Source organism: Flexivirga lutea, assembly GCF_054778955.1.
In genome coordinates this window covers 56,953-172,295 of record NZ_BAAGZB010000005.1, presented here as the reverse complement: position 1 = coordinate 172,295, position 115,343 = coordinate 56,953, and the positions used below count along the sequence as shown (strand labels likewise).

The following is a 115,343-nucleotide window of genomic DNA, read 5'->3' as shown; positions in this document are numbered from 1 at the left end:
ATTCGCCCTTGCGTGGCAGGCCGTCCTCGAAGACGACCATCGAGGCCACGACGTTGGTGCCCTGAACGTGGCTCACGTCGAAGCACTCGATGCGCAGCGGCGCCTGCTGCAGCTCGAGAGCATCCTGCAGGTCCTGCAGCGCCTGGCCGCGCGCGGTCAGGTCACCGGCCCGGGCGACCTTGTGCCGGCCGAGCGCCTGCTTGGCGTTGCGGTTGACCGTCTCCATCAACGTGCGTTTGTCGCCGCGCTGCGGCACGCGCAGCTCGACCCGGGCACCGCGTATCTCCGTCAGCAGATCGGCCATCGCCTCGGGCTCCGGAGGCAGCGCAGGGACGAGGACCTCCCGCGGGACGCCCTCGGGTGATTCGCCGCCATACACCTGGCCGAGCAGTCGTTCGACGACCTCGGCCAGGCCGAGGTCGCCCTCGGACTGTTTGTCGACGACCCAGCCGCGCTGACCCCTGATCCGCCCGCCGCGCACATGGAACACCTGGACGGCGGCCTCCAGCTCGTCGTCCTCGATACCGAAGACGTCCGCGTCGGTGGCGTCCGGCAGGACGACGGCGGAGCGTTCGAGCGCCTTCTCCAGGGCGGCGATGTCGTCGCGCCGCCGCGCCGCGGCCTCGAAGTCGAGTTCCGCGCTGGCAGCGCGCATTTCGCGTTCGAGGCGCTTGACGAACCGGCCGGTGTTGCCGGCCATGAAATCGCAGAACTCCTCGGCGATCTCCCGGTGCTCCTCGGCCGTCACCCGGCTGACGCACGGTGCCGAACACTTGTCGATGTAACCCAGCAGACACGGCCGGCCGACCTGCCCGGCACGTTTGAACACACCGCTGCTGCAGGTGCGCAACGGGAAGACCCGCAGCAGTTGATCCAGCGTCTCGCGGATGGCCCACGCGTGGGCATAGGGGCCGAAGTAGCGGGTGCCCTTGCGTTTGGTGCCGCGCATCACCTGGGCGCGCGGGAACTCCTCGCCCATCGTGACCGCGAGGTAGGGGTAGGACTTGTCGTCGCGGTATTTGACGTTGAACCGCGGATCGAACTCCTTGATCCAGGAGTATTCGAGCTGCAGGGCCTCGACCTCGTTGCGCACCACGGTCCACTCCACGCTCGCCCCGGTGGTGACCATGGTGCGGGTGCGTGGGTGCAGTGCCGCGATGTCCTGGAAGTAGGAGGACAGCCGGCTGCGCAGCGATTTCGCCTTGCCGACGTAGATGACCCGGCCGTCCTTGTCGCGGAACTTGTAGACCCCGGGGTCGACCGGGATCTCCCCCGGCTTCGGGCGGTAGGTCGACGGATCAGCCACGAGTCCAGTCTAGGAAGTGGCAGCGACAGCCCGGCGTTCGGGAGCGGCCGCAGGAGAAGACTCACGAATGCGCCGGACCCGGGCCGACCGACCTCAGCCGACGACGACCTGGGTGCCCTTGAGAGTGGCCGTCTTGGGCGTGAGCGGCGTGGTCGCCGGGCCCTGCTTGACCGAACCGTCCTTGGTGCTGAACTCGCTGCCGTGGCAGGGGCAGATGATCGTGTCGCCACTGATCTGGGTCACCGGACAACCCTGGTGGGTGCAGATATAGCTGAATGCCTTGAACTCGCCCTTCGTCGGCTGGGTCACCACGACCTGCAGGTCGTTGTCGATGATGCCGCTGCCGACCGGCACCTTCGAGGCGGCGACCCCCTTGCCCGCACCGGCTCCCCCGGCTGCGGAGGAACCACCACCGGCGGACGACGCAGCGCCGGAGGCACTCGCAGGTGCGGCACCGCCGGAAGAGCCGGAGGAGCCTCCACAGGCGGCGAGTGCGGCCGCTGCGGCGACCGCACCTCCTGCGGCGCCGGCCGAACGCAGCACGGTGCGCCGGTCAGCGCCACTCGAGGTCTTCGCGGAGGTGCCCTGGTCTCGATCAGTCATGGCCACCAGCATGCATTCATTGAATGGTCAACGGGTGACCACCACCTATGGACTTGCTGTGTGATCAAAGCAGACGCCGTGACGTCGGTCACCGCCGTCGCCAGCCGGCCGCTGCACCCCGGTCCTCGTACTGGGCTTCGTGGGGGGCGACTGGGTGTCTGCTATGACGAACCGGCAGCTCGCTTGGCCGGCTTGCTGCGGGTGGCCTTCGCCGTCGCGGCCGGCTTCGCCGGTTTCGACACCGCGGCAGCCGTGCGCTTGCGAGACGACGTCTTGGCTGCCTGGGCCGCCGCCTTCCCACCCGCCTTCCCGGATGCCGCCCGCTTGCCGGCTGTCGACTTCTTGGCCGCCGCCCGGCCGGTGGCGCTGGTGGTCGTGCCGGACTTCTTCGCCGCTGCGAGGGTCTGCGACGGTCGCTCGGCTCGCGTCGACTTGGCCAGCAGCGGTCCCAGGTATCGACCGGTGTAGCTCTCCGGCACCGCCGCGACGTCCTCGGGGGTGCCGGTCGCCACGACCGTGCCGCCGCGGTGGCCGCCCTCCGGGCCCATGTCGATGATCCAGTCGGCCGACTTGATCACGTCGAGGTTGTGCTCGATCACGATGACGGTGTTGCCCTTGTCGACCAGCCCCTGCAGCACGCCGAGCAGCTTGCGGATGTCCTCGAAGTGCAGCCCCGTCGTCGGCTCGTCGAGCACATAGATCGTCCGGCCGGTCGAGCGCTTCTGCAGCTCGGCGGCCAGCTTGACCCGCTGTGCCTCGCCACCGGACAGCGTCGGCGCCGGCTGCCCGAGCCGCACATAGCCCAGGCCCACGTCGACCAGGGTGTTCATGTGTCGGGCGATGGCCGGCACCGCCGCGAAGAAGTCCTTGGCCTCCTCGATCGGCATGTCGAGCACGTCGGCGATCGTCTTGCCCTTGAAGTGGACCTCGAGCGTCTCACGGTTGTAACGCGCGCCGTGGCACACCTCGCACGGGACATAGACGTCCGGCAGGAAGTTCATCTCGATCTTCAGCGTGCCGTCACCGCTGCAGGCCTCACATCGTCCGCCTTTGACGTTGAACGAGAAGCGGCCCGGCTGGTAGCCACGCACCTTCGCCTCGGTCGTCTCGGCGAACAGCTTGCGGACATTGTCGAAGACCCCGGTGTAGGTGGCCGGATTGCTGCGAGGCGTGCGGCCGATCGGGCTCTGGTCGACGTGCACGACCTTGTCGAGCTGATCGAGGCCCTCGACTGTGCGGTGCCGTCCGGGAACGTGCCGGGCACCGTTGAGCTGATTGGCGAGCACGTTGTAGAGGATCGAGTTGACCAGGGTCGACTTGCCGGACCCGGACACGCCGGTGACCGCCACCAGGTTGCCCAGCGGTATGGCGACGTCGACGTCCTGCAGGTTGTGCTCGCGCGCGCCACGGACCACGATCTCCCGGCCGTCCTGCGGTCGGCGGATCGCCGGGGTGAGGATCTCGCGGCGACCGGACAGGTAGGCCCCGGTGATGGAGTCGGGCTGCTCGAGCAACTCCTGCACCGTGCCGGAGTGCACGACCTTGCCGCCGTGCTCCCCCGCGCCCGGGCCGATGTCGACGACCCAGTCGGCGGTCGCGATGGTGTCCTCGTCGTGCTCGACCACGATCAGCGTGTTGCCGAGGTCCCGCAGCCGGGTCAGCGTCTCGATGAGGCGGTGGTTGTCCCGCTGGTGCAACCCGATGGAGGGCTCGTCGAGCACGTAGAGCACGCCGACCAGGCCGGAGCCGATCTGGGTCGCCAACCGGATGCGCTGTGCCTCACCGCCGGACAGCGTCGCGGCCGGCCGGTCGAGGGACAGGTAGTCGAGGCCGACGTCGAGCAGGAAGCCCAGCCGCGCGTCGACCTCGCGGATCACCCGCTCGGCGATCTGCCGCTCCCGCGGGGTGAAGTCGACCGAGTCGAGGAAGCCGGCGGATTCGGAGATCGGCAGCGCACACACCTCGGCGATGGACCGGCCGCCGATCGTCACGGCGAGTGACTCCGGCTTCAGCCGCGCCCCGCGGCAGGCCGGGCAGGGCACCTCCCGCATGTAACCCTCGTAGCGGTCGCGGCTCCAGTCCGACTCGGTCTCCTCGTGGCGTCGTTTGACGAACGGTATGACGCCCTCGAACCCGGTCGAGTAGCTGCGCTCGCGCCCGTAGCGGTTGCGGTACTTGACGTGCACCTTGTGGTTCTTACCGTGCAGCAACGACTCCTTGGCGCGCTCCGGCAGGGCCCGCCACGGCATGTCGAGGGAGAACTTCTGCTCCTCGGCGAGCGCACCGATGACCCGCAGGAAGTAGTCCGAGGACTGGGCGCCCTGCGCCCACGGCAGGATCGCACCCTCCCGGATCGACTTGTCCTGATCGGGGATGACCAGGTCGACGTCGACCTCGAGCTCGGTCCCGATGCCGGTGCACGTCGGGCACGCGCCGAACGGGCTGTTGAACGAGAACGAGCGCGGCTCGATCTCGTCCATCGACAAGGGGTGCTCGTTGGGGCAGGCCATCTTCTCGGAGAAGCGCCGCTCGCGCTGCGGGTCGTCGGGGTCGAGGTCGACCATGTCGATCAGCAGCACACCGCCGGCGAGTCCGAGCGCCGTCTCGACCGAGTCGGTCAGGCGCTGCTTGCCGGAGGTGTCACCCGCCTTGGCGACCAGCCGGTCGACGACGACCTCGATGGTGTGCTTCTTCTGCTTGGCCAGCTTGGGCGGCTCGGCCAGGGTGACGATCTCGCCGTCGACGCGGGCACGCGAGTAGCCCTTGGCCTGCAACTCGGCGAACAGCTCGAGGTATTCGCCCTTGCGGGAGCGGACCACCGGCGCCAGCACCTGGTAGCGGGTGCGGTCGGGCAGGGCGAGCAGCTGGTCGACGATCTGTTGCGGGGTCTGCCGACCGACCGGCTCACCGCAGACCGGGCAGTGCGGGCGACCGGCCCGCGCGAACAGCAGACGCAGGTAGTCGTAGACCTCGGTGATCGTGCCGACCGTCGACCGCGGGTTGCGGTTGGTCGACTTCTGATCGATCGAGACGGCCGGCGACAGTCCCTCGATGAAATCGACGTCGGGCTTGTCCATCTGGCCCAGGAACTGGCGGGCGTATGCCGACAGGCTCTCGACATACCTGCGCTGTCCCTCGGCGAAGATGGTGTCGAACGCCAGCGAGGACTTGCCCGATCCGGAGAGGCCGGTGAAGACCACGAGCGAGTCACGCGGGATGTCGATCGAGACGTTCTGCAGGTTGTGCTCCCGGGCACCACGCACGCGAAGGTGATCGTGACCCCGTTCTGCTGGCATGGTGGATGACGGAGGCGTTGGCACGGGGACAATGCTAGGTGGCACCACTGACAACCCCGAATCCAGCGACCGCGGACAGGAGAGATGGATGAGCTACGACGGACAGGTGGCACCGGGCGACGCCCCGGCGACCCGTGACGCCGGCATCGCCCGCATCGGCAAGATCAGCGTCTCGGACATGCACAACAACGTCTACCTGATCACCGACACGGCGACCGGCGATGCCCTGCTGATCGACGCCGCGGACGACTGGCCGGCGATCAGCGCGATGATCACGGCCGACGGAGGCAAGGTCACCCACCTCGCCACGACCCATCGCCATCACGACCACGTGCGCGCACTCGCCGAGGCCGCACGCGAGACCGGAGCGCAGTTGCTCGCCGGGGCGGACGACGCCGACGACCTGCCGGTCGCCGTGGACCGGCGCCTGCAGGACGGGGACGTCGTCCGGGTCGGCGAGCTGCGCTTCGACGTGGTCGGCTTGCGCGGGCACACGCCGGGCTCGATCGCCCTGGCGCTGCGGGACACCGACGGGACGACGCATCTGTTCACCGGCGACTCGCTCTTCCCCGGTGGCGTCGGCGCGACGAATCACTATGACTACCAGTCCTTCCCGCAGCTCATCGACGACGTCGAGGAGCGACTCTTCGGCCGGTACGACGACAACACCTGGGTCTACCCCGGCCACGGCGACGACACCACGCTGGCCACGGAGCGCCCGCATCTCACAGAGTGGCGATCTCGCGGGTGGTGAATGCGCGAACCGGCCCCAGCGTGTTTGATGGCATGGTGAGAAATGACACGGATGCCGCACAGCTGGCAATTGTGAACGTGGACATCACCGGACTCTGGACCACCCCGGACTCTCCCCGTCCCATCGACGGCCCCCTGCTGGCAGACCGGCCGGACCACGCCCAGTGGCTGGCGGCGATGGACGGTACGACGCTGGAGGACGGACGGCTCGGGCTCTACGACCGCTTCGACTCGGAGCTGCTCGAAGGGGAACCGGTGATCGTCGACTCCACCGACACGGACGGGTGGACCAAGGTGGTCTCGCCCTGGCAGCCGTATGACGGCAACGCCGCCGGCTATCCCGGCTATGTCCGCACCGCGCACCTGCGACCGGTCGAGGCGGCGCCGCAGGATCTGCCGGCCACGGACGCGGCGCCGACGGTCGACGCATTCCTCGCCGAGGCTCGCGCCCACATCGGGCTGCCGTACCTGTGGGGCGGCATCTCCCCGAACGGATTGGACTGCTCCGGCCTGGTGCACTACAGCCTGCGCCGGCTCGGCGTCCTCTTCCCACGGGACGCCGGTGACCAGTACCGCGCCTGCGAGGACGTCGAGATCGCCGACGCACGACCCGGCGATCTCTACTTCTTCGCCCACCCGGGCAAGGCGATCCACCACGTCGGCATCGTCACCGACCCCGGCCGCGTCCTGCACTCCCCCACCACCGGCCAGGCGGTCGTCGAGGAGGACATGCCCGACGAGCGGCGACAGACGCTGACCTGCGTCGGGCGGATCCGCGACCTGCAATGAGACAGCACGCTGGTCGAGCATGACCGAGGGCAGACGCGGCGCGGGACCGGTTCCCGCGCCGCTGCTCGTGCTGGGCGGCATCGTCTCGGTGCAGTTCGGCGGCGCCCTGGCCGCGACGTTGTTGCCGTTGGTCGGCGTGCCGGGGTCGGTCGCGCTGCGGCTGGCGCTCGCCGCGCTGGTCGTGCTCGCCTGGACGCGGCCGTCGGTGCGCCGTCGCAGTCGGGCCGACTGGACGGCGGTGGCGTCGTACGCCGCGGCGCTCGGGGCCATGAACTGGTGCTTCTACGGGTCACTGCAACGACTGCCGATCGGCGTCGCCGTGACCATCGAATTCGTCGGCCCGCTGGTCCTGTCGGCGGTGCTGTCGCGTCATCTGCGGGACGTGGCCGCGGTGGCCCTGGCGGCCTGCGGTGTGGTGCTCGTCTCGGGTGCCGTCAGCACCCCACTGCACCAGCTGGACGGCGTCGGCATCCTGCTGGCGCTGTCCGCGGGCGCGTGCTGGGCGGCATACATCCTGACCTCGCGGCGTACCGGCCAACACTTCGCCGGGTTGGACGGGCTGGCGATCGCGATGGCCCTCGCGGCCGTCGTCGTGCTGCCGTTCGGTGCGTTCGAAGCGGGCACCCGCCTCGTGGGTGGCGAGGCACTGCTCAAGGGCGCCGGCATCGCGGTGTTGTCCTCGGTGCTGCCCTATTCGCTGGAGATGATCGCGCTGCGGCGCATCGCCCCCCACGTCTTCGGCATCCTGCTGTCGCTGGAACCCGCTGTCGCGGCCCTCGCCGGGCTCATCGTGCTCGGGCAGCACTTGTCCGCCGTCAAACTGCTCGGCATGGTGCTGGTGGTGAGCGCGAGCGTGCTGATCCTGGGTGTCCGAGAAGGAGCCGAGGCCGCCGCACCGCCGCCGCAGGACCTCTGACGACCAGCGGTGATTAGCATCGCGTGCATGGGAGCGAGCTACACCGTCGATGTCATCCCCGGCGACGGAATCGGGCAGGAGGTGACGCCCGCGGCGACCGCCTGCATCGATGCGCTGGCCGAACGCTTCGACTTCACCGTCCAATGGCGGCACCGGGATTGGGGCTCGGACCACTATCGCTCGACCGGTCGCATGCTGCCGGTCGACGGGTTGGAGCAGATGGCCGACGCCGACGGCATCCTGCTCGGCGCGGTGGGCGATGTCGACATCCCCGACGACGTGACGCTGTGGGGACTGCTCATCCCGATCCGTCGCGAGTTCGACCAGTACATCAACCTGCGGCCGAGCAGGACCTTGCCCGGTGTGCCATCCCCGCTGGCCGGTGACAAGACGCTCGACGTGCTCGTCGTGCGCGAGAACGTCGAGGGCGAATACTCCGAGATCGGCGGCCGCTTCCGGCGTGGCCAACCCGATGAACTGGCCCTGCAGGAGGCAATATTCACCCGCAAGGGCGTCTCACGGGTCACCCGCTTCGCCGCCCAGCTGGCCGCCGAGCGCAGCGGACGCCTGGTGTCGGCGACCAAGTCCAACGGCATCATCCACACCATGCCGTTCTGGGACGAGGTCGCTCGGGAGACCGTCGAGGACTTCCCCGACGTCACCCTGCAGAAGGTGCTCGTCGACGCCCTGGCGGCACGCGTCGTCCTGGCACCCGAAAGCCTCGATGTGATCGTCGCGTCCAACCTGTTCGGCGACATCCTGTCCGACCTGGCGGCAGCGGTCGCCGGCTCCCTCGGGGTGGCGCCCAGTGCCAACCTGAACCCCGAGCGCCACCATCCGTCCCTGTTCGAGCCGGTGCACGGCAGCGCGCCGGACATCGCCGGCCAGGGTGTCGCGAACCCGGTCGCGGCCATCTGGGCCGGGGGGATGATGTTGCGCCATCTCGGTCAGCCGGCCGCCGCCGACGTCCTGGAAGCCGCGTTCGGGTCGGTGCTCACGGCCGGCACCCGCACCCGCGACCTGGGCGGGACGGCGTCGACGGCGGAGTTCACCGACGCGGTCCTGGCCGCATTGCGCTGACGACCGCAGCGCCGTGCACCCGACGTCCCGGGTCAGAGCACCGGGCGCCCACCCGTGACCGCGACCCGCGCGCCGGACACGTAGCTCGCCTCGTCCGAGGCCAGCAGCACATAGACGGGGGCGAGTTCGGCCGGCTGCCCCGGCCGTCCGAGCGGGGTGTCCTCGCCGAATTTCTCCACCTTCTCCTGCGGCATGGTGGAGGGGATGAGCGGTGTCCAGATCGGACCCGGCGCGACGCTGTTCGCGCGGATCCCCTTCGGTCCGAGCAGTTGCGCCAGGCTCGCGGTCATGTTGGCGATGGCGGCCTTGGTCGCGGCATACGGCATCAGCGTGGGGCTCGGGGTGTCGGAGTTGACCGAGGAGGACCCGATGATCGACGAGCCGGGTCCCATGTGCGGCACGGCGGCCTTCACCAGGTGGAACAACGCACTGAGGTTGGTGGCCAGCGTGTGGTCCCACTCGTCATCGGAGATCTCCTCGACGGTCTCATGGGTCATCTGGTAGGCCGCGTTGCTGACCAGCACGTCGATCCGGCCCCATTCCTGCACGGCCCGGTCGATCACGTCGCGGCAGTGGTGCGGTTCGGCCAGGTCCCCACGCATCAGGACCGCCGTGCGGCCGGCCTCCTCCACCCACTTCCTGGTGTCGTCCGCGTCCGCGTCCTCGCTCAGATAGGAGATCAGGACGTCGGCGCCCTCGCGCGCGTAGGCGATGGCCACGGCCTTGCCGATCCCACTGTCGGCACCGGTGATCACCGCCACCTTGCCGGCCAACCGTCCGGAGCCGCGGTAATTGTGCTCGCCGTGGTCGGGCGTGTGCTGCATCTGCGTTTCGCTGGCCGGCGGCTGCTGGGCGGGCTCCTGGGGCATGACGTCTCCTGACGCGGTCGTGACGGACGGTTCCCATCCGGGTTACCCGCCGCCCCCGTGAACATGTGCGGGCGGTCGGCCTATTCGTCCCGGCGCCGCCGCCGAGTACCCAGCTCCCGGGACACGTCGCGGATCCCCGACACGTTGTGTATGCCGCCCCGATCCGGCGATTGCGTCTCCTGCTGCGGCGCGTCCTCGCCCGGTATGCCGCGTCCGCGCAACGACATGCCGGCGGTCTCGGGCACGAAGAGCAACGCCACCATGCCGATCACCATCGCGAACATCATGTAGAACGCCGGCATGTAGCGGTTGCCCGTCCAGTCGACCAGCCCCTGGTTGACGAACGATGCGGTCCCGCCGAAGGCGGCGGTCGCGACGTTGTAGCCCATGGCCATGCCGGCATACCGGACGTGCGCGGGGAACATCGCCGGGAAGGTCGCCGAGATCGTGCCCAGCTGCGGCAGGAAGATCACGCCCAGCACGGCGAAGCCGAGGATCGCCCAGCCGACCCCCTGACCCATCAGCCAGAAACACGGGACAGCGACGACGAAGACGCCGATCAGCGAGAACCACCACATGGGTTTGCGGCCGACGTGATCGGAGGTCGCGCCCATGACCCAGATGAGGGCCATCATCAACAACTGGCCGATCAGCACGATGATGTCGGACCGGGTCGCGGAGATGCCCAACGAGTCGCCCATGTAGGTCGGCATGTACGTCAGCAGCGTGTAGTCGGCGATGTTCAGCGCCACGACCAGACCGAACAGTTTCAGGATCGGCCGCCAATAGGTGCGCAACAGATCCTTCAGCGCACCGGTCGCCGCCTCCTCTACCTGCTCCTTCTCCTGCAGGTCCTGGAAGACCGGGGTGTCCTCCATGCGCGTGCGCAGGTAGAGCCCGATCAGTCCGAGCGGCAGCCCGATGAGGAACGGGACGCGCCAGCCCCAGACGTCCATCTGGTGCTGGTCGAGCACCGCCCGCAGGATCAGGGTGATCGCGATGCCGGCGCTGAAGCCGCCGAGCGTGCCGAACTCCAGGAACGACCCCCAGAAACCGCGCCGCTTGTCCGGCGCGTACTCGGCCATGAAGGTGGCCGCGCCGCCGTACTCGCCACCAGTGGAGAAGCCCTGCACCACCCGCAGGACGATCAACAGGATCGGCGCCCAGATGCCGATCGCGTCGTAGCTGGGCAGCACGCCGACCAGTGCGGTGCCCAGGGCCATCAGGATGATGGTCATCGCCATCACCTTGTTGCGACCCAGGCGGTCGCCGATCGGCCCCCACACCACGCCACCCAACGGGCGCAGCACGAACGAGATGGCGTAGGTCAGCAGCGTCGCCAGCGTGCCGTACTTGCCCGGGAAGAAGTTGTCGGTGAGCTCCGCGACCAGGTAGGCGAAGATCCCGTAGTCGTACCACTCGGTCGCGTTGCCGATCATCGAAGCGCCGACGGCCCGCCTCAGCGTCGTGTTGTCGACCGGTCGCCCGGCGTCGGCGTCCTCGGTGGTGGTCGTTTCCGTGGGCATGTGCTCCTCCTGGTGGATCGTGCACTTCCTGCGTCGGATCTCGCGTCCTCGGTGCTGCTGCGTCCGTCGCTCAGCCTGCCGCACCGCCCTGCAGCACCGCGTCGACCGACTCCGTCCACAGCCGGGCCGCCTCGGCGACCTGCTGTTGGTCGACCACGAGCGCCGGGATGAACCGGACCACCTCGCCCCACGGTCCACAGGTCAGCAGCAGCAGTCCGCGTCGAGCTGCTTCCTGCTGCACTGCGGCGGCGGTCGCGCCGTCCGGGTTGCCGTCCGCGTCGCGGAACTCGTTGCCGATCATCAGTCCCAGCCCGCGCACGTCGTGTATGGCGTCATACCGGTCCGCCGTGGTGCGCAGCGCGTCGAGGAGTTGGCGACCTCGTGCGGCGGCGTTGTCGACCAGCTTCTCCTCCTCGATGACGTCGAGGGTGGCGATGGCCGCGGCACACGCGACGGCGTTGGCGCCATACGTGCCGCCCTGCGAGCCAGGCCACGCCTGCTCCATCAGCGCCGCCGGCGCGGCGATGCCGGACAACGGGAAACCGGAGCCGATGCCCTTGGCGGTGACCAGGATGTCGGGCGTGACGCCGAAGTGCTCCTGCGCCCAGAATTTCCCGGTGCGGCCCCAGCCGGTCTGCACCTCGTCGAGGATCAGCAGGATGCCGTGCCGATCGGCGCGCTCCCGCAGCCCGGCGAAGAACTGCGCGCTGCCGGGGACGTAGCCGCCCTCGCCGAGCACCGGCTCCACGAGGAAGGCGGCCGTCTGGCTCGGCTGGGACAGCGTCTGCAGGGTGTGGTCGAGCTCCTTGAGCGCGAAGTCGGTCGCCTGCTCCGCACTCCAGCCGTAGTAGGTGGGGTTGGGGAACGGCGACACCTGCACGCCGGCCATCAACGGTGCGAACCCTGCGCTGTAGCGGGTGTGCGAGGTCGTCAGCGAGGCCGTCGCCACGGTGCGTCCGTGGAAGCCGCCGTGGAAGACCACGATGTTGGGCCGGCCGGTGGCCTGCCGCGCCAGCCGGAGCGCTGCCTCGACGGCCTCCGACCCGGAGTTGGCGAAGAACAACCGGTCCAGCCCGGTGGGCAGGACCTCACCGAGCCGGTCGACCAGCGTCAGCAGCGGCTGGTGCATCACCGTCGTGTACTGCGCGTGGATCAGCCTGCCCACCTGCTCCTGTGCGGCGGCGACCACCTTCGGATGACAGTGCCCGGTGCTGGTGACGCCGATGCCGGCGGTGAAGTCGAGATATCGGCGACCGTCCTCGGCATACAGGTGGACGCCCTCGCCGTGCGTCGCGAGCACGGGCGTCGCCTGCTTGAGCGCACTCGACAGCTGAGCCATGAAGCCTCCTGGGACAAGCCGTTTGGTAAATTGTCGACAATCAGACTAACGCGATGGGAGTGCGAAGATGCAGAACCCGACCGCCGGGCCGACGGACGCGACCCGGGTGCTCGGCGCGGTGCCGACCAACCTGTTGATCGACGGCGAGTGGGCCGCAGCGGCCGAGGGCGCGACGTTCGCGGTGCACGATCCGGCGACCGGTCAAGGGCTGGTGCAGGTCGCCGACGCCTCCCCGGCCGACGGGCAACGAGCGCTCGACGCGGCGGTCGCGGCGCAGCGCGATTTCGCTGCGACGTCCCCCCGCGAGCGCTACGACATGCTGATGAAGGCCTTCGAGCTGCTCACCGACCGGGTCGAGGATCTGGCGCTGCTGATGACGCTGGAGATGGGCAAGCCGCTGGCGGAGTCACGCGGCGAGATCGGCTATGCCGCGGAGTTCTTCCGGCACTTCGCCGGCGAGGCGTTGCGCATCGACGGCGGCTACCAGACCGCACCGGCCGGTGGTGCACGCTTCCTGGTTGCCAAGCAGCCGGTCGGCCCGTGCCTGCTGATCACCCCGTGGAACTTCCCGATGGCGATGGGCACCCGCAAGATCGGGCCGGCGATCGCGGCCGGCTGCACCAGCGTCGTCAAACCGGCGGCGCAGACTCCGTTGTCGATGCTTGCGCTCGGGGAGATCCTGCTCGAGGCGGGTGTCCCCGCGGGGGTTGTCAACATCGTCACCACCAGTCACGCCGGTGAGGTGATGCAGCCGCTCATCGCGTCGGGCAAGGCGCGCAAGTTGTCCTTCACCGGCTCGACCGCGGTGGGCAAGGTGCTGCTCGCGCAGTGCGCCGGGAACGTGATGCGCACCTCGATGGAGCTCGGCGGTAATGCGCCTTTCCTGGTCTTCGAGGATGCCGACCTCGACGAGGCGGTGTCCGGCGCGATGGCCGCCAAGATGCGCAACATGGGCGAGGCCTGCACGGCCGCCAACCGCATCTACGTCCACCGCAGCATCGCGCAGGACTTCGCCGCCCGGCTGGCCGACACGATGCAGGGGCTGCGCGTGGGACCGGGAGTCGAGGACGGCACCCAGGTGGGACCGCTGATCGACGACGCCGGCCGCAGCAAGGTCGTGGAACTCGTCGCTGACGCCACCGACCGGGGAGCGCGCGTGCTGACCGGTGGCCAGGCCCCCGACGGCGCCGGCTTCTTCTACCCGCCGACCGTGCTGCTGGACGTGCCCGGCGACGCGCGGATGGCGAGGGAGGAGATCTTCGGTCCGGTGGCGTCGATCATCCCGTTCGACACCGAGGAGGAAGTCGTCGCGGCGGCGAACGACACGCCGTACGGGCTGGTCTCCTACGTCTTCACCAACAACCTGCGCCGCGCGCTGCGGGTGGCCGAGGGACTCGAGTCGGGCATGGTGGGCCTCAACCAGGGCGTGGTGTCCAACCCGGCCGCACCGTTCGGCGGTATCAAGGAGTCCGGCCTCGGCCGGGAGGGCGGCAGCGTCGGCATCGAGGAGTTCCTCGAGGTGAAGTACATCGGCATCAGCGTGTGATGCCGCACTCCCGTAGTGCACAGGAGTATGCCGATCGCGGTGTGGAGCATGCAGGAGTATGCCAATCGCGGTGTGGAGCATGCAGGAGTATGCCAATCGCGGCAGATGGCACGCGATGGGCATACTTCTCATCCCGCAGTCCGCGGGATTATGCCGATCGCGGCGAATGGCGCAGCACGCGATCGGCATACGCCCGACGCGACCGCCACCGCGCCCGACGCGGCCGCTCAGCCGTGGTCGGCGGTGAGCCGCTCGACCGCGTCGGCCATGTGCAGCTGCAGCAGCCGATCGGTCGCGGCCGGGTCGCGGTCGAGGAACGACTGCGCGATGCCGCGGTGCTCGGCGACCCGGGCCTCGTTGCCCTCGTAGGTCGGATCGAGGGCATGGATGCCCATCCGGGTCTCGGTCAGCAGGGTGCGGTGCATGAGCGACAGCCGCGGGCTCCCGGCCAGGCGCACGAGCAAATCGTGGAAGGCGATGTCCGCCTCGCCGACTCCGCTGTGGTCGTCGGCCTCCGCGGTGCGGCTCATGGTGTCGGTGATCTCCATCAGTTGGGCACCCGCCTCCTCCGGTGTGCCGAGGTGGATCTGCTCGGCTGCCGCACGTTCGACCGCCTGCCGGGCGACATACATGTCTCGCACCCGGTCGGGCGTCATCTCGATGACGAACAGCCCGCGGTTGCGGATCGACAGCAGCAATCCCTCCTGGGTCAGGCGTTGCAGTCCCTCGCGTAGCGGTCCCCTGCTGACGCCGAGTTGCTTGGCGAGGTCCGCCTCGCCCAACTGGGTGCCCGGCGGCAGATCACCACGCTCGAGCGCCGCCCGCACGCTGTCGGCGATCATCGCTGCGGTCGACTGCCGCACCACGGGTCTGAGGGGGCGCGCCCTGGCGCCGGCGTTCGTCACAGCTGACCATCCTGGAGGGTGAGCAGCCGTGCCGCCAACCGCACGTAGGTGCGGGCGGCCGTCATGAGGTCGGCCACGGGCACCGACTCGTCCGGCCGGTGCGCCTGGTCGTTGACCGAACCGGGCCCGAGCACCACAGTGGGGACGCCGAGGTCACGGCTGAGGTAGCCGCCGTCGCACGCGGCGGTCCACCCGCCGAGCGGCAGACCCGGTCCGCCCGAGTCGCCCAACGCGCGGTCGACGCAGCGGACGAACTCCGTGTCGACCGCCGTCTCGAAGCCGGGCATGCTCATCGGCATCACGACCTCCGTGCGCAGCCCGTCCTGCTCCAGGCCGAGGCCGGCCAGCCGTGCGACGACGTCGGCGAGCACCGAATCCTGGTCCTCGCCCGGCAGCAACCGCCGGTCCGCCTGCACCCGGCAGCTCGCCGGCACGATCGCCGTCCCCTGGCCACCGCTCACGATCCCCACGCTCCAGGTCGCCGGACCGACCAGCGGGTGCGGCCGCTCGGCAAGCTCGTCGTTCCAGGCACGCAGTGACTCGATGACGCGGGCCGCGCCGTAGATCGCATTGCGGCCGTCGGTCGGACGTCCCGCGTGCGCCGCCAGCCCGTGCACGGTGATGTCGAGGTAACAGTCGCCGCGCGCGGCGACGATGGTCTGCAGATCGGTCGGTTCTGCCGTGACGCAGCCGAGATAGGCCGGTGGCTCACCCTCCATGAACCGTCGGATGCCGATGCCGCCCTCTTCCTCGTCGACCGTCGCGACAAGCTCGACCCGACCGGACAGCTGCACACCGTCGGCCGCCGCCGCTCGCTGCAGCGCATCCATCGCCACCACGCACGCGGCCAGGCCGCCGAGCATGTCGGTGCTGCCGCGGCCGAAGATCCGGCCGTCGCGCAGCAGCCCGCCGAACGGCTCGACCGTCCAACCGTCACCGACCGGCACCACGTCGGTGTGACCCAGCAACAGCAAGCGGGGACCGTCGCCACCGTCGGTCGTGACGCTGACGTTGTCCCGCCCTTCCGCCGCCGTCGTGCGCTGCACGGACAGCCCGCGTTCGCGACAGGCCGCGACGACTGCGTCCACCCGCGCGGTTTCCTCGCCCGGCGGGTTCTCCCCCGGCACGCGGACCAGCGCCTGGGTGAGCGCGATCAGTTCTGCCTCGTCCAGCAGGTCCAGGGCATGTTGCTCCCATGACGAAACCTGTGCTGTCACAGTCGGTTCCGTCATACAGCACCGACCAGGTGGTCGTAGGCAGTGCGCAACCGTGCCACGCCCTCGCGGATGCGATCCGGGGTGCTGGAGGCGAAGCACAGCCGCAATGCGTTCGGGAAGAACTTGCTGGGCGAGAACGCGTTGCCCGGGATGAATGCGACGCCGTCGGCGAGCGCCTGCTCGAAGAGCGCCTCGGTGTCGACCGACTCCTGGAAGGTCACCCACAGGAAGAAGCCGCCCTCCGGGTCCGTCCACCGGGCCAGCGCACCGAACCGGTCCTCGAGCGCCGCCTGCATGGTCAGCTTGCGCTCCCGGTATGCCGCCTGCTGCGTGGTCAGGTGGTCGCGCAGATGACCGCCCTCCAGGAAGGCAGCGACCAGCCGCTGCAGCGGCATGTTGGTGCAGGTGTCCATGGCCTGCTTGGCGTTGATCAGCAACTGTTGCAGCGCCGGGTCGGCATCGATCCAGCCCACCCGCAGCCCCGGTCCGATGATCTTGGAGAAGGTGCGCACCGACAGCACCAACGGGTCGCCGTCGGCGAGCTCGTGCAACGAGGGCACTTCGGTGCCGGCGAACCGCAGCCGGCCGTAGGGGTCGTCGTCGATCAGCAGGCTCCCCCACCGGCGGGTCAGCTCGATCAGCCGGCGGCGCCGCTCGATCGACATGGACGCGCCGGACGGGTTCTGGAACGTGGGTATGGCGTAGATGGCCTTCGGTGCACGCCCCGCGTGCGTGACCAGTTCCTCGAGCCGGTCGACCTGCATGCCTTCCTCGTCGACCGGGACCTCGAGCAGTTGCGCCTGGTAGGACATCGCGGTGGCCGACCCGTTGGTGTAGGTCGGCGACTCCACGACCACCAGGTCGCCCGGGTCGACGAACAGTTTGAAGGCCAGGTCCAGTCCCTGCATGCCGCCGGCGGTGATGAGCAGCCGCTCCGGCGTGGTGCGGTCGGTCGTCCCGTCGAGCTCGGCCAGCAAGGCCTCCCGTAGCCGCGGATCGCCCTCAGTGGCCGCGTAGTCGTAGGCATCCGGGGCGGCGAGTTCGGTGGCCGCGACGTGACCGAGCAGTTGCGACGGGACTGCCTCCGCTGCCGGACTGCCCATGGCGAAACGCACGATGTCGTGCCGTTGTCTGGCCAGCAGGGAGGTGCTGGAGTCGATCACCGAGCCGACGAGGTCGGTGGTCCGGGAGGCCAGTGGCAGGCGGGAGATGGGCACGCGGGTCACTCCTTCGCGGTCAGTCCGCGCGGGACATCGGTCAGCAGATCGGGCCCGTCGGGGCCGATCAGCATGGATTCGGAGGTCTCATAGCCCCAACCGTCCATCCACATGCCGAGGATGACGTGGAAGGCCATGTTCTCCTCGATGACCGTCTCGTCCTCGGGACGGACGCTCATCGTGCGCTCGCCCCAGTCGGGCGGATAGCCGATCCCGATGGAGTAGCCGATCCGCGACTCCTTGGTGAGTCCGTACCGGCCGATGGTCTGCGCGAACTCGCGGTGCACGTCACAGGTGCGGGTGCCCGGCCGCATGCGCTGCAGCAGAGCCTCCATCGCCTCATTGGTCGCGTCGGCACACTCGACAAGCTTGCGGGGTGCCTTGCCGAGCACCACCGTCCGCGCCAGCGGTGCGTGGTACCGGTGGAAGACGCCGGCCAGCTCGATCGTCGTCGCCTCGCCCTTCTGCAGCGGCAGGTCGCTCCAGGTCAGGTGCGGCGTGCCGGCCGTCTCCCCGGTCGGCAGCATCGGCACGATCGCCGGGTAGTCGCCGCCGAGCTTGTGCGCGCCCAGTGCTTGGGCGTGCTGGATCTCGGCGACGACATCGCACTGCCGGCGACCGGGCTCGAGTTCGCGCAGGGCGGTCTCCATCACCCGCTGGGCGATCCGCCCCGCGGTGTGTAGCTTCTCGCGCTCCAAGGGCGACTTGCGCACCCGCACCCAGTTGACCAGTTCGTTGCTGTCGACCAGCGCCGAGCACTTCAGCCCGGACCGGATCGCGAGATAGCTGCGGACCGAGAAGAAGTGTGCGTCCAGCTCCGCGGCGACATACGCGCCGACCTCGTCGACCAACACCCCGATCTCCAGCGCCCGCGCGACGATCCAGTCGAAGGGATGCGCGTCGGGCCGGTTGACCAGGTAGTCGGGGTAGCCGTGGATGCGGTCGATCGGCAGGAACGCGGTGTAGTGCGCCCCGGCCGCGTCCATCGTGCGCGTGAACAGGTGGCAGTCGCCTTCCGCCGGCACGACGAGGCACTGCGGCATGTAGAAGGACCACGCGTTGTAGCCGGTCAGGTAGTAGAGGTTCGCGGGGTCGGCGATGATCAGCGAACTGAGCCGGCGTTCCGCCATTCGCTGCTGAACGGCGGCGAGTCGAGCCAGGTATTCCTGCTCCGGGAACGGCCGGGAGCAGAGGCCACTGGGAGTGGCGTCAGGGACAGTCTGAGTCACGTGCTCATGGTGCCTCCAGAATCGATTGTTGACAATCAGACACGGCAACGTTTTGAGTGGCCGGGTGACCACTTCCCTCCCCGTCATCACCGTCCTGCTCGGCGACGCCGACGAACGCCCTCCCGGTCTGTCGGCGCTGGAGTCGCGCGCGACGTTCCGCTACACCGACGCGGCGGGTCTGGCGGATGCGGTGGACGGGGCCGATGCGCTCTTCCTGTGGGACTTCTTCTCCACCGCCGTGCAGGACGTATGGCGCCGGTGCGACCGGCTGCGCTGGATCCACGTGGCCGCTGCCGGGGTGGACAAGCTGCTGTTCCCGGACCTGGTGGAGTCGGACGTCGTGGTGACCAACGCTCGCGGCATCTTCGACCGACCGATCGCCGAGTTCGTCCTCGGGGCACTGCTGGCCCACGTCAAACTGCTCCGCGAGGGCTACGACCTGCAGCGTGATCATGTATGGCGGCACCGGGAGACCGGTCCCGTGCAGGGCCGCCGGGCACTGGTCGTCGGCACCGGCAGCATCGGCCGGGAGATCGGCAGGCTGTTGCACGCCGTCGGCCTGCAGGTGACCGGCGCCGGACGCTCCGCACGCACCGGAGATCCGGACTTCGCTGATGTGGTCTCCAGCGCCGCGCTGGCCGAGCACGTCGGCGCCTTCGATTTCGTGATCAACGTGACCCCGCTGACCGATGCCACGCGGGATCTGTTCGATCGCACGGTCTTCGCCGCGATGCGACCCTCGGCATACTTCGTCAACGTCGGCCGTGGGCAGAGTGTCGTGGAGGACGATCTGCTCGACGCGTTGCGGGCGGGTGAGCTGGCCGGGGCGGCCCTGGACGTCTTCCGGACCGAGCCGTTGCCGGCGGACTCCCCGTTGTGGGACGAGCCGGCGCTGTCCATTTCACCGCATCTGTCCGGGGATGCGTCCGGTTGGCTCGATGCGCTGTCCCAGCAGTTCGTTGACCTGGCGACCCGCTGGCTGGCCGGTGAGGCGCTCCCCCATCCGGTCGACAAACGGCTGGGATTCGTTCCCAGCGCGGCACACTGACCGCGAGGATGACGTGATGACCGCTGCGGCCCTGCCCGACATCGCATCGATCCGTGTCGCCGAGGCCCGCATCGGACCGCACGTGCGGCACACCTCCGCTCCGGCGAACCGGTGGTTGAGCGCGCTGACCGGCGCCACGGTCTACCTGAAGCTGGAGATCGAGCAGCCCACCGGCAGCTTCAAGGTGCGCGGCGCCTGCAATGCCATCCGGTCGGCCGCCGAGCGAGGAACGATGAGGGGCGTGACGACTGCCTCGACGGGTAACCACGCGCGGGCGGTCGCGCATCTGGGCCGCCGCTTCGGGCTCCCGGTCACCGCTTTCCTGGCCCGGTCCGTACCCGACCACCGGGCGCGCGCGCTGGAGCAACTCGGTGCGGTGGTCGACCACGCCAGCGCCGACCAGACGGCGGCGATCCGGGCTGCGCAGCAGCTGGCGGACGAGCGCGGACACCTCTTCGTGCCGCCTTTCGACCATCCCGACGTCATCGCCGGTCAGGGCACCATCGGTCTCGAACTGTGCGACGACCTCCCGGCGCTGGACGCCGTCATCGTGCCGGTGTCCGGTGGTGGGCTGATCGGCGGGATCGGGCTGGCGATCAAGGGGATTCGACACAGCACACAGGTCATCGGGGTCTGCGCGGAGCGCGCCGACGCGATGTACCGCTCGCTGCGGGCAGGACACCCCGTCTCGATCGACGAGGTGGACACCGTCGCCACCTCGCTGCTCGGCGACCTCGGTCCGCACAACCGGTACACCTTCAGGGCGGCGCAGCAGGTCATCGACGAGATCGACACCGTCAGCGAGGCCCAGTTGCGTAGCGCGCTGGACACGTTGCGCCGGCACGCCGATCTCGAGGTCGAGGGCGCTGCGGCGGCGGGTGTCGCCTTCCTGTTGTCCGAGGTCGAGACGGACCCCGACCGCTGGCGCGGCACCCGCATCGCAGTGGTGATCACCGGCAACGCGATCGACCCGGACACCTGACGACGCGCCGAACCAGCGACCGTTGCCGGTTGTGCACAAGCCTCAACAGTCGCGAGTCCTACCCGCGGATCAACCAATTCACGTGCACAAGCCTCAACAGTCGCGACTTGCACAAGGGCGCTCAGGATGTCGGACGAACCAGCGCACCACGCCGCTCACAGCGACGCTCGAACCACACTGTCATCAGCGGCGGCACGCTGCTCACCAGGCCCAGCAGAGACTCCTTCGCCGGCCACTTGTGGGACACGGAGACCGCGAGGAGGCTGACGACGTAGAGCACGAAGATCGTGCCGTGGATCGGACCGAAGACTCGCACACCCAGGTCACCGGACTGCACGACCCACTTGAAGAACATGCCGATCAACAGGCCGATCCAGGAGACGGCCTCGGCGAATGCGGCGATCTTGAAGGCCTTAGCCACTGGGCTGGCGGCTACGCCGGTGCGGGCCGGCCGGTCATCGAGTTCGGCAGTCACGATGGGAATCCTACGTTACGTAGTAGCGCGCTTGGCAACCGGGGCGGCTGCTCCGCGGTCTCTTCGGTCAGGTGGTGGACTCGGCTACAACTTGGCGCTACGACGGTCGCGGCTGCCGATACTTAACAACCACAGTATGTCTCAGCTTAGCGTTCAGGTTCTCCGCCAGGCGTCGGCCCGCCTGCCACTATTGCTCTTCTGCTGCGGCTGACCGCCATTCATAGTCCGACCGCTCCAGCTTGTCATATTCCGCGGCCCACGCGGCGACTTCTTTGCGCAACGAATCACTCAGATTGAACTGATCGAACGGAATGGATCCGCCGGTCGTTCCATCATTCCGGATCTCCCACATCGGAGACGCACCGTAATCCGCGGCGAGCGCGTAGGTGGGCATGAGCTAAACAAACGCCTGGTACGCGGCCGGTAATGATTCCCATCTTTCCACCCCGCATATTGTCGTGTGTCAAATACGACCACGAAATCGTAAGGCCGGGCGCACTTCCCGATGTGAAGCCTGAAGCCTGTACTCGTGAGAGGTGGCGGAACGCTTCGAAGTCTTGGTGAAAGCACGAAAAATCATCGCGATTATTCCATCGAACCAAACGTTCCAGCGCTTGTGCCAAGTATACAGATGAATGTAGCCCCGGCCCTTGCTACGGCATCGAATCGGCACGCTGCCAACGCCATACGCTCCAGTGTATGTCTTTTTCGCAGCACAAATCTCGGACAACTACTTGGTGGCGGCCTCCATCTGCCGCAACTCCTTCTTCAGGTCGCCGAGCTCGTCGCGCAACCGGGCGGCCAGCTCGAAGTGCAGGTCGGCGGCGGCCTGGTGCATCTGCTCGGTGAGCTCCTGGATGAGCCCGGCAAGATCGGAGGCCGGCAGGCCCGACACCCGTCCCGCGCCGGCGACCTCACCGTCGGCGGCGACCGCACCGCGCAGTCCGCGCTTGCCCCGGCCATCGGACTTGCCCCGCGACTGCGCCCGGCCGCTGCCCATCAGCGAGTCGGTGTCGGCGTCCTCACGTTGCAGCATGTCGGTGATGTCGGCGATCTTCTTACGCAGCGGCGTCGGGTCGATGCCGGCTTCCTTGTTGTAGGCCAGCTGCTTCTCGCGGCGCCGACTGGTCTCGTCGATCGCCTCCTGCATCGACGGAGTGATCTTGTCGGCATACATGTGCACCTGACCGGAGACGTTGCGCGCCGCGCGGCCGATCGTCTGGATCAGTGACCGGGCCGACCGCAGGAAGCCCTCCTTGTCGGCGTCCAGGATGCTGACCAGGGAGACCTCGGGCAGGTCCAGACCCTCGCGCAGCAGGTTGATGCCGACCAGCACGTCGAACTCGCCGAGCCGCAACTCCCGCAGCAGCTCGACCCGCCGCAGCGTGTCGACCTCGGAGTGCAGGTAACGCACCCGCACGCCCTTCTCCAGCAGGTAATCGGTGAGATCCTCGGCCATCTTCTTGGTCAGCGTCGTCACCAGCACCCGCTCGTCCCGGGCGGTGCGCTCGTTGATCTCGTGCAGCAGGTCGTCGATCTGCCCCTTGGTGGGCTTCAGCACGATCTCCGGGTCGACCAGGCCGGTCGGGCGGATGACCTGCTCGACGTAGTCGCCGCCGGCCTTCGCCAGCTCGTAGTCGCCGGGTGTCGCTGACAGGTAGACGGTCTGACCGATGCGCTCGAGGAACTCCTCCCACTTCAGCGGGCGGTTATCCATCGCGCTGGGCAGCCGGAAGCCGTGATCGACGAGCATCCGCTTGCGTGACATGTCGCCTTCGTACATCGCCCCGATCTGCGGCACGGTCTGGTGCGACTCGTCGATGACCAGCAGGAAGTCCTCGGGGAAGTAGTCCAGCAGACAGTTGGGCGCACTGCCCGGACCACGACCGTCGATGTGCCGGGAGTAGTTCTCGATGCCAGAGCAGGAGCCGACCTGCCGCATCATCTCGATGTCGTAGGTGGTGCGCATTCGCAACCGCTGGGCCTCCAACAGCTTGCCCTGCTTCTCCAGGGTCGCCAGGCGATCCTCCAGCTCGGTCTCGATGGAGGAGATGGCGCGCTCCATGCGCGCCGGACCCGCGACGTAGTGCGACGCCGGGAAGACGTACATCTCCTGCTCCTCGCGCACCACCTCACCGGTCAGCGGGTGCAAGGTGTAGAGACGCTCGATCTCGTCACCGAAGAACTCGATGCGGATCGCCAGCTCCTCGTAGACCGGGATGATCTCGACGGTGTCCCCGCGCACCCGGAAGGTGCCGCGCGTGAAGGCCAGGTCGTTGCGGGTGTATTGCATCTGCACGAACCTGCGCAACAGGTCGTCGCGGTCGATCTGGCTGCCCACGCGCAACGACTGCATGCGATCGACGTACTCCTGCGGGGTGCCCAAACCGTAGATGCACGACACCGAAGCGACCACGACGACGTCACGTCGCGTCAACAGCGAGTTGGTGGCGCTGTGCCGCAGACGCTCCACCTCGTCGTTGATCGAGGAGTCCTTCTCGATGTAGGTGTCGGTCTGCGGGATGTAGGCCTCGGGCTGGTAGTAGTCGTAGTAGGAGACGAAGTATTCGACCGCGTTGTGGGGCAGCAACTCCCGGAACTCGTTGGCCAGCTGCGCGGCCAGGGTCTTGTTGGGCGCCATCACCAGCGTCGGCCGCTGCACCTGCTCGATCAGCCATGCCGTCGTCGCCGACTTGCCGGTGCCGGTCGCACCCAACAGCACCGTGTCCTGGTCCCCCGCCTTGACGCGGCGGGTCAGGTCGGCGATCGCGGTCGGCTGGTCCCCGCTCGGGGAGTATTCGGAGATGACCTCGAACGGCGCAACACGGCGTTGCAGGTCGGTGGTGGGGCGCATAGTACAAAGTTAAACGCCGCCACTGACAGCACTTGTTCCACGTGCCGCCATCATGGGTCGTATGACGACAGGCGCGACACGCGAGGTGCTGCTGCGGATGGGCAGCGCGCTGCTCGCCGGCGGTGCGCCGGTGCCCGATGTCGAGTGGCAGGTGAGTGTGCTGGCCCGGCGGCTGAACGCCCCGGGTGTGCGGGTGGCGGCCACCCCGACGGGCATCTTCGCCGGGCTCGGTGGTGACGACCCGGTCGGCTTCGAACCGGTCACCGGGTCCTTGCGGCTGGAGCAGGTCACCCGGGTGCAGGACGTCTACGAGCAGTTGATGCGCGGGGCGATCGGGCACGCCGCGGCGTTGCGGGAGCTGGACGACATCGAGACGATGCCCTCGTCACGTCCGGTCTGGCTCTCCGACCTGGCGCTGGTGCCCATCGGCACCGGCATCTGCGCGATCCTGCAGCCGACCTGGCGGGACCTGGTCACGGCAGCGGCCAGCTCGCTGGTGGTGATGACCCTGATGATCGTCAGCCGCCGGTTCGCGTTGGTGCGCACCCTGCTGCCGCTGCTCGCGTCGTTCGCGGTCGCCGTGCTGGTGTTGCTCGTGGCCCAGCACTGGCCCCTGCACGGCACGTTGCGGACCATGGTCGCGTCCTTCGCCGTCCTGCTGCCCGGATCGGTGATCGTCACCGGTATGTCGGAGATCGCCTCCGGGGCCGCGGTCGCCGGCAGCTCCCGGCTCGTCTCCGGTGTGATGCAGCTGGTCCTCTTCGCCGTCGGGCTCTTCTCGGCCGTGTCGGTCACCGGCGTCCGGTTGGACGCGCTGACCAATGTGCGGGCGCAGGACCTGGGGCCTTGGGCGCCATACATCGGCGTGCTCGTGATCGGCTGCGGCATCGTGATCAACGTCGCGGCGTCGCGGGCCGCCATACCGTGGATCCTGGTGGTGCTGGCGCTGACGTTCGCGACCCAGTCGGCCGTCCAGGCCCTGGCCGGACTGGTGCTCGGTGCGCTGGCCGGCGCCACCGTCGCAGGTCTCGCGGCAGCTGTCGTGCACCGGTTGTCCGGTCGGCCGTTGCGGCTCGTGGTCTTCCTCCCGGCGTTCTGGCTGCTCGTCCCCGGCAGTCTCGGGCTGCTCAGCACCACCGAGATCGCCACCGGGCACGGGGGCCTCGACGCCGTGACCGTCGCGATCGGGTCCGTGGTGGCGGTGGCCGCCGGCACGCTGATCGGCAGTGCCGCCGGCCGCGCCGTCGACCGGTTCCTCGATCCGGCGGAGTCTCCCGAGCCGGAACCGGTCGAACTCACCGATGTCGAGCGCTTGTGACCGTCTTGCGCTCGCTGTAGTCGGCCAGCGCCGCATCCAGGTCGCGCTCGCCGAAGGCCGGCCACATCTTGTCGCTGAAGTGGATCTCGGCCCGCTGACTCTGCCACGGGAAGAAGCCCGAGATGCGGCGCTCGCCGCTGGTCCGGATGATCAGGTCGATGTCCTTGACCGGCCCGCCGGGTAACGCGGCCGTGATCGCGACCGGCAGATCGTCCGGTGTCACGGGGCCGTTGCGGCGCAACACCGTGCGGATGGCGGAGGCGACGTCCTGCTTCGGGTCGTAACCGATCGCCAGAGTGAGGTGTCCCGGACGGCCCGTGGTGGCCGCCATGGCGTCCTCCAGCGCCACCCGGCACTCGTCCGGCAGCAGGCTGAGATCGCCGGCGATGTGCAGCTGCCACCAGCGCGAACGCTCGACCTTCGCCGGGACGCCGGTGCGGATGAGATCGAAGAGATAGTCGACCTCGCTGCTGCTGCGTTTGCGGATGTTGTCGGCCGAGAGCACGTAGACACTCACGTGGTCGATCCCGCGCCGGCGCAGCCAGCCGAGCAGGTCCTCCAAGTGGTCGGCTCCGGCTCGATGCCCCAGGCTGGGACTGGCCAGTCCGGCGGCGCGTGCCCAGCGGCGGTTGCCGTCCATGATGACCCCCACGTGACGCGGAAGCACCGCGGGCGGCACGCCGCGTGGCGCGCGGGCGCGGAACGGCCGGGGCGCGACCGTGAAGCGGCGCACCTCAGACCACCGTCTCCGGCCGCAGTGCGCCGGCCTGTTCACGGCACACGATGCGTCCACTGCTCGGTGCCGAACTTCTCGGCGACCAACCGACGCGCCTCGGCCAGCTCCTCGTCGCGGTATGCCGACACCTGACTCCGGTAGCGCGCGAGGAACGACCGGGTGAAGGTGTCCAGGATCTGTGGGCGCGGCAGCCCCGTCTGCGAACGCATCGGGTCGACGCGCTTGTTCGCACTCTTGGTGCCCTTGTCGGACATCTTCTCCCGGCCGATGCGCAGCACTTCGAGCATCTTGTCGGCGTCGATGTCGTAGGCCATCGTCACGTGGTGCAGCACAGCGCCGTCCGCGAACCGCTTCTGTGCGGCACCGGCGATCTTGCCCTTGTCGGAGGCGATGTCGTTGAGCGGCACATAGTGCGCAGTGATACCCACCTCCGCCAGGGCACCCATCACCCACTCGTCGAGGAAGGCGTACGACCGCTCGAAGCTCAGCCCTTCGACCATGGACGCGGGCACCACCAGCGAGTAGGTGATGCAGTTGCCCGGCTCCATGAACATCGCCCCGCCGCCCGAGATGCGCCGCACCACGTCGATGTGGTGCCGTGCGGCACCGTCGGCGTCGATCTCGTTGCGGTAGCTCTGGAACGAGCCGATGACCACCAGTGGTGAGTCCCAGTCCCAGAAGCGCAGGGTGGGCGGCCGCGTGCCGGCGGCGACCTCGTGGGCGATCACCTCGTCCAGGGCGACGTGCTCCACCGGCAGCAGCACGGTCGCGGGTATGACGTCGAAGGTGTGATCGTCCCAACCGGTCGCCTTGCCGAGTGCGCGGCGCACCGCGACACCCACCGCGTCGGCACTGAAGCCGATCAGGCTCACCTGCGGGTCGAGCGCACCCGTGATCGCACCGGCGAGTTGGTCGACGGAGGCGTCGGCCGGCATACCCGTCAGTGCGGCGTCGATGTCCTCCAGCGCTTCGTCCGGTTCCAGGAAGAAGTCGCCGGACACCGAGACGCTTGCCAGGCGGCCGGATGCGACCTCGACGTCGACCGCGACGAGCTTGCCACCCGGGACCTTGTATTCACCGCGCATGTCACCACAGTAGAACCGCGGTCACGAGGCCCCCAGCTCGGCCGCGACGCGCCGGCCCGACCGCAGCGCGACGGCGCCGGTCAGCACGAAGGCGAGCAACAACAACACCGCCCCGCACCCGAGCATGACGATCCATGCCGGGTGGGTCGCGGCGGCCAGCCCCTGCGCCATACCTCCGTGCATGTTGCCGAACGCGATCGCGGGCAGCACTGCCACGCCGAGTGATCCGCCGACCTGCCGGCTGGTGGAGGCGATCGCCGCCGCGACGCCCGCCTGCTCGCGGGGCATCCCGGACATCGCCGAGTTGGTGATCGGTGCGTTCAGCATCCCGAACCCGATGCCGAAGCACACGTACGCGACGCCGAGGTAGACCAGACTCGTGCCGTTGTCGATCCGCAGCAGGAGTATGGCGCTCAGGCCGATCCCCAGCCCGGCGACGCACATCGGCACGCGCACGCCGTGATCACCGACGATCCTCCCGGAGACCGGTGCGAACAACGCCACCGACACCGCCATGGGCAGGGTCATCAGACCCGCGTGCAGCGCCGACATACCCCGGACATCCTGCAGATACAGGGTGTTGAGGAAGAGGAAGCCGGCCATCGCGCAGAAACCGACCACCGCCGCGACGACCGCCCCGCTGAACGGGATGCTGCGGAAGAAGCGCGGATCCAGCAACGGCTCGTCACGTCGCAGCTCCCAGCGGATCAGCGCGGCGACCGCCAGCACGGTGACGGCGAAACAGCCCAGGATGGGCGCCGACAGCCAGCCGAGCGAGCCACCCTCGATGATGCCGTAGGTGACCGCGGCCAGCATGAGCACGACCAGCGCCTGTGCGACCGGGTCGAGTCGCCGCACGCGTGCCGCGCGTGACTCCGGCACGAACAGCCCGGTGAGTACGACGGCAGCGGCCACGACCGGCACGTTGATCCAGAAGATCGCCCGCCAGCCGATGCCTTCGACCAGGGCGCCGCCGATGACAGGACCGAGCGCCATGCTCAGGCCGATGACGCCACCCCACATGCCGATCGCCTGCGCCCGCTCCCGCGGATCGCGAAAAGTGTTGGTGATGATGGACATCGCGACCGGGTTGAGCATCGAGCCGCCGACGGCCTGCAGCATCCGGGCCACGATGAGCAGACCGGGGGTAGGTGCCCACGAGCAACAGATGGAGCCGATGCCGAAGATGACGAGTCCGACCTGGAAGACGCGCCGCCGGCCGACCCGGTCCCCCATCGACCCGGACAGCATCAGCAGGCTGGCCAGCACCAGCGTGTAGGCGTCGATGACCCATTGCAGCTGCGAGCCGCTGGCGCCCAGCTGCCGTCCGATGGAGGGTATGGCGAGGTTCACGCCGGTGGAGTCGATGCCCACGATGAACAGGCTCATACAGCAGATCGCGAGCACGCCGAAGCGGCGTCGGCGGGTCAGCTCCTGGCTCACGCCTCGCTCGCCGCCCGCATCTTGTCGATCAACCGGGTGAGTTCACGACGCTCGGCCGCTGTCAGCGTCGCGACCGGCGGCGGCACGACGTCGGCGGTGCGGATGCTCTCCAGCAGGTCGCGGCCCGCCTCGGTCACGTGCACCAGCTTGCGTCGCCCGTCTGCCGGATCACCGACGCGTTCGACATATCCGCGCCCGACCAGGTCGCTCACCAGCACGGACGCTGCCGGAGCGTCGATGTCCATCCGCTCGGCCAGTTCACCCTGGGACATGGGCGTCCGCTCCACCCGGCGCAGCGCGCGATAGCCGTTCCAGGGCATGCCGCCGGTGCGGTCCTGCAGCAGGTCGCGGACCATCCACTTGTGGTCCATGACCAGCGCCATGAGGTTGAGCCACACGCCGACCGGCGTGGTTTTAGTTGTCGCCATACAACGATTATATGCACACAATCATTATTTCTTCACAACTGTTTTGAGTCCGGTAGCCAGCCGCGGCGTTGCCCAGGCCCCCGCCACCGACAACGCCACGGGCACCCATAGCGTCGGCGGAGCCTGGGACACCTCGAGCATGAAGGCGCCGGCCATGATCGGCGCGTGCTGAGTGGTGGCGAGCATGGCCGCCCCGCCGACCATCGCGCAGACCACCATCGACAGGCCGCCCTGGTCGTGCCCCAGGCCGAGCGCCACCAGTGCGCCCAGTGCGCCGCCGGTCGCCATCGAGGGGGTGATGAGGCCGCCGGTCAACCCACCGCGCAGGCAGGCGGCAGTGAGCAGCGGCTTCGCGACGAGCAACGCGATGAGCACCCCGGCGGGCAGTCCTCCCCTGCCGACCAGCGCCTCCAGCACGCTCTTGCCGTTACCGGTGACACCGGGCAGGGTCATCGCCACCAGACCGACGGCAGCCATCGCGGCGGTGATCCGCAACGGCAACAGGTGGATCGCCCGGCTCGGCCCGCCCCTCCGCGCCGCCTCCATCAGCCGGTTGAAGCCGATCCCGGCGACGGTGCACACCGGACCGGCGAGGACCACCCACACCCACACGTTGGGTGCGGTGGCGTGGGCGCCCAGCTGGTAGACGGCGTCACGCCCCACCACCGGCCAGGCGACCACGACGGCGATGCACGACATCAACGCCGCGGCGCACACTGCGATGTAGTCCAGGGTGCCCAGCACCACCTCGGCCGCGAAGAGCACACCCGCGACCGGTGCGTTGTAGACCGCGGCGAGCCCGGCGCCGGCTGCCGCGCCCAGCAGCACTCGACGATGCCGGTCGTCCAGGCCCAGGCGTGCGCAGAGCACTTCGGCGACCGCTGCCGCGACCTGGCGTGGTGCGCCCTCGCGACCCAATGATGCGCCCGCACCGACCGCGACGATCTGCGCGATCGCATCGAGCGTCGTGGACCGCAGCGGCAGACGCACCGGCGGGTCGCCGAGCGCGTCGCGCACGCGGATCACCCGCATGCGCACACGCAGCTGCCACCAGCCGAGGCCGATGACGGCGCCCGCGACCGTCATACCGATCAACCGGCGCGCGGGCGAGGCCAGCCGCACCTCCTGCGCGAACGAGTGCCCGCCGGCACCGAAGACGACGTGCTGCGCACCGTGCAGCAACAGCGTCAACAACGCGCCGACGACGCCGGTGAGCACACCGGCCACGACGATCGCGAGGACGAACCGCCCGGTGACGCGCAGGTCGGTCCGGAGCGTCAGAGCCGCTCGCCGGACTCGGCGTCGAAGACGTGGACCTCCTCGGTCGCCGGTGTCACCCGCACGATCTCGCCCTCGTCGGGCCGGTGCTTCTTGTCCGTGCGGACCGTCAGTCGGGGACCGTCGTCACCGGTCGCCTCGGGTTTGCCGTAGACGAACACCTCGGCGCCGAGCGACTCGACGAGCTCGACCTTGAGCGCAACGCCGTTCTTGGCCAGCGAGTCGCCGATGGCCCAGGACTCGGGGCGTATGCCGAGCGTGACCCGCTCGGCCGACCCGCCGCGGTCCCGCTCCAAAGGCACTGTGGCACCGAAGAACTCGGCGTGGCCGTCACGGACGGTCGCGTCGATCAGGTTGATCGCCGGCGAACCGATGAAGCCCGCGACGAAGGTGTTGACCGGGTGGTCGTAGAGCGCCTCGGGCGTGTCGACCTGTTGCAGCACGCCCTCCTTCAGCACGGCAACCCGGTGCCCCATCGTCATGGCCTCGGTCTGATCGTGGGTGACATAGACCGTCGTGACGCCCAGTCGTCGCTGGAGCGCCGCGATCTGGGCCCGTGTCGACACACGCAGCTTCGCGTCCAGGTTGGACAGCGGCTCGTCCATGCAGAACACCTTCGGGTTGCGCACGATCGCACGCCCCATCGCCACCCGTTGCCGTTGGCCGCCGGACAGCTGACCGGGTTTGCGGGTCAGCAGCTTGTCCAGCTCGAGGATCTCCGCGGCCTCCAGCACCCGCTGATGTGCGTCGGCCTTGCTCATCCCGGCATTGCGCAGGGCGAAGGCCATGTTCTCCTCGGCCGACATGTTGGGGTAGAGCGCGTAGCTCTGGAAGACCATCGCCACGTCGCGGTCACGGGGCCGCACGCCCTTCTGGTCGTGCCCGTCGATCAGGATGCGCCCACCGTCGACCGGCTCGAGACCGGCCAGCATCCGCAGGGTCGTGGACTTGCCACAGCCGGACGGCCCGACGAGCACGAGGAACTCACCGTCCTCGATGTCCAGCGTGACGCTGTCCACCGAGGGCTGCGCGTTGCCCTTGTGCCGCCGGGTCGCGGCGTCGAAATAGACCGAAGCCATGTCAGGCCTTGAGCTTCGGCTTCACCTGCGAGTCGTACGCCTTGGTGATGCTCTGGTCGAGTCCCTTGAGCGTCGACTCCACGTCCGAACCGGCGACGATCTTGTCCAGCGCCTGACCGATGGTCGCGCCACCACCGGGGACGAACACCCGCGCGTTGTCCTGCGGACGGGTCTTCGGCAGCTGGTCGACGGCCACCTTGAAGTGGGGGTTCTTCTTGAAGTAGGCCTGCTCCTCCGGCAGTTGCAGCGCCGACTTGCGCACCGGCATGTAACCGGTCGCCTGGGTGAAGGTGACGGTGTTCTTGGCATTGGTCAGGAACTCCACGAACTTGACCGCATTGGCCTTGCGCTGGTCGGAGATGCCGGCCGGTATGGCGACACCGGCGCCACCGGTGGGGCAGCACTTGACGCCGCCGGGCGCCGGCACGAAGCCGACACCGAGCTCGAACGGCAGGTCGGTGAACCCGCCGAGATCACCGGTGGATTCGATCAGCACACCACCGAGGCCGGCGCTGAAGTCGCTGGCCGAGTCCGCCGAGGTCTTCACCCAGCCCTGCTTCGCCCAGCCCTGCAGCACCTTGGCCGCATGCACGGTCTTGGGGTCGGTGAAGGTCGTCTTCCAGCCCTTGGAGTAGCCCCCGCCGTACGACCAAGCGATGGACTGGAAGGTCCAGTCCAGGTAGTCGGCGCCGTCGTCGAGGATCATCGCGTGCTTGCCACTGCCCATCGCGGCCTGCAGCTTGGGCGCCCACTGGGTGAACTCGTCCCACGACGTCGGCGAGCGGTCCGGCAGGCCGGCCTTCTTGAACGCGTCCTTGTTGTAGTAGAAGAGCACGGTCGACCGCGCGTAGGGGATCGCGTAGTGCTTGCCGTTGTAGACGTAGTCGGCATACAGGCTGTCGACGTAGTCGTCGGTCTTCAGGCCGTGCTGGGCGAAGAGGGCGCCCATGTCGGCGAACCGGTTGTTGAGGGCGAAGTTGAACCACGTCACGTCGGAGGCCACGACCACGTCGGGCAGGTTGCCGCCGGCCAGCGCCGCGTTGAACTTCTGCCCGACCTCCTCGTAGTCCTTGCCCGCATCGGTGAGCTTGACCTTGAGACTCGGATTGGCCTTCTCGAAGTCGGCGATGATCTTCTTCTCGGTCGCGGTGGACTTGCCCGGGTGGTTGCTCCAGAAGTCGATCGTGTTGGAGTCGCCGCCCTTGCCACCGCCCTTGCTGCTGGACTCCGAGCCGGTGCCGGCGCACGCGGCGAGGCCGGTCGCAAGGGCTGCGCCACCTGCAGCGCCGAGGAGTCCGCGGCGGGTCAAACCAGACATGTGATTCTCCTTGATGGTGTGGAAGTCAGCCCTTGACCGCGCCAGCGGTCAGGCCCTTGATCATGTGTCGTTGCAGTGCCAGAAAGACGATGAGCACCGGCAGCATGGCCAGCACGGTGGCGGCCATCACCGGGCCCCAGTTGGTGATGCCGTCGTTGTTCTGCAGATGTGTCAGGCCGATCGGCAGGGTGCCGGAGCGGCTGTCGTCGGACATCAGGAACGGCCAGAGGTATTCGTTCCACTCGTTCACGACGGTGATGATGGAGAAGGCGATCAGCGTCGGCCACGACATCGGTAGCACCACCCGCCAGAGCAGTTTCAGCGGCCCGGCTCCGTCCAAGCGCGCGGCCTCGATGATCTCGCTGGGCACCGAGAGGAACTGATTGCGCATCAGGAAGGTGCCGAACGCGACGCCGGCCAACGGGATGATGATGCCCTGGTAAGTGTTGCGCCACCCGAGTTGGCTGACCAGCGCGTAGTTGGAGATGACGGTGATCTGATTGGGCACCATCAGTGCGGCGATGATGATCACGAACAGCAGGTTGCGGCCCGGGAAACGCAACAGCGACAACGCATACGCGCTGATCACGCCGAGCACGATCTTGGCGATCGACAGGATGGCGGTAATGATCACCGAGTTGCGGAAGTAGTCCCAGAACGGGATGTCGGTCGTCGCCGAGTGATAGCCGTCGGAGGTCGGGTGCGCCGGCCACCACTGCGCCGGCTGGGTGTAGATGTCCGGTCGTTGCTTGAAGGAGGTGATCACGATCCAGAAGAGCGGACCGGCCACCAGCAGGAAGACCAGCACCATGCCGACGTAACCGGCGATCTTCACGCCGGTACCGCCGAAGCTGGCGGCCTCGGCCTGGTGCGCACCGGCGGGCTTCTCCTCCGGGTCGAACCCGGTGACAGCGGTCGCTTCAGTCACGATGCATCCCCCGATCCATGACCCGGACCTGAATCACGGTGATGATCAACAGAATCACGAACATGATGGTTGCGATCGTCGCGCCATACCCTGCCTTGCTGTTGACGAAGGTCTCCCGATAGACCTGATAGACCAACGTGGTGGTGCCGTAACCCTGCGGGCCTCCGCGCGTCTCGACATTGATGATGTCGAAGACCTGGACGGAGTTGAGCAGCACCGTGATCGACAGGAAGAACGTCGTCGGGCGCAGCTGCGGCAGCAGCACCTTGTAGAACCGGCGCCAGGCCGACGCACCGTCGATCTCGGCGGCCTCGTCCAGGTCCGCGCGCCGGCCCTGCAGCGCCGCCAGGTAGATCACGAACGTGTAGCCGAGGTTCTTCCACACGTAGGTGGTGGTGACCATGACCAGCGCCCACCCGGGTCGCTGGTAGAAGTCGGGCACCTGAATGCCGATGCGGTGGAACAGATCCCGCAGCATGCCGAAGTTGGGGTCGAAGACGAACTGGAAGGCGATGCCGACCGCCGCGCCGGAGATGACAAACGGCGCGAAGATGGCTGACCGGACGAGGTTGCGACCCCGGAGCTTCTGGTCCAGCAGGATGGCCAGGCCCAACCCGAGAAGCATCGAGATGCCCACCGCGCAGACCGTGAAGATCAGCGTGTTGCGCAGCACCTCGTGCGAGTTGGGGTCGTGCCACCAGGTCTTGTAGTTGTCGAAGCCGATGTAGTGCGCCACCGGTGCGGCGATGTTCCAGTCCGTGAAGGAGAGCCGGAAGTTGTCCACCAGGGGCCGGTAGGTGAAGATCACCAGCAGCACCAGGTTGGGCAGCAGCAGCGCTGCGGCGAGCAGCCATTCGCCATACGGCCGGCCACTGCGGCGCGGCGGCGGCCCGACCGGCGCGGGCGGTCCGGGACGTGGCGTCGCCGCGGCGGTGTCAGGAGGCGCGGTCACGATCGCAGAGCCTGGTCGACGATGCAGAACACGGCCTGAACACTAGTGGGCCCACACCCGACGTGGGGGTAACTTCCGCCTGACACGACCGAACTGTTACTTGATTACCCGCTCTGCGTCCGTTGCCACCGACGCGCGCGTACGAACGCGTCGGCGATCCAGGGCTCCTTGGCCGCCGGATACCCCAGCCGCTCCGCCGTCGTGCGCCCAGGATTCGTTCGCGCCACCCGGTGCTTCTCCGCCGCGTACGCCTCCGACTCTGCGGGATTCGCCCGGAGCCAGTCGCGGAACAACAACGCTGCCGAGGCACCGGGACCGTCCGCCTCTCGCACGTGCAGGTGGTGGACGACGCTCGGGTCCGCGCCGTTGAAGTACACCTTCCGCCACAACGCGGAGTCAGGGGCCCACTCGTGCACGGTGTCCTGACGCAGCCGACCCTCGACGAAGCCCGCAGCGCGCATCGCAGTCAGGAACTCGTCAGACAAGGCGAGATCGAGCTGATCCACACGGATCTGCAGGTCGATGACGCTTTTGGCGGCCAAGTCCGGCACGCTGGTGGAACCGATGTGGTCGACGCCGACGATGTGGTCGCCCAGGCCGGCCGCGTTGAGCTGACGCCGTAGCCGCGCGATCGTGCGTGCCGCAATCGCGGGCCAGGCGGGATCGGGTTCATCGATGCTCACCTCGAGTGCGCGCCGAACCCCGCGGTCCGCCAACAGATTGTCATTGTATGGCGAAAGGCGTTCCTGCCAGAGCTTTTCCACGTGGTCCAGCAATTGTTCCTGGGTGCCGTTGTTGTCCAGCAGAATGTCTGCGGCGGCATACCGCTGCTCGTCGGTGGCCTGCGAGGAGACGCGGGCCAGCGCCGCGTCGTGCGTCATGCCTCGGTCGCGCATGATGCGCTGGACCCTGGTCTGCTGTGCGGTGTCGACGATCACCGTGAGGTGGTAGTCCGGTGCGAGACCACCCTCCACCAGCAGTGGCATGTCGTGGACGACGATCGCCTCGCGCGGGGCCTGCGCGTGCCGCGACGCGGTCAGCGCTCGAATGCGCGGGTGAGTGAGCGCCTCCAGATCCCGCCGCGCGGACTCGTCGGCGAACACGACGGCGGCCAAGGCCGGCCGGTCCAGCGAGCCGTCCGGCCGCAGCAGCTGCTCGCCGAACCGCTCGACGATCTCGGCGAGCCCGGCGGAACCCGGCTCGACCACCTCCCGCGCGAGTCGGTCGGCGTCGATGACGACCGCGCCGAGCGCGAGCAACTTCTTGGAGACGGTCGATTTGCCGGAGCCGATGCCGCCGCTGAGTCCCACATAGAGCACGCCGCGACCCTATGCCAGCGGCAGCACACCGGAGCTGCTCAGTGCGCGAGTTGCTCCAGGTGCGCACGAAGCACCGCCCGCATCCGGGCGGCGGTCAGCCGTGGCGCCACGGTTCCGTGCAGCGCCATACCGTCGATCAGCGCGTGCAACCGGTCGGTCTCGGTGGGTATGTCGAGCTCGTGCCCGGACAGCTGCTGCAGCATCAGCACGCACGACTCCATCAGTCCGCGCAGCTGGGCGTGCACCTCACGCCATACAGCACCGAGCTCGGAGTCCGTGCGCGCCGCGACAACGAGCGCGGTCCACATCTCGGTCTCACCGCGGCGAGCGGCATCGAGCGGCAGCACCTCGGCCAGCAGCGCCACCAACCCCTCGACGTCTGTCGCCTCGCTCCCCCGGCGTTCCAGCCGCTGCTGCACACGGACGGACAGGTCGGCCATCGCGTGGGCGATCAGCTGCTGCTGACTGACGAAGTAGTGCCGGATGGCGCCGGTCGACCAGCCGGCCTCGTCGGCGACGCTGCGCACCGAGACGCCCGTGTAGCCGGCACGATGCACCACCCGGATGACCGCGTCCACGATCTGCGCACGACGCGCATCGTGATCGACGACCTTCGGCATGCCGTCTTTTTATCACACGATCGTGTTATTTTGGATATATCACGTTTGTGTGACATCGAGGGGATCGCCGTGTTGACAGCCGTCATCGTCGCGTGCCAGATCGGATTCTGGGTCTTGCTGCTCGCCGGTCTCGCCTGCCGTTACCTGCTGCGGCGGCAGCTGTTGTCGACCATCCTCCTCGCGCTGGCGGTCGATCTGGTGCTGCTGATCGCCTCCGTGCTCGACCTGCGGGGCGGCGGCACTGCGACTGCCGTCCACGGTCTCGCGGCGATCTACCTGGGGGTGTCGGTGGGGTTCGGTCACCGGATGATGCACTGGGCCGACGTGCGGTTCGCGCACTGGTTCGCCGGTGGCCCGCCGCCGGCGAAGAAACCCCGCTACGGCGTCGCCCGCGCGGCACGCGAGCGGTCGGGCTGGTACGCCCACCTGCGCGCCTGGCTGGTCGGTGCCGCGCTGCTGGGGCCGGCGATCGTCGCCATACACGACTCGGCGCGGACCAGCGCGCTGACCAACACGCTGCGCCTGTGGACCGTCGTGCTCGTCGTCGATGCGCTGATCTCGTTCAGCTACACGGTGTTTCCCAAGAAAGCGCCGGCATCGCGAGTGTGAGTCCGGCCCGGCCACCCGTATCGAACCCTCCCCAGGGCAGACATCGGCACACGCCCGGCCGGCCCACCCGTACCAAACTCTCCCCAGGGCAGACATCGGTACGCACCCGGCCGGCCCACCCGTACCAAACTCTCCCCAGGGCAGACATCGGTACGCACCCGACCCCAAACCCGTACCAAACCCTCCCCTGGGGAGACTTCGGTACGGCGGCCGGGCGTGTGCCGCAGGCCCCGGGCGCGCACAGAACCGGGGGCTCAAGCCGTATGACGAAGGCCCCCGGAACCAGACGGTTCCGGGGGCCTTCGGTAGTTCAGCTACACCTGGCGGTCAGCTCAGTTGCCGGTCAGCTTCTCCCGCAGCGCGGCCAGCGCCTCGTCGGAGGCCAGCGTGCCCTCGGCCGGGGCGGCCGGCGAGGACGACGACGCCGGCGACGAGCCCTTGTCCGACGACTCCGAGGAGTAAGAGGTCGAGCCGGCGGTCGCAGCGGTGGCGGCAGCCTCCGCGTCGTCCTTGCGAGCCTGCTCGATCTGCGCCTGGTGCGCCTCGTAGCGGGCGTGCGCCTCGGCGTACTGCTTCTCCCACTTCTCGCGCTGGGTCTCGAAGCCCTCGAGCCACTCGCCCGACTCCGGGTCGAAGCCCTCCGGGTACTTGTAGTTGCCCTGCTCGTCGTACTCGGCGGCCATGCCGTAGAGGGTCGGGTCGAACTCGGTCGCGGCAGCGGCCTCGTCGTTGGCCTGCTTCAGGCTCAGCGAGATGCGGCGACGCTCGAGGTCGATGTCGATGACCTTGACGAAGATCTCCTGGCCGACCTGGACGACCTGCTCCGGCAGCTCCACGTGGCGCTCGGCCAGCTCGGAGATGTGAACCAGGCCCTCGATGCCGTCCTCGACGCGGACGAACGCACCGAACGGCACCAGCTTGGTGACCTTGCCCGGCACGACCTGGCCGATCGCGTGGGTGCGGGCGAAGTGCTGCCACGGGTCTTCCTGGGTCGCCTTCAGCGACAGCGAGACACGCTCGCGGTCCATGTCGACATCCAGCACCTCGACGGTGACCTCGTCGCCGACCTCGACGACCTCGGACGGGTGGTCGATGTGCTTCCAGGACAGCTCGGAGACGTGCACCAGGCCGTCGACGCCACCGAGGTCGACGAACGCACCGAAGTTGACGATGCTGCTGACCACACCGGAGCGGACCTGGCCCTTCTGCAGCTCCTTGAGGAAGGTCGTGCGGACCTCGGACTGGGTCTGCTCGAGCCAGGCGCGGCGGGACAGGACCACGTTGTTGCGGTTCTTGTCCAGCTCGATGATCTTGGCCTCGATCTCCTTGCCGACATACGGCTGGAGGTCGCGCACCCGGCGCATCTCGACCAGCGACGCGGGCAGGAAGCCGCGCAGGCCGATGTCCAGGATCAGGCCGCCCTTGACGACCTCGATGACGGTGCCGGTGACGACGCCGTCCTCTTCCTTGATCTGCTCGATGGTGCCCCAGGCGCGCTCGTACTGTGCGCGCTTCTTGGACAGGATGAGGCGCCCTTCCTTGTCCTCCTTCTGGAGAACCAGGGCCTCGACCTCGTCGCCGACCGCCACGACCTCACTCGGGTCGACGTCGTGTTTGATGGACAGCTCACGCGAGGGGATGACGCCCTCGGTCTTGTAGCCGATGTCGAGCAGGACCTCGTCCCGGTCGACCTTGACGATGACACCGTCGACGATGTCGCCGTCATTGAAGTGCTTGATCGTCGCGTCGATCGCGGCGAGCAGCTCCTCCTCGGATCCGATGTCGTTGATCGCGACCTGGGAGGTGGTGGTGGCAGTCATGTAGTAGGAAACCTTCGGTGGACACTAGATATGGACAATGTGCTGGAATGACGTCACGTCATCGACCGGAGCCGGTGCCGAGCTGACCATCCCCTGACACGCACATGCGTGCGCGTGGTGATCCTATCGGCCCGTCCACAGCTGGGTCAAAAGCAGCAGGGAGGAGGCACTGCCACCGATGGATCACTTCATCGACGGCTTCGGCGTCGGGCATCGCGCCGCCGGTGCGGACGAGACGCGCGCGGCCAATCGCGGCTGGTGGGACGAGGAAGCGACGGCCTACTACGCCGAGCACGGCGACTTCCTCGGCGACGGTCGCCTGGTGTGGGGGCCCGAAGGGTTCACCGAGTCCGAACTCGGTCTCCTCGGCCCGCTGGAGGGCCGTGACGTCCTGGAGATCGGCGGCGGGGCCGCCCAGGGCGGCCGGTATGCCGCCGCGCGCGGTGCGCGGGTGGTGTCCACCGACCTGTCCGCCGGCATGTTGCGGCAGGCGGCAGCGATCGATGCCCGATCCGGCATCGCACTCCCGCTCGCCCAGTGCGACGCCACCGCGCTGCCGTTCGTCGACTCCTGCTTCGACATCGTGTTCACGGCGTACGGTGCGGTGCCCTTCGTCGCCGACAGCGGCGCGATCATGCGGGAGGCGGCGCGGGTGCTGCGGCCCGGCGGCCGGTTCGTCTTCGCCACGACGCATCCGATCCGGTGGGCCTTCCCGGACGCGCCCGGTCCCGAGGGACTGGTCGCCGACCGGTCCTACTTCGACCGCACCCCGTATGTCGAGCAGGGCGACGACGGTGCGGCCACCTATGTGGAACACCATCGCACCCTGGGCGACCGAGTGCGCGAGATCGCCGGCGCGGGACTGACGCTGGTGGATCTGGTCGAGCCGGAGTGGCCGGACCGCAACCCGCAGGTGTGGGGCGGTTGGTCGCCGGCGCGCGGTCGCGTCATACCCGGCACCGCGATCTTCGTGGCCGACAAGCGCGCCGGTGGCTGAGCACCGGCCGACTCAGGAGTTCTTGTCCAACCGCACGGTGTTGTCGGCGGAGTCACCGGCGGCGTCCGGTCCGCCGCCGGACCGGTTGCGATCCCCGAGCAGCCCGGAGACGCCGTGCTGGGTCTCGTCGTCGTCCGCGTAGTAATCGTCGCCGCCGCTGCCGTCGTAGCTGCCGTCTCCGTCGCCGTTGCCGTTGCCGTCCCGGCGGCCGAGTAGCACCGCCATCAGGACTCCCCCGACGATGAGCAGCAGGCCGAGGATGCCGAGGATCCACGGTGCGAGTTTGAGGGCCTTCAGCTGGGATGCCTTGCCTTTGTACTCGTCGACGTTGGACTTGACGGTGGCGTTGTTGAAGACGGAGGTGGTACGCAGCACCTGAACCGACTTACCGGTGCCGGGGTCGGTCAGCCACTGCTTCTGCGCCTCGCTCACCTTGATGAACGCGCCGGTCTGCGGCTCGACCCAGATGGTGCGGTCGTTGGCGTAGTCGTACTTCGCCTTGACGCCGGGGCTGCTCTGCGCACCGCCGAACAGGAAGCCGGGCGCCTCCTTGGTGGGCTCGATCGCCAGCGTCTGCCGGGGAACGGTCCCCTCGAACCGGTAGACCTCCAGCCCGTCGATCTTGTCCGTGCCGGCGTACTTCATCTGCATGGTCTTCTGGGTCGACCCGTCCCAGTAGGGGTAGGTCGTCTTCTGCGTGCCGAACGGGAACTTGACGGTGTAGCCCTGGTGCTCGATGGCCTTGCCGTTCTCCTCGTCACCGCTCCACTTCACGACCTTGCCGGTGTGCCGCTCGACCGCGAACTTCTCGGTGAAGCCCTCCTGCGGGGTCTTGGTCTGCGGGATCTTGGAGAACTGCCACTTGCTGAAGATGACTGCGTTGTGACCGAACTTCTCACTCTCGCCCTTCAGGGCGACAGCACCGATCGTCGTGGTCAGCGTGGTGTGCTGGAACTTCAGCGTGCCTGCGTCGAACAGGTAGGCGTTCTTGTCGACGGCGACCTGCTTGGTGTTCTGGTCGATCGGGATGACCGCCAATTTGTCGAACGCGTAGAACTTCAGCAGCAGCGCCATGGTCACGAAGAACGCGCCGAATCCGATCACGATCGCGGATTTCCGCACTGGTCTGACCTCCGTTGTGAGCTGGAACTTACCGGACAGTAGCAGTAACCGTGCGAGTTGTGTCACACCCGCGATGCGTTGCCGCCGAACATTTTCTGGCCGATCGCCCACAGGGACGGATCGGGCCCGCCGACCTGCACCGACGGCACCCCGGCGGCCGCCGCCGCCGCGAGGTCACCGGGCTGGTCGCCGACCATCAGGGACCGCCGGCCAGATGCCCAGTGAGCCCGTCGCAGGGCCTCGCGCAGCAGGCCCGCACGGGGCTTGCGGCAGTCGCAGGTCCGGTCCTCGTGCGGGCACACCTGTATGGCGTCCAGCCACGCGCCCGCGCCGGCCAACTGGGAGACCAGGGCCCGATGCACGGCCAGCAGTTGCGGCCGGGTCAGCGTCCCGGTCGCGATACCGCGCTGGTTGCTGACCAGCACCACGGCGCAGCCGGCCGCATTGGCAGCGGCCACCGTCCGTCCCGCGCCGGGCAGCAGGACCAGGTCCTCCGGGTCGTCCACATAGCCGGGCCGACGCACGTTGAGCGTGCCGTCCCGGTCCAGCAGCAGCAGGTCGTACGGCGCCGCAGCCGATCCCTGCGGGCGCGGGATCGGCGCGCGGTTCTCCCCGAGCAGCTCCGCATCCGACAGCAGCGTCATTGACAGACCACGTCGACCGCCTCGCACCACACGTGTGTCCACAACATGTGCGCCTCCTGGATCCGCGGCGTCTCCTCCGAGGGCACGACCAGCACGTGGTCGGCGCGGCCGGCCAGACCGATGCCCCGCCGGCCGGTCAGTGCGATGGTCAGCAGTCCCTGGTCGCGTGCGACCTCGAGTGCGCGCACGATGTTCCGGCTCGTCCCGCTGGTGCTCATCGCCAGCAGCACGTCGCCGGGCCGGCCGAGCGCGGCGATGCCGCGCGCGAAGGTCTCGTCATACGAGTAGTCGTTGGCGACCGCGGTGATGGAGCTGAGCGACTCGGCGAGGTTGACCGCGGGCAGCGGGCCACGGTCGAGGATGCACTTGCCGATGAACTCCGCGGCGACGTGGCTGGCGATGGCGGCGCTGCCACCGTTGCCGGCGACCAGCAGCGTGCCGCCGCCGACGAGCGCGTCCAGCAACGCCGTCCCGGCCGCGTCCACCTGTGCGACCAGCTCCGGCTCGGCCAGCGAACGGGCCAGCTCCGCCCAGGCGGACAGCCCGCGCTGCTGACGGTCAGCGACCGCAGGCCGCCGACGCTCGGGGGCGACGTCGTGCAGGGCGTGGCCGTGGGGCATCAGTGCTGTCCTCTCCAGGTGGTGACTCCGTGCTGACTGAAGGTGATCTCGGACAGCGTCAGTCCGAGTTCGAGCAACTTCTGCGCGACGATGTGCCGGCGTTCGAACTCGCACACGAAGACCAGGTGCCCGCCACCGCCGGCGCCGGTGACCTTGCCGCCGAGCGCACCGCAGTCGAGTGCGGTGGTGACGGCCTCGTCGATCAACGGGGTCGAGATGCGTTCGGACATCTTGCGCTTCTGCGCCCACGCCTCGCCGAGCAGGCGGCCGAACGAGTCCACGTCGCCGCGCACCAGCGCGACCTTCATCCGTTCGGCCAGTTCCTTCTGGGCGCGCAGACCCTCCAACGCCTCGGCGTTGCCGGTCTCGTAGCGCGCACGCTGGTCCTCGATGATGTGGTCGCTCACCCGGGTGTTGCCGGTGAACGCCAGCAGCATGTTGTGCTCCAGCTCGTGCACCGTGTCATCGCGGACCCGCAGCGGGTTGACGATGACTTCGTCGGCCTTGAACTCGATGTAGTTGAAGCCGCCGAAGGCGGCGGCGTACTGGTCCTGGGAGCCGCCGGGTATGGCCAGGTCCTCGCGCTCCAGCCGGTAGGCCAGTTCGGCCACCTCGTAGGGCGTCAGGTCGAGCCCGCAGTGCTGGGCCACCAGCCCGATGACGGACACCATCACCGCACTGGACGACCCGAGCCCGGAGCCGGGCGGGGCCTGGGTGTGCAGGAACAGGTCGAAACCACCCGAGGGCCGGGCGCCCTCGATGCCGCGGACCCGGTTGATGGCCGCCTTGGGCAGGTCGAGCTTGCCGTCATACTCCACCGGCTCGTCGATGCCGAAGCCGATCGAGGTGCCGTAGTCCAGCGACCGCACGGTGACCTGACCGTCGGTGCGCGGACGCAGCGTGCTGAACGCGAACGCGGAGATCGTCGCGGACAGGACCGCCCCGCCCTCGCGCTCGGGGAAGGGCGTTACGTCGGTGCCGCCGCCGGCGAAGGAGATCCGCAGCGGTGCCCGGGCACGCAACACCGGCCGGCTGCGGTCGATCGCAGCATCGGCAGCGGGCAGATCGACACGTGCGGTCATGGCGGTCCCTGGGCCCTTCGGAAGGTGCGTGCTGGTGGAATCTACTGCAGAGTAGCTATCGATCACTCACGGAGGGAGGGAACATGACGCGCTATCGCCTGATCGACGGCCTGCGCGGGCTCGCGGCGCTGCTGGTGCTGCTGTCGCACGTGGGGTTCTGGACCGGCGCGGACGGTCTGGACGTCTCCGGTGGACTGCTGGCCCGCGGCGACAGCGGCGTCGCGGTGTTCTTCGCGATCAGCGCGTTCCTGCTGTTGCGGCCGTGGATCGCGGCGGGCTCGGGGGTCGCCGCGCCGCAACCCGTCCGGGTGTATGCCGTGCGTCGTGCCGCCCGGATCCTGCCCGCATACCTGGTCGCGCTCGTCGCGGTGCTGCTGGTCGCCGGGACGTGGGGGCCGGTCGGCGGTAGTGAAGGGGTCGGCGGGATCGGCACGGTGGTGGCGCACCTGCTCCTGGTGCAGGGATATGCCGACACCTCCTACCAGTCGTTCAGCCAGACCTGGAGCCTGACGACCGAGGCGACGTTCTATCTGCTGGTGCCGTTCCTCGGAACCGCGATCGGACGGCTGCTGCGTCGGTCGCCTCGCGCCGCCTATGGGGTGCTGGGCGGGGCCGCGGTGGCCGGTGTCGCCATACAGGCACTCGTGGCGGGGTGGACGCGCCAGCATCCCGCCTCAGCCGCCGGTGTGCTGGGCACCAGCGTGCTCGGGCACGCGGCGTGGTTCGCGGCCGGCGCGGCGCTGGCAGTTGCGGTGCACGCCGGACATCTGCAGCGGGTGCGCGAGATCGGCGTGGGCACCTGGTTGTCAGCCGCCGCCGTCGTCTACCTGATCGCCTCCAGCGGGCTGGCCGGGCCGCGGGACCTGCATGCGCCGACGGTCGGCCAGGCGGTGGCCAAGGAGTCGCTCTACACCGTGTTCGCGCTGCTGCTGCTCGTCGCCGCGGTGCGTGGTCCGTCGGACGAGCGATGGCGTGCCGTCGCGTCGTCCGGCGTCGCCCGCTTCGCCGGAGAGGTGTCGTACGGCGTCTTCCTCTGGCACGTGCTCGTGCTGCAGCTGATCTATCGGGCGTCCGGCTGGGCCCTGTTCACCGGCCCGTTCACGACGGTCCTCTTCGCGGTGCTGGTCTTCAGTGTGCTCATCGCGTGGGCGTCGGCGGCGTTGCTGGAGCAGCCTGTGCTGCGGCGGGTGCACCGGCGAACACACACCCCGCGCGTGCCAGCGCGCACAGCGTGACGGTGCCGAACAGCTGACCGGCGACCGCCCCGGTCGACCGAGCCTCGACGACCCCGAAGAACGCCAGCGCGACAGCCGCTGCGATCAGGGCACCGCCGGCCGTATGGCGCAACCACCGCACCGGCACGGCAGCGGCCGCGATGCCCGCCAGCAGACCCGCCGGTCCTGCCGCGAGGAAGCCGACGACCACGGCGGCGGCCCGGCCGGCGAACGCGTGGTCTCGATACGGCGCTCCCTCGCTCCGCTCCTTCGCACCTACTCGACCGGCGTGTGGTTCTGTGCCGATGGCGCGGCGACGGCAGGCGTATGCCGCGGCGAGGAAGGTGAGCAGCAGCGCGCCGGCCAGCAAGCCACCGACCAGCAAGCCGAGGCGTTGCGGGGTGGTCGGTGTGAAGCGCAGGGTGACCGTCGTGGCACCGCCGCCGGTGATGCGGAACCCCTGCCGCCAGCCGTCGACCTCGACCGGTTGCAGCGCGTGGCCGGCGCGGTCGCTCGCCTGCCAGCCTGCGTTGCAGCCCTCGCTCAGCGCGACGATGCTCGCGCCGCCGGCGGTCAGGGCGATCGTGCGCTCGCCGGAGTCGCCGGTGACGGAGCTGACGCTGCGAGTCGTCGCCGCAACGCTCGGGCGCTTGCCGAAGGTCGCGAGCTCCGGTGTGAGGCCTGCGTGCCCGGTGATGGCGATGGAGGCCGCGGTCTCGATACGCGCTCCGCTGCTGCGCTCCCCCGAGCTACTCGCCCCACACGACGTGGCTTCCAGGAGATCGCCCTTGGCCGGGGCGCCGACACCTTTGAGCCGCAACGGAATCCGAGTGGTCCCTCCGTCACGGGACCGCACCGTGACGGTGCCGGCGGCGCCGCAGGACGCTTCGACCGTGCTTCCGGCCGAGCGCAGCCAGACGGTTGCCGACCGCGGCGTTCCCAGCAGGTGCACCTGGCGTGTGATCGTCGCGCCGTCCTCGGGCAGCCGGTGCAGCAGCACAGCCTGCTGGTTCGGGTCGACCGCTTGCGGGACGTCGATCACGGAGCCGAGTCTCGTTCCTGGGACGGACAGTTCGGCGATGCCGAGCACCGGGTCGGTCGCATCGGCCGGTGCGATCAGCCGGACCTCGACCGGTCCTGCGGTCGTCGCGGGGACGGGCACGGTCAGTTCGCTGCGGCCGCGCACCGCCACCTGCACGGTGTGGGAGCCGACGCGGATCTCGAGGCGTTCGGGCAGTGTCGCGTGCTGTCGCGGACCGGCCAGGCGCAGGCGGACCTCGCGCACGGAGCGACCGGTCAGCTCGCCCCGCAACCACGCTGTGTGGGCGTGGTCTCCGGCCAACCAGGCGCTCGCGGGGTCACCGTCGAACGCGGCGGCCGGACCGTCGCGGACACCGAGATGGTGCGCGGCGAAGGGGTCGGCGGCCGACGAGGACACCTGGACGGTCCGCCAGCCGAGCCATTCCCGGGCGGGCTGCCCCGCCGGGTGGTCCGCCGGAAGCAGGTCCTTCGCGCCGATGTGGGTCGGTCTCACGTCGCCGCGGGTGAGCACCGGGCTGTATGCCGAGGCCGTCGGCACGCCGTTGTTGTACGCACGCCACGGCATCGTGTCGGTCACCACGTCGGGCCGACCCGCGGCAGCGCCGTCCAGCTGCATCCAGTCGTCGGCGGTCAGCAGGCCGGTCGTCCGCAACGCGAAGAGCGACTCCGGGCCGCCGGCCACCGTGACCGGGCGCGCGCCGTAGAGTGCGGCGCCGCGAGCGCGCGGCGCCGTGACGTCATACACGGTGAGCGCGGAGCGGCCCGCACCGTGGGTGCCGGCGATGCGGAAGCCGGGAGAGGTGTCGAGGGTGCGTTCCACCTGCTGCCACGGCAGCGCCTGGACGGATGCCGCCAGGTCGCGACGCAGCACCACCCGGGCGATGCCGAGGCGCGCCAGGCCGGCCGCCAGGCTCGGCTGCGGGTCGCCCGAGGCCGCCAGCCGGTCGACCGCGTCGAGGATCCGGGTCGACCCGGGGATGCCCAGTGGCGCCGCTGCCCGGGTCACGACCGGAGAGGTCGCCAGCGCCGAGAGCGGCTCGTCGGTCGTGCTCCCCCACGTGTAGGTCGACGTGCGGGAGTTGGGCAACAACATCGTCGATCCGCCGGATCTGCCAGCGGCGCGGTCGATCTGGTGCGCGACCTGCGTCCACTGCGCCGGTATGGCGCCGTACGCGTCCGCCGCACCGACCCTTCCCTGCCAGAGCGGCGTCGCGGCGACGGCGACGGCCAGCGCCAGCATCACCGGCGCGAACCGATCCCGTGCGCGCCGCGACAGACTGACCCGTTGCAGCACGGTGGTGAAGCCGATCACCAACGGCAGGCGCAGCACCGGATCCGCCTTGTGGATGTTGCGCAGTGGCGCCAGCGATCCGTCGAGCAGCCCGCGCACCGGCTCCGCGATCGGACTGCCGACGGTGCCGCCGTGTCCGAGGACCATGAACAAGGTCGCGCCGACGACGCACAGCAGCGTCCACCGGGCCAGGTGCCCGCGGTGGCGCAGCAGTCCCCAGCACCCGACCGCGGCGACGAGGCCGGTCGCCAGGATCGCGGTGACCGACTGCGCGAGCACCCAACCGCCTTGCCAGACGGGATGATCCGCGCTGTCCAGGATGTAGGCGATCCAGTCGTCGGCGCCCCGCAGCACGTTCGGGACGGAGGTCACCGCAGTGGTGATCGACGCGGTCTCGATGTAGTCCAGGAACGGGTAGGCGTAGCGGCCAAGCACCAGCAGCGGCAGCAGCCACCACAACGCACCGAACAGGGTGGCGACGACCCACAGCACCAACCGCCGCCGGCCGACCGGGTGGGTGAGCAGGAAAGCGAACGGCAGCGCCAGGACGACTCCGGACGCTGTGGCGTTGACGCCGCCGAGTGCTGAAGTGAGCACTCCGGCCAGCGCCAGGGACCGGACCAGTGCCGCACGGGTCAGACCGCGACGCACCAGCGGGAGCACCGCCAGCAGCAGCCAGGGCGCGAGCGCCATCGGCCATGCCTCGATCGAGATGACCGGCAGCACGGTCAGCATCCGCGGCGCGAGCGCGTAGGCGGCCCCGCCGACCAGCGACGGCACCGTGCCGCCGACCCCGAGCCGGCGCAGCAACTGCTGCGCGCCAAGGAAGGAGACGACCAGCAGCAGGGTCCACCAGATGCGCTGCGTCGCCCACGCAGGCACCCCGAGCGAGCGGCACACCCCGAACACCGGACCCATCGGGAAGAGATAGCCGTAGGCCTGGTTCTGCAGTTCGCCGAGCCCGGCGTGCGTGTTCCATGCGTCCAGTGAACGGCCGAGGTAGCGCCACGGTGAGACGGTCAGGTCGACCTTGGTGTCGGGTTCGGTGCGCCCCGGCGACACCAGCCACGGCAGCACCGCCAGGGCGGCCAGCAGCAGCAGGAGCTGCAACCGTTCCGCGGCGCCGCGGCCCATGCCGGAGTCGGGCGCCGAGGCCACCGGCGTCGGCATCGGCGTCGGCGTTGTCATCGGCGGCGCAGGATGAGCAGCAGGTTCCAGGTGACGATCTCGCGCAGTCCAGGCACCCGCAGCACATGACGGGCCACGTCGGGCAGGTACCGCGGCCGGGCGGCGAGCACCTGCACGTCGGGGTGGTGCCGTGCCCACTGCAGCCCCTGGGTGACGCTGACCCGGAACAGCGTGCTGTCGACGGTGTTCTTGGGCGGGTGGCCCCGTGTGCGGGTGTAGCGCCGGGCCGCGCGTTCGCCGCCGAGCCAGTGCCACGGGGAGGTTTCGTGTCCGCCCCACGGCGAGAGCCAGTTCGTGTAGGACAGGAACACCAGGCCGCCGGGGCGCACCACGCGGACCATCTCGTCGGCCGCGCGCTCCGGGGCGCGCACGTGCTCCCACAGGTTGCTGCTGAAGACGACGTCGACGCTGCGATCGGCGAACGGCAGCGCCTCGGCGGAGGCCACCACCCCGCCGTCGCGCACCGACGGGACGCTCGCGTCGTGGTCGATCGGCACGTAGGTCGCTCCCGCTGCGCGGAACGCGTGCGCGAACTCCGCCGGCCCGGCACCGACGTCGACCACGCGGGCGCCACGCAGGTCGGTCAGCTCGGCCAACAGTTCACAGGAGTCACGGGCGAGTGTGCCGTAGAAGACCTCCGGCTGCGTCTGCTCCACCAGGAACGCCCGGAACAGCCGCACGGACCGGCCCAGTCCGCGGTCCATCAGCGCGCCTTCCGGGCGGTCAGGTGCAGCGTCGGACGCAATGCGGGGCGCAGGGCGCGCGCCGCCAGCACCACCGGAGCGGTCGCGATGCCCGCGGCCAGCACCGGGCGCAGGGCGAGGACCCCGTGCGGGCGGGCGCGCGGCCTCGCCAGCCGGGCCAGGCTGGCGGCATCCGTCACCAGGCTGTCCAGGGCAGGCCGGGTCACGCACACATCGGTCAACCCTACGGAGCGTGCCGCGCGGTGCAGGCTCTCGGCACTGAAGAACCGCACGTGCGTCGGGTCCTCGAGCATCCACCAGGCGCGGCCGTAGAGCCGCAGCCCGTCACTGTCGCCGGCCGGCGTCAGGAACTGCACGGTGCCGCCGGGCGCGAGCAGGTGCGCGGCATGCCGCAGGGTACGCAGCGGGTCCTGGACGTGCTCCAGCACGTGGATGCCGTAGACGAGTTCGACCGGCTCGACGTCCGCCGTGAGGTCCTCGATCGCGGCGTCGTACAACCGGCCGTGCGCCCGCACCCGCGCATCGACGGCCACCTCCAGCTGGTCCGGGTCGGTGCCCGCGACGCTCGCGCCGTCCTCCAGGAACCGGCGCAGCAGTGCCCCGGAGCCGTACCCGACCTCGAAGACCGACGCCGGCCGGCGCGCGCGCGTCAGCAGACGGTGGGTCAGCGCGAGTCGCCAGGCGTCGAGGGTCGGTTCGCCGCCATACGCCCGGTCGCGGTGGAAGGCGGGCGAGCCGGCGAGCTGCCGGCCCAGATGACCACAATCCACGCACCGAGCGAGCACGCCGCCGCCGCGCAGCGCCAGCCGTGCGGTGCGCTGCCCGCAGATCTCGCACGGCGAAAAAGCCACCACGCCGGACACACCCAACCTCCAGTTACCAACGGGTAGCATTCGGCGCTACTGTACCGGTGCCGTACCGAATGTGTCCGGCGCCACACGAACCGACTGGAGTCCTAGTGCGCGCTCGTCCCGACGAGTCAGGTCCGCCGCTGCGGGTCCTCTACCTGTCGTGGCGGGACCGCGACAATCCCGAGGCGGGCGGCGCCGAGACGTTCACCGAGCGCACTGCCGAGGTCCTCACCGAACTCGGCCACGAGGTCACCATCTTCACCAGCCGCTTCCCGGGCGCACCGCGCACCGACCGGCACGGCCGGGTCGCCGTCGTGCGCCGCGGAGGCCGCTTCTCCTGCTACCTCGCCGGTCTGCTGTATGCCGCCCGGCACCGCCGCGACTTCGACATCGTCATCGACGTGCAGAACGGCGTGCCGTTCTGGGCGCCACTGCTGGCCCGCCGGCCGGTGGTCAACGTCATGCACCACGTCCATCGCGATCAGTGGCACGTCATCTTCGGCCCCCGGCTCGCCCGCTTCGGCTGGTTCCTCGAGTCACGGGTCGCGCCGGTCGTCTATCGCAACTGCCGCTACGTGACGGTCTCGCAGGCCAGCCGGGACGACCTCGTCGAGCTCGGCATCGACCGCGAACGCATCGACATCGTCTACTCCGGCAACGACCGTCCGGCCCAGCTGGAGCACGGCCTGATGCACCAGCACAGCCCCACGCCGGTGCTGACCGTGCTCGGCCGGCTGGTGCCCCACAAGCAGGTCGAGACCGCGATCGACATCCTGGCCGACCTGCGACACGATCACCCGGACCTGCGGCTGGACATCATCGGCACCGGCTACTGGCACGCGGACCTCGTGCGGCACGCACGCGCCCGTGGAGTGGCGGACCGGGTCGACTTCCACGGTTTCGTCGACGAGGCGACCAAACACCGCCTGCTGGCCCGGTCCTGGCTGATGTTGATGCCGTCACACAAGGAGGGCTGGGGGCTGACGATCGTCGAGGCGGGGCTGCACGAGACACCGTCCCTGGCGTTCGCCCACGCCGGAGGGCCGACCGAGTCGGTGTTGCACGGCGAGACCGGTATGCTGGCCCACACGCCGGAGGAGATGCGTGAACAGGTCGACGTGCTGCTGCGCGACGACGAGTTGCGCACCGCCTTCGGCCGCGCCGCCCGCACGCATGCACTGAGCTTCGACTGGCGCAGCAGCGGGACCGCGCTCGAACTCACCCTGAAGTCGGTGCTCGGGCGGGCCGCGCGACCGGAACAGCCCACGGCGCGCGCACCGCGGCTGCGGTCGGTCCACGAGATCCTCGCGGCGCGACGCGGCGCGACGGAGCCGGACGGTCCCCGCGACTGCGAGGACACTCCGGTCGCGGCCAACTTCTGACCGCCCGGCCGCCGGGCACAGCCGAAGGTGGTCGTCCCCGACCGGGGACGACCACCTTCAGGTGTGCTGGGGTCGACGACCTCGTGTCTACTGGTTGTAGTTGATCGTCGAGGAGAACTTCTGCGGCTGGGTGACCGAGCCCTGCTGGGCAATCAGTCCGAAGATGGCCACCGTGGCCAGCACGACACCAGCGACGGCCCCGCCAATGTTGTAGAGCAGCTTCGTGTTGCCCATTAGTTCCCTCTCGGTTCGACGCCGGACGGCTCCATGTTACTCACGAGTCAGCGCCCGTGTGCGCTTGCCGCGCAGTTCGTCGACGAGGAGATCCGCGGCGACCACGACGAGGGCACCTGCCGCCAGGGCCCACCCGGTGTAGCGCAGCGGTCCGTGGTCCGGCGGCGGCTCCACGCCGACGGCCCCGAGGTCGTAGAGGCGCAGCGTCCCGTCCGTCGCGATCGGCTGCCGTGCGCTCACGTCCCGTATGTCGCCCGCCGCCGGCTGATCGGTCTCCCACAGCACGTAGCGCACGCCGGCGTCCCGCAGCGCCGGCACCACACCGGCGCCGGAACGCACCGCTGCGGTCACCCGGGCCGCCGCCGGGTCCTCCCCCGGCACCACAGTCCCGCCGACCAGCGGCAGGCCGTCGTTGACCAGCACCTGCCGGTCCAGCAGGCGTTGCCACGGGTCCAGCAGCACCGCGTCGTGGTCGAAGGCATACTGCCGGTACTGCGTCCACGGGAAGACGGCGACCCCGCCGGCCGGCAGTGCCTCGATCCGGTCGGTCATCCTGCGGTATGCCGCCGGGTAGTCCACGGCCCGCCATTGCCCGCCCGCGCCCCAGGCGAGTCCGGTGAGAGTGACCAACGGCCAGCACGCGACGAGGCCGGCGATCACCAGCGCTGCTGAGCGGTGCGCACCCGCTCCGGCGCCGGCAGCACGCACGCGTTCCACCAGCCGCCCGGCCAGCACCGCAACGAGCAGGACCCAGAGTCCGAGGAATTTCTGGGCGTCGCGCACCAGTCCCCCGCCGGGCAGGTCGGTCACCACGGCAGTCATCAACTGCCGGCTGCCGGGCACCGCGCTCGCCGCCGCGAGGAGGAGGCCGACGACACCGGCCACGGCCAGCCCGCCGAGCGCTGGGCCGACTCGCCATACCCGCTCCTGCACGGCGAGCGCGAGGACCGCGAGCACGGCCAGCAGCGCGAGCCCGGAGACGAGCAGTGACTGCCGTTCGGCGAACCAGACACCTTCGTTCCAGATGCCTCCCCCGGTCAGCAGCGATCCGAGCACGCCCCACGGTGTGTCGGCCCGGGACATGAACGCCTCGACGCCGGCCGCCGAGGACGACTGGGAGGGCGCCAGAAAGAGGTAGGCGAACCACCAGGTCGCGTTGGCGAGCAGGAAAACCGCGGCGACCCAGGCGAAATCGCGCATCCGCCGCCCGACCGCAACGGGTGCATCAGCGGGGACGACGAGCACCGCGAGCACCGCCAGGAGCCCGAGCACCGCACCCGTCGAGCCGGTCGCCGCGCTGACCAGCAGCCAGCCGCCCAGCCGGGCGCGGGCGCCACGGTCGCCGGCCCGCAGCGCAGCGGTTGCGGCCACCATGAACGGCAGACAGGCGTAACCCAACAGGTAGCCCCAGTGCCCGACCGCGAGCCGTTCGGCGACATACGGGTTCCAGGCAGCTGCCAGCGCCGCCGATCCGGCGCCGAGCCGGCTGCGGGCCAGCGCACCGACGCCCGCGCCGACGAGCACGAAGACCGCCAGCAGCAGCGCCTTCTCGGCCATCCACCCCGGCACGATGTGCGACAGCACCGCGGCGACGAAGTCGTTGGGGACCGCGCGCGGCACCGAACCGTCGACTCCCATCGTCCGGTCCCCGAGCGCCAGCCGGGGGACGAAGACCAGGTCGTAGTGCAGCAGGTAGCCGGGTGCCAGGGCCGGGCCGAGCGCGACCGCCCCGCAGAGCAGCCCGACGACGGCGCCGACGCTGCGCTGCCCCACTGCGGCCAGCGGGCGCGTCATCCGACGCCTTGCGCCGGGCGGCCCTCGATGTCGGCGAACGCCGTTGCCATCCGGGCACATTGGGTAGCCAGGTCGTGCTCGGCCAGCATCCGGGCCCGGTTGGCAGCGCCGATCCGGATCCGCAGGTCACGGTCGGTCAGCTGGGTCACCAGCGCGTCGGCGATCGCCTCGACGTCATCGTCGACCAGGGCGTTGGGCGCCAGCACCGCCTCGTCGTTCGTGCCGCATCGCGTGGTCACGACGGGTAGGCCGCAGGCCTGCGCCTCCAGGTAGGCCAGGCCCAACTGTTCGGTCCACTTCCAGGTCGGCCGCGGCGCGGTGCAGAAGACGGCCGCGCCCGCCAGCAGGTCAGCGACGCCGTGGGCGTCCAACTGGCCGGCGAGCCGGACACCGGTCGCCGGGTCGGCGGCGGCTCGTTCGACCAGGCCGCGCAATGGACCGTTGCCCGCCACGACCAGGCGCGCTTCGGGCACCGCCCGACGCACCAGCCGCATGGCGTCCAGCACCCGGTCGATCCCCTTGTTGGCCGCCAGCGGCGAGCAGAAGACGACCAGCGGGTCGTGGGCCGGCTCCGCGGCCGGGGTGAAGACCGAGGTCTCGACGCCGGGCTTGACCACCCGGATGCGGTCTGCGGGAAAACCGTTGTGGATCAGGTGATCCCGGGCCGCATCGATCATGCACAGGAACAGGTCGGCGTCGCGTGCCGAGTCCAGCGCCTGCTTGTAGGGCGGCAGCTTGTAGAGCGGTTGGTCCGGCAGGTTCTCCCAGGTGACGACCGCCTGCCGGACACCGGAACCACGCCGCCACTTGCTGGCCTGCCCGGTCACCAGCGAGCACAGTTCGAGGGTGGCCACCCAGTCGTATGCCGCGGGCTGTTGCCGCGCCAGCCCGTGGACCCAGGCCAGCGCGCCCGCCTCGACGAAGCGTTTGATCGGTCGCCGGTAGGTGGCCGGAACCCAGGTCAGGTCACCGGCCGGCCGCTGGGCCGCCAGCGCGGTCACGTCGGTGTCCGGCATACGGCTCATCCAGTACAGCTCGCGGCGCGGGCGCTGGTCCGGCAGGGACACCCAGAGCATCCTTCGACTCATGCCGGCGCCGTTGCTCCGGCACGGTCCCGCCGGCCGCGCCGCGCACCGGCGGCATACCCGACCACCTCGAGGCTGCGCAGCAGCACCATGCCGGCCGCGTGCGCGGGGTCACGGGCCAGACGGCGCCAGTTGACGGCATACGCCTTGAGCACCGCGCGGCCCTGCGCGCCGACCGCGCCCTCGTGCCGGCCGGCGAACGCGGGGATGCTGCGTCCGTAGTAGTAGCGCTTGCGCAGCACGTCGGCCACGGTCAGCCGGCCCTCGTCGTGGTCCACGACGACCGGCGCCAGCTCGATGCGGCGCCCCTCGGCGTGCATCCGCAGCCGCAGGTCGGCGTCCTCCGGGCCGGACATGGCCAGGTGGAAACCGCCGTCACCGAGCAGGTAGTCGCGCCGCACCAGGCGGGGGTTGTGCAACCACGGCTGGTCGAGGTAGCACTCGCGTTCCAGCGCCCGGCAGGCGGTCCAGAAACCGTCGCCGATGGTGCGCTCGGGCAGTGCCACTCCGGTGGCGCCGCTGCCCAGCGCGGTTCGCACGGCCACCTCGATGCTGCGTCGCGGCAGCACCATGTCGCTGTCCAGCCAGAGCACCCACTGGCCTTGCGCCTCCTCGATGCCGAGATTGCGTTGTGCCGAACGCTCGGGTCCGCCGGTGACCGCAAGGTCGGCGTACTCGGTGGCGATCGCGAGGGTCTCGTCGGTGCTGTGGTTGTCGACCACGATGAGTTCGACGCGCCGGTAGGTCTGGTCACGGACCGACTGCAGACACGCGCGGATCGTGCGCACGTTGTTGCGGGTCGGCACCACGACCGACACCAGGGGTGGCTCTCTCACAAACGGTCATCCTCTTCCACCGTGGCGCCGTCCCGCAGCGCTCCGACCAATCCCACGACCAGGCCCGCACCGGCGAGCCAGTGCGGCCACATACTGCGGGCGACACCGTCCGCGCTCAGCGTGCCCCTGGTGTGCCCGAGCACGAGCAGATAGACGCCCATCGCGATCAGCAGCAGGCCGGCGCCGGTCAGCTGCAGCCACCAGGACGGGATCGACCGCCGCCATCGCAGCACCGCCACCACCGCTGCCGCGGCCACCAGCCCGGCCCAGCCGACGAAGAAGCCGGCCACCAGGATCAGGGCGAGCTCGAGCGCCGGCCGCGGAAGAGCCAGTGGCGCGAACCGGGCCCTCGATCCGCCGGCGGTCTGCAGGGCGAGATCCGGCCCGGCCGCGACGAAGTGGCCCGGCTCTGCGGTGCCCGGGGCGTTCTCGCCGCCATCGTCATCGGCGTCGTCATCGGCGTCGTCGTCATCGGCGTCGGGCTTGTTGCGTCGGTCGCGCAGTCTGCCGACGAAGGGGACCACGGCCAGCGCCACGGCAACCAGGATGACCGCCAGGCTGATGCCGAGCGCGACGTCGGCACGCCGTTGCGGCGCGTAGCTGATGTCGATGGTGTACCTGCCGGCCTTCGGCAGCAGCCAGCCGGCCGAGTAGCCGTCGACCGTCTGCGGGGCGCCGAGGTCCTTGCCGTTGGCGGTCGCGTGCCAGCCGTCGGCGATGCTCTGCCCCAATACGACCGTGGCCGGTCCGGTCGTGGTGACCTGCAGTCGCTTGTGGGTGCTGGTGTCGTCGGAGAGTCGTGTCGCCGGAGCCTTGACCGTGCGGGCGCTGCGGTGCTGCGTGTCGGTGAGCTGCAGGTCGTCCAGGGTGAAGCCGTGGGTCGGCTGGAGGTGATGGGTGCCGCCGGCCAGCGTGATTGCGCCGCAGGCGACCCACTTGCTGCCCTGGGTGGTGGAGCCTTGCAGTTGGCCGGTGGGACGCATGCGCAGCGGCGAGCCGTCGATCGTGGCCACGGTGGTGCAGCGCGGATCGTTGCGGCCGGCCCGCCCGATCGGGCCGAGGCCGGCGAGCTGGTGCACGTGCAGGCCGGTGTCGATCGAGGTGAACCGCGGCGGCACCTGGCTCTCGGTGCCGGTGATCGAGTCGATCGTCATCCGGACGTCCTTGCCACGCACCGCCTTCCCGTGCTGGTCGGGTATCGCGACCCGCGTGGTGCCGCGCCGTTTCAGGGTGGCGGTCGCGACGTCCGTGCCATCCACGCTGATGGTCACCCGGCGTGCGTACGCGTTGTTGCTGTCGCCGTTGCTGCCCGCCTGCTGGGTGACCGAGACGGAGCTGATCGTCCGCTCCGGGCCGGTCAACTGCCACCAGGCGCCGCGGAGCGTGCCGCCCGGCTGCCAGGCGCTCGAGGCGTCCCGGTCGGCAGCCAGCGACGCACGCGTGCCCGCAAGGCCGAAATAGAACGACGACGCGGTGGCGGCGACCGCTGGCGACAGGCCGGCGGTGCGGTCGTAAACCTCCTCGAAGCCGCCGTCGACACGCACTGCGGCCGTGGCATCGAAGGTGCGCGCGTCGGGCAGGCTGATCACCCGTCGCAGTCCCCGCTCGGAGTCGTCGCCGACCTCCGAGGTGCCCTGCCGCCGGGTGAGCAGCACGTCCAGCGGCGTGCGGTCGAACGCCGCTCTGCCGGCGGCGCTCAGGGTGCGGTAGGCGTCGGTGAAGGTCAGGGGCATGCGGGCCGACCGCACGGCCGGGGCGCCGAGCCCCTGGATGTCCCGGATGCCGACCAGGTTGTAGCCCGTGCCACTGGTCGAGTCGACGGTGATGGTGACCCGTTTCGCGGAGATGTGCCCCATCGGGAAGTCCGCGTAGCCGCTGGCCGGCAATGTCCGGGTGACCGTCCGGCCACCGGCCCGGACGGTCACCTTGCCCAGCCGCACGCTACCGATCTGCGCCTGCGCGATCCGCAGCGTGTCGAGCGTGACGGGGGCGGGCTCGGTGATCGTCAGCCGGTTGCCGACCGCGCGGCCGAAGTCGCCGAAGAGCCAGGCGGTGGACGGGTCGCCGTCCACCGCATTCTCCGGCACGGCATACGGCAGGTCGAAGAACGCACCACCCTGCGAGGTCGCGGTGACCCGGGCGCCGGACCGCTGCAGCACCGTCTGGTCCGCCGGGTCGGTGCCCAAAGTGCGGGTGACCCCGAGCGGCTGGTCGGCGGCGAGCAGTGGGCCCTGGTTGTTCGCCAGTCGGTTCGGTATGGCGTCCCGGCGCTGGTTGGTGTCGGTCAGCACCAGAGTGTGGCCGCCGCCGAGGTTGTCCGCCAGCTGGTGGGCCGAAAGATCTTGTGCGTAGCGGAAGGTCGGCGCATCGCGCAGCAGTCCGGCGTCGACCATCGACGGCACCGACCAGCCGTCGCCGGCGACGACCAGCGAGTTGCCGGCCGGTTCGACCCGCACGCTGTTGCCGGCGGCGGGCACGGAGTACTGCTGCAGCGGCGGCAGCTGCGACTCCTCGGCGGTGGCGTCGGCACCGCCGACATACTCCCCGGGGTAGCCGTAATTGGCGACGCCGTACAGGCCCTTGTCCTGCGCGGCGATCGCCGACACCAGGCCGGGACGCACGCCGCCGGAGTCCTGCCAGGTGACGTCGTGCCGCATCAGCACGGTGTCGGCGCCCAGGTAGCGCGCGTAGGTCGACAGCGTCCCCGGCGGCACGACGCCGTCCTCCAGGGTCGAGTCCAGCGAGGCCAGCAAGTTGCCGCCGGGCGGGGAGGCGTTCGGGCTGGTCTCCGGCAGGATCACCCGCCTGCTGAACAGCGAGTTCGCCACGTCGTCGGGCCGGTCCACCGTCCAGCGGTATGCCGGACGCGTCTGCCCCGGCAGGAAGAGCACCGCCGAGCCCGGGTCGCCCTTGTCGATGGCGGATGCCGCGTGTTTCCAGTAGGCCGGGATGTCCATCGGGGAGGTGTAGAGCCGGTTGGTCAATGCCGGCAGCGTCCACGACAGCAGCAGCATCGCGACCGCGACCGCGGCGACCGGGGCGAGGCCGTCCCGGCGCAGCAGGGCGGGCAGCACCTTCGCGGCGGCCACTCCGAGCGCGATCGCGAAGGCCAGGGCGAGCAGCGCACCCACCTTGTTGGTGGTGCGGAAGGCCGCCATACCCGGCAGCTCGACGAACCAGTGGAAGAACACACCGAACGGCGAGGCGGGGTGCTCGGCGGCGGGGAACATGCCCACCATCAGCACGACCGCGATGGCGACGGTCCCGGCCACCACGACCCGGGCGGCGCCGTGCAGCCGGCGCAGCGCCAGCAGCGCCAGCGCTGGCCAAAGCATGGTCAGCACCATGACCAGCGGACTGGTCAGGAACACGGCATCCTGCGGCACCCAGGCGCCGTGGTTGTCCTGGCCGTAGAGCGACCACAGCCCCATGCCGCGCAGCACCTCCGGGAAGGAGGACACCTTCGCGATGCCGGTGAGGGACTCGGACTCGTCGACGATCTGGTTGCCGGTCGCCACAGCACCGAGACCGGGCACCAACCAGTAGACCGAGACACCGACGACGAAGAGCGCACACCTGCCCACGGCTGCCGTGATCACCGGCCAGCGCAGCCGCCACACCCGCCGGGCCACCCACAGGATCGGCAGCAGCGCCACCAACTGGAAGATCGGCACGATGGCGACGTTCATGCCGCTCATCGCGAAGAACAGCAGCCCGAACACGGCCGGCCACCGCCACCCCTGGAGTGAGAACCAGCGGCGTCCCGGTGTCCACAACGCACGGATGAAGGCCAGCAGCCACCAGGGCAGCAACGCCATCGGCAGCGCGATCGCCAGCGTGCTGCCGGCCTGGATGGTGTAGGGGTTGGCGAGGACCAGCACCCCGGCGGCCAGCCCGGCATACCGTCCGGCCCGCGGGACCAGGGTGCGGGTGAGCCGTGCGGTGCCCCACGCGGTGGCCAGCCAGAGGGCGAAGTGCAGGATCTTGAACGCCCACTCCGGTGACAGCCCGATGCCGCGCAGTGCACCGGTGACCAGCAGGACCGGCACCAGCCCGACGTTGAAGTTGGGCGATCCCAGGTAGGGCGTGTCGGTCCACGCCGAGAGGTACTGCCGGATCATCCGGCCGGGCGCGAGATAGACCTCGGGCTTGATGTCGGTGTAGAAGTGCCCGAATCCGTTCAGCGCCACGATGAGCGCCAGGAGCAAGGTCGGTCCCAGGACCGTGAGCCGATATCCCGTCAGCTGTCTGCGCACTTCGGGAGGCTCCCAGGGTCGAGATCGGCGGTCGTCGCAGGCCGGTCGGTCGCCCGGTGATCGCTGCGTGAGCACCCAAATATAACTGCCGAGTAACCTCACTGGTCGTGACCGCAACCAACGCGCGCCGGGCGCCCTCGCGACGGACCGCCATGGGTGCGCTGTTGGGCGTCGCGATGGGTACGGCGAACGCGCTCGGTTATCTCGTGGTGATGCTGTTGTCCCGCCCGCTCGGCCCCGGCGAGTTCGGCGGTTACACCGCGCTGTCGACGTATGGCGTCCTGCTGGCCATACCGGCCGGGGTGTTCCAGGTCGTCGTGGCCCGGCGGCTGTCCGGGGACGACCCGGAACAGCCGACCAGCGCGGTCCGGCCGGCGCTGTTCACCGGTGCCGGGTGCTTCGCCGTCACCGTGGCCCTGTCCCCCGCGCTGACCGGCTGGTTCCACCTGCCCTCACTGTGGGCTCCGGTGCTGCTCGGCGGCATGCTCGTGCCGATGACGCTCACCGGCTGTTTCCAGGGGATCCTGCTCGGCCGGGGACGCCTGCGGGCCCTGTCGTTGCTCTATCTGGTCAACGCGGTCAGCCGGGTCGTCGCCGCCGCGGCCTGCGCGGTCGTCGGTGCCGATGTGACCGCGGTGTTCGCGGCCATGCTGCTGGCCGGGGTGATTGCCGCGGGATACGGCGCCACCTTGTGCTGGACCGACCTGGTCCGGCTGCCGCGCACGGCCCGGCTCGCCCGGGAGCTGCGGCGGTCCAACAGCACCCTGGCGGCATACGTCGCGCTGACCAACGTGGACATGCTGCTCGCCCGGCACTTCCTGTCCGCGCACGACTCGGGCGGTTACGCGCTGGCCTCCACCTTCGCCCGGGCGATGTGCTGGGGCACGCAGTTCGTGGCGCTGATCATCGTGCCGCGGATGCAGGGCTCGCGGCCGACCCGGACGCTGCTGCGGGCGAGCGCGATCGTGGCCGTGATCGGGATCGTCGGCTTCGCGGTGGTCGCGATGTCACCGCGCACCTGGATCACCGTCGCGGGCGGCGCCGACTACGGCTCGTTCGGACACCTCGCGCTGCTGTGCGTGGTGTTGGGGGTGGGCTGGGCGCTGGCGCAGGTCTGGCTGTTCTCCGAGATGGGCAGCGACAACGGCCTGCTCGGCAACCTGACCTGGGCGGTCATCGTCGTGGAGGTGGTCGCGATCGCCGGGGTCTGGCACGACTCGCCGACCCAGATCGTGCTGGTGTGCCTGGCCGGCGCACTCGTGGTCGCCCTGTCCGGCCTGCTGCGGGTGGTGGTGCGGCACCAGGCGACGGCCATCGCGGACGACTCAGTGATCGTGACCGCCGATAGCCCGCGAGCGTGACAGCACGAGGCCGGCCAGCTTCTTGACCGGACCGGGGAAGCGGCTCGCCGCGCCCCACGCCACCTTGTTGACCCGGTCCTGCACCGTCGTCTGGTAGCGGCGCAGCGCCTCGTCGGTGCGGGAGATGGCCCGGCGACGTCCCGCCGCCCGCTGGAACACCAGCGCATGCAGGCCGTTGGCCCAGCGGGGGTCGTCCGCGTGCTGCGCGTCCCAGGTGGCGGCGATCCGCCAGCCGGGGTGTCGCGTGAGGAACAGCCGGTGCGCGTGCTGCACCACCGGCCAGCTGGCGTCGTCGACCAGCACCAATGCCTCGTCGGCGAGCAGCGGTTCGACGACCGCCAAGGCGAGGTAGTGCGACAGCAACGTGTGTTCGCCGTCGTAGAAGTAGACGCCGACGGGCCGGTCGATGACGCCGGGTCGCGCCATCAGCGTGAAGGCGTCCCCCTCCAGCAACCGCACCTGCGCGTCACCGGCGAAACGTTTGAGGTTGTCCTTCAGCTCGGCGTGCGCCGCCTCACCCGCCATGCCGAACTCCAGGAAGTTCTCCATCGCGTAGAACGTCTTGTCCTCGTTGCCCTGCACGGCCGCGACCAGGGAACGGCCCTTGAAGGTGCCGACCTCGAGGTAGGCCTCGTCGGCCGGGAGCACGGCGGCCGCGAGGTTGAGGACCGCCAGCTCGTGGGCGCTGGTGAAGCCGCTGACCTCCTCGGTCATCCGCTCCCAGCGCGGATCGGTCGGGTCACCCGCACGAGGGTCGCCGCCGAAGACGTCGGGGAGCGCGTCGAACAGGCGCGATGTCTGCATGGCCGCAGAGAATAGCGCCGAATGCTCCGAAGTTACCGGCCAGTTGGCGATTTGCCGACTCGGCGTGTCAGCGCCGCGCGCAGCAGGCGCGGAGCGCGAGCAGCGCATAGACCCGGGCACACCCCAGCACGTCGTCCAGTTCGACCGATTCGTCGACGGCGTGGGCCTGTTCGACCCGCCCGGGTCCGTACTGCAGGGTGGGTACGCCGGCGGCGGCATACAGCCTGAGGTCGGAGCCGTACGGGGCACCGACGGCAGGCGGCACGCTCCCCCGGACCGTGGCGGCGGCGTCGGTGACCTCCCCCAACAGCGAGTGTCCTTCCGGGAGCCTGCCGGAGGCGAACGTCCCGCCCGGCCAGCTGACGTCGACCGGATGGTCACGCAGCCAGGGATCCGCCGCGGCCTCCTCGGCGACGGCCCGCTCGAACGCCGCACGGGCGTCGGCGACCGCCTCACCGGGGCGGACCCCGTAACGGCCCTCGGCGATCAGCAGATCGGGCACGGTGCTCGCCCAGTCGCCGGCGCGCACGATCCCGATGGACAACGGCCAGGGCACCTTCAGATGACTGAATTCGTCGGGTATCTCAGCGTTCCGCTCCTGCTCGAGCCGGCGCAGGGCGCGTTGGACGACATCCAGCTTGTCCACGGCGCTGACGCCCTGCCACCGCTGGGAGCCGTGTGTGGCGAGGCCGCGCACCTCGATGCGGAAGGTCAACGATCCGGCGTTGGTCGGGATCACCGCACCGGCGGTGGGTTCGGTGATCACGCAGGTGCGTGCGCGGTGCCCCCTGCGCAGCGTGGCGAATGCACCCAGTCCGCCGTCCTCCTCCCCACTGACGCAATGGACCGCGATCGGTTGCTCGCGCGGTATGCCGGCGCGCCGCAACGCGTCGACGGCACCGATCATCGCGACGACGCCTGCCTTCATGTCGCACACGCCCCGCCCGTGACCGACGCCGTCCTTGACGCGCAACACGAACGGGTCGCTCGTCCAGCCGTCGACGTCGCCCGGTGGCACCACGTCGGTGTGGCCGCAGAAGGCGAGCGCCGGCTCGCCCGTGCCGCGGCCGCTGCCGGCGGTGCCTGCGGTCGCCGGGAGCACCCCGACCACTCCCACAGCACGGGACCGCTCGACCTCGGCACCGGGAAAATCGGGGTCGGCGCTCAGCTCGGGCAGGTCGAGCTCCCACTCGTCGACCTGCAGCCCGAGCACCCGCAGCCGGTCGGCGCACCACTGTTGTGCCTCGACCTCACCGGCGCTGCCACCGACCGACGGTATGCCGACCAGCGCGGCGAGGTCGGCCAGGATCGCTTCGTCGTCCACCATGTCGAGCACGCGTCGCTCGTCGGCACTCAATTCGCTCACCCAGGAAGGTTCTCACTTCCCCGTGCGGTCGGAAGGGTCAATGATGAGTTCCGGCACGTGCCAGCGGGGCGAGCCAGGTCCAGATCATCGCGGCGGCTTGCGGCCGGAAGTGCAACGTGTCGTGGTAGAGCTGCACGCCGTGCACGCTGGGGCGGAATCCGTTGCGGCACAGCTGCCCATGCAGATCGGCGAGCCGGGCGCCGGTGTGCGCCGACGCCCAGTCGGCCAGGACGCCGTTGGCCCAGTCGACCATTGCGTCGTCGCTGCCCTGCGCGGCGAAGAACCGCAGCGAGGGATCCAGCTGGTTCGGATCGATCCGGCGGCACGTCAGGTTCACCACGGTGATGGTGGGGATGCCCGCCGAGTGAGCCCGGCGTCGAATGTCGTCCAGTGTGCGATCTATCAGGCGACGCATCGCGGGTGTGCCGGGGGCGACCACTGTGTCGCCGACCCGGTGGTCCGTCAGGAATTGCGCGCCCGCCAGCAGGATCATCGAGTCGGCGCCGGCGGCCTCCATCCGGGCCGGCCAGCTGGTACGCCACGAGGCGCACTGGCTCTCCGGCCGGCCGAGTGAGCCGTCGTGCCAGGTCGGGGCATCGATCAGATCGCAGCCGATCAGGGTCTGGTTGCTGATCCGCAGGTCCGGATATGAATCGGGTCTCCACCCGGACATCAGTGAGGAACCGACCGAGTCACCGAGGATCCCGATCCGGTGGACCGCGGTCCCAGCGCGATAGGCCGGCTGTGCCGCGACAAGACTCGGGGCCGACTCCGCCGGGCCGGCGCCGCCCTGCCAGAGCACCACGGCGCCGACCAACGACGCGATGACGGCGGCGACCGGCACGGTGCGGCGCACGTGCCGCCGGCGCCATACGCCCCGCAGCCCGTGCCGCATGATCGGTAGCTCCAGGTAGCGGAACGAGATCGTCGCCACGACGAATGCCAGTCCGAGCTGGATGGTGCCTGCCAGCCACCGGGGCAGCGCGGGCATGGTCAGCCAGAGGTGGATGGGCCAGTGGTAGAGGTACAGCCCGTACGAGATGCGGCCCAGATAGACCAGTGGCGACCAGGAGAACAACCGGTTGATCAGCAGGTCGCGCTGGTCGATCGCCGCGAAGCCCATCAGTGCGGCGGCGACCGCGAACAACAGCATGCCACCGTTGTTGTACACCCACGAACTGGTCGGGCTCAGCACGAACAGAGCTGCCAGGGACGTGCCGAATCCGATCCACGCCAGCACGTGGGTCGCCGTCCGGGGCAGCGGCAGCGGCTCCCTGCCGCGATCATCCACGGCGAGCAGCAACCCGGCGGCGACGCCGACCAGCAAGGCCTGGGCACGGATGTCGGTCCCGTAATAGAAGCGCGCCTGGTCCGCCAGTCCGTGATAGCCCAGCCGGGCCGACCACACCGACGACGCCACTGCGAGCAGGAAGGCGACCGCCGCGCGGGCCGGCCTGGACCGCAGGAACCAGCAGATCACCAACAGCAGCACCGGCGCGACCAGATAGAACTGCTCCTCCACGGACAGCGTCCACGCGTGCCGCAACGGGCTCGGCTGACCGAACATGGTGAAGTACGCGTCGTCACGACTGATCAACCGCCAGTTGAGGAAGAACCCGATGGTCGCCACCGAGTCACCACCGACCTGCCGGCGGAATGCCGGATCCGCGAAGAGCGCGGTGTGGACCACCACCGCGGCGACGAGCAGGAGCATCGCGGGAACGATGCGACGCACGCGTCGCCGGTAGAAGTCGACGACGTCGATGCGCCCGTACCGACCGAACTGTTTCACCAGCAGCCGGGTGATCAGAAAGCCGGAGAACACGAAGAAGTGGTTGATGCCCACCCAGCCGCCGACAAGGCCGGTGACACCCACGTGGTAGAGCATGACGAGCACGACGAACAGGCCGCGGTAGCCGTCGATGGCGTCATACCGACGACGTCCGACGGCTCCGACCGATCGGGGCCCGCTCACGTGTCGAGCCCGAGTTCGGCGATGAGGAACGCCCAGACGCTGGGTGTGAACGCAGCCGAGAAATGGATGCCGTCACCGAAGATCGGCATTCCCTTGATGGACCTGGGCTTGCCATTCGGACAAACAGCGTGATGCAAGTCAGCGATCGGGATGTCCCGCGACTTCGCCCAATCGCGAATGAGGGAATTCATCTTGTTGCCAGTCTTCAGCTCGCTCAGCAGCGCCGGCTGGTCATCCTGCACGGAGCCGATGACCGACCGAATCGCCTTCGGGATTGTGCTGCGGCACGTCCCGGTGACGATCGCGACCTTGCTGTGGTTCGCCTTCGCCGCGCTCGATATCGCATCGAGCCGCGAACGCACCGCAGACTCGTACGCCTCATCACCCCACCAGACAGTCTTGTCACCAATGCGGTGCTTGAAGGCGAGCAGCGCAGCAGGGAACACGATCACCAGGTCGCTGTGCGCCGCTGCGATCTGCGCCCGGACGTGCTTCCGAAATGGTTGGCACTCCGGCGGATCCGGACCCGGCTCTCCATTCTTCGGGTTCAACCACGGCTGATTGAGGATGTCGCATCCCGGCACGGCTACCGCCTTCGCCGTGACACCTGGGAAACTCTTTGCCGGGAAGTTCTTCACCAACAGGTATGGGACGGAGTCTCCGTACAAGGCAATGGTGTACGGCTTCACCGGTTCGTGAAACGCCTGTTGTCCCGGCACCAAGGACACGATCCGTACCGAGCCGTTGGTGCGTGGTACGCCGTCCGCGGCCGGAGCCCCCACGCCGATGCCGACGGCGCCGACGAACAACGCGAGCGCAACCGTGGTGGCGGTGGTTCGAGCGCGCAACGCACCGCCGATCACGGCGCCCCAGCCCCGGTCGTGGATCGGCTTCTCCAGACGTTGGTAGGAGAGCGCTGCGACGCCGACGGTCAGGATGAAACCGAGCAGCACCCGTTGCCACACCGCGGCTGACGGCATGGCCTGTTCGATCCACAGCCCGATGGGCCAGTGCCACAGGTAGGCGCCGTACGAGATCCGGCCGAGCGCCGCCAGCGGGCGGACCGACAGGCACTTCTGCAACGGCCCGATCCGTTCGTCGGCAGCGGCCCAGACCGACGCGGCGGCGGCCAGCGACAGCGCGAACATGCCGCCGTCGGCCATCGCGGTGGTCTGCGGATCGACGAGGATAAATCCGGCCAGGGTGATCGCGAGCGCCGTGCCGCCGATCAGCTGGACCTGGTTGACGGTGAACGGGCTCGGTCGGGATTGCCTGCCCAGCCGGGCGGTCCAGACCCCGAGCGCGGCACCCACGAGCAGCGACTGGGCGCGGGTGTCGGTGCCGTAGTAGAGGTGCGATCGTGCGACGTCACTGCCGACGCCGACGACGGCCATCCACCCGGCGGAGACGAGCGCCAGTCCGACCAGCACCGCGATCAGCGCCCGGCGGGTGTGCACCAACGCCATCAGCCCGAGGACGAGCACCGGGATCACGAGGTAGAACTGCTCCTCGACCGATAGCGACCAGGTGTGCTGCAGCACCGACGGCTCGGTGAACTGGACGAAGTACTGGTTGCTCTGGGCCACCAGCCGCCAGTTCATGAAGTAGCCCATGGTGGCGATGACGTCCCACCGGAGCAATCCGAGTTCCTGGTCGGGTGCGAATCCCAGCCCGTAGATCACGACCACGGCCAGCAGTAGCGCCAGGGCCGGGAACAGCCGGCGCGCACGCCGCGCGTAGAACGCGAGAAACCGGATGGAGCCGGTGCGCGCGCGCTCCTGGACGAGGAGTCGGACGATCAGGAAGCCGGAGAGCACGAAGAAGACGTTCAGCGTCAGCCAGGCACCGGCCAACCTGCCGAACCCGAAGTGGTAGGCGAGCAGGAAGATCACGAGCACTCCGCGGATCCCGTCGAGCGCGTCGAGTCGGCGGATCTGCGAGGAGTGGCTCACGGCGTCGCCTTCGGGGTGCCTGGCACCCACTTCGCCAGCTGTGGCATCAGCCACTTCCAGAACGCGATGGTCCCGGCCTTGGTGTAGTGCACACCGTCGTCCCGCAACGTGACGCCGTGCACCTTCTCGGTGAACGTGCCTGATGGGCAGACCAACTCAGCCGGATCGACCAGATGCACAGTGTGCGGGTGCTTGGCTGCGAACGTGGCCAGGATCTGGTTGACCGCAGCCGCCCGCTTCGGGTCGTTGCGCTCGGTCGCCATGTTCACACCGTCGATCAGGTAGGTGGGCTGTCCCAGACACGGCACCGTCGGTATGACGACCGGGCCGTGTGTGCCGGCCTTGTCCATCGCGGTCAGTCCGGTCTCCAGCCGGGACAGCAGATAGCGCGCGTACTCCTTGGACCCGACCGTCAACGTCTTGCCGTCCACGTAGTGGTCGAAAACCTCCCACGGGCCGAGTGACCAGAGGATGACGGTCGGCGCCGCGTTGGCGACGCCCTGCGACCAGTGCTGGAAGATGTCCGAGCACTCCTGCTCCAACGGCTGGCGTTTGCCCTGTATGACGATGCGTTGCTCAGCCGTCCCACAGCCGAAGTCGACGGCGGCGCTGGCCTGCACGCCGGGAAAGACCCGGTGCGGGAAGTTGTAGCCGAGCGAAAACCCGACCGAGTCACCGACGATGAGCACCCGGTAAGCACCGGACCCGTTCGAAAGCACCACGCCCTCACCTGCCCGCGCGCTGGGCGCGAGCCGCATGCCGTTGACCGAGACGGCGATGATCACCGCTGTCGCGACGACGGCCGCGACCGGGACGACGGCGCTGATCCGGCGTCCCATCCGGCGCAACCCGCCCTTGCGGATCGGGTCCTCGATGACATAGTAGGAGGCGCTCGCGATCACGAAGGTCAGCCCGAAACGCAGCACTTGCAACGGTATGCCGGACAGGTGCACCCGATCCGGCGTCAGCACCGTGAACAACGGGTAGTGCCACAGGTAGAGGCCGTAGGACATCATCCCGATCCACGCCAGCGGCCGCCAGGACAGCATCCGCGCCACGGAACTGCGGGGCAGCACCTCCACCGAGAAGATCAGCACCGCGAACATCACGTCGAAGACGAGATAGCCGCCGTAGAACACCCAGCCGTGCGCCGGGATCCAGAAGAACCAGTAGAGCGTCAGCGCGGCCACGGTCCACCCGGCGCCGACCACGAACGGCCTGTTGCGGTCGACCCACGCGGTCAGCCGGCGCCGGTCGAGCATCGCCATACCGACCGCGAGCGCGGCGCCCACCAGGATGTCCTGCATCCGGGTGTCCGTCCCGTAGTAGACCCGTGACGGGTCGCCGCCGGGCACGTACAGCGTGGCCATCACGATCGCCGAGACACCGGCCAGTGCCAGCAGCACCGCCAGGATCCGGCCGTGTCCGCGCCTGCCGAACAGGCGGAACAGCACGATCATCAGGATCGGGAAGATCAGGTAGTACTGCTCCTCGATGCCGAGGGTCCACGCGTGCTTGAACGGCGACTGCGCGATCGTGCCGAACTGCTCGAAGTAGGACTGCCCGGTGAGGATCATCCGCCAGTTGGCCACGTAGAACAGCGCAGCCAGCCCGTCGCCCTTGATGGTGCTGGGTGTCTGGTCACCGAGGATCCGCGGCCAGACCAGCGACACCACGACCAGCATGATCAACAGCGCCGGCAGCAGCCGCCGCGCGCGACGGGCATAGAAGCCCACCAGGTCGATGGAGCCCCAGGTGTCCAACTCCTTGAGCAGCAGGCCGGTGATCAGGTAGCCGGACACGATGAAGAACACGTTGACCGACCAGTAGCCGCCGGTCACCCACTCGTAGGGCACGTGGAAGAGCATGATCGTGAGCACCGAGACGGCACGCAGGCCATCCAATGCCGGGCGGTAACCACCGCCGGTGGGTCGTGGGCTCATCAAGTCTTTGCGGGCGCTCGGGGTCGGGACTTCGCGCAAGCATACTGGCCGGGCCGTGCCTGCACGCCGGAAACTTACCTGTGAGTAATCAGTCCGCGGTGGCCGCGCCGACCACCGCGTCTGCGACGTCGCCGGCGGCCGGAACGACCGCGCCCGCCGCGACCACGCACCTGGTGAGCCGGGCACCGGCGCCGACCGTGGCACCGGGCAGGACCACCGACGCGTCCAGCACCGCATCCGGCCCGACCCTCGCGCCGGCGTGCACGCTGCAGCCGCCGGTCAGCCGGGCGGTCGGTGCGACCTGCGCGTTGGGCGCGAGGTGGGCCGACCCATCGCCGGTCAGTGCGCCGGGCAGCGCACCGAGCACCGCGTCCACGCTCGCCAGCCGGTATGCCGTGGGGCTGCCCACATCGCGGAAGTAGCCGTCGCCGGTCCAGCCGAGGATGTCGCTGTCCTCGGCGACCAGGCCCGGCAACACGTCGCGTTCCCAGGAATGCCGGCCGATCGGCAGGGCGCGCAGCAGGTCGGCGCGCACGACATACGTGCCGGCGTTGACCAGCCCCGCACCGGTCCCGGTCTTCTCGGCGAAGGTCCGCACCCGCGCTCGGGCGTCGCAGGTGACGTGGCCGTATGGCGCGACATCCGGGACCCGCCGGACGTGCAGGCACAGCGCGAACGGCGTCGCCGCATCGAGCTGAGCGGCCAAGTCGTGGCTGGACAGCAGGTCGCCGTTGAGCACCACCACGCGGTCCACCCCGGGCAGCAGGTCGATCGCCGCACGCAGCGCGCCGCCGGTGCCCAGCGGTTCGCGCTCGGCGCAGTGCCGCAGCCGCAGCCCCCACGGCGACCCATCGCTCAGCAGCGCGTCGAACTGCTCGGCCAGGTAACCGGTGGAGATCACCACGTCGTGCACCCCCACCTCGGCCAGCCGACGCAACTGGTAGCCGATCAGCGGCTCAGGGCCCAGCGGCAGCAACGGTTTGGGGCAGTCGTCGGTCAGCGGACGCATCCGGCTGCCCGCTCCCCCGGCCAGCACGATCGCCCCGACACTCACGGTCGGCATTATGACGCAACCGACGCACGAGTAACCTGCCACGGCACGTTCCGGCGACTGCGAGGTGGACCCATGGCGGCAACCGTCCTGCGACGGCTGCGGTGCGCGGCGCGCCATCCGGTGACCTGGCTGGTGATCGTGGCACTCATCCCCCTCGCCGTCGCCTACCTGCGGGCCGTCGCGCACGGTTGGGCGCCCGAGGGCGACGATGCGGTGATCGCCGACCGGATGCGCGCGGTCCTCAGTGGCCGGCCACCGGTGATGGGCCAGCGCTCCACAAGCATCCTCACCGAGGGGGCGAACGTGCCCACCCACCACCTCGGGCCGCTGGAGTACTACCTCGCCGCGCCGATCGCGGCACTCTTCGGGTTCAGCGGCGCCGGCATCCTGCTGTCGGTCGCTGTCGGCAACGCCGTCGCGGCCGCCGGGTCGATCGTCGTCGCATTCCGGCTGCGGGGCCTGCGGACCGCCGTGCCGGTCACGCTGGCGGTGCTGCTGCTGGAGTGGGCACTCGGTCCGCAGCAACTGGTGCGGCCGTTGAACGTGTATGTCGCCACCCTGCCAATGCTGCTCGTGCTGGTCTGTGGGTGGGCGCTGATCGACGGCGACCTGCCGGTGCTGTGGTGCTACGCGGTCGCCGCGTCCTTCGTCGCGCAGTCGAATCTGGCCTTCGTGCCCTTCGTCGGCGGGCTGACCGTGTTGCTGGCCCTGCTCGCCGCGACCCGGCGGCTGCGCCACGTGCGGATGTCCGGTCCGGGTCACCGCCGAGCGCTCCGGCTGTGGCGGATCACCGGCGTGGTGACGTTCGTGGCCTGGGTGCCGTCGCTGCTGGAACTGGTGATCTACCAGCCGAACAACCTGCAGCAACTACTGAAGTACCGCGCCGAGTCCGCGGACGCCGGCCTCTCGTGGCCGCACGCCCTGGCATACACCCTGGACCGGCTCTCGCCGCTGGGATTCGGCCGTTTCCACAACACCTACCTGCCGGACGAGGCCGGCCTGCCCGTGGTCGCCGGCGCCGTCGGCGCCTTGCTGCTCGCGCTCGGGGCGTTCGCGGGCACCCGCCGCCCCTGCACCGCCGGCAGCTTCGCATGCGGTCTCGCTCTCGTCGTCATACCCGTCGAGGCCTGGGGCCTGACGCACCTGGCCGGTTTCGTGGTCGGTTACTGGTTGCTGCCCACCCTGGTGCTCGCCGTGTTCGGGGTGGCCGCGCTGCTGGTGCGCGCCACCGAACTGGTGCCGCGTGGCCGGTTCGCCGAACATGCGCGCCGGGTGCCGGCGGTATGGCGGCTCGCGCTGGGCGGCGTCGTCGCGGTCGCGCTGGCGGTCACCGCCTCCGCCACAGCCGCTGCGCCGTCATGGGCCACCGCGGACACCGCCCGGCACGCGACGTCCGTGGTGACGGCATACCTGAGCTCGCACGCCCGGCCCTCGACCCCGGTACTCGTCGAAGGCAGCGGCATCACATCCCTCAGTGTCGATTCGGCGATCGGCTTCCAACTGGGCAGAAGGGGATTCGACGCCTACTACATGATCCCGTGGAGCGTGCCGGAGGACACCGACCCATGGCACGTGGACCACGCCCCACCGACCCGGGTCACGGTCCGCATCGCCGAGCGGAAGGCCGGCGGGAAGTGGTCCCCGCCCCGGCCGCCGGGCTGGACGGCGCTCGACCTCGGCCGGTCCGGCACCGGCTCCAAGGCCGTGGAGCTGCGGGCCTGGGTGAAGATTCCCGCGGTGATGGCGCGCTGACGCGCTGCGCGGACCCGACCGGTGAGTAACATGCCGCTCATGCCCGAAGACCTCGAGACACGCACGGTGATGACCCCCCGCACCGGCACCAAGATCTGCATCCTCATCGGCCTGGCGTTCCTCGTCGCCGCCGTCTACTTCTACTTCGTGCCGGTGACGGGGGTCCGCACCGACAGCGGCTCGGTCTTCGGCTGCGGCACGGCAGCCAACCCGGCCAGCAGCACGTTCGCCAAGGGCACCTGCTACCGGGTGACCGACGTGGAGAAGTACCGCGCCCTCGCGTCGGCCGCGATCGGCATCCTGACGATCGTGCTCGGTGCGGTGATGTTCGGTGTCGACCGGCGCACCGAGACGCGTCGGGCGCGGCACGCCGAAGCGTATGCCGACGACCGCCCACGGTCGGCGGACCGCCGCTGGGACGACGAGCCGCGCGACCGTCGTCAGGACGACCGCGAGGACCGCGACGAGCGGGACCGCGAGGCACGCGACCGGGACGATGACCGGAAGCACGACCGGGACGACCGGGACGTTGTCCGGACTCCGCGCCCACGCCGGAGCCCGCGCCGCGACTGGGACGACGACCGCGACTGAGCCTGCGACGCCATACCGCCAGTGGACCGCCCGGGGTCAGTGCGCGGCGGCGTGCCAGGAGCCGCCGACGCCGACGCTGACGTCGAGCGGCACGTCCAGTGCGATGGCGTTGCCCATCTCGCGGCGCACGATCTCCTCGACCTGCTCGCGCTCGCCCGGTGCGATCTCCAGGATGAGCTCGTCATGGACCTGCAGCAGCATGCGTGACTTGACGGCGGCGGTGTCGAGCGCGGCGCTCACGTGCAGCATCGCCAGTTTCATGACGTCGGCGGCGGAGCCCTGGATCGGCGCGTTGAGCGCCATCCGCTCGGCAGCCTGACGACGCTGCCGGTTGTCGGAGGTGAGGTCCGGCAGGTAGCGCCGGCGCCCGAGCATCGTCTCGGTGTAGCCGGTCTTGCGCGCCACGTCGACGATCTCGCGCAGGTAGTCACGCACGCCACCGAACCGGGAGAAGTATTCCTCCATCAGGGTGGTCGCCTCGCCGGTGCTGATCGCCAGTTGCTTGGACAAGCCGTATGCCGACAGGCCGTAGGCCAGGCCGTAGGACATGGCCTTGACCTTGGCCCGCATCTCGGCGGTGACGTCCTGCGGCTCGACCGCGAACACCCGTGAGCCGACGAAGCGGTGCAGGTCCTCACCGGTGCGGAACGCCTCGATCAGGCCCTCGTCACCGGACAGGTGCGCCATGATGCGCATCTCGATCTGGCTGTAGTCGGCCGACATCAGCGACTCGTATCCCTCGCCGACGACGAAGGCCTCGCGAATGCGCCGGCCCTCCTCGGTGCGGATCGGGATGTTCTGCAGGTTGGGGTCGGTCGAGGACAACCGGCCGGTGGCGGCGATCGTCTGCTGATAGGTGGTGTGGATCCGGCCGTCGTCGGCGATCGACTTGGTCAACCCCTCGACCGTCACCCGCAGCCGGGCCGCATCGCGGTGCCGCAGCAAGGCTTCCAGGAACGGGTGCTCGGTCTTGGCGTAGAGCTCGGTCAGTGCGTCGGCGTCGGTGGTGTAGCCGGTCTTGGTCTTCTTGGTCTTGGGCATGGCCAGCTTGTCGAAGAGCAGCACCTGCAACTGCTTGGGCGAGCCCAGGTTGATCCGCTCCCCCGCCGCGGCCTCGTAGGCATCCTCGGCGGCACGGTCCAGCGCGTCGGCGTAGTCGCTCTCCAGCCGGTCCAGCAGTTGCGGGTCGACGTGAACGCCGACGCGTTCCATCTGCGCCAACAGGTCGACCAGCGGCAGCTCCAGATCCGCCAGCAGGTCGGTGCCGCCGGTGTCGGCGACCTGGGCGTCCAGCGCGGCGGACAGGTCGAGCACCGCCCGTGCCTGCACCATCGCCTCCTGGCCCTGGTGGTCGTGACCGTCCAGGTCGAGCATCCCCTGCGCCGGGTTGTCCTGCTCGGGGCGCAGCTCGCGGCGCAGGAAGCGCAGCACCAGGTCGGCCAGGTCGTAGGCCCGCTGGTCCGGTCGCACGAGGTATGCCGCCAGCGCCGTGTCGCTCACCAGCCCGGCGAGCGGCAGGCCCGCCGCGTGCAACGCCTGCAGCGGACCCTTGGCGTCGTGCAGGACCTTGGGCTGCTCGGGATCGGCGAGCCAGTCGCGCACCGCCTTCTCACCGGCCGGCGTCAGCTCGGTGACATCGAGGTATGCCGCCCGCCCGGCGTCTTCGTCGCCCACCGCGACGGCTAGCGCACGCACGTCGCCGCTGCCACGCGCCCAGTCGCCGACGACGTGCACGCCCGCGCGCGCCCCCGAGCGCAGGTTGTCGGCCACCCAGCCGGCGACCTCCTCCGGAGCCAGCACCGCACCCTCGACCTCGACCACACCTTCGGCCTCGTCACCGGCCGCCTCGAGCGTCGCGAAGAGCCGCTCGCGCAGCACCCGGAACTCCAGGCCGTCGAAGACCTGGTGCACCTGGTCGCGGTCCCAGACCTGTCGCTGCAGGTCGTCCACGGTCACGTCGAGGGACACGTCGCGGACCAGTTGGTTGAGCCGGCGATTGCGCAGCACACCGTCCAGGTGCTCGCGCAGCGAGTCGCCGACCTTGCCCTTGATCTCCCCGACGTGGTCGACGATGCCGGGCAGGTCGCCATACAGGCCGAGCCACTTGGCGGCGGTCTTGGCGCCGACGCCCGGCACACCGGGCAGGTTGTCGGACTTCTCACCGACCAGCGCAGCCAGGTCGGGATAGCGCTCCGGGGTGACCAGGTAACGCTCCTGGACCTTGGCAGGGGTCATCCGCCACAGGTCGGAGACGCCCTTGGCCGGGTAGAGCACGGTGACCTTGTCGGTGACCAGCTGCATCGCGTCACGGTCACCGGAGACGATCAGCACCTCGTCGAAGCCCTGCGCCTCGGCCTGGGTCGACAGGGTGGCGATGAGGTCGTCGGCTTCCCAGCCGGACATCTCGACGTAACGGATCCGCAGCGCGTCGAGGACCTCGTGGACCAGCGACACCTGCCCCTTGAACTCGTCGGGTGTCTTGGCACGGCCCGCCTTGTAGTCGGCGTATTCCTCCGCGCGGAAGGTCTGCCGGGAGACGTCGAAGCAGACGCCGATGTGGGTGGGCTCCTCGTCCCGCAACACGTTGATCAGCATCGAGGTGAAGCCGTAGACGGCGTTGGTCGGCTGGCCCGTGGTCGTCGAGAAGTTCTCGACGGGCAACGCGTAGAAGGCGCGGTAGGCGAGCGAGTGACCGTCGAGGAGAAGGAGGCGTTTCACACCTGGCAGCCTAGGGGGCATGACCGACAACACCGCGCAGTCCCCCACGCCCGCAACGGGGCCGGCAGCAGCCCCCGAACTGGTGCGACTCTTCAACGACATGAATGCCGGAACACTCGGCGAGAAGATGGGCATCGTGTTCGTAGCAGCGAGTCCGGAGCGGATCGTCGCCACCATGCCCGTCGCGGGCAACAACCAGCCGTACGGCCTGCTGCACGGCGGCGCGAGCGTGGTGCTCGCCGAGACGCTGGGCTCGGTCGGCGCGGCGCTGCACGCCGGCGAGGGGCGGATCGCGGTCGGCCTGGACATCAATGCGACGCACCATCGGGGCGTCCGCTCGGGTCTGGTCACCGGCACGGCCACTCCGCTGTCGCTGGGTCGCACCCTGGCGTCATACGAGGTCGTCATCACTGACGAGGACGGCCGCCGGCTGTGCACCAGCCGGATCACCTGTCTGCTGCGGGACAGCGCGCCGAAGGCGGAATGACCTCCGTCAGTCGATCAATGTGGAGTGCGCCTGCACCAGCACCGGGTCGCAGTCACGGGCACGCGCCCTGGCGCGCAACGACCGACGTCGGCGCACTGCATCGCTGACGATCGAGGCCCCGTGGCCGGCCAGTCGGCGCCGCAACCCGGCGGGAGTGGTGCTGCGCTCGGTGACGACGGCGGCGAACCCGAGGCGGGCGAAGAAGCGGTTGGCATCGCGACTGCCCGCTGGCACACAGGAGACGATCTCGGCGGCGCCGAGGTGCTCGGCGTATGACGCCACGACCTCCAGCAACGCACCGGCCACGCCGCGCTGACGCCGGCCGGGCTTGACCCACAGGACGTCCAGCCACACCGCAAGGGTCTCCTGCAGCGCCGACATGGGACCGGACATCACCACGCAGAAGCCGACCGGCTCGTCCTCGATCGAGGCGACGAACACCCGCACGTCCGATCGTGCACAGGCCCGGGTCAGCCGCCCGTCGCGCAGAGATCGCTCGACCTGGTCATCGCCGTGTCCCTCCGCCCGCTTCGCCTGACGCCACAAGGAGACGAGCTCCTCTTCGTTCCCGGACGTCATCCGGGCGACCTGCACCGCCGACCTTGCCACTATCGAACCTCCGCCGAATGACCCCGAGCCACACGTGCACGCCGCAGATTACGCCTGTTGGTGCGGCCTTCGCTCACAGGCTGCCCCCATCGGGCTGAGAGGCCGCTGAAGAGAGTGTACGGACGTCCGACTTCGCCACGTTGAGCGCCGGTCAGGAGTCGGCCGTGGATCCGTCGGCCGTGCCGGCGATCACGGCGTCGGCCACCTCGCGCATGCCGAGCCGACGGTCCATCGCGGTCTTCTGGATCCACCGGAATGCTTCCTGCTCGTCCAGGCCGAGTTGCGTCATCAGGAGGCCCTTGGCACGGTCCATCCGTTTACGGGTCTCCAGCCGCGTCCCCAGGTCCGCGACCTCGTGCTCCAACGCCTTGCGCTCGGCCCAGCGCGACCGGGCCACGGTGATCGCCGGCTGCAGATCGTCGAGGGTGAACGGCTTCAGCACGTATGCCATCACGCCCGCGTCCGAGGCGCGCTCGACCAGTTCCTTGTCGGAGAAGGCGGTGAGCATCACCACCGGTGCCAGGCCGTCGCGACCGATCTCGTCGGCGGCACTGATCCCGTCCAGGACCGGCATCTTGACGTCCATGACCACCAGATCGGGGTGCAGCTCGCGGGTGCGGTCGACCGCCTGACGGCCGTCGCCGACCTCGGCGACGACGTCGTAGCCCGCTTCGCGCAGCATCTCGGCCAGGTCGAGCCGGATGATCGCCTCGTCCTCGGCGACGACGACACGTGCGCCGGCTTCTTGGTTCGTCACGGGCCTTAGCTAAGCACGCGCTCAGGTATGACGTGCGTCACCTGTCGAGCGCGGCTCAGCCGCGCAGGTGCGCGACCCCGGCCCAGCCGGGGTCGGATTCGACGCTGACCTTGACGGTGCCGTCCGGCCAACCGGTGACCGCCGCCTTGATCTGGTCCGCCGCGGGTGTGGCGCCGTCGGCATACACGTGCACGAGGCACAGGCCGCCGCTGCACTCGTGGGCGACGACCCGGCCCTGCTCCTCCAGCCGGTCGGTGACGTGGCGCTTGAGCCGTTCGAGCTCGGCAACCATGTCCTCGCTGGGCAGGCCGTCGCCGTCGCGCTCGCGGTAGGGCACCGCCACGACGATGTGCTGGTCCAGCTGCGGCGCCCAGGCCGCCGCCAGCGGCACCTGCGCTCCAGCGGTCACCGGGCCGCGAGGACCGGTGCCCTGCAACGAGATCCATTTGGGACCACCGTCGTCGTCGGTGAACTCCTCGCGTAGATCACGCACGACCGCGCGCAGCCCGGTCAGGCCGAACCCGTCCAGCGGCGGCACGGTGACCGGCTGGAGCTCACCGATCCAGGTCTCGGTCATCTCCTCACCGAGCGCCGTGTCGAGCGCGACGAAACACACGCCGAGCCGCTGCTCCTCGGCGACCTGCGCCAAATGCGGGTGATAGACGGTCACGTCGACCCGGCTGCCGGTGCGGCGCACGCCGACCTGGATCTGCCCGAGGTCGAACTCGTGACCGTCGAACTTCAGTAGGCGGCCGCCGATCGTGGTCGCGGGTTGCCGGCTGTCGGCATACGACCAGACGAAGTCCGCGGCCGGCGCCGCCGCCAACCAGCGGCGTGCCGTCGCCCGCAGCTCCGGGTCACCGTCCGCGGTGACGACCAGCAGGTGCGCGGCCTCGCTGCCCGGCGCGATCTCCCAGGCCAGTCCCCCGTCGATGGCGTGGACGCGGGGGTCCAGCAAGGCGGCCGTGCCGGACTCGGGGTCCGCCATCGCGACCTGTCCGGAGCCGCCGTCGTTCCACCAGGACCAGAACGCCTCGATCGCGTCACCGCTGGTGTCCCGCCGCTTGCCGAAAAGAGCCATGCGGACCATCAAACACCAGCGGGATCGGGCGCCGCCGAGGCGCTCAGTCGTCGTCGGCGTCGTCGCGGTCGACGCGGATCACACCGTCGATGTGGCCCAGGGCGGGCACCACCTCATCCAGGCCGCGACCCGACAGCGTGACGCCGACTGCCACGACGGCGGTGTCGTCCCACTCGTCCGGGCCCCCGAAGGGCTTGCGGCCGCGCTCCACCGAGAGGGAACCGACCACCCAGTGACGTGCCGAGCATGCCGTCAGCACGTCCCGGAGGATGCCGCGCCCGTCGGCATACGTGAGCAGGTAGCGGCGTTCACCGTGCCCTCGGTCGCCGAGCCACGACGTCAGTGGCGTGAAACCGAGCACCACGACGAAGTGCAGCACGGTGACCAGCACTGCCAGCAAAGGCAATCCGGCGCCGGCCGCCATCCCGATCGCCGCCGTCTCCCAGACCGCCGCGGCAGTGGTCAACCCGCGCACGGTGGCGCCCCTGGTGATGATGAGGCCGGCGCCGAGGAAGCCGATGCCGGACACGACCTGCGCGGCGACGCGGGACGGGTCGAGCACGACGTGATCACCTAGGACATCGCCGAATCCGTACTTGCTCACCAGCAGGATCAGTGCCGACGCCGTGCCGACGATCGTCTGTGTGCGCAGGCCGGCGGCCTTGCCGCGCATCTCCCGCTCGAGGCCGACGACGGCGGACAACACGAAGGCCAGCAGCAACTCTGCGACCTGCAGCCAGCCCTGACCGCGCTCGGCAGCGACCGTCGCAGGCAGCGTCGTGGGCAACGTCGTGGGCAACGTCGTGGGCAACGTCGTGGGCAACGTCGTGGGCAACGTCGTGGGCAACATCGCGGGCAACGTCGTGGGCAACATCGCGCACGCACCTCCTGACGCAGCTGGATCATCGACGGCGGATCATCGACGGCGGATGATCGACGGCGGATGATCGACGGCGGATGATCGACGGCGGATGATCGACGGCGGATGATCGACGGCGGATGATCGACGGCGGATGATCGACGGCGGATGATCGACGGCGGATGATCGACGGTCCACAGCCTAGGGCGCGGCTCAGCGGTCCCGGTGGAACAAGCTGCTGTCACCGGGCTGGGTGGTCAGTTCCTCCGGCGCAGTGGTCGACGGCTGATCGATGCCCAGCTTCTCGAAGCCGAGGTAGGCCAGCGCGCCGAGCGGCACCAGTACGAGCACTGCCACCGCCCACTGCCACTTGCGCAGCAGGAGCGGTTGCTCCGTGCGGACGATGTCGATCAGGCAGTAGGCGACGAGCAACGCGCCGAGGACGATGGTCGGCACTGCCAGCAACAGCGGTACGTGGAGCACCTCGGGACGCCCCCTTCATCGGTGGAACCACCGGACGCTGCGATCATCGCACCGGCCACGGCGCCGTGGTGTCGATATGCGTGCGGCTCGACCGGGGTCACCGCGACGGGGATGTGCTGGTGCCGGAGGCGGGATTTGAACCCGCACGCCCTTGCGAGCAAAGCATTTTGAGTGCTCCGTGTCTGCCGTTCCACCACTCCGGCGAGAGTGCTGGGTCAGCATACGGGAGAGATGGAGCGCCGCTCCAATCGGACCGATCCGGAGACCGGAGGCCGGGGTCGACCGGCGTACCGGCTCAGTTGTACGCGGGGGCGGTCTTGTTGCGGGCGTCGCCCATCCGGTGGACGCGCAACGCGTTGGTGGAACCGGGAATACCGGGCGGCGAACCCGCGACGATCACGACCAGGTCGCCCTCCGTGGCCCGTCCTTCGCCGAGCAACGTCTCGTCGACCTGCATGGCCATCTGATCGGTGTGCTTCACCTGCGGCACCAGGTAGGTCTCCACGCCCCACACCATCGCCAGTTGCGAGCGGGTCGACTGCTCGGGGGTGAAGGCCAGCATGGGCCGGGCGCTGCGGATGCGCGCCATCCGCTTGGCCGAGTCACCGGACTCGGTGAACGTCACCAGATAACGCACGTCGAGCAGATCGCCGACCTCCGCGGCCGCCGCGGTGACCGCACCACCCTTGGTGTGCGGGCGCGTGCCCAGCGGCGCCACCCGGTCCAGGCCGTGCTCCTCGGTGCTGTCGATGATGCGGGCCATCGTCTGCACCGCCTCGATCGGCCAGGCACCGACACTGGTCTCGCCCGACAGCATGATCGCGTCCGCGCCGTCCAGTACGGCATTGGCGCAGTCGCTGGCCTCCGCCCGGGTCGGCCGGGAGTTGTCGATCATCGACTCCAGCACCTGGGTGGCGACGATCACCGGCTTGGCGTTGCGCCGGCAGATCTCGATGGCACGCTTCTGGACGAGCGGAACCTCCTCCAACGGAAGCTCCACGCCCAGGTCGCCGCGGGCCACCATGACGCCATCGAACGCGTCGATGATGGCGTCCAGATTGTCGACCGCCTGGGGTTTCTCGACCTTGGCGATCACCGGGACGCGACGACCTTCCTCGTCCATGATCTCGTGCGCGCGCCGGATGTCGACCGCGTCACGCACGAACGACAGCGCGATGACATCGGCACCCAGCTGCAGCGCCCAGCGCAGGTCCGCCTCATCCTTCTCCGACAACGCGGGCACGCTCACCGCGACGCCGGGCAGGTTGATGCCCTTGTGGTTGGACACCGCACCGCCCTCGACGACCTCGGCACGCACCTCGGTGTCGGTGACCTCCCGGGCGCGCAGACACACCTTGCCGTCGTCGATGAGCAACAGGTCGCCGGGCTCGACGTCACCGGGCAATCCCTTGTACGTCGTGGACACCCGGTGCTGGTCGCCCTCGACGTCCTCGGTCGTGATCGTGAACGAGTCGCCGTTGGCCAAGGTGATCGGACCGTCGGCGAAGGTGCCGGTGCGGATCTTCGGGCCTTGCAGGTCGCACATCACGCACACGGCGCGACCGGAATCGTTCGATGCCGCCCGGATCGCCGTGTAGACCTTCTCGTGGTCGGCGTAGGCCCCGTGGGACAGGTTCAGTCGTGCGACGTCCATCCCCGCATCGACCAGAGCCCGGACCTTCTCCGGTGCGGCAGTAGCGGGTCCGAGGGTGGCAACGATCTTGGCTCGACGCATGGCTCCACCCTAGTGAGCCGGACGGCCCGCCCACGCGGGGTACGGCAGACCGTCCGGCATACGAATGAGTAACTTGTCGCACGCGCGACAAAGTGACGACAGTAGCGACCTACTCGCCCGGACAACGTTCCCCGAGCGACAAAGTCACGACAGTAGCGACATACTCGCGCGGGAGCTCAGACCGTCAGCGGCCGGTCGGTCGGCGCGATCGGCGCCGGCAGGTCGGAGTGACCTCCGGACAGGAACGCATCGACGCCGTGCGCGGCCGCGCGTCCCTCGGCGATCGCCCAGACGATCAGCGACTGACCGCGCCCGGCGTCACCGGCGACGAAGACCCCGGGAACCGAGGACATGAAGTCGGCGTCGCGTCGGACGTTGGACCGCTCGTCGAGCTCGACACCCAGGTCACTCACCAGGCTCTCGGTCAGTGGACCGAGGAAGCCCATCGCCAGCAGCACGAGGTCGGCATCGATCTCCCGCTCGGTGCCCTCGACCTCTGCGAAACCGTCTGGGCCCGAACGGACCTCGGCGACGCGCAGGGCGCGCACGTTGCCGGCGCCGTCACCGATCGCCTCCTTGGTGCTGATCGCGTAGACCCGTTCACCACCCTCCTCGTGGGCGCTGGCGACGCGGAAGATCAGCGGGTAGGTCGGCCACGGGTGCTGCGGCGAACGCTGGTCCCCGGGACGAGCCATGATCTCCAGCGAGGTCACCGACTTCGCCCCTTGGCGCAGCGACGTCCCGATGCAGTCGGCTCCGGTGTCACCGCCTCCGATGACCACGACGTGCTTGCCCTCGGCGGTGACCTGATCGGTCACGTGCTCACCCAGCGCGACCCGGTTGGCCGGCGGGAGGAAGTCCATCGCCTGCACGAATCCGTCGAGCTCGCGCCCCGGCACCGGCAGGTCACGTGGCACCGTGGCGCCGATGGCGACGACCACGGCGTCATACCGAGCGCGCAGCTGCTCCCAGGTGATGTCCTTGCCGATCTCGGTGTTGCACCGGAACCGGGTGCCCTCGGCGGTCATCTGCTCGATCCGCCGGTCGACGACAGCCTTCTCCATCTTGAACTCGGGAATGCCGTAACGCAGCAATCCCCCTGGCTTGTCTGCGCGTTCGAAGACGGCAACGGTGTGTCCGGCACGCGTCAGCTGCTGAGCCGCGGCCAACCCGGCCGGCCCCGACCCGACGACGGCGACCGTGCGGCCGGTCAGTCGCTCGGGCGGCTGCGGCTCCACGGTGCCCTCGGCGAAGGCCTGCTCGATGGTGGTCACCTCGACCTGCTTGATGGTGACCGCAGGCTGGCTGATGCCGAGCACGCAGGCGGTCTCGCAGGGTGCGGGGCACAACCGGCCGGTGAACTCGGGGAAGTTGTTCGTGGCGTGCAACCGGTCGATCGCGTCGGGCCAATCGCCGCGCCAGGCAAGGGTGTTCCACTCCGGGATCAGGTTGCCGAGGGGGCATCCCTGATGACAGAACGGTATGCCGCAATCCATGCAGCGGCCCGCCTGCTGTTGCAGATCGCCCAGCTGCTGCTCCTGGTAGACCTCCTTCCAGTCCTTGATCCGCACCGGGACCGGCCGACGCTCCGGGAGGCTGCGCTCCCGCACCTTCAGAAAGCCGCGTGGGTCAGCCACGGGACACCTCCATGATCCGCGCCCAGACGACATCGCCGTCCGGATCGAGTCCTTCCTCCGCTGCCCTGGCCCGCACGTCCAGCACCTGCTGGTAGGCGCGCGGCAGGACCAGCGAGAACCGCTCCGCCGACACCGGCCACTGCGCCAACAGCTTTGCGGCAACGGTTGATTCGGTCCATTCCTGGTGCTTTTCCAGCAGGTCGTGCACCACGGCGAGGTCCTGCTCCCGCAAGCCGCTCACGTCGACCAGCTCGGGATTGACCAGTTGCTCGTCGAGATCCAGCACGTAGCCGACACCTCCCGACATACCGGCGCCCAGGTTGCGGCCGGTCGGGCCGAGGATCAGCACCGTGCCGCCGGTCATGTACTCCAGGCCGTGGTCGCCCACGCCCTCCACGACAGCGGTCGCGCCGGAGTTGCGTACGCAGAAGCGCTCTCCGACGATCCCGCGCAGGAAGAGCTCGCCGGTGGTGGCGCCATACCCGATGACGTTGCCGGCGACGACGTTCTGCTCCGCAACCAGCGATGCGTCGTGCAGTGGCCGCACGACCACTCGTCCACCCGAAAGTCCCTTGCCCACATAGTCGTTCGCCTCGCCGAAGAGGCGCAGCGTGATGCCTGCCGGCAGGAACGCACCCAGCGACTGGCCCGCGGCGCCGGTCAGCGTGACGTCGATCGTCTGGTCCGGCAGACCCTGCGGGTAGCGCTTGGTGACCTCGTGTCCGAGCATGGTGCCGACCGTCCGGTTGACGTTGGCGATCGGCAGGTCCAGACGCACCGGCAGCTTGTCCTCCAGCGCGTCGTGGCTCATCGTGATCAGCTGCTGGTCGAGCGCCTTGGCCAGCCCGTGGTCCTGTGCGACCACGTGCCGTCGGGGCGTGCCCTCGGGCAGGTCGACGTCGGCCAGGATCGGCGACAGGTCGAGGCCGGCGGCCTTCCAGTGGCCGACCGCGCGTTCCGTGTCCAGCAGACCGACCTGGCCGACCGCCTCGTCCAAGGTGCGGAAACCCAGTTGTGCCAGGAGTTCTCGGACTTCCTCGGCGATGTACTCGAAGAAGGTTTCGACGAACTCCGGCTTGCCGGTGAACCGCTGCCGCAACTCCGGGTTCTGGGTCGCGACACCCACCGGGCAGGTGTCCAGATGACAGACCCGCATCATGATGCACCCGCTGACCACCAAGGGCGCACTGGCGAAGCAGTACTCCTCCGCGCCGAGCAGTGCCGCGATCATCACATCGCGTCCGGTCTTCAGCTGGCCGTCGGTCTGCACCACGATCCGGTCGCGCAACCCGTTGAGCAACAATGTCTGCTGCGTCTCGGCCAGGCCCAGCTCCCACGGCCCACCCGCGTGCTTCAGCGAGGTCAACGGCGCCGCACCGGTGCCGCCGTCGTGCCCGGAGACCAGCACCACGTCGGCATGCGCCTTGGAGACACCTGCCGCAACCGTGCCGACACCGACCTCGGAGACCAGCTTGACGTGGATCCGCGCGGCCGGGTTGGCGTTCTTGAGGTCGTGGATCAGCTGGGCCAGGTCCTCGATCGAGTAGATGTCGTGGTGCGGCGGCGGCGAGATCAGGCCGACACCCGGCGTGGAGTGCCGGGTGCTGGCCACCCACGGATACACCTTGTGGCCGGGCAACTGCCCGCCCTCCCCCGGCTTGGCACCCTGCGCCATCTTGATCTGGATGTCGTCGGCTCCGGTCAGATAGACCGAGGTCACCCCGAACCTGCCGGACGCGACCTGCTTGATCGACGAGCGGCGTTCCGGGTCCAGCAGGCGGTCCACGTCCTCGCCGCCTTCACCGGTGTTGGAGCGCGCGCCGAGCCGGTTCATGGCGACCGCGAGAGTCTCGTGCGCTTCCTTGCTGATCGAGCCGTAGCTCATCGCGCCGGTCGAGAAGCGCTTGACGATCGCGCTGACCGGCTCGACCTCCTCGATCGGAATGCTCGGCCGGGTCTGCTTGAAGGAGAACAAGCCGCGCAGGGTCATCAGGCGCTGCGACTGGTCGTCGACACGTCGGGTGTACTGCTTGAAGATGTCGTAGCGCCGCGCCCGTGTGGAGTGCTGCAGCCGGAAGACCGTCTCGGGGTCGAACAGGTGCGGCTCACCCTCGCGGCGCCATTGGTACTCGCCGCCGGTCTCGAGGGTGCGGTGCGACTGGTGCAGGCCGTTCTTGGGGTATGCCGTCTGGTGCCGTTGTGCGATCTCCTCGGCGATCTCGTCGAGGCCGATCCCGCCGATGCGGGACACCGTGCCGGTGAAGTATTCGTCGATGAGTTCCTGCGACAGGCCGAGCGCCTCGAACACCTGGGCGCCGCGGTATGACGCGACGGTCGAGATGCCCATCTTGGACATCACCTTCAGGACGCCCTTGCCGAGTGCCTTGATGAGGTTCTTGACCGCCTGCTCCGGCGTCACGCCCTGGATGGCTCCGCGACGCACCAGGTCCTCCACGGATTCCATTGCCAAGTAGGGGTTCACGGCGGCTGCGCCGTACCCGATGAGCAGCGCGACATGATGCACCTCGCGCACGTCGCCCGCCTCGACCAGCAGACCTACCTGGGTCCGGGTCCGTTCCCGCACCAGGTGGTGGTGCACGGCCGCGGTGAGCAGCAGTGACGGGATCGGCGCGAAGGCGGCGGTGCTCTCCCGGTCCGAGAGCACCACGAAGCGGTGCCCGTCGGCGATCGCCTGGGACACCTCGGCGCAGATGCCCTTGAGCCGGGCCCGCAGCGCACTGGTGCCGCCGGCCACCCGGTAGGTCCCGCGGATCACATAGGTCTGGTAACCAGGCAGGTCGCCGCCGTTGTTCAGGTTGACCAGCTTCGCCAGTTCGTCGTTGTCGATGACGGGGAAGTCCAGCTCCACCTGCCGGGCGTGCTGGGGGCCGACCTCCAGCGCATTGTGTTCGGGGCCCATCAACGTGCCCAAGGAGGTGACCAGCACCTCACGGATCGCGTCCAGCGGCGGGTTGGTCACCTGCGCGAACAGCTGGCTGAAGTAGTCGAAGAGCAGCCGCGGCCGGTCGGACAGCACCGCGACCGGAGTGTCGGTGCCCATCGAACCCAACGCCTCGGCCGCGGCTTCGGCCATCGGGGTCAACAGGATGCGCAGTTCCTCGTGCGTGTAACCGAACGTCTGCTGGCGCCGGACCACCGATGCCGGCGTGTGCCAGACGTGCTCGCGCTCGGGACGCTCGGACAACTTGATGATGCCGGCGTGCAGCCACTCCTCGTAGGGGTGCTCGGCGGCCAGGTCCCGTTTGATCTCGTCGTCGCTGATCAACCTGCCCTGCGCGGTGTCGACCAGGAACATCCGGCCCGGTTGCAGCCGCCCCTTGCGGACCACGTGCGCCGGGTCGAGGTCGAGGACGCCCGCCTCGGAAGCCAGCACCACCAGACCGTCGTCGGTGACGGCATACCGACCCGGTCGCAGACCGTTGCGGTCCAGCACCGCGCCGACGAGGGTGCCGTCGGTGAACGCGACACAGGCCGGGCCGTCCCACGGCTCCATGATCGCCGAGTGGTATTCGTAGAACGCCCGCCGCGCCGGGTCCATCGTGGCGTGGTTCTCCCACGCCTCCGGGATCATCATCAGCACGGCGTGCGGCAGGGTGCGCCCGCCCAGGTGCAGCAGCTCCAGCACCTCGTCGAAGCTGGCGGAGTCGGACCCGGAGTCGGTGCAGATCGGGAAGAGCCGGTCGATGTCGCCACCGAAGACGTCGCTCTGCAAAGTGGATTCGCGAGCGCGCATCCAGTTGCGGTTGCCGCGCACCGTGTTGATCTCGCCGTTGTGCGCGATCAGCCGGTAGGGATGCGACAGCGGCCAGGAGGGGAACGTGTTGGTCGAGAAGCGCGAATGCACCAGCGCGAGCTCGGTGGTGAAGCGGCGATCCGACAGATCCGGGTAGAACGGCTCCAGTTGACCGGTCGTCAGCATCCCCTTGTAGACGATGGTCCGGCTCGACAGCGACGGGAAGTAGATGTCGCGCTCTGCCTCGATGCGCTTGCGCAATGCATAGGTTCGGCGGTCCAGGTCCAGACCGCGCAGGTCGCCGTCGGCGGCGGCCACGAACGCCTGCCGGAAGACCGGCATGACCGCGCGCGCCGGTGCGCCGACCAGCGACGGGTCGGTCGGCACGTCGCGCCAGCCCAGCACCCGCAGGCCCTCCTCGGCCGCCAGCTGTGCGAAGCGCTCACCGATGTACCACTGTTCCTGCGCGTCGGTCGGTAGGAAGGCGATGCCGACGGCATACGCGCCCTTGGCCGGCAGTTCGAAGTCGCAGACGGCGCGGAAGAATTCGTCCGGGATCTGCGTCAGGATGCCTGCGCCGTCACCGACCGCGGGATCCGCGCCGGTCGCACCGCGATGCTCCAGGTTGCGCAGCGCCGTCAACGCGTGATCGACGATGTCGTGCCCGGCCGTGCCGCGCATGGTGGCCACCATCGCCACACCGCACGCGTCGTGCTCGCGCGCCGGGTCGTAGAGACCCTGCGCCGCCGGGATCGCGGAGAAACTGCTCTGCGCCGTCAACGAAACTCACCGTCCAGTCGTCGCGAACGACGCTGAACGCGTCGTTCCAAGGGATCACTGAACCTTGTGAGGACGACGCTGGCCTCCAAGGCCCGGCCAGAGTACCGCCCTGGGCGTCGTGTTCACAACGTGGACTCTCCGTCTCTCATCATGAGACGCAGTGGCGGAGCCGTCCGCACCGGTAACCGCACTGTCGATCGGATCGGCGCAGCAGCTGGGCGCCCCCTATCGGTCAGAGGCGGACGACGAGGTTCTCGCTGTCGATGTAACGGCCCACGGGGCTGGTCAGCACACGAATCGCCTCCGCGACGTCCTCGGGTTGCATGATGGTCGCCGGATCCTCATCGGGGGCGAGCTTGCGGCGCAGCGCCGTGGCACAACGACCCGGGGAGATCGTGACCACGCGCGTGCCGTAGATCGCCAGTTCCTCCTTGATGACCTGACTCATCGCGATGAGCGCAGCCTTCGAACTGGAGTAGGTGAGCCACCCCGACCGACCGGTGATGCCTGCGGTCGAGGCCACATTGACGATGTACTCGAAGGTGTTGCCCAGGTGGAGCAGGCCCTGGACGACCAAGAACGGCGCGTAGAGGTTGACGCCGATGGTGCGCTCGAAGTCGGCGAAGTCGATCTCGTGAATGGGATCGGGGGCGGTGTAGCCGGCGTTGTTGATCAACAGATCGATGTTGCCGTGGCGCTGTGCGATGCGCGGGATCAGCTGGTCGATCGCGCGGCGATCGTTCAGATCGATCTGGTAGCACGCGACGTTCTTGCCGAACGGATTGTCGGCGAGCAGCTCCCGCTCGGCGGCCGTGAACTCCGCCGAGCGGCGTGCCAGCAGGACGAAGTCGGTGACGTCGTTGTCCTCCCGAAAGAAGCGTTCGGCGGTCGCGAGGCCAATGCCTTTGGAGGCACCACTGATAAGGATCGTCTTACTCATCACCGTCGTCCCCCGCCAGCAGATGGCCGGCGACCCGCACGTCCGTCTTGGTGGTGATCTTGAAATTACGATCCGAACCCGGGATGTAGTAGACGTCGCACCCGGCAACGGCGCACAACGTCGCGTCCTCGGTGAAGACGAGGTTCTTCTCCCGGGCGTACGCGTGGCCGGCCTCGAGATCGGCCTTACGAAACTTCTGGGGCAGTTGGACGTTGCGCAGCCGTGCGCGTTCCAGCGATCCGGTGACCTTCCGGGTGTCCGGATCGACCGGTGCGACGGTGAACGGGATCTCCAGCATGAAGGACACGTTGTCGTGCTCGGCGGCGATGAGGTCCTGGAAGTCGCCCTTGGTCGCCAAGGGACGCGCCGTCTCGTGCAGAATGACCTTGTCGTTCGAGCAGTGCCCCACCATCGCCGCCACGGATGCGTGCCGGGTGTCCCCCGCCTCGACATACGTGATCGGCGTCTTGATGGCGTAATCGGCCACCAGCTTGTGCATCGTCTCCTCCCAGCCCGGCGGGAAGTTGAGCACGATCTCGTCGATCTCCGGAATGTCGTCCACGGCGATCAACGGGTAGATCATCGCCGGCAGATGGTTCACCCGGATCAACTGCTTCGGCTGCCCCGCGGCGACGCGTGTGCCGACACCGCCGTTGAGGAGGAGGAGCGTATACATGGCCTGCACCATAACCTTTCCGTCGTCAGGCAGCTTGCTGCGGCGCCTTCACCCGCGGGGACGCCAGGATCGCGACGAAGTGGCCGAGCACGACAACCCAGACGACAGGTGCCAACACCCACACCGTCACGCGGAACACCTGCGCACCGTCGCCGGTGATGATGCCGACGACCGACAGGGCCAGGGCGAGCAGGCTCAGCTCCACCGAGTGGAAGATGCGGTGGAACGGCAGGAACCGCGCGGCGCTGCGCAGCAGGCCGATCAGGCCGCCGCTGGAGACCGCTTTGGCCGCCGCCGTATCGGGCAGCCGGTCGATACCGCTGAACGCCCGCGACACGTGGACGAAATCGTTGAGCGCCTTGTTCATCATGATGCCGCCCATCAGGACCGCACCGAGGAAGGCGTACTTCCAGGTGTCGGTGGCTCCGGTCTGGCCGCCGAAGACGCCTGCTGCGCGCAGCCCGAACGCCAGGCCGAGGAACCCTTCGGTCGTGTAGTGCGCCGTCCGGTCCAGGAAGACACCCGCCGGGCTGAACCGTTGGCGCCAGCGCGCGAGCTCGCCGTCGACGCAGTCGAGGTACATCTGCAACTGGCCGAAGAACACCGCGAGCAGGGCTCCGACGATGCCGGGGACCAACAGCGAGAGCGCGATGCACCAACCGGACAGGATCATCAGCCCGGTCACTCCGTTGGGGGTGATGCGTGTCGGCACCAGTTGCCGGGTCAGGTAGAGCGAGCCGTGCCGCAGGTACTCACCGGACCAGTGCTCGGCGTTCTGCCTACCCCGGACCGACACCGGTTGGGAGCGCTCGCGCAGCTCTTCGATGCTCGGCCTGGCGGCGGTTCGGTCGTTCACAGGCTTCCTCCACCACTGTCGCTGTTCGCCACTCAGATCACCGGCCAGCGGCCGTGGCGGGCCATCCGCCATACGGCTGACCACGGCAGCTTGCGGCGCGGCTCGCCGGGAGCCCATGGCTCGTGCGTCCAGCCCTCGCGCCAGCCGGCGAACCACGGCCGCAGGCTCTCGCGAACGTTGCGGGACCGGACCAACTGGACGGCGGTCCAGCTGCCGACATACCCCCAGCTCACCGGCCAGGGCAGGTTGCGCCGGGCGAGCCAGACGCGGTTGCGGGCGTTCTTGGTGAAGTAGTCGTCGTGCCGGCGCGGGTCGATCACCGGATGCCCGGCGCGCAGGTGTCCGAGGTAGACGGTCCGGCTGCCGGCGCCCCACACCCGCCACGCCAGCTCGATGCCCTCGTGCGCGTAGAAGAACGGCGCGGGCCAGCCGAGTGTCTGCTCGAACACCTCACGACGTATGGCGACGGCCATCTCGACGACCGAGAAGACGTTGGAGGACCGGTAGGGGCTGCCCTTGCGCAACCGCGGGATCCAACGGGTCGGCAGTTCGCCGGCGGCAGGATCCTCGATGCGCGGCTGGATCATGCCGATCGTCGGATCGGCGCGGAACTCCGCGGCGCACTTGGCCAGGAAGTCGTCGTCCAACAGCCAGGCGTCGTCGTCGAGGAAGAAGAGCAGGTCACCGGTCACCTGATCGACACCGGCGTTGCGGCCGGCGGGGATGCCGAGGTTCTCCGGCAGCGCGAGCGCCTTGACGCCGCGGGGCAGGTCGACCGGCTGCCAGCCGTTGCCGACGACCACGATGTCCAGCCGCACGTCGGTCTGGCGCAGCAACGATTCCAGTCCGCGGCGCAGTTCCGGCAGCCGGGTGCCCTGGGTCAGCACCACCACGCCGAACCCGGGGGTGTCGGCGTCCGCCCCGACCGGGTCGACCGCGAGTTCGATCGTTCTTCTCCTTCGCTTCACCGATGCGACCGGGTGGCTTCACCACGGCCGCGCCGATCCTATGTCACGGGCGGTCGGCGCTCCGCGCGGACGGACCGGCGTCGCCGGACGCGTCCTGCGCGGTCCCGTCGGACTCCTGTCCGTGCGCCGATTCCGTGGCACCGGTGGCCGGCGACGGCTGCCGGACGCCGTCCGGGTGGCGGCGCGAGCACACGATCAGACCGATCAGTCCACCGAGGAAGACCAGCAGACAGACCCAGACGTTGACGCGCTGGCCGAGGATGTGGTTCGCCGGGTCGTCACGCATCCACTCCATCCAGATCCGACCGACCGGGTAGAGCGTGACGTAGAGGAAGAAGGACTTCCCGCGTCCCAGCCGATAGCGACGGTCGAGCACCACGATGATCAGCGCGATCACCAGGCAGAAGAACGACTCGTAGAGGAAGGTGGGCTGGAAATAGCCGGCGACGATCGGGTGGCCGGCGGCGTCCTTGACGGCGTGCCCGGCGCTCTCGTCCCACTCGTAGACCTTCAACCGCCAGGGCAGACTCGTGGCCCGGCCGTGCAACTCGTTGTTGAAGTAGTTTCCCCAGCGGCCCAGCGCCTGGGCCATGATGACGCCGGGCGCGGCGGCGTCGGCGAAGTCGAGGAAGCGAACACCGTTGCGTCGGCAGCCGAGGTAGCCGCCCAGCGCTCCCAGCGCGATGGCACCCCAGATGCCCAGACCGCCGTGCCAGATCGCGAAGGCGTCCCACGGGTTGCCGTGCTCACCGAAGTAGGGCTGCGGCGAGGTGATGACGTTGTAGAGCCGTCCGCCGATGATGCCGAAGGGCACCGCCCACCAGGCGATGTCGTAGATCACGTCACGCCGGTAACCCCGGTCGCCGAGGCGGCGCCCGGTGACCCACACGGCGAGGACGATGCCGGCCAGGATGCACAAGGCGTACATGCGGATCGGGAACGGACCCAACCAGAAGACGCCGACGGTCGGGCTCGGGAAGTATGACGCCTCGGCGGTCATCGCGGACCGCTCCTGCGTCGGGTTTCGCGATGCGTGCGGTGCTCGATCGGTCGCTCGCTGCGCTCGCTCACCCGCGCACTCCCTCGGCCAACGACGCGGCCTTCTCGGCCAACGCATCGAGGCCGGTCTGCCGATCTGCGGCGTCGACCAACGTACCGACGAGTGCGGAGCCGACGATCACACCGTCGGCGAATGCGGCCACCTCACGTGCTTGTGCGCCGGTCGACACTCCGAGACCCACACAGATCGGAGTGGTGGTGACCGCGCGCGCTCGACCGACGAGGTCCGCCGCCTCTGTGCCGACCGCGTCCCGGGCTCCGGTGACGCCCATGAGGGACGCGGCATAGACGAAGCCACGGCAGGCGGCCGTCGTGGTGATCAGGCGCTCGGGAGTCGAGCTCGGCGCGATCAGGAAGACCCGGTCCAGGCCGTGGGCCTCGCTGGCGGCGATCCAGTCCTCGCCCTCGTCCGGCACGAGGTCGGGGGTGATCAGTCCGGACCCACCGGCGGCGGCGAGATCGCGGGCGAACGCGTCGACGCCATAGCGCAGCACGGGGTTCCAGTAGGTCATCACCTCGCACGACGCACCCGCACCGGCGACGGCTTCGGCCGCGCGGAACACGTCACGGACATGCACGCCCGCGGCCAGCGCCCCGGTCGCAGCGGTCTGGATGACCGGCCCGTCCATCAGCGGGTCGGTGTAGGGCAGGCCGATCTCGACGATGTCGACCCCGGCACGCACCATCGTCAGCATCGCCTCGATGGAGGTGTCGACGTCGGGATAGCCGACCGGGACATACCCGATCAGCGCGGCGCGTCCCTCCGTCTTGGCGCGGGCGAGGGCCGTGGAGACGCCGCTGGCGGCCGATGTGCTCGTCATACCTGCGTGTCTCCGTCCTCGAGCAATCCGAACCATCGGGCCGCGGTGTGCACGTCCTTGTCACCGCGACCGGACAGGTTGACCAGCAGCAGGGCCTCCGGGCCGAGCTCGCGGCCGAGCTGCATCGCTCCGGCGAGCGCGTGCGCGCTCTCGATCGCCGGCAGGATGCCCTCGCTGCGGGACAGCGCCTCGAACGCGTCCATGGCCTCGGTGTCGGTGACCGGCCGGTATTCGGCGCGGCCGGTGTCGCGCAGGTAGGAGTGCTCCGGGCCGATGCTCGGGTAGTCGAGTCCGGCTGACACCGAATGGGATTCGATGGTCTGGCCCTCCTCGTCCTGCAGCACGTAGGTGAACGCGCCGTGCAGCACGCCGGGGATCGCCTGCCCGCTGAACCGGGACGCGTGCCGACCCGACTCCGGTCCGTCGCCGCCGCCCTCGAGACCGATCAACCGGACGTCCTCGTCATCGATGAACCGGTGGAAGATCCCCATGGCGTTGGAGCCGCCGCCGACACATGCCAGCACCGCGTCGGGCAGCCGGCCGTAGGCGTCCAGCAGCTGCGCGCGCGCCTCGACGCCGATGATCCGGTGGAAGTCGCGCACCATCTCGGGGAAGGGATAGGGGCCGGTCACCGTGCCCAGCACGTAGTGGGTGTGTGCCACGTTGGCCACCCAGTCGCGGAACGCCTCGTTGACGGCGTCCTTGAGGGTGCGTGAGCCGTGGTCGACCGGGACCACCTCGGCTCCCAGGAGCCGCATCCGGGCGACGTTGAGTGCCTGTCGTTCGGTGTCGACCCGGCCCATGTAGACGGTGCAGTCCAATCCCATCAGCGCCGCGGCGGTCGCGGTGGCCACCCCGTGCTGACCGGCGCCGGTCTCGGCGATGACGCGGGTCTTGCCCATCCGCTTGGTCAGCAGCGCCTGACCGAGCACGTTGTTGATCTTGTGCGAACCGGTGTGGTTGAGGTCCTCACGCTTGAGCACCACCTGCGCGCCACCGCAGTGCTCGTCACCGAAGCGCCGCACCGGGGTGATGATGCTGGGCCGACCCGTGTAGCTGCGCTGCAACTCGGTCAGCTCGCCGACGAACGACGGATCGGCCATCGCCTTGCGACGGTGCTCGTCCAGTTCCTCCAGTGCCGCGACCAGTGCCTCGGGGACGTAACGCCCGCCATACGCGCCGAAGCGGCCCAGTGGCGGATTGGTCTGAGTCATCGGGTGATTCCCCTCATCGTGCTGACTGCGGTCTGCGGGTCGCCGCCGGTGACCAGGGCTTCGCCGACCAGCACGGCGTCGGCGCCGGCGGCCACGTAGTCGGTGACGTCCTGCGCCCCGCGGATGCCGGACTCGGCGACCCGGACCCGGTCGTCGGGCACCCTCGGCGCGAGCCGGGCGAAGACGCTCCGGTCGACCTCGAGGGTCTTCAGGTTGCGGGCGTTGACCCCGATCAGTTGACCACCCAGCGCAAGCGCCCGGTCGATCTCGTCCTCGTCATGGGTCTCCACCAGTGAGGTCATCCCCAGCTCGGTCGCGTGCTGGAACAAGTCACCCAGCTGCGGGTCGTCCAGCGCCGCGACGATCAGCAGGATGATGTCCGCTCCGTGCGCTCGAGCTTCGTCGACCTGGTAGTGATCGACCATGAAGTCCTTGCGCAGCACCGGGATTCGCACTCGAGCCCGCACGGCATCCAGGTCGGCCAGTGAACCACCGAAGCGGCGGTGTTCGGTCAGCACCGAGATCGCGGTGGCACCGCCCACCTCGTATGCCGCAGCCAGTTCGGCCGGGTCCGGGATCGCCGCCAGATCGCCCTTGCTGGGGCTGCGACGCTTGACCTCCGAGATCACCTTGACCGGGCCGTGGGCGCGGAAGGCCGCCAGTGCGTCGAGCGGCGCCGCCGCGGCCTGCGCCCCCCGGGCGATCTCCTGCGCCGGGATGTGCCGCCGCCGACCCTCGAGGTCCTCGCGAACCCCGAGGATGATGTCGTCGAGGACCGTGGACACCTAGGACGCCCGCTGCGACTGAGCCTCGGCCTGCTGCTCCTGCGGGGTCAGCGGCGGAGCAGACAGCTTGTGGTGGTTGCCGAAGCCCATCTTGGCAAGGACCTTGCCGAGCAGGACGCCGACGATCGCCAACGCACCGCCGGTGTAGTAGAGCGGGTGCAGACCCCAGGCCACCCCGATGCCCACGCAGACCGCGGCCGCGAGCAGGAACCCCACGGTGGTCCAGGCGGCGACGCTGTGTCCGTGGTCCTCGTGGATTTCTTCGGCCATCAGCCGCTGCTCCTTCGGTGTCGTGATCGCGATGTCGTTGCGCACTGCTTATTCGTCGTCGATTGTGTCAGACCGTGCCGGGCGGTCCGTCGGGTCCTCGCCCTCGCTGAGCATGTCCCAGTCCGAACGCCGGGTCGCCTTGGCCGCGGACGGGGCGTCATACCGACTGGACAGGCCCGCCCAGCTGCGGGCGCCGATGATCGCCAGGGCCCCGGTCAGCACCAGCAGCACGCCGCCCAGCAGGGCGATCCAGGGCCAGACGGTCAGATCGGCGGTGACCTGGCGGTCTCCGGTGTGGCCGGTCATCGTGGTGGCGACGTCACTGATCGCCTTGACCGGATCGCGCACCACGACGACGACCGCCACGACCGCCACCACCCCGGCGATCAGGGTGATCACCGCAGCGATCCAGCGGGCGACGCGGCCGGTGGTCAGTGTCGCCAGCACGGCCGCGGCGCCGACCAACGCCGCGGCGAGGAGGGCGGGCGACGCCTTGCTGCCGGAGGCCGCCGTGTGCGCACCCTGCAGCACGGCGTCGGTCACCGACCCGTTGACCCAGGTGCGGGTGTTGGCCGCGACCAGCGGGATCACGGCCAGGGCCCCGGTGAGCAGGACCGATCGCTTGCCGATCATCGACGCCTCCTCATCCGATGCTCCGCATCCCGCAGGCCACCGCCACCGCGCGCAGCGCCGCGGCGGCCTTGGTGCGGGTCTCCTGGTATTCGGACTCCGGGACCGAGTCGGCCACGATGCCGGCGCCGGCCTGCACGTGGGCGACGTTGTCCTGCAGCACGGCGGTCCGGATCGCGATGGCCATGTCCAGGTCGCCGGCGAAGTCGAAGTAGCCGACCACGCCGCCGTACACACCCCGGCGGACACCCTCCAGGCGTTCGATGATCTGCATCGCGCGCGGCTTCGGTGCGCCGCTGAGGGTGCCGGCCGGGAAGGTCGCCACGAGCACGTCGTATGCCCAACGGCCCTGCGCGAGCCGGCCGACGACGGTGGACTCCAGATGCATGATGTGGCTGTAACGGCGGGTCTGCATGAACTCCACCGTGTCCACGGTGCCCGCGTCGCACACCTTCTGCAGATCGTTGCGCGCCAGATCGACCAGCATCAGGTGCTCGGCGCGCTCCTTCGGGTCGGCGACCAGCTCGGCAGCGAGGTCCTCGTCCTGCTCGGGGCTCTTGCCGCGCGGCCGGGAACCGGCGATCGGGTGGGTGATCACTCGGTCACCGGTGACCTTGACCAACGCCTCGGGACTCGAGCCGACGATGTCGTAGGTCGAGCCGCTCGGGTGCGGCAGCCGCAGGAGGTACATGTAGGGGCTCGGGTTGCCCACCCGCAGCGCGCGGTAGACATCCAGGGCGTCGGCGCTGCAGGGCACGGAGAACCGTTGGGACACCACGATCTGGAATGCTTCGCCGGAGCGAATGTCCTCCTTGGCCTGCTCGACCATGTCGTGGTACTGCTCGCGGGTGTGCGTGCTGGTCGGTGTCAGCTCGATCGGTTCGGGCACCGAGACGGTGCTCGGCGCGTCCACGGCCAGCGCCTCCTGCATGGTGTCCAGCCGGTCGACGGCATCCGACCACGCCTGCTCTGCGCGCTCGTCGGTGTCGTCGTGATTGATCGCGTTGGCGATGAGCAGCACGCTGCCGTCGGAGTGGTCCATGACGGCCAGGTCGGTGGCCAGCACCATCCCCAGCTCCGGGGTGTGCAACCGATCGGCCCCCGAGTCCGTGAGCCGCTCCCAGTGCCGGACGGCGTCATACGTGACGGCGCCGACGAGGCCACCGGTCAGCGGCGGCAGCCCCGGGATGGGCGGCGTCGCGAGGATCCGCAGGGTGTCGCGCAGCACGTCGGTCGGTGTGCCGTCGGTCGGCACACCGAGCGGAGGCGAACCCAGCCACAGCGCCCGGCCGTCCTGCTCGGTGAGCGTGGCGCGACTCTGCGCGCCGATGATGGAGTACCGCGACCACACTCCGCCGTGTTCGGCCGACTCCAGCAGGAAGGTGCCCGGCCGATCGCCGGCGAGTTTGCGGTAGATGCCCAGCGGGGTCTCCCCGTCGGCCAGCAGCCGGCGCACGACGGGTATGACGCGGCGGCCGTCACCGGCCAGATGCAGGAATTGCGGCAGCGTCGGCCAGGTCGCACCCCACTGCAGATCGGCGTGCGGAGCGGACGCGTACGGCATACCGGCCGCGTCGGAAGTCATGCCGTCACCGCGGCCAGGTCGGTGAAGAAGCAGGTGCGAGCACCGGTGTGGCAGGCCGGCCCGACCTGGTCGACGCGCACCAGCAGGGTGTCACCGTCACAGTCGAGGGCCACCGACCTCACGTGCTGCACGTGACCGGACGTGTCGCCCTTGCGCCAGTATTCACCGCGACTGCGGGACCAGAAGGTCACCCGACCGGAGGTGAGCGTGCGATGCAACGCCTCGTCGTCCATCCAGCCCACCATCAACACCTCGCCGGTGTCGTGCTGCTGGATGACGGCGGGCACCAGACCCGCCGGGTCGCGCTTGAGCCTGGCGGCGATGTCGGGGTCGAGAGCGGAGGAACTCACGGCCGCCATTCTGCCGCACCGGTTTTCCGGATCCGTATGCCGTGTGGCGTCGCGCGGTAGGCGATGATCTACCCATGGAGCATCGCACGGACCGCCGTACGCCGAACTTCGCCCAACTCGAGCGGGCCTCGTTGTGTGACGCCTTCCTGGAGGCCGGTCCGGACGCGGCCACGCTGTGCGGGGACTGGACCACCCGCGATCTCGCCGCGCACCTCGTGGTGCGCGAGGGACGCCCCGACGCTGCGGCCGGGATGTTCCTGCCGTTGTTGTCCGCGCACCTGGAGTCCGTGCAGCGCAAGGTCGCCGCGTTGCCGTGGGAGGAGCTGGTCGACAAGGTGCGCTCCGGACCGCCGCGACTCGGACCGTTCGGGCTGCCGGGCGTCGACGCAAAGGCCAACCTGTCGGAGTTCTTCATCCACCATGAGGACGTGCTCCGTGCCGGTGACCATCCTGGGATCCGCCGGGACGTGTCCCAGGACGAGCAGGCGGCGCTGTGGGAGGTCCTACCGCGGATCGGTCGGCTGACATTGCGCAACGTGCGTGTCGGTGTCGTCGCGGACTGCCCCGGCCACGGACGACGCAGCCTGCGCAGCCCGCGGGACGACCACGGCAGCGTCGTACTCACCGGCGCCCCCGGCGAGGTGCTGTTGCACATCTTCGGGCGAGCAGCCGTCGCCGACGTGCAGCTGGACGGGTCCGACACCGATGTCGCGGCGTTCCGCGCCGCGCCCCTGGGCTTCTGAAACTCAGACCGCGAAAGTCGCGAGCGATGCACACCGAACCGCCCCAGCGCGCCACACCGAACCTCAGACACCCCGGGCCATGACGAGTTCGGCCCGTCCGTCCGGTGCGACCTCCCGCCTGCCGGTCAGCGTGAACCCGTTGCGTTGATAGGCACGTATGCCGCGCGGGTTGTCCGCCATCACCAGGAGCGAGATCTGCGTCCCACCGTGTTCTCGCACGACCTGCACGCACGCACGAAGCAGCGCGTCGACGGCACCGCAGCCGCGCGCACCCGGGTGCAGCCACATCCCCATGACGCACCATCCGGTGTCGAACCGGTAGATCCCGGCCATTCCGACGTCCTGCCCGCCGCGCTCCACCAGGAACGTCGCGACGCGCGCGGCGCGCCGGCGCCATTCGGACTCCTCGAACGCGATCTCGCGCTCGTACGACGAACCGAACATCCGTGGCGACTCCTGCAGAGCGGCCAGCCGAACGCGGCGGTAACGCCGCCAGAGCGACGGCTCGACCCGCACGAGCGAACACGGGGCGACCGTCTCCGGTGTGCTCGGGTGCGTCGTCACCGGCGCAGGCCCGCCGAGGCGGCTCGCGCACAAGGTCTGGTCCACCGACACGGACCCGTTGCCATCAGCGGACCTCGTGACCGGCCGCGCGCAGCGCGTCCTTCACCTCGCCGATGGTCAGCTCGCCGAAGTGGAACACCGACGCTGCCAGGACCGCGTCGGCACCGGCTTCGACCGCTTGCACGAAGTGCTCCGGGTGGCCGGCTCCACCGCTGGCGATGATGGGCACGTCAACCTCGGCCCGGACCGCACGGATCAACTCGAGGTCGAAGCCGTCCTTGGTGCCGTCCGCATCCATCGAGTTGAGCAGGATCTCACCGACACCGAGTTCCGCGGCACGAGAACACCATTCGAGCGCGTCCAGGTTGGTGGACTTCAACCCCCCGTGCGTGGTGACCTCGAAATTGCCGTGCTGGGACCGGCGCACATCCGCGGACAGCACGAGCACCTGGGATCCGAACCGCTCGGCGATCTCCGCGATCACTGCCGGTCGCGCGATGGCTCCGGTGTTGATGCCCACCTTGTCGGCGCCGGCACGCAACAGCCGGTCGACGTCCTGGACCGTCCGCACGCCGCCACCCACCGTGAGCGGGATGAAGACCTGCTCCGCGGTGCGGCCGACCACGTCGTATGTCGTCTCCCGGCCCGCCGAGCTCGCGGTCACGTCGAGGAAGGTGAGTTCGTCCGCGCCTTGCGCGTCGTACCGCTCGGCCAGCTCGACCGGGTCACCCGCGTCCCGCAGCTGAGTGAAATTGACACCCTTCACCACCCGGCCGGCATCGACGTCCAGGCAGGGGATGACACGCACCGCAACCGTCATGCCGGAAGCGTAGCCGGGGCGCCACCGCGGTTGAGTCAGGTCGCGGGCAGGGACTCCGCACTGCCGTCGAACCACCCGGCCGACGACGGCCCTGGAACCACATGCATGTCCTTCGTCTCATATTTTGAGACGGACTTCAGTGGGGTCGAAACGGTCCCCGCAGAAACCGATCTATCCACGGCAGCCCGCGGAAAATGCGCTCTCGCAACACGATTCGTTCACGGCATCTTGCGGCGGACTCAGGTTGACTTCACTCGATCAGGACATAACGTCGAGGCCAGTCATGCCGATACCAATAGAAGTACCGACCAGACCACACTCCTCCCCACAGCACGGTGCTCGCTCTGCGCGAGCGCACCCCACACGATCCGGCGACACCCATTCGCTGACCATCCGAGCGCCGAAGCCGAGCGAGGGCGCCCACATGTGGACCGTCGCCCGAGATGGTGGCGAACTCGACCTCAACTCCTCGTACGCCTATCTGATGATGGCGCGCGACTTCGCCTCCACCTGCCGAGTTGCGTTGTCCGACAACGAAATCGTCGGCTACGTCTTGGGCTACGCGCCCCCGGAGCGGCCGAAGCACCTGTTCGTCTGGCAGGTCGCCGTGCGCGGCGATCAGCGTGGCCGCGGCGTCGCCGCGCACATGATCGAGCACCTCGTCGCGACCGCCGACATCGATGCGCTCGAGGCGACGGTCGAGGAGACCAACGACGCCTCACGCGCGCTCTTCGCCAGCATCGCCCGCAAGCATGACGCCGAGCTGACCTGGTCCGAGGGCATCCCGGCAGCGCACTTCCCCGACGGTCACGCCGGCGAGCCGCTGCTGCGTATCCATCCGCTGCGCTGAGCGTCCACGCAGTTCACCACATGCCACATCGCCGCGACCGCGATCGCGACGTCCGTGCCGGGAAAACGCCTGGCACGTAGTCGATTCGACCGAAGGATTCTCCATGACCGTGACCGCCGACACGACGACGCTGGAGTCCGGCGTCCGCAGCTACTCCCGCACGTGGCCCGCGACGTTCGAGCGCGCGAAGGGCAGCTTCCTCTACACGCCCGAGGGCGAGGAGTACCTCGACTTCTTCACCGGCGCCGGCGTGATGAACTACGGGCACAACAACCCGATCCTGAAGGAAGCGCTGCTGCGCTACCTGACCGAGGACAACATCGTGCACTCGCTGGACATGCTCACCACGGCGCGCGAAGACTTCCTCACCACCTTCACCGACCAGATCCTGCGCCCTCGCGGACTGGACCACACCGTCATGTTCCCCGGGCCGGGTGGAGCGAACGCGGTGGAGGCGGCTCTGAAGCTTGCTCGCAAGATCACCGGTCGCGAGTCGATCGTCAACTTCACCAACGCTTTCCACGGTATGACGCTCGGGGCTCTCGCAGTCACCGGCAACTCGATGAAGCGCGGCGGCGCCGGCATACCGTTGGTGCACGCCACGCCCATGCCGTACGACGACTACTTCGACGGAGACGTCCCCGACTTCGTCTATTTCGAGCGCATGCTCTCCGACAGCGGCTCCGGGCTGAACAAACCGGCCGCCGTCATCGTCGAGACGGTGCAGGGTGAGGGCGGCGTCAACACCGCGCGACTGGAGTGGCTGCGTCAGCTCTCCGAGGTGTGCCGCAAGCACGAGATCCTGCTGATCGTCGACGACATCCAGGTCGGTTGTGGTCGCACCGGAGGCTTCTTCAGCTTCGAGGAAGCCGGCATCGTGCCGGACATCATCTGCCTGTCCAAGGCGATCAGCGGCTACGGCCTGCCGCTGGCGCTCACGTTGCTGCGTCCCGAGCTCGACGTGTGGGACCCGGGCGAGCACAACGGCACGTTCCGCGGATTCGCGCCGGCCTTCGTGACGGCTGCCGAGGCGATCCGCACCTACTGGTCGGACAACGCGCTGGAGCAGTCCACCCTGACCAAGGGTGCGTTCGTCGAGGCGACGCTCAACAGCATCGTGGCCAAGCACCCGGAGGGCGAACTGACCGCCAAGGGTCGCGGGCTCATCCGCGGCCTGGAGTTCGCCGACCCCGACAAGGCGGCGCAGACCTGCCGGAACGCGTTCGACGCCGGCCTCCTGGTGGAGACGTCGGGCCCGCGCGACGAGGTCATCAAGCTGCTGCCGCCGCTGACCATTAGCGAGGACGAGCTGACGCGCGGCCTGTCGCTACTGCGGAACGCTGCCACCGACGCTCTGGACTGATCTGCGCCCGCCCGCTTCATCGCCATACATTCGAGAGGAAACCAGCATGCTCGTTCGATCCATCGACGACGTCACCGACACCGACGACGACATCAAGACCGAGAACTGGCGCAGTAAGCGCATCATCCTGGCACGTGAGGGCGTCGGCTTCTCGGTGCACGAGACCACGCTGTACGCCGGCACCGTCAACGATTTCTGGTACGCCAACCACATCGAAGCCGTCTTCATCGTGGAAGGCGAGGGCGAGGTCGTGAACAAGGCGACAGGTGAGCGCCACGAGCTGCGTCCCGGCTCGCTCTACCTGCTCAACGACCACGACAAGCACCAGGTGCTCCCCCGGACCGAGATGCGGACCGTGTGCGTCTTCAACCCGCCGGTCACCGGCCGGGAAGTGCACGACGAGAACGGCGTCTACCCCCTCGTCCTCGAGAACGCTTGACCGAAACCTGCGACACCCCTGCGCGATCCGCGCAGGGGTGTCGATCATTTCCCGACCGAGAGGAGAACGTATGACGACGACCGCTAGCTCGGATCTGTATCCGACGCGACAGCACAGTGAGCAGCCGACGCCGCGCACGCACCCGACCGTCTGGGGAGCAGCTGCGGACGGACCGTTCGACGATGCGGCCCTGCAGGCACACGAACGGCGCGGTTTCACCATCCTGCCGGACTTCATCAGCTCCGAGGAGGTGACCTCGTTCAGTGCCGAGCTGGACCGTCTGGTGTCCGATCCGGCGTTGCGGAACGACGAGCGGGTCGTCATCGAGAAGAGCTCGGGCGAGGTGCGTTCGGTGTTCCAGGTCGAGCGGCTCAGTGCGCAGCTGGATGCGCTCACCCGAGACCCACGCGTGCTGGACCGGGCCCGGCAGTTGCTCGGCTCCGACGTCTACCTGCACCAGACCCGGGTCAACTACATGCCGGGGTTCAAGGGCACCGGCTTCTATTGGCATTCGGACTTCGAGACCTGGCATGCCGAGGACGGCCTGCCTGCTCCGCGGGCGGTCAGTTGCTCCATTGCGCTCACCCCGAACCACCCGTTCAACGGTGGGCTGATGGTGATGCCGGGCTCCCACGAGACCTTCGTGCCGGGTGTCGGCGAAACCCCGCACAACAACCACGAGTCCTCGTTGCAGGAGCAGACCGTCGGCGTCCCCACCGAGGACGCGATCGCGGATCTGGCGCAGCAGTGCGGGATCGACCAGTTCACCGGCCCGGCCGGCTCGGCGCTGTGGTTCGACTCCAACATCATGCATGCGTCGTCGAACAACATCACGCCGTACCCGCGCTCGAACGTGTTCATGGTCTTCAACAGTGTCGAGAACGCGCCTGGTTCCCCCTTCGCCGCGGCCGCCCCCCGCCCGGCGCACATCGCCGCACGGGACGTCACGCCGTTGCGCTGACAGCCGCTACATTGCCCCGTGTGAGGGACGAGACGACCGGCCATCGCCTGCCCGAGCACCAGCTCGACCAGGTGCTGGCACGGGTGCGGTCCATCGGCGGCCGGCCGGTCGTCCTCGCCATCGACGGGCGCAGCGGATCCGGCAAGACGACGCTCGCGGCCGCCGTGTGCGCGGCATTGGGGGACGCGTGCGTCATCCACCTCGACGACATCTATCCCGGCTGGGACGGCCTGGCCGCGACACCGCCGCTCCTCGTGGCGCAAGTGCTCGTCGCGCTGCGTCGCGGGGAGCCCGCGACATACCGCCGATTCGACTGGGAGCAGGGCACCTTCGCCGATGCGCTCACCGTGCCGCGCACCCGGTTCGTCGTCGTCGAAGGCGCCGGCAGCAGCGTCGGCATCGCCCGCCGGTATGCCGACGTGCGGGTCTGGCTGGAAGCCGCGACTTCGGTCCGCAGACGGCGCGGGCTGGACCGTGATGGCGAAGCCTACGCGCCGCACTGGCAACGCTGGGCCGATCAGGAGGACGCGGTGTTCGGCGCCGACCGCACCCGCGACCACGCGCATCTGGTCTTCCGCACCGACTGACCGTCCCTGGCACGCCACCGCCCTGCACCGAGCGGACAACAAACGCATCGAGCGGACACGACATGATGCCGGTATTTCGTGTCCGCTCCATACCTTTCGTGTCCGCTCGGCAATGGATCAGTCGTCCCGGTCGATGCGGTTGTTCGCCTCCACCAGGGCCGCCAGCCGACGTGCCTCCGCGTTGGCGAAGTCGCCGTCGGAACGCTGCACCGCCATCACCGCCATCGTCTCGGTATCACTCAGCTCCAGCACCAGCCAGGGCGCGCCCCCGCCGAACTGCACGTTGACGATCTCGGCCCACGCGATGTCACGGGAGAGGATGAGGTTCTGGACGTGCAGGCCGCCCGGTGTCGGCTTGGCGTGGACGAGCGCATAGCGCAGCAGGAATGCGGCGACAGCGACCGCGAAGACGATCATCGCGACCGAGTCGGGGGTGCTCCAACCGGTCACTCCCCCTTGCGGGATCCGCACCGCCACAACCACGAACACCACCACGAGCGCGACCGCGACGCCGATGCTGACGAACCGCGAGCGGCGCGGGCGGAACGTCGCGTATGCCGAGGACTGCACGGGACTCACAACCGGCAGGCCGCGATCTCGGTGACCAGGATCGCGCGGGCACCCAGATCGTAGAGGCTGTCCATCACCGAGTTGGTCGCCGTACGCGGCACCATGGAGCGGACGGCGACATACCCCTCGCGGTGCAGTGGGGACACGGTGGGCGACTCGAGTCCGGGGGTGAGCGCACAGGCCCGTTCGACCAGCTCCACCCGGATGTCGTAGTCCATCATCACGTAGCGGCTCGCGGTGAGCACTCCCTGCAGCCGTCGGACCAGCACGTCGACGGCCGGCGAGGACTCCGCCGCCCGCTCCTGCGGCCGGATCAGCACGGCCTCGCTGTGCAGGATGGGTTCGCCGAAGACCTCCAGCCCGGCATTGCGCAGGGTGGTCCCGGTCTCGACCACATCGGCGATCACGTCGGCCACCCCCAGGGTGACCGCAGTCTCCACGGCGCCGTCCAGCCGGACCACCCCGGCGTCGACACCGTGGTCCGCGAGGTTCTTGCGCACCAGGCCCGGGAAGCTGGTCGCGATCCGCTTCCCTGCCAGGTCGGCCACGGACGACGCCTGGCCGGGGCGGGCGGCATACCGGAAGGTCGAGGAACCGAACCCCAGCTGCATGACCTCGACGGCGGGAGCCTCCGAGTCCAGCAGCAGGTCCCGGCCGGTGATGCCGACCTGCAGGTGGCCACGGCCGACATACACGGCGATGTCCCGCGGCCGCAGGTAGAACAGCTCGATGTGCTGGTCGGCGTCGACCACCACGAGTTCCTTGGACTCGCGGCGGACGCGATAGCCGGCTTCGCGCATCAGCCGGGTGCTCGCCTCGGCCAGCGCGCCCTTGTTGGGCATGGCGACCCGCAGGGTCTCAGAGGTGGGCATAGACGTCCTCCAGCGAGATGTCTTGGGCGACCATCAGCACCTGCAGGTGGTAGAGCAGCTGACTGATCTCTTCGGCGGTGCGCTGCACGCCCTCGTGTTCGGCGGCCATCCAGACCTCGGCGGCCTCCTCGACGATCTTCTTGCCGATGAAATGCACGCCGGCGTCGAGCTCGCGCACGGTGCCGGAGTCGGCCGGTCGGTCCTGGGCTTTGGCAGTCAGCTCCGCATGCAGCTGATCGAACGTCTTCACGTCAGCCAAGGCTAATTGCCTGTCCCGGCCGGCGACGCACCCGGCCACAGTCTGGTCGCCGGCGCCCCGGACGCCTCATCCCCGCTGGACCGAACGCAGCGTGGCCGCCGTCGCGACGGCAGCCGTCGCGGCTTCGCTGCCCTTGTCCTCCACCGATCCCGGCAGGCCGGCACGGTCCAGGGCCTGCTGCTCGTCGTCGCAGGTGAGCACGCCGAAGCCGACCGGCACACCGGTCCGCACCGTGACCTCGGTGATACCGGTGGTCGCGGCCGAACACACGTAGTCGAAGTGCGGGGTGCCGCCGCGTATGACGACGCCGAGCGCCACGAGGGCGTCGTATGCCGGCGCGAGCCGGGCGCACGCCACGGACAGCTCGAAGGTGCCGGGCACCCGGACCTCCGTCACGTCGGTGACTCCGCACGCCGCCAGACCGCGGTGCGCGCCGGCGAGCAGGCCGCCCATCACCTGCTCGTGCCAGGATGCGGCGATGATCGCCACCCGCAGACCGGCTCCGTCGGCGACGGTCGCGGGCGCTCCGTGGCCGCTCATCGCGGCCGCCCGCAGTACTGCGCCATGAGACCGGGCTGCCCGCGAGGTATTCGGAGGAGCGGTGGCGGGGTCCCCAGGAAGTATTCGGAGGAGCGGAGCGGGGGAGAAACTTCCTGGGGTGCCGGAGCGGGGGCGAAACGTCGTGTGGTGATCATGCGGTCTCGCCGATGTGGTGGCCGAGGCGGTCCCGTTTGGTGTCCAGGTAACGGCTGTTGTTGATCGTGCGGCCGGTCACCAGCGGCTCTCGGTCGACGGTCAGGTCCAGTGCCTGCAACTGCTTCTCCTTCTCCGGATTGTTGGTGAGCAACCGCATCTCGGTGACGCCCAGATCACGCAGGATCGCAGCGGCAGCACCGAATTCGCGGTCGTCGACGGGCAGGCCGAGTTCGGTCTGCGCGTCGACCGTGTCGAGTCCGCCGTCCTGCAACTCGTAGGCGCGCAATTTGTCCAGTAACCCGACACCGCGCCCTTCGTGACCGCGCAGGTAGACGACGGCGCCGCCCTCGGTGCCGACGCGACGCATGGCCTCGGCCAGCTGCGGACCGCAGTCGCAGCGGGTGGATCCGAAGGCATCCCCGGTCAGGCACTCCGAATGCACGCGCACCAGCGGCTTCCCGTCCGGTATGCCGTGCGGTGACACCAGCGCGACGTGCTCGTCCCCGGTGAGCAGATCGACATACCCGAGCATCGTGAAGGTGCCGTGCGTGGTCGGCAGCGTGGTGCGCGCCCGGCACAGGACCCGGTCGTGGCGGACGCGCCAGGCGACCAGGTCAGCGATGGTGATGACGACCAGGCCGTGGCGTGCGGCCAGCTCCTCGGCGTCGTCCAGCCGCATCATCGAACCGTCGTCGTGGACGAGTTCGACGATGGCGCCGACGGGCGCGCACCCGGCGAGGCGGGCCAGGTCGACGGCCGCCTCGGTGTGTCCGGTGCGCACCAGCACACCGCCGTCCCGTGCCCGCAGCGGGAAGACGTGCCCGGGCCGGGTGAAGTCCTCGGCCTCGGACTCCGGGTCGGCCAATGCGCCGAGGGTCCTCGCCCGCTCGGCGGCGCTGATCCCGGTCGCCAAGCCGGCGGCGTCGACCGAGACGGTGTATGCCGTGCCCTTCGGGTCCTGGTTGTCCTGCACCATCGGCGGCAACCCCAGCCGGTCGGCGACCGCGTGGGTCATCGGCGCGCAGATGACGCCGGACCCGTGGCGCACGGCCCAGCCGATCCAGTGCTCGTCCGCGTGCTGCGCTGCCATGACCAGGTCGACCTCGTTCTCCCGGTCGGCGTCGTCGGCGACCAGCACCGGCCGGCCGGCGGCGATCTCGGCGAGGGCGGCCTCGATGCTGCCGAGCACGCCGTACGCTGCTCCTCGTCCCCCGGCTCGGTCGTCGCTCATGACGTCACCAACTCCTCGTCGCGGTGCGCCGCCCGGTCGGACTTGTGCGTCACCCGCAGCCAGACGACGAACCCCCAGATGACGAAGGCGGCGTAGATCGCGTAGAGCACGGCGGACGGGTAGTACTGGAAGTGCAGCAGTTCGGGCACGCCGACCAGGTCCACCGCGATCCAGGCCAGCCAGAACTCGTTCCAGCCCCGAGCCATCGCGAACGTGGCGACGATCGAGCCGACGAAGATCCACGCGTCGGCCCAGTAGTACCAACTCGGCGGCGTCCAGCCGACGCCGATCATGCGGGTGATCCATTGCACGAAGATCACTGCCACCACCCAGAAGCCGAGCAGCGCCAGCCGTTCGGTCATGGTCGCCCAGCGGGGTTGCACCGCCGGTGCGTCCGCGCGTCGGCCGGCCTTGTTGCGCTGCCAGATCCACCATCCGTAGATGGAGGTGAGGATGAAGAAGATCTGCCGCCCGGCCTGGCCGAACATCACCTGTCCGCCGTGCGCGGTGAAGCCGAGGGCGAAGAAGACGGTGAACAGCAGCGCGTTGCCGATGATGCCGACCGGCCAGGCCCAGACACGGCGACGCATGCCACCGATCGCGGAGGCCAGTCCGAAGAGGTTGCCGACGATCTCGCGCCAGGTGATGCCGTGGCCGCCGATGGTGATGGAGGCGTTGTAGAGGTGCTCGAAGAAGTTCATGCCGGCACCGCCGTCCCGGTCGCGCGCAGCGTGACCATGCGCTCGACATACTTGGCCAGCACGTCGACCTCGATGTTGACCGGGTCCCCCACCGCACGCTCACCGAAGGTGGTGAGTTCCAGCGTGGTCGGGATGAGGCACACCGTGAAGTCGGAGTCGCGCACCGACGCGACGGTCAGCGACACACCGTCGAGTGCCACCGACCCCTTCTCCGCGACGTATGGCGCCAGGTGCCCCGGCAGGGACAGGCGCACCTCCGTCCACCGGTCGTGCTCCTCACGGCGCAGCACCTCGACGACACCGTCGACGTGGCCCTGGACGATGTGTCCGTCCAACCGCCCGTCGGCACGGACGGCGCGTTCCAGATTGACCCGGCCGCCCGGAGCGAGGGCCCCGAGGCTGCTGCGGTCCAGGCTTTCGGCCATCACGTCCACGGTGAACTCGTCCGCAGTGTGCGCGACGACCGTCAGGCAGACGCCGTTGACGGCGATGGAGGCACCGTGCTGGACCTGCTCCAGCACCTTGTGCGCCCGCAGACTCAGCCGAGCCGAGTCGCCCTGGCGCTCAATGGTTTTGGCCGTACCAAGCTCTTCGACAATGCCGGTGAACACGTCACTTCCTCCGATAGGTGAGTCGCACGTCATCCGCGAACCGGGTGACGTCGTGCAGGGTCCAGCAGGTGGCGTCGGACAACGTCCGGACGCCGAGCGGTCCGATCGCCGGGCGTCCGGCCCCGAGCAGGAGAGGGGCGACGTAGCCGATGATCTCGTCGACCAGCCCGGCCGTGCAGGCTGCGGCGCCGAGCGTCGGCCCGCCCTCGAGCAACGCGCTGCGCACGCCGCGCGCGTGCAGCTCCTTCATCACGGCGCCGAGGTCGTGGGTGCGCAGGTGCAGCGCCGGCGCGTGCTCATCGCGTAGGTGGGCGCCGGGCGGCAGGTCACGCTCGCCGACGACCACCCGCAGCGGCTGCCGCGCTGCCGCCGTCGCCGCTGCGGGCCGGGCCGTTAGGCACGGGTCGTCGGCCAGCGCGGTGCCGGTGCCGACGATGATCGCGCCGACCCGGGCGCGCAGTTCGTGTACGTCGGCGCGCGATCGGTCGTTGCTGATCCACCGGCTGGTGCCGTCGGCCGCCGCCGACCGGCCGTCGAGTGTCGTCGCGAACTTCCAGATCACCCAGGGCTTCTCGTGGGTGACGGAGTAGGTCCACGCCTGGTTCAACGCCTCCGCCTCGGCCGCCAGCACTCCACCGACGACGTCGAACCCGCGAGATCGCAGGATGTCGGCCCCGCCACGGGCGATGGGGTTGGGGTCGTGCTGGCCGTAGACCACCCGGGCCACCCCGGCCGCCGTGAGGGCGTCGATGCACGGTCCGGTGCGGCCGGTGTGCGCGCAGGGCTCGAGGGTCACGTAGGCCGTCGCGCCGCGGGCCAGGTCGCCTGCGTCGGCGAGCGCGGCGACCTCCGCGTGGGGGGTGCCGGCGCCGTCGTGCCAGCCACGTCCGACGACGTCGCCGTCGCGGACCAGGACGCAGCCGACGCGCGGGTTCGGATCGGCCACCGGCCCACGGCCGGCGAGTTCCAGGGCAGCGCGCATCGGCTGCGCACCGGCCGCTTCGTCGGCGGTGCCGGGGGCCGGATGGTCGGCCAGCTGGTGGGGCAGATGGTCGGACACTGCCTCGTCACTCCTTCCCGATCCGGTTTCACCGGCTCCGGGGATGACGGGCGGTCGCGCGATCCGTCGGCAGCGCCGACGGTGCGTTGTCGCCGGGTGCGCCGTGGAACGGCACACCCCCTCGTGCTGCCTCCCATCCGGACTTTAACCGTCGGTCCTGGAGTTTCACCAGGTCAACCGGCTGCCATGGCAGCCGGGTCGCGGACTATCACCGCCGGCTCGGAATTTCACCGACCCCGGAGCACGTTCGTTCTCGAGTATGGCACAGGCGTCAATATGCGCCGACACCCCATGATCTCCCCCGCCCAACCCGCAACCGTTGCCGGTTACGCACGCATCCCGGGCAGATCCCGACAGCCAACCAGCGACCGTTGCCGGTTACGCACGTTCAGTGATGCACACAGGCCGTCGCGAGCCGGCGGAGCTCGCCGATGGCTGCTGCGGCGTCGTCGGCGCCGTAGACCGCCGAACCGGCGACGAACACGTCCGCGCCGGCGTCGGCGCACTGCTCGATCGTCGAGGCCGAGACGCCGCCGTCGACCTGGATGCGGATCCGGCCGCCGCGCCGGTCGATCGCCTCGCGCACCTCGCGGACCTTCGGCATCTGGTCGGCCATGAAGCTCTGGCCGCCGAAGCCCGGCTCGACGGTCATCACCAGCACCATGTCGACGACCTCGAGCAGTTCCTCGTAGGGCGCGAATGCGGTGCCGGGCTTGAGCGCCATACAGGCCTGCGCGCCGGCGGCGTGGATGTCGCGGGCGAGGGAGCGCGGATCGGCGGCCGCCTCGATGTGGAAGGTGACGCTGGCCGCGCCCGCCTCCGCGTAGGCCGGTGCCCAGCGATCCGGGTCGTCGATCATCAGGTGGCAGTCAAGCGGGATCGGCGTGACTCGCTGCAACGCCTCGACGATCGGGAGGCCGAGGGTGAGGTTGGGCACGAAGTGATAGTCCATGACATCGACGTGCGCCGCGTCGGCATCCGCGATGCGTTGCAACTCGCGCTCCAGGTTGGCGAAGTCGGCCGACAGGATGCTGGGTGCGATCTGCACGCGTCCTCCAGGTGAATGGTCGAAACAGGCTCGGAATGCTCAGTGCTCGGTCGGGGCGTGCTTGCGCAACAGGGCGAAGAACATCGCGTCGGTGCCGTGCACGTGCGGCCACAGCTGCACGGTGGGGTGATCTCCGAACTGCGGCAGCTGCTCCCCCGCCGTATCGCGGAAGAGGGGACGCGCGTCCTCCACCGTCACATCGGCGCGTGACGCGGTCACCGACCGCACGACCTCGGTCGTCTCCGCAACGTGCGGGCTGCAGGTCACGTAGGCCACCACACCGCCCTCGACCGTCGCGTCCAACGCCGAGTGGAGCAGATCGGCCTGTATGGCGGTCAGGTCCGTCACGTCGCCGGGATTGCGCCGCCAGCGGGCCTCGGGCCGGCGGCGCAGGGCGCCCAGACCGGTGCACGGCGCGTCGACCAGCACCCGCTCGTAGGTGCCCGGCTCCTCCGCGCCCAGCTCGCGACCGTCGCCGGTCCCGATCATGACCTCGATCCCCGCGTCGAGTGCCGCACGCAGCGTGCGCCGGACGAGTTCGGTGCGGTGCTCGCTGATCTCGTTGACGAACAGCGTGGTGTCGCGGCGTTGCCCGGCCAGCGCCGCGAGCAGCGCCGCCTTGCCGCCGGGGCCGGCGCACAGGTCGAGCCAGTCGGCCGGCCCGTCGATCCGACGCGGCGCGGCGGCCAGCGCCAGCGCGACAAGTTGCGATCCCTCGTCCTGCACGGCCGCTCGGGTCTCCCGGACCGCGGCGATGTCCGCGGGGTCACCACCGGGCAGGGTGGCCGCGATCGGTGACAGTGACGTCCGCTCGGCGCCCGCCTCGACGAGCTCGTCCACGGTCGCCAGGCCCGGCCGTGCCACCAGCGTGACGGTCGGTGCGGCGTTGTCGGCCTCCAGCAGGGACACCAGGGATGCGTCGAGTTCACCGTCGTCGGTGATGCCGTCCGAGCGCAGCGCACCGCGCAGTGCCCGCACCACCCACGCCGGGTGCGAGTGTTCGACCGCGAGCGCCTCGTCCCGCGATCGACCGGCGGTGACCTCGCGCACCCACTCCTCGCGGCTGCGCTCGGTGATTCGGCGCAGCACCGCGTTGACGAACCCGGAGGCGCCGGTGCCGTTGACCTCGCGGGCCAGGGCGACCGTCTCGGAGGCGGCGGCGTGGGACGGCACGCGCATGCCGAGGATCTGGTGTGCGCCGAGCCGAAGGGTGTCCAGCACCGGTGGGTCGATCTGCCCGACGGGTCGGCCCGCCGCGAACTCGATGACGGCGTCGTAGAGGCCGCGCATCCGGATGGCGCCATACGTCAGTTCGGTGGCGAAGGCGGCGTCGCGGCCGTGCAGGCCGGCCGCGCGCAGTGCCGTGGGCAGTTCCAGGTTGGCGTAGGCGCCGTCCGCGACGGCCCGGCTCACCTCCCAGGCCACCTTCCGGGTGGGGTCGCCGCCCCGCCGCCGGTCCGCGGGACGGGTGGCGGTGCGGTTCTTGCCGCCGGCCCGGCGTGATGCCGGGCGCTGCCTGCCGCGGTCGTCGCGGAAACCGCCGGTCTGTTGCCCGCTCATCCGAGCCTCTCTTCTTCTGCGACGCGTACGCCGCGTGCCCAATCTGCCGCCGCCATCGGCTTCTTGCCGTGGGGCTGCACCGTCGCCACCCGCAGCGGGGTGGTGCCGGTGCCGGCATACAGGGCTCGTTTGGTCGCCAGCAACTCCCCGGGTCTCAGCTGTATGTCGGCCGGAGCGTCCGTCGCGAACGCCAGCACCTTCAACCGGTCGTCCCGGAAGGTTGTCCACGCACCGGGTGCGGGGGTGCACGCACGAACGCGTCGATCGATGGCGAACGATGGTTCGTGCCACCGGATCTCGGCATCGGCCACGGTGATCTTGGGTGCCAGCGACACTCCCTCCGACGGTTGCGGGACCGGCGAGAGCGAGCCATCGGCCAGACCGTCCAGTGCCGCGACGAGCAGTCCGGCCCCCGCCTCGGAGAGTCGGCCGAGCAGGTCGCCGCTGGTGTCCCGCGGCCGGATGGTCTCGGTCATCGTGCCGAGCACCGGGCCGGTGTCCATGCCCTCCTCGAGCACGAACGCGGTCGCCCCCGTCACCTCGTCACCGTGCAGGATCGCATGCTGCACGGGTGCCGCCCCACGCCACGCGGGCAGCAACGAGAAGTGCAGGTTGACCCAGCCGTGCTGCGGGACGTCCAGCACCGGGCGCGGCACCAGCGAGCCGTAGGCGACGACGGGGCACACGTCGGGCGCGAGTGCGGCAAGCTGCTGCGCGAACCCCGGCTGCTTGGCGGACCGCGGCTTCAGCACCGGCACCCCGAGTTCGTCGCCGAACACTCCGACCGGCGACGGGCGCAACGTTCGGCCGCGTCCGGCCGGCGCGTCGGGGCGGGTCACCACACCGACGAGTTGATGGGAGGAGGCGGCAAGGGCCCGCAGACTCGGCAGCGCCACCTCGGGGGTGCCGGCGAACACCACGCGCATCTCAGTCCCGCCTCGTCGGGTTCGCGTGCGGGCTGTCCCGGATGATCGGGCCGGGAAGACCCGCCCATTCGGCGGCCCGGATCTCCTTCAGGGCCAGCTTGCGCTGCTCCCGGTCCAGCCGATCGATGAACAGGATGCCGTCCAGGTGGTCCGTCTCGTGCTGGATACAGCGCGCCAGCAGATGGGTGCCCTCGACCTCGATCGGCTCGCCGTACATGTCGACTCCACGCGCGACGACCGACAGCGAGCGCGGCGTCGGCCACGAGAAGTCCGGGATGGACAGGCAGCCCTCGTCGTCGATGTCGACGTCGCCGGACAGGTCCAGGTCGGGGTTGACGAGGTGGCCGAGCTGGCCATCCACGTAGTAGGTGAACACACGCAGGCCGACGCCGAGCTGCGGCGCCGCGAGGCCTGCACCCGGCGCGTCCATCATCGTGTCGGTGAGGTCCTGCACCAACGTCCGCAGTTCCTTGTCGAACGTCGTGACCGGCGCGGCCGGGGTCCGCAGCACCGGGTCGCCGTACAGCCGGATGGGGGTGATCGACATGGTGCTTACCGCTCCACCGGGAGCCCGCGCACCAGCAGGTCGGCGCGCAGTTCCTCCGGCGTGGTGAACGCGATCGCGTCCATGCCGGCGTCCGTGGCGGCCTGCACGTTGGCCAGCTTGTCGTCGATGAAGACGCAGTCGTCGAGGCTGCCGAGGTGGCGTACGCGGTCGGCCAGTTCCTCGAAGATCTCCGGGTCCGGCTTGGCCACGCCTTCCTCCCCCGACACGATGATGTCCTCGAAGAGGTCCAGGAAGTCGAACGTGTCCAGCGCGACCGGGAAGGTCTCGGCGGACCAGTTGGTCAGCGCGATCAGCGGTATGCCGGCGGCGTGCAGTTGCTTGAGGATGTCGACGGTGCCGTCGATCGGGCCACGCAGCGACTCGGCGAAATGCTCGCGGTAGGAACGGATCTCGTCGGCGAAGTGCGGGTATGCCGCCGCTGCCGCGGCCTCACCGTCGGCGAAGGTGCGCCCCGCGTCCTGTTGGTGGTTCCAGGCGCCGAAGTCGAAGTCGCGCGCGGCGAGGAAGTCCCGCGCGCGCTGCTCGCCCACCCCCGCTGCGATGGCCGGTTGCGGGTCCCAGTCGATCAGCACATTGCCCAGGTCGAACACGACGGCGTCGACCGGGGACGGCGTGAGATCGGGGTCCTCGACGGGCGCGGTCTGCTGCTGGCTCACCACCCAGAGACTACTGACGACTCACAGCAACGCGCCGCTCGGGTCGACGTGCACGGTCACGGTGCCCGGCAGTTTGCGGGCACTGCGTCCGGCGCGGGCAGCGACGACCGCCCTCGCAGCCGCGCCGGCGTGCCGGCGGTCGGTGCGCAGCAGCATCCGGGCGCCGTCGCCGCCGTCCGGCGACGGCATCGGGCCGATGCGTTCCAGGGGTACGGCGTCGTCCAGAGCGTGCCGGGTGGCGGTGGCGAAGGCATCGACGTCGGCCGGTGCACCCGTCAGCATGGTCATCCAGGACGTCGGCGGAAGGGCGAGCTCGCGCCGGGCCGCCAGCTCGCGCTCGGCGAACGTGCCAGGAGCCCATCGGCTCAGCGCTTCCACCGGCGGCAGCGTCACCCCGGACGTGACTCCACAGACCACGACGGCGCCGCCGCGGGAGGCCGGCCGGGTGAGCGCGGCGGCGGCGACCCAGCGACGCAATGTCTCTTGTCCCGCGTCGAGGGCGGACCGGTCGAGCAACGCCCATCCGTCGAGCAGCAGCGTTGCGGCGTAACCGGATGCGGCGACCGGCTCGGCGCCGGGCGTCGCGATGACGAGCTGTGGTTCGGCGCCCACCTCGTTGCGTACCTCGCCTGCGCCCGAGCGCAGCACGGGCACCCCGGGAAAGGCCCGACCGAGTTCCTCAGCCGTGCGCCGTGCGCCGACGACCGCGGCGTGCAGCCGGGTGCCGTCACACTCCGGACAGCGCCATGGCCGGGCGGCGCGGCCGCACCAGCGACATACGGGCGGCGCGCTGGGCGCGGTCAGCGCAAGGGGTCCGTGGCACTGCTCGCAGCGCGCGATCTGGCGGCACTGCCCGCAACGCAGCGCGGGCAGGTAGCCGCGTCGGGGCACCTGCACCAGCACGGGGCCGTCGGCCAGTGCGGTGTGCGCGGTGGACCAGGCGACGGGCGGCAGGTGCGCGTGCGCAGCGGCGCCGGCGCGTTCGACCTCGCGTTCGTCGGCCGCGACCACCACACGGGGCACCGAACCCGGTGGCGTGCGGGCCTCCACCGCGCGCACCAGCCCGTCCACCAACCACCGTTGCACCGGCACCGAGCGCACGAACCCACCCAGCAGCAACGCGGCACGCTCGCGCTCGGCCCGCAGCCGGAGCACCTCCCGGGTCTGCGGGTATGGCGCCCG

General features: G+C 69.5%; 103 protein-coding genes, 1 tRNA gene and 1 riboswitch (2 of these 105 only partly in view). Of the genes, 23 read left to right on the top strand and 81 right to left on the bottom strand.

Annotation, left to right across the window (positions count from 1 at the left end; translation table 11 throughout):
- The 3 genes from uvrC to uvrA form a co-directional block, all read right to left on the bottom strand.
- On the bottom strand, positions 1 to 1,306 hold the 5' portion of the coding sequence (gene uvrC, locus ACYVBN_RS16750; RefSeq protein WP_460601501.1) for an excinuclease ABC subunit UvrC. 857 nt of this gene lie to the left of the window's left edge; 1,306 of the gene's 2,163 nt are visible here — the first part of the coding sequence; it begins with the start codon at positions 1,304 to 1,306; its stop codon lies off the left edge, out of view.
- Positions 1,307 to 1,399: 93 nt separating this feature from the next.
- Positions 1,400 to 1,909 carry a Rieske (2Fe-2S) protein gene (locus ACYVBN_RS16745; protein WP_460601500.1) on the bottom strand — a complete coding sequence of 170 codons (510 nt, stop codon included), beginning with the start codon at positions 1,907 to 1,909 and terminating at the stop codon, positions 1,400 to 1,402.
- Positions 1,910 to 2,070: 161 nt separating this feature from the next.
- A complete protein-coding gene (uvrA, locus tag ACYVBN_RS16740) occupies positions 2,071 to 5,205 on the bottom strand; it encodes an excinuclease ABC subunit UvrA (protein ID WP_460601499.1) in 3,135 nt (1,044 codons plus the stop codon).
- A gap of 88 nt (positions 5,206 to 5,293) precedes the next feature.
- On the opposite strand from uvrA, the gene ACYVBN_RS16735 reads away from it, so the two are divergent.
- Genes ACYVBN_RS16735 through ACYVBN_RS16720 form a run of 4 tightly spaced genes read left to right on the top strand, consistent with a single transcriptional unit; the run spans position 5,294 to position 8,743 of the window.
- Positions 5,294 to 5,959, top strand: a complete 666-nt coding sequence (locus tag ACYVBN_RS16735; protein WP_460601498.1) for an MBL fold metallo-hydrolase — start codon at positions 5,294 to 5,296, stop codon at positions 5,957 to 5,959.
- Between the two features lie 35 nt (positions 5,960 to 5,994).
- Positions 5,995 to 6,747: a C40 family peptidase gene (locus tag ACYVBN_RS16730; RefSeq protein WP_460601497.1), complete on the top strand. Its 753-nt coding sequence runs from the start codon at positions 5,995 to 5,997 to the stop codon at positions 6,745 to 6,747.
- A gap of 19 nt (positions 6,748 to 6,766) precedes the next feature.
- Entirely contained in the window at positions 6,767 to 7,663 is an 897-nt protein-coding gene (locus tag ACYVBN_RS16725) for an EamA family transporter (protein ID WP_460601496.1), read from the top strand.
- A 27-nt stretch (positions 7,664 to 7,690) separates the two neighbouring features.
- Positions 7,691 to 8,743: a tartrate dehydrogenase gene (locus ACYVBN_RS16720; protein ID WP_440280897.1), complete on the top strand. Its 1,053-nt coding sequence runs from the start codon at positions 7,691 to 7,693 to the stop codon at positions 8,741 to 8,743.
- A gap of 32 nt (positions 8,744 to 8,775) precedes the next feature.
- On the opposite strand, the gene ACYVBN_RS16715 is transcribed toward ACYVBN_RS16720, so the two are convergent.
- The 3 genes from ACYVBN_RS16715 to ACYVBN_RS16705 form a co-directional block, all read right to left on the bottom strand.
- The gene (locus ACYVBN_RS16715) at positions 8,776 to 9,612 is read right to left on the bottom strand and encodes a Rossmann-fold NAD(P)-binding domain-containing protein (protein WP_460601495.1); all 837 of its coding nucleotides are present in this window, start codon (positions 9,610 to 9,612) and stop codon (positions 8,776 to 8,778) included.
- 80 nt (positions 9,613 to 9,692) lie between these two features.
- Positions 9,693 to 11,138: an MFS transporter gene (locus ACYVBN_RS16710; RefSeq protein WP_460601494.1), complete on the bottom strand. Its 1,446-nt coding sequence runs from the start codon at positions 11,136 to 11,138 to the stop codon at positions 9,693 to 9,695.
- Between the two features lie 70 nt (positions 11,139 to 11,208).
- On the bottom strand, positions 11,209 to 12,477 hold the full coding sequence (locus ACYVBN_RS16705) for an aspartate aminotransferase family protein (RefSeq protein ID WP_460601493.1): 1,269 nt from the start codon (positions 12,475 to 12,477) through the stop codon (positions 11,209 to 11,211).
- Positions 12,478 to 12,544: 67 nt separating this feature from the next.
- On the opposite strand from ACYVBN_RS16705, the gene ACYVBN_RS16700 reads away from it, so the two are divergent.
- On the top strand, positions 12,545 to 14,023 hold the full coding sequence (locus ACYVBN_RS16700; RefSeq protein WP_460601492.1) for an NAD-dependent succinate-semialdehyde dehydrogenase: 1,479 nt from the start codon (positions 12,545 to 12,547) through the stop codon (positions 14,021 to 14,023).
- A 227-nt stretch (positions 14,024 to 14,250) separates the two neighbouring features.
- Here ACYVBN_RS16700 and ACYVBN_RS16695 read toward each other — a convergent pair whose 3' ends face one another.
- From ACYVBN_RS16695 to ACYVBN_RS16680, 4 genes are read right to left on the bottom strand one after another with little or no spacing between them, the layout of a single operon-like run.
- The gene (locus ACYVBN_RS16695; RefSeq protein WP_460601491.1) at positions 14,251 to 14,889 is read right to left on the bottom strand and encodes a GntR family transcriptional regulator; all 639 of its coding nucleotides are present in this window, start codon (positions 14,887 to 14,889) and stop codon (positions 14,251 to 14,253) included.
- A gap of 35 nt (positions 14,890 to 14,924) precedes the next feature.
- Positions 14,925 to 16,145 carry a M20 family metallopeptidase gene (locus tag ACYVBN_RS16690; RefSeq protein ID WP_460601490.1) on the bottom strand — a complete coding sequence of 407 codons (1,221 nt, stop codon included), beginning with the start codon at positions 16,143 to 16,145 and terminating at the stop codon, positions 14,925 to 14,927.
- Positions 16,146 to 16,156: 11 nt separating this feature from the next.
- A complete protein-coding gene (locus ACYVBN_RS16685) occupies positions 16,157 to 17,356 on the bottom strand; it encodes an aminotransferase-like domain-containing protein (RefSeq protein ID WP_460601547.1) in 1,200 nt (399 codons plus the stop codon).
- Positions 17,357 to 17,367: 11 nt separating this feature from the next.
- Positions 17,368 to 18,591 (bottom strand): M24 family metallopeptidase, encoded by a 1,224-nt coding sequence (locus ACYVBN_RS16680; protein ID WP_440280904.1) that lies wholly within the window; start codon positions 18,589 to 18,591, stop codon positions 17,368 to 17,370.
- Between the two features lie 64 nt (positions 18,592 to 18,655).
- Between ACYVBN_RS16680 and ACYVBN_RS16675 the strand changes: the two genes are divergently transcribed.
- Complete coding sequence (locus ACYVBN_RS16675) at positions 18,656 to 19,639, top strand: D-2-hydroxyacid dehydrogenase (RefSeq protein WP_440280905.1); 984 nt, start codon at positions 18,656 to 18,658, stop codon at positions 19,637 to 19,639.
- 16 nt (positions 19,640 to 19,655) lie between these two features.
- Positions 19,656 to 20,621 (top strand): pyridoxal-phosphate dependent enzyme, encoded by a 966-nt coding sequence (locus ACYVBN_RS16670; protein WP_440280906.1) that lies wholly within the window; start codon positions 19,656 to 19,658, stop codon positions 20,619 to 20,621.
- Positions 20,622 to 20,742: 121 nt separating this feature from the next.
- On the opposite strand, the gene ACYVBN_RS16665 is transcribed toward ACYVBN_RS16670, so the two are convergent.
- From ACYVBN_RS16665 to uvrB, 3 genes are all read right to left on the bottom strand, one after another.
- Complete coding sequence (locus ACYVBN_RS16665) at positions 20,743 to 21,096, bottom strand: DUF3817 domain-containing protein (RefSeq protein ID WP_460601489.1); 354 nt, start codon at positions 21,094 to 21,096, stop codon at positions 20,743 to 20,745.
- Between the two features lie 187 nt (positions 21,097 to 21,283).
- A complete protein-coding gene (locus ACYVBN_RS16660) occupies positions 21,284 to 21,490 on the bottom strand; it encodes a hypothetical protein (protein ID WP_460601488.1) in 207 nt (68 codons plus the stop codon).
- A gap of 336 nt (positions 21,491 to 21,826) precedes the next feature.
- Positions 21,827 to 23,950, bottom strand: a complete 2,124-nt coding sequence (uvrB, locus tag ACYVBN_RS16655) for an excinuclease ABC subunit UvrB (protein WP_460601487.1) — start codon at positions 23,948 to 23,950, stop codon at positions 21,827 to 21,829.
- Between the two features lie 61 nt (positions 23,951 to 24,011).
- On the opposite strand from uvrB, the gene ACYVBN_RS16650 reads away from it, so the two are divergent.
- Entirely contained in the window at positions 24,012 to 25,268 is a 1,257-nt protein-coding gene (locus ACYVBN_RS16650) for a threonine/serine exporter family protein (RefSeq protein ID WP_440280910.1), read from the top strand.
- On the opposite strand, the gene uppS is transcribed toward ACYVBN_RS16650, so the two are convergent.
- The 11 genes from uppS to ACYVBN_RS16595 all read right to left on the bottom strand — a co-directional run bounded on the left by uppS (position 25,246) and on the right by ACYVBN_RS16595 (position 36,454).
- Complete coding sequence (uppS, locus tag ACYVBN_RS16645; RefSeq protein WP_460601486.1) at positions 25,246 to 26,001, bottom strand: undecaprenyl diphosphate synthase family protein; 756 nt, start codon at positions 25,999 to 26,001, stop codon at positions 25,246 to 25,248. The genes ACYVBN_RS16650 and uppS overlap by 23 nt on opposite strands.
- Positions 26,002 to 26,039: 38 nt before the next feature.
- On the bottom strand, positions 26,040 to 27,089 hold the full coding sequence (locus ACYVBN_RS16640) for a lipoate--protein ligase family protein (protein WP_460601485.1): 1,050 nt from the start codon (positions 27,087 to 27,089) through the stop codon (positions 26,040 to 26,042).
- Between the two features lie 21 nt (positions 27,090 to 27,110).
- A complete protein-coding gene (locus ACYVBN_RS16635) occupies positions 27,111 to 28,532 on the bottom strand; it encodes an MFS transporter (RefSeq protein WP_460601484.1) in 1,422 nt (473 codons plus the stop codon).
- Positions 28,529 to 28,960 carry a MarR family winged helix-turn-helix transcriptional regulator gene (locus tag ACYVBN_RS16630; RefSeq protein ID WP_460601483.1) on the bottom strand — a complete coding sequence of 144 codons (432 nt, stop codon included), beginning with the start codon at positions 28,958 to 28,960 and terminating at the stop codon, positions 28,529 to 28,531. The genes ACYVBN_RS16635 and ACYVBN_RS16630 overlap by 4 nt, the downstream gene beginning before the upstream one ends.
- Before the next feature lie 24 nt (positions 28,961 to 28,984).
- Positions 28,985 to 30,187 carry a voltage-gated chloride channel family protein gene (locus tag ACYVBN_RS16625; protein ID WP_460601482.1) on the bottom strand — a complete coding sequence of 401 codons (1,203 nt, stop codon included), beginning with the start codon at positions 30,185 to 30,187 and terminating at the stop codon, positions 28,985 to 28,987.
- Between the two features lie 50 nt (positions 30,188 to 30,237).
- Positions 30,238 to 31,317, bottom strand: a complete 1,080-nt coding sequence (locus ACYVBN_RS16620) for an ABC transporter ATP-binding protein (RefSeq protein WP_460601481.1) — start codon at positions 31,315 to 31,317, stop codon at positions 30,238 to 30,240.
- A gap of 1 nt (position 31,318) precedes the next feature.
- Positions 31,319 to 32,635 (bottom strand): ABC transporter substrate-binding protein, encoded by a 1,317-nt coding sequence (locus tag ACYVBN_RS16615; protein WP_460601480.1) that lies wholly within the window; start codon positions 32,633 to 32,635, stop codon positions 31,319 to 31,321.
- 25 nt (positions 32,636 to 32,660) lie between these two features.
- The gene (locus ACYVBN_RS16610; RefSeq protein ID WP_440280918.1) at positions 32,661 to 33,563 is read right to left on the bottom strand and encodes a carbohydrate ABC transporter permease; all 903 of its coding nucleotides are present in this window, start codon (positions 33,561 to 33,563) and stop codon (positions 32,661 to 32,663) included.
- A complete protein-coding gene (locus tag ACYVBN_RS16605; RefSeq protein ID WP_460601479.1) occupies positions 33,556 to 34,515 on the bottom strand; it encodes a carbohydrate ABC transporter permease in 960 nt (319 codons plus the stop codon). Before ACYVBN_RS16605 ends, ACYVBN_RS16610 begins: the two co-directional genes overlap by 8 nt.
- Before the next feature lie 104 nt (positions 34,516 to 34,619).
- Entirely contained in the window at positions 34,620 to 35,834 is a 1,215-nt protein-coding gene (gene coaE / locus ACYVBN_RS16600) for a dephospho-CoA kinase (RefSeq protein ID WP_460601478.1), read from the bottom strand.
- Positions 35,835 to 35,872: 38 nt separating this feature from the next.
- On the bottom strand, positions 35,873 to 36,454 hold the full coding sequence (locus ACYVBN_RS16595) for a TetR/AcrR family transcriptional regulator (RefSeq protein ID WP_460601477.1): 582 nt from the start codon (positions 36,452 to 36,454) through the stop codon (positions 35,873 to 35,875).
- Between the two features lie 69 nt (positions 36,455 to 36,523).
- Here ACYVBN_RS16595 and ACYVBN_RS16590 point away from each other — a divergent pair, with 69 nt between their 5' ends.
- Positions 36,524 to 37,063, top strand: a complete 540-nt coding sequence (locus ACYVBN_RS16590; protein ID WP_460601476.1) for a hypothetical protein — start codon at positions 36,524 to 36,526, stop codon at positions 37,061 to 37,063.
- A gap of 332 nt (positions 37,064 to 37,395) precedes the next feature.
- Here ACYVBN_RS16590 and rpsA read toward each other — a convergent pair whose 3' ends face one another.
- Entirely contained in the window at positions 37,396 to 38,883 is a 1,488-nt protein-coding gene (gene rpsA, locus ACYVBN_RS16585) for a 30S ribosomal protein S1 (protein ID WP_460601475.1), read from the bottom strand.
- A gap of 178 nt (positions 38,884 to 39,061) precedes the next feature.
- Here rpsA and ACYVBN_RS16580 point away from each other — a divergent pair, with 178 nt between their 5' ends.
- Positions 39,062 to 39,880, top strand: a complete 819-nt coding sequence (locus ACYVBN_RS16580; protein WP_460601474.1) for a class I SAM-dependent methyltransferase — start codon at positions 39,062 to 39,064, stop codon at positions 39,878 to 39,880.
- Positions 39,881 to 39,892: 12 nt separating this feature from the next.
- Here ACYVBN_RS16580 and ACYVBN_RS16575 read toward each other — a convergent pair whose 3' ends face one another.
- From ACYVBN_RS16575 to ACYVBN_RS16560, 4 genes are all read right to left on the bottom strand, one after another.
- A complete protein-coding gene (locus ACYVBN_RS16575; protein WP_460601473.1) occupies positions 39,893 to 41,002 on the bottom strand; it encodes a PorA family protein in 1,110 nt (369 codons plus the stop codon).
- A 62-nt stretch (positions 41,003 to 41,064) separates the two neighbouring features.
- The gene (locus ACYVBN_RS16570) at positions 41,065 to 41,646 is read right to left on the bottom strand and encodes an HAD-IIIA family hydrolase (protein ID WP_460601472.1); all 582 of its coding nucleotides are present in this window, start codon (positions 41,644 to 41,646) and stop codon (positions 41,065 to 41,067) included.
- Positions 41,643 to 42,266, bottom strand: a complete 624-nt coding sequence (locus tag ACYVBN_RS16565) for a D-sedoheptulose-7-phosphate isomerase (RefSeq protein WP_460601471.1) — start codon at positions 42,264 to 42,266, stop codon at positions 41,643 to 41,645. Before ACYVBN_RS16565 ends, ACYVBN_RS16570 begins: the two co-directional genes overlap by 4 nt.
- Complete coding sequence (locus ACYVBN_RS16560) at positions 42,266 to 43,348, bottom strand: GHMP family kinase ATP-binding protein (protein WP_440280928.1); 1,083 nt, start codon at positions 43,346 to 43,348, stop codon at positions 42,266 to 42,268. The genes ACYVBN_RS16565 and ACYVBN_RS16560 overlap by 1 nt, the downstream gene beginning before the upstream one ends.
- Before the next feature lie 83 nt (positions 43,349 to 43,431).
- Between ACYVBN_RS16560 and ACYVBN_RS16555 the strand changes: the two genes are divergently transcribed.
- Positions 43,432 to 44,583 (top strand): acyltransferase family protein, encoded by a 1,152-nt coding sequence (locus ACYVBN_RS16555; RefSeq protein WP_460601470.1) that lies wholly within the window; start codon positions 43,432 to 43,434, stop codon positions 44,581 to 44,583.
- On the opposite strand, the gene ACYVBN_RS16550 is transcribed toward ACYVBN_RS16555, so the two are convergent.
- From ACYVBN_RS16550 to ACYVBN_RS16540, 3 genes are read right to left on the bottom strand one after another with little or no spacing between them, the layout of a single operon-like run.
- Positions 44,486 to 48,082, bottom strand: a complete 3,597-nt coding sequence (locus ACYVBN_RS16550; protein ID WP_460601469.1) for an alpha-(1->3)-arabinofuranosyltransferase domain-containing protein — start codon at positions 48,080 to 48,082, stop codon at positions 44,486 to 44,488. The two genes, ACYVBN_RS16555 and ACYVBN_RS16550, sit on opposite strands and share 98 nt — an antisense overlap.
- A complete protein-coding gene (locus tag ACYVBN_RS16545; protein ID WP_460601468.1) occupies positions 48,079 to 48,786 on the bottom strand; it encodes a class I SAM-dependent methyltransferase in 708 nt (235 codons plus the stop codon). Before ACYVBN_RS16545 ends, ACYVBN_RS16550 begins: the two co-directional genes overlap by 4 nt.
- Positions 48,786 to 49,640, bottom strand: a complete 855-nt coding sequence (locus ACYVBN_RS16540) for a class I SAM-dependent methyltransferase (protein WP_460601467.1) — start codon at positions 49,638 to 49,640, stop codon at positions 48,786 to 48,788. The genes ACYVBN_RS16545 and ACYVBN_RS16540 overlap by 1 nt, the downstream gene beginning before the upstream one ends.
- Positions 49,641 to 49,744: 104 nt before the next feature.
- Here ACYVBN_RS16540 and ACYVBN_RS16535 point away from each other — a divergent pair, with 104 nt between their 5' ends.
- Entirely contained in the window at positions 49,745 to 51,019 is a 1,275-nt protein-coding gene (locus tag ACYVBN_RS16535; RefSeq protein WP_460601466.1) for a glycosyltransferase family 4 protein, read from the top strand.
- Between the two features lie 87 nt (positions 51,020 to 51,106).
- On the opposite strand, the gene ACYVBN_RS16530 is transcribed toward ACYVBN_RS16535, so the two are convergent.
- Genes ACYVBN_RS16530 through ACYVBN_RS16510 form a run of 5 tightly spaced genes read right to left on the bottom strand, consistent with a single transcriptional unit; the run spans position 51,107 to position 59,224 of the window.
- Positions 51,107 to 51,253, bottom strand: coding sequence for a hypothetical protein (locus ACYVBN_RS16530; RefSeq protein ID WP_440280933.1), 147 nt, complete (start codon positions 51,251 to 51,253; stop codon positions 51,107 to 51,109).
- A gap of 36 nt (positions 51,254 to 51,289) precedes the next feature.
- On the bottom strand, positions 51,290 to 53,047 hold the full coding sequence (locus ACYVBN_RS16525; RefSeq protein ID WP_460601465.1) for a hypothetical protein: 1,758 nt from the start codon (positions 53,045 to 53,047) through the stop codon (positions 51,290 to 51,292).
- Positions 53,044 to 54,123: a glycosyltransferase family 4 protein gene (locus tag ACYVBN_RS16520; RefSeq protein ID WP_460601546.1), complete on the bottom strand. Its 1,080-nt coding sequence runs from the start codon at positions 54,121 to 54,123 to the stop codon at positions 53,044 to 53,046. Before ACYVBN_RS16520 ends, ACYVBN_RS16525 begins: the two co-directional genes overlap by 4 nt.
- Positions 54,124 to 54,131: 8 nt before the next feature.
- A complete protein-coding gene (locus ACYVBN_RS16515) occupies positions 54,132 to 54,968 on the bottom strand; it encodes a glycosyltransferase family 2 protein (protein ID WP_460601464.1) in 837 nt (278 codons plus the stop codon).
- Positions 54,965 to 59,224 carry an alpha-(1->3)-arabinofuranosyltransferase domain-containing protein gene (locus ACYVBN_RS16510; protein WP_460601463.1) on the bottom strand — a complete coding sequence of 1,420 codons (4,260 nt, stop codon included), beginning with the start codon at positions 59,222 to 59,224 and terminating at the stop codon, positions 54,965 to 54,967. Before ACYVBN_RS16510 ends, ACYVBN_RS16515 begins: the two co-directional genes overlap by 4 nt.
- 107 nt (positions 59,225 to 59,331) lie before the next feature.
- Here ACYVBN_RS16510 and ACYVBN_RS16505 point away from each other — a divergent pair, with 107 nt between their 5' ends.
- Complete coding sequence (locus ACYVBN_RS16505; protein ID WP_460601462.1) at positions 59,332 to 60,585, top strand: oligosaccharide flippase family protein; 1,254 nt, start codon at positions 59,332 to 59,334, stop codon at positions 60,583 to 60,585.
- Here ACYVBN_RS16505 and ACYVBN_RS16500 read toward each other — a convergent pair.
- The 6 genes from ACYVBN_RS16500 to ACYVBN_RS16475 form a co-directional block, all read right to left on the bottom strand.
- A complete protein-coding gene (locus ACYVBN_RS16500; protein ID WP_440280938.1) occupies positions 60,550 to 61,389 on the bottom strand; it encodes a class I SAM-dependent methyltransferase in 840 nt (279 codons plus the stop codon). The genes ACYVBN_RS16505 and ACYVBN_RS16500 overlap by 36 nt on opposite strands.
- A 67-nt stretch (positions 61,390 to 61,456) precedes the next feature.
- Positions 61,457 to 62,755: a zinc-binding metallopeptidase family protein gene (locus ACYVBN_RS16495; protein WP_460601461.1), complete on the bottom strand. Its 1,299-nt coding sequence runs from the start codon at positions 62,753 to 62,755 to the stop codon at positions 61,457 to 61,459.
- Positions 62,756 to 62,792: 37 nt separating this feature from the next.
- On the bottom strand, positions 62,793 to 64,730 hold the full coding sequence (locus ACYVBN_RS16490; protein ID WP_460601460.1) for an acyltransferase family protein: 1,938 nt from the start codon (positions 64,728 to 64,730) through the stop codon (positions 62,793 to 62,795).
- Complete coding sequence (locus tag ACYVBN_RS16485; protein WP_460601459.1) at positions 64,727 to 66,682, bottom strand: acyltransferase family protein; 1,956 nt, start codon at positions 66,680 to 66,682, stop codon at positions 64,727 to 64,729. The genes ACYVBN_RS16490 and ACYVBN_RS16485 overlap by 4 nt, the downstream gene beginning before the upstream one ends.
- On the bottom strand, positions 66,679 to 68,625 hold the full coding sequence (locus ACYVBN_RS16480) for an acyltransferase family protein (protein WP_460601458.1): 1,947 nt from the start codon (positions 68,623 to 68,625) through the stop codon (positions 66,679 to 66,681). The genes ACYVBN_RS16485 and ACYVBN_RS16480 overlap by 4 nt, the downstream gene beginning before the upstream one ends.
- Before the next feature lie 88 nt (positions 68,626 to 68,713).
- Positions 68,714 to 69,679, bottom strand: a complete 966-nt coding sequence (locus ACYVBN_RS16475) for a nucleotidyltransferase family protein (RefSeq protein WP_460601457.1) — start codon at positions 69,677 to 69,679, stop codon at positions 68,714 to 68,716.
- A 72-nt stretch (positions 69,680 to 69,751) separates the two neighbouring features.
- On the opposite strand from ACYVBN_RS16475, the gene ACYVBN_RS16470 reads away from it, so the two are divergent.
- Positions 69,752 to 71,431 carry a hypothetical protein gene (locus ACYVBN_RS16470; protein WP_460601456.1) on the top strand — a complete coding sequence of 560 codons (1,680 nt, stop codon included), beginning with the start codon at positions 69,752 to 69,754 and terminating at the stop codon, positions 71,429 to 71,431.
- Positions 71,432 to 71,470: 39 nt separating this feature from the next.
- Positions 71,471 to 72,022 (top strand): hypothetical protein, encoded by a 552-nt coding sequence (locus ACYVBN_RS16465; RefSeq protein ID WP_460601455.1) that lies wholly within the window; start codon positions 71,471 to 71,473, stop codon positions 72,020 to 72,022.
- A 36-nt stretch (positions 72,023 to 72,058) separates the two neighbouring features.
- Here ACYVBN_RS16465 and polA read toward each other — a convergent pair whose 3' ends face one another.
- Positions 72,059 to 74,740, bottom strand: a complete 2,682-nt coding sequence (gene polA / locus ACYVBN_RS16460; RefSeq protein WP_460601454.1) for a DNA polymerase I — start codon at positions 74,738 to 74,740, stop codon at positions 72,059 to 72,061.
- A gap of 19 nt (positions 74,741 to 74,759) precedes the next feature.
- Here polA and ACYVBN_RS16455 point away from each other — a divergent pair, with 19 nt between their 5' ends.
- Positions 74,760 to 75,227 (top strand): hotdog fold thioesterase, encoded by a 468-nt coding sequence (locus ACYVBN_RS16455; protein WP_440280947.1) that lies wholly within the window; start codon positions 74,760 to 74,762, stop codon positions 75,225 to 75,227.
- A gap of 6 nt (positions 75,228 to 75,233) precedes the next feature.
- Here the strand turns inward: ACYVBN_RS16455 and ACYVBN_RS16450 are convergent, their stop codons facing one another.
- From ACYVBN_RS16450 to ACYVBN_RS16435, 4 genes are all read right to left on the bottom strand, one after another.
- Positions 75,234 to 75,806 (bottom strand): GNAT family N-acetyltransferase, encoded by a 573-nt coding sequence (locus ACYVBN_RS16450; RefSeq protein ID WP_460601453.1) that lies wholly within the window; start codon positions 75,804 to 75,806, stop codon positions 75,234 to 75,236.
- Between the two features lie 181 nt (positions 75,807 to 75,987).
- Entirely contained in the window at positions 75,988 to 76,593 is a 606-nt protein-coding gene (locus tag ACYVBN_RS16445; RefSeq protein ID WP_460601452.1) for an ANTAR domain-containing response regulator, read from the bottom strand.
- Between the two features lie 55 nt (positions 76,594 to 76,648).
- On the bottom strand, positions 76,649 to 77,674 hold the full coding sequence (locus tag ACYVBN_RS16440; protein ID WP_460601451.1) for a DUF695 domain-containing protein: 1,026 nt from the start codon (positions 77,672 to 77,674) through the stop codon (positions 76,649 to 76,651).
- Between the two features lie 43 nt (positions 77,675 to 77,717).
- On the bottom strand, positions 77,718 to 78,548 hold the full coding sequence (locus ACYVBN_RS16435) for an MgtC/SapB family protein (RefSeq protein WP_460601450.1): 831 nt from the start codon (positions 78,546 to 78,548) through the stop codon (positions 77,718 to 77,720).
- On the opposite strand from ACYVBN_RS16435, the gene ACYVBN_RS16430 reads away from it, so the two are divergent.
- A complete protein-coding gene (locus ACYVBN_RS16430; protein ID WP_460601449.1) occupies positions 78,490 to 78,621 on the top strand; it encodes a hypothetical protein in 132 nt (43 codons plus the stop codon). The two genes, ACYVBN_RS16435 and ACYVBN_RS16430, sit on opposite strands and share 59 nt — an antisense overlap.
- Positions 78,622 to 78,746: 125 nt before the next feature.
- Here ACYVBN_RS16430 and ACYVBN_RS16425 read toward each other — a convergent pair whose 3' ends face one another.
- From ACYVBN_RS16425 to hisI, 17 genes are all read right to left on the bottom strand, one after another.
- The gene (locus ACYVBN_RS16425) at positions 78,747 to 79,016 is read right to left on the bottom strand and encodes a hypothetical protein (protein ID WP_460601448.1); all 270 of its coding nucleotides are present in this window, start codon (positions 79,014 to 79,016) and stop codon (positions 78,747 to 78,749) included.
- A 117-nt stretch (positions 79,017 to 79,133) separates the two neighbouring features.
- Positions 79,134 to 79,219, bottom strand: a tRNA-Leu gene (locus ACYVBN_RS16420).
- A 92-nt stretch (positions 79,220 to 79,311) separates the two neighbouring features.
- Complete coding sequence (gene pyk / locus ACYVBN_RS16415; protein WP_440280953.1) at positions 79,312 to 80,751, bottom strand: pyruvate kinase; 1,440 nt, start codon at positions 80,749 to 80,751, stop codon at positions 79,312 to 79,314.
- 176 nt (positions 80,752 to 80,927) lie between these two features.
- Entirely contained in the window at positions 80,928 to 82,388 is a 1,461-nt protein-coding gene (locus ACYVBN_RS16410) for a glutamate synthase subunit beta (RefSeq protein WP_460601447.1), read from the bottom strand.
- Positions 82,381 to 86,922 carry a glutamate synthase family protein gene (gene gltB, locus ACYVBN_RS16405; RefSeq protein WP_460601446.1) on the bottom strand — a complete coding sequence of 1,514 codons (4,542 nt, stop codon included), beginning with the start codon at positions 86,920 to 86,922 and terminating at the stop codon, positions 82,381 to 82,383. Before gltB ends, ACYVBN_RS16410 begins: the two co-directional genes overlap by 8 nt.
- 232 nt (positions 86,923 to 87,154) lie before the next feature.
- Complete coding sequence (locus ACYVBN_RS16400) at positions 87,155 to 87,862, bottom strand: SDR family NAD(P)-dependent oxidoreductase (protein WP_440280956.1); 708 nt, start codon at positions 87,860 to 87,862, stop codon at positions 87,155 to 87,157.
- Positions 87,855 to 88,538, bottom strand: a complete 684-nt coding sequence (locus tag ACYVBN_RS16395) for an IspD/TarI family cytidylyltransferase (protein ID WP_460601445.1) — start codon at positions 88,536 to 88,538, stop codon at positions 87,855 to 87,857. The genes ACYVBN_RS16400 and ACYVBN_RS16395 overlap by 8 nt, the downstream gene beginning before the upstream one ends.
- A gap of 25 nt (positions 88,539 to 88,563) precedes the next feature.
- Complete coding sequence (locus tag ACYVBN_RS16390; protein WP_460601444.1) at positions 88,564 to 89,394, bottom strand: CDP-alcohol phosphatidyltransferase family protein; 831 nt, start codon at positions 89,392 to 89,394, stop codon at positions 88,564 to 88,566.
- A gap of 32 nt (positions 89,395 to 89,426) precedes the next feature.
- Positions 89,427 to 90,341, bottom strand: coding sequence for a glycosyltransferase family 2 protein (locus ACYVBN_RS16385; protein ID WP_460601545.1), 915 nt, complete (start codon positions 90,339 to 90,341; stop codon positions 89,427 to 89,429).
- Positions 90,342 to 90,405: 64 nt separating this feature from the next.
- Complete coding sequence (gene lgt, locus ACYVBN_RS16380) at positions 90,406 to 91,362, bottom strand: prolipoprotein diacylglyceryl transferase (protein WP_460601443.1); 957 nt, start codon at positions 91,360 to 91,362, stop codon at positions 90,406 to 90,408.
- A 67-nt stretch (positions 91,363 to 91,429) separates the two neighbouring features.
- Complete coding sequence (gene trpA / locus ACYVBN_RS16375; protein ID WP_460601442.1) at positions 91,430 to 92,242, bottom strand: tryptophan synthase subunit alpha; 813 nt, start codon at positions 92,240 to 92,242, stop codon at positions 91,430 to 91,432.
- Positions 92,239 to 93,456: a tryptophan synthase subunit beta gene (gene trpB, locus ACYVBN_RS16370; protein WP_460601441.1), complete on the bottom strand. Its 1,218-nt coding sequence runs from the start codon at positions 93,454 to 93,456 to the stop codon at positions 92,239 to 92,241. Before trpB ends, trpA begins: the two co-directional genes overlap by 4 nt.
- A complete protein-coding gene (gene trpC / locus ACYVBN_RS16365) occupies positions 93,453 to 94,241 on the bottom strand; it encodes an indole-3-glycerol phosphate synthase TrpC (RefSeq protein WP_460601440.1) in 789 nt (262 codons plus the stop codon). The genes trpB and trpC overlap by 4 nt, the downstream gene beginning before the upstream one ends.
- Entirely contained in the window at positions 94,242 to 94,556 is a 315-nt protein-coding gene (locus ACYVBN_RS16360) for an HGxxPAAW family protein (protein ID WP_440281162.1), read from the bottom strand.
- A 3-nt stretch (positions 94,557 to 94,559) separates the two neighbouring features.
- Positions 94,560 to 95,144 (bottom strand): Trp biosynthesis-associated membrane protein, encoded by a 585-nt coding sequence (locus tag ACYVBN_RS16355; RefSeq protein ID WP_460601439.1) that lies wholly within the window; start codon positions 95,142 to 95,144, stop codon positions 94,560 to 94,562.
- 10 nt (positions 95,145 to 95,154) lie between these two features.
- Positions 95,155 to 96,726: an anthranilate synthase component I gene (locus tag ACYVBN_RS16350; protein ID WP_460601438.1), complete on the bottom strand. Its 1,572-nt coding sequence runs from the start codon at positions 96,724 to 96,726 to the stop codon at positions 95,155 to 95,157.
- Positions 96,723 to 97,085 carry a phosphoribosyl-AMP cyclohydrolase gene (hisI, locus tag ACYVBN_RS16345; protein WP_440281159.1) on the bottom strand — a complete coding sequence of 121 codons (363 nt, stop codon included), beginning with the start codon at positions 97,083 to 97,085 and terminating at the stop codon, positions 96,723 to 96,725. The genes ACYVBN_RS16350 and hisI overlap by 4 nt, the downstream gene beginning before the upstream one ends.
- Before the next feature lie 65 nt (positions 97,086 to 97,150).
- On the opposite strand from hisI, the gene ACYVBN_RS16340 reads away from it, so the two are divergent.
- Positions 97,151 to 97,819 carry a TIGR03085 family metal-binding protein gene (locus tag ACYVBN_RS16340; RefSeq protein ID WP_460601437.1) on the top strand — a complete coding sequence of 223 codons (669 nt, stop codon included), beginning with the start codon at positions 97,151 to 97,153 and terminating at the stop codon, positions 97,817 to 97,819.
- A gap of 63 nt (positions 97,820 to 97,882) precedes the next feature.
- Here the strand turns inward: ACYVBN_RS16340 and ACYVBN_RS16335 are convergent, their stop codons facing one another.
- Together ACYVBN_RS16335 and hisF are read right to left on the bottom strand one after the other, a co-directional pair.
- Complete coding sequence (locus tag ACYVBN_RS16335; RefSeq protein ID WP_460601436.1) at positions 97,883 to 98,383, bottom strand: GNAT family N-acetyltransferase; 501 nt, start codon at positions 98,381 to 98,383, stop codon at positions 97,883 to 97,885.
- A 64-nt stretch (positions 98,384 to 98,447) separates the two neighbouring features.
- The gene (gene hisF / locus ACYVBN_RS16330; protein ID WP_460601435.1) at positions 98,448 to 99,203 is read right to left on the bottom strand and encodes an imidazole glycerol phosphate synthase subunit HisF; all 756 of its coding nucleotides are present in this window, start codon (positions 99,201 to 99,203) and stop codon (positions 98,448 to 98,450) included.
- Between the two features lie 424 nt (positions 99,204 to 99,627).
- On the opposite strand from hisF, the gene ectA reads away from it, so the two are divergent.
- The 5 genes from ectA (at position 99,628) to ACYVBN_RS16305 (ending at position 103,403) form a co-directional block, all read left to right on the top strand.
- Entirely contained in the window at positions 99,628 to 100,053 is a 426-nt protein-coding gene (gene ectA / locus ACYVBN_RS16325; RefSeq protein ID WP_440281155.1) for a diaminobutyrate acetyltransferase, read from the top strand.
- Positions 100,054 to 100,156: 103 nt separating this feature from the next.
- Positions 100,157 to 101,416: an aspartate aminotransferase family protein gene (ectB, locus tag ACYVBN_RS16320; RefSeq protein WP_460601434.1), complete on the top strand. Its 1,260-nt coding sequence runs from the start codon at positions 100,157 to 100,159 to the stop codon at positions 101,414 to 101,416.
- A gap of 46 nt (positions 101,417 to 101,462) precedes the next feature.
- Positions 101,463 to 101,855: an ectoine synthase gene (locus tag ACYVBN_RS16315; protein WP_440281153.1), complete on the top strand. Its 393-nt coding sequence runs from the start codon at positions 101,463 to 101,465 to the stop codon at positions 101,853 to 101,855.
- 70 nt (positions 101,856 to 101,925) lie between these two features.
- Positions 101,926 to 102,816, top strand: a complete 891-nt coding sequence (gene thpD, locus ACYVBN_RS16310) for a 2OG-Fe(II) oxygenase family protein (RefSeq protein WP_460601433.1) — start codon at positions 101,926 to 101,928, stop codon at positions 102,814 to 102,816.
- Positions 102,817 to 102,836: 20 nt separating this feature from the next.
- Entirely contained in the window at positions 102,837 to 103,403 is a 567-nt protein-coding gene (locus tag ACYVBN_RS16305; RefSeq protein ID WP_460601432.1) for a nucleoside/nucleotide kinase family protein, read from the top strand.
- A gap of 117 nt (positions 103,404 to 103,520) precedes the next feature.
- On the opposite strand, the gene ACYVBN_RS16300 is transcribed toward ACYVBN_RS16305, so the two are convergent.
- The 14 genes from ACYVBN_RS16300 to ACYVBN_RS16235 form a co-directional block, all read right to left on the bottom strand.
- The gene (locus ACYVBN_RS16300) at positions 103,521 to 103,982 is read right to left on the bottom strand and encodes a PH domain-containing protein (RefSeq protein ID WP_460601431.1); all 462 of its coding nucleotides are present in this window, start codon (positions 103,980 to 103,982) and stop codon (positions 103,521 to 103,523) included.
- Entirely contained in the window at positions 103,979 to 104,845 is an 867-nt protein-coding gene (gene hisG, locus ACYVBN_RS16295) for an ATP phosphoribosyltransferase (RefSeq protein ID WP_460601430.1), read from the bottom strand. Before hisG ends, ACYVBN_RS16300 begins: the two co-directional genes overlap by 4 nt.
- Positions 104,832 to 105,095, bottom strand: coding sequence for a phosphoribosyl-ATP diphosphatase (locus ACYVBN_RS16290; protein ID WP_440281148.1), 264 nt, complete (start codon positions 105,093 to 105,095; stop codon positions 104,832 to 104,834). Before ACYVBN_RS16290 ends, hisG begins: the two co-directional genes overlap by 14 nt.
- A 75-nt stretch (positions 105,096 to 105,170) precedes the next feature.
- On the bottom strand, positions 105,171 to 105,644 hold the full coding sequence (gene ribH / locus ACYVBN_RS16285; RefSeq protein ID WP_460601429.1) for a 6,7-dimethyl-8-ribityllumazine synthase: 474 nt from the start codon (positions 105,642 to 105,644) through the stop codon (positions 105,171 to 105,173).
- Between the two features lie 151 nt (positions 105,645 to 105,795).
- Positions 105,796 to 107,031 (bottom strand): bifunctional 3,4-dihydroxy-2-butanone-4-phosphate synthase/GTP cyclohydrolase II, encoded by a 1,236-nt coding sequence (gene ribB, locus ACYVBN_RS16280; RefSeq protein WP_460601428.1) that lies wholly within the window; start codon positions 107,029 to 107,031, stop codon positions 105,796 to 105,798.
- The gene (locus tag ACYVBN_RS16275; protein ID WP_440281145.1) at positions 107,028 to 107,732 is read right to left on the bottom strand and encodes a nicotinamide mononucleotide transporter family protein; all 705 of its coding nucleotides are present in this window, start codon (positions 107,730 to 107,732) and stop codon (positions 107,028 to 107,030) included. The genes ribB and ACYVBN_RS16275 overlap by 4 nt, the downstream gene beginning before the upstream one ends.
- The gene (locus tag ACYVBN_RS16270; protein WP_460601427.1) at positions 107,729 to 108,343 is read right to left on the bottom strand and encodes a riboflavin synthase; all 615 of its coding nucleotides are present in this window, start codon (positions 108,341 to 108,343) and stop codon (positions 107,729 to 107,731) included. Before ACYVBN_RS16270 ends, ACYVBN_RS16275 begins: the two co-directional genes overlap by 4 nt.
- A gap of 1 nt (position 108,344) precedes the next feature.
- Complete coding sequence (gene ribD / locus ACYVBN_RS16265) at positions 108,345 to 109,403, bottom strand: bifunctional diaminohydroxyphosphoribosylaminopyrimidine deaminase/5-amino-6-(5-phosphoribosylamino)uracil reductase RibD (RefSeq protein ID WP_460601426.1); 1,059 nt, start codon at positions 109,401 to 109,403, stop codon at positions 108,345 to 108,347.
- A 120-nt stretch (positions 109,404 to 109,523) separates the two neighbouring features.
- A riboswitch (FMN riboswitch) is annotated at positions 109,524 to 109,651 on the bottom strand.
- A 140-nt stretch (positions 109,652 to 109,791) separates the two neighbouring features.
- Positions 109,792 to 110,451, bottom strand: coding sequence for a ribulose-phosphate 3-epimerase (gene rpe / locus ACYVBN_RS16260; protein WP_460601425.1), 660 nt, complete (start codon positions 110,449 to 110,451; stop codon positions 109,792 to 109,794).
- A gap of 39 nt (positions 110,452 to 110,490) precedes the next feature.
- Positions 110,491 to 112,011 (bottom strand): RsmB/NOP family class I SAM-dependent RNA methyltransferase, encoded by a 1,521-nt coding sequence (locus ACYVBN_RS16255; protein WP_460601424.1) that lies wholly within the window; start codon positions 112,009 to 112,011, stop codon positions 110,491 to 110,493.
- Positions 112,008 to 112,937, bottom strand: coding sequence for a methionyl-tRNA formyltransferase (gene fmt / locus ACYVBN_RS16250; protein ID WP_460601423.1), 930 nt, complete (start codon positions 112,935 to 112,937; stop codon positions 112,008 to 112,010). The genes ACYVBN_RS16255 and fmt overlap by 4 nt, the downstream gene beginning before the upstream one ends.
- A 1-nt stretch (position 112,938) precedes the next feature.
- Positions 112,939 to 113,484 (bottom strand): peptide deformylase, encoded by a 546-nt coding sequence (gene def, locus ACYVBN_RS16245; RefSeq protein WP_440281139.1) that lies wholly within the window; start codon positions 113,482 to 113,484, stop codon positions 112,939 to 112,941.
- 5 nt (positions 113,485 to 113,489) lie between these two features.
- Positions 113,490 to 114,161: an HAD family hydrolase gene (locus ACYVBN_RS16240; RefSeq protein ID WP_440281138.1), complete on the bottom strand. Its 672-nt coding sequence runs from the start codon at positions 114,159 to 114,161 to the stop codon at positions 113,490 to 113,492.
- A gap of 21 nt (positions 114,162 to 114,182) precedes the next feature.
- Positions 114,183 to 115,343: the 3' portion of a primosomal protein N' gene (locus tag ACYVBN_RS16235; protein ID WP_460601422.1), read on the bottom strand. 975 nt of this gene lie beyond the right edge of the window; 1,161 of the gene's 2,136 nt are visible here — the last part of the coding sequence; its start codon lies off the right edge, out of view; its stop codon occupies positions 114,183 to 114,185.

Coding starts and splice junctions, on each gene's coding strand:
- pyk (WP_440280953.1), bottom strand. CDS start 80,751: ATGCGTCGAGCCAAGATCGTTGCCACCCTCGGACCCGCTACTGCCGCA.
- hisI (WP_440281159.1), bottom strand. CDS start 97,085: ATGGCGGCCGTGAGTTCCTCCGCTCTCGACCCCGACATCGCCGCCAGG.
- ribH (WP_460601429.1), bottom strand. CDS start 105,644: ATGAGCGGCCACGGAGCGCCCGCGACCGTCGCCGACGGAGCCGGTCTG.
- ACYVBN_RS16640 (WP_460601485.1), bottom strand. CDS start 27,089: ATGCGCGGTGAATACAAGGTCCCGGGTGGCAAGCTCGTCGCGGTCGAC.
- fmt (WP_460601423.1), bottom strand. CDS start 112,937: ATGCGCGTGGTGTTCGCCGGCACCCCCGAGGTGGCGCTGCCGAGTCTG.
- ACYVBN_RS16545 (WP_460601468.1), bottom strand. CDS start 48,786: ATGGACCGCGGACTGGGCCGGTCCGTGCGGCTGTTCCGGGCGTTCCTG.
- lgt (WP_460601443.1), bottom strand. CDS start 91,362: ATGACCGCCGAGGCGTCATACTTCCCGAGCCCGACCGTCGGCGTCTTC.
- ACYVBN_RS16710 (WP_460601494.1), bottom strand. CDS start 11,138: ATGCCCACGGAAACGACCACCACCGAGGACGCCGACGCCGGGCGACCG.
- ACYVBN_RS16480 (WP_460601458.1), bottom strand. CDS start 68,625: ATGAGCCCACGACCCACCGGCGGTGGTTACCGCCCGGCATTGGATGGC.
- ACYVBN_RS16565 (WP_460601471.1), bottom strand. CDS start 42,266: ATGCCCCACGGCCACGCCCTGCACGACGTCGCCCCCGAGCGTCGGCGG.
- ACYVBN_RS16550 (WP_460601469.1), bottom strand. CDS start 48,082: ATGACAACGCCGACGCCGATGCCGACGCCGGTGGCCTCGGCGCCCGAC.
- ACYVBN_RS16745 (WP_460601500.1), bottom strand. CDS start 1,909: ATGACTGATCGAGACCAGGGCACCTCCGCGAAGACCTCGAGTGGCGCT.
- ACYVBN_RS16615 (WP_460601480.1), bottom strand. CDS start 32,635: ATGTCTGGTTTGACCCGCCGCGGACTCCTCGGCGCTGCAGGTGGCGCA.
- ACYVBN_RS16435 (WP_460601450.1), bottom strand. CDS start 78,548: ATGTTGCCCACGACGTTGCCCGCGATGTTGCCCACGACGTTGCCCACG.
- ACYVBN_RS16400 (WP_440280956.1), bottom strand. CDS start 87,862: ATGAGTAAGACGATCCTTATCAGTGGTGCCTCCAAAGGCATTGGCCTC.
- ribB (WP_460601428.1), bottom strand. CDS start 107,031: ATGAGCGACGACCGAGCCGGGGGACGAGGAGCAGCGTACGGCGTGCTC.
- ACYVBN_RS16500 (WP_440280938.1), bottom strand. CDS start 61,389: ATGCAGACATCGCGCCTGTTCGACGCGCTCCCCGACGTCTTCGGCGGC.
- trpB (WP_460601441.1), bottom strand. CDS start 93,456: ATGACTCAGACCAATCCGCCACTGGGCCGCTTCGGCGCGTATGGCGGG.
- ACYVBN_RS16455 (WP_440280947.1), top strand. CDS start 74,760: ATGACCGACAACACCGCGCAGTCCCCCACGCCCGCAACGGGGCCGGCA.
- ACYVBN_RS16465 (WP_460601455.1), top strand. CDS start 71,471: ATGCCCGAAGACCTCGAGACACGCACGGTGATGACCCCCCGCACCGGC.
- ectB (WP_460601434.1), top strand. CDS start 100,157: ATGACCGTGACCGCCGACACGACGACGCTGGAGTCCGGCGTCCGCAGC.
- ACYVBN_RS16340 (WP_460601437.1), top strand. CDS start 97,151: ATGGAGCATCGCACGGACCGCCGTACGCCGAACTTCGCCCAACTCGAG.
- uvrA (WP_460601499.1), bottom strand. CDS start 5,205: ATGCCAGCAGAACGGGGTCACGATCACCTTCGCGTGCGTGGTGCCCGG.
- ACYVBN_RS16715 (WP_460601495.1), bottom strand. CDS start 9,612: ATGCCCCAGGAGCCCGCCCAGCAGCCGCCGGCCAGCGAAACGCAGATG.
- ACYVBN_RS16595 (WP_460601477.1), bottom strand. CDS start 36,454: ATGCCGAAGGTCGTCGATCACGATGCGCGTCGTGCGCAGATCGTGGAC.
- ACYVBN_RS16525 (WP_460601465.1), bottom strand. CDS start 53,047: ATGACGCGCCCGCTGGCCGCAGTGGGGCAGCGCAGCGTCGGCGCCGTC.
- ACYVBN_RS16255 (WP_460601424.1), bottom strand. CDS start 112,011: ATGAGCGGGCAACAGACCGGCGGTTTCCGCGACGACCGCGGCAGGCAG.
- ACYVBN_RS16440 (WP_460601451.1), bottom strand. CDS start 77,674: ATGGCTCTTTTCGGCAAGCGGCGGGACACCAGCGGTGACGCGATCGAG.
- ACYVBN_RS16705 (WP_460601493.1), bottom strand. CDS start 12,477: ATGGCTCAGCTGTCGAGTGCGCTCAAGCAGGCGACGCCCGTGCTCGCG.
- ACYVBN_RS16355 (WP_460601439.1), bottom strand. CDS start 95,144: ATGATCGGCAAGCGATCGGTCCTGCTCACCGGGGCCCTGGCCGTGATC.
- ACYVBN_RS16395 (WP_460601445.1), bottom strand. CDS start 88,538: ATGTATACGCTCCTCCTCCTCAACGGCGGTGTCGGCACACGCGTCGCC.
- ACYVBN_RS16350 (WP_460601438.1), bottom strand. CDS start 96,726: ATGACTTCCGACGCGGCCGGTATGCCGTACGCGTCCGCTCCGCACGCC.
- ACYVBN_RS16670 (WP_440280906.1), top strand. CDS start 19,656: ATGACCGCTGCGGCCCTGCCCGACATCGCATCGATCCGTGTCGCCGAG.
- ACYVBN_RS16700 (WP_460601492.1), top strand. CDS start 12,545: ATGCAGAACCCGACCGCCGGGCCGACGGACGCGACCCGGGTGCTCGGC.
- ACYVBN_RS16315 (WP_440281153.1), top strand. CDS start 101,463: ATGCTCGTTCGATCCATCGACGACGTCACCGACACCGACGACGACATC.
- ACYVBN_RS16630 (WP_460601483.1), bottom strand. CDS start 28,960: ATGGCGACAACTAAAACCACGCCGGTCGGCGTGTGGCTCAACCTCATG.
- ACYVBN_RS16720 (WP_440280897.1), top strand. CDS start 7,691: ATGGGAGCGAGCTACACCGTCGATGTCATCCCCGGCGACGGAATCGGG.
- def (WP_440281139.1), bottom strand. CDS start 113,484: ATGTCGATCACCCCCATCCGGCTGTACGGCGACCCGGTGCTGCGGACC.
- ACYVBN_RS16570 (WP_460601472.1), bottom strand. CDS start 41,646: ATGACGCTGCTGTCGGATGCGGAGCTGCTCGGGGAGAACCGCGCGCCG.
- ACYVBN_RS16580 (WP_460601474.1), top strand. CDS start 39,062: ATGGATCACTTCATCGACGGCTTCGGCGTCGGGCATCGCGCCGCCGGT.
- ACYVBN_RS16650 (WP_440280910.1), top strand. CDS start 24,012: ATGACGACAGGCGCGACACGCGAGGTGCTGCTGCGGATGGGCAGCGCG.
- hisF (WP_460601435.1), bottom strand. CDS start 99,203: ATGACGGTTGCGGTGCGTGTCATCCCCTGCCTGGACGTCGATGCCGGC.
- ACYVBN_RS16530 (WP_440280933.1), bottom strand. CDS start 51,253: ATGGGCAACACGAAGCTGCTCTACAACATTGGCGGGGCCGTCGCTGGT.
- ectA (WP_440281155.1), top strand. CDS start 99,628: ATGTGGACCGTCGCCCGAGATGGTGGCGAACTCGACCTCAACTCCTCG.
- trpA (WP_460601442.1), bottom strand. CDS start 92,242: ATGACGAGCACATCGGCCGCCAGCGGCGTCTCCACGGCCCTCGCCCGC.
- ACYVBN_RS16725 (WP_460601496.1), top strand. CDS start 6,767: ATGACCGAGGGCAGACGCGGCGCGGGACCGGTTCCCGCGCCGCTGCTC.
- ACYVBN_RS16520 (WP_460601546.1), bottom strand. CDS start 54,123: ATGCTCTGGGTGTCCCTGCCGGACCAGCGCCCGCGCCGCGAGCTGTAC.
- ACYVBN_RS16555 (WP_460601470.1), top strand. CDS start 43,432: ATGACGCGCTATCGCCTGATCGACGGCCTGCGCGGGCTCGCGGCGCTG.
- ACYVBN_RS16735 (WP_460601498.1), top strand. CDS start 5,294: ATGAGCTACGACGGACAGGTGGCACCGGGCGACGCCCCGGCGACCCGT.
- ACYVBN_RS16275 (WP_440281145.1), bottom strand. CDS start 107,732: ATGAACTTCTTCGAGCACCTCTACAACGCCTCCATCACCATCGGCGGC.
- thpD (WP_460601433.1), top strand. CDS start 101,926: ATGACGACGACCGCTAGCTCGGATCTGTATCCGACGCGACAGCACAGT.
- ACYVBN_RS16450 (WP_460601453.1), bottom strand. CDS start 75,806: ATGACGTCCGGGAACGAAGAGGAGCTCGTCTCCTTGTGGCGTCAGGCG.
- ACYVBN_RS16660 (WP_460601488.1), bottom strand. CDS start 21,490: ATGCCCACCTACGCGCTCGCCGCGGATTACGGTGCGTCTCCGATGTGG.
- uvrB (WP_460601487.1), bottom strand. CDS start 23,950: ATGCGCCCCACCACCGACCTGCAACGCCGTGTTGCGCCGTTCGAGGTC.
- rpsA (WP_460601475.1), bottom strand. CDS start 38,883: ATGACTGCCACCACCACCTCCCAGGTCGCGATCAACGACATCGGATCC.
- ACYVBN_RS16620 (WP_460601481.1), bottom strand. CDS start 31,317: ATGGCTTCGGTCTATTTCGACGCCGCGACCCGGCGGCACAAGGGCAAC.
- ACYVBN_RS16560 (WP_440280928.1), bottom strand. CDS start 43,348: ATGACCGCACGTGTCGATCTGCCCGCTGCCGATGCTGCGATCGACCGC.
- hisG (WP_460601430.1), bottom strand. CDS start 104,845: ATGCCCACCTCTGAGACCCTGCGGGTCGCCATGCCCAACAAGGGCGCG.
- ACYVBN_RS16470 (WP_460601456.1), top strand. CDS start 69,752: ATGGCGGCAACCGTCCTGCGACGGCTGCGGTGCGCGGCGCGCCATCCG.